General features: G+C 52.2%; 109 protein-coding genes, 5 tRNA genes and 1 other RNA gene (2 of these 115 only partly in view). 41 read left to right on the top strand and 74 right to left on the bottom strand.

Annotated features, from left to right (window positions below):
• From hisP to pdxB, 15 genes are all read right to left on the bottom strand, one after another.
• Positions 1–673 carry the 5' portion of a histidine ABC transporter ATP-binding protein HisP gene (gene hisP / locus OGV52_RS21670; RefSeq protein WP_043017062.1) on the bottom strand. The gene continues 101 nt to the left of window position 1, outside the view, so only the first 673 of its 774 coding nucleotides appear in the window; the start codon lies at positions 671–673; the stop codon falls past the left edge of the window.
• Positions 674–686: 13 nt separating this feature from the next.
• On the bottom strand, positions 687–1,394 hold the full coding sequence (gene hisM, locus OGV52_RS21665; RefSeq protein ID WP_003028116.1) for a histidine ABC transporter permease HisM: 708 nt from the start codon (positions 1,392–1,394) through the stop codon (positions 687–689).
• Positions 1,391–2,077 (bottom strand): histidine ABC transporter permease HisQ, encoded by a 687-nt coding sequence (locus tag OGV52_RS21660; protein WP_016153853.1) that lies wholly within the window; start codon positions 2,075–2,077, stop codon positions 1,391–1,393. The genes hisM and OGV52_RS21660 overlap by 4 nt, the downstream gene beginning before the upstream one ends.
• 186 nt (positions 2,078–2,263) lie before the next feature.
• Positions 2,264–3,046 carry a histidine ABC transporter substrate-binding protein HisJ gene (gene hisJ, locus OGV52_RS21655; protein WP_287109134.1) on the bottom strand — a complete coding sequence of 261 codons (783 nt, stop codon included), beginning with the start codon at positions 3,044–3,046 and terminating at the stop codon, positions 2,264–2,266.
• 247 nt (positions 3,047–3,293) lie between these two features.
• Positions 3,294–4,076 (bottom strand): lysine/arginine/ornithine ABC transporter substrate-binding protein ArgT, encoded by a 783-nt coding sequence (gene argT, locus OGV52_RS21650; protein ID WP_206159700.1) that lies wholly within the window; start codon positions 4,074–4,076, stop codon positions 3,294–3,296.
• Positions 4,077–4,364: 288 nt separating this feature from the next.
• A complete protein-coding gene (locus OGV52_RS21645; RefSeq protein ID WP_019077299.1) occupies positions 4,365–4,934 on the bottom strand; it encodes a UbiX family flavin prenyltransferase in 570 nt (189 codons plus the stop codon).
• A gap of 95 nt (positions 4,935–5,029) precedes the next feature.
• Positions 5,030–6,547, bottom strand: a complete 1,518-nt coding sequence (gene purF / locus OGV52_RS21640) for an amidophosphoribosyltransferase (RefSeq protein WP_005129677.1) — start codon at positions 6,545–6,547, stop codon at positions 5,030–5,032.
• Positions 6,548–6,580: 33 nt separating this feature from the next.
• Positions 6,581–7,069, bottom strand: a complete 489-nt coding sequence (cvpA, locus tag OGV52_RS21635) for a colicin V production protein (protein ID WP_005129678.1) — start codon at positions 7,067–7,069, stop codon at positions 6,581–6,583.
• 221 nt (positions 7,070–7,290) lie between these two features.
• The gene (gene dedD, locus OGV52_RS21630) at positions 7,291–7,953 is read right to left on the bottom strand and encodes a cell division protein DedD (RefSeq protein ID WP_016153857.1); all 663 of its coding nucleotides are present in this window, start codon (positions 7,951–7,953) and stop codon (positions 7,291–7,293) included.
• Positions 7,943–9,211, bottom strand: a complete 1,269-nt coding sequence (gene folC / locus OGV52_RS21625) for a bifunctional tetrahydrofolate synthase/dihydrofolate synthase (RefSeq protein WP_047500877.1) — start codon at positions 9,209–9,211, stop codon at positions 7,943–7,945. Before folC ends, dedD begins: the two co-directional genes overlap by 11 nt.
• Positions 9,212–9,403: 192 nt before the next feature.
• Positions 9,404–10,318 carry an acetyl-CoA carboxylase, carboxyltransferase subunit beta gene (gene accD, locus OGV52_RS21620; RefSeq protein WP_016153859.1) on the bottom strand — a complete coding sequence of 305 codons (915 nt, stop codon included), beginning with the start codon at positions 10,316–10,318 and terminating at the stop codon, positions 9,404–9,406.
• 149 nt (positions 10,319–10,467) lie between these two features.
• Complete coding sequence (locus OGV52_RS21615) at positions 10,468–11,127, bottom strand: DedA family protein (protein ID WP_016153860.1); 660 nt, start codon at positions 11,125–11,127, stop codon at positions 10,468–10,470.
• Positions 11,128–11,151: 24 nt separating this feature from the next.
• Positions 11,152–11,964, bottom strand: coding sequence for a tRNA pseudouridine(38-40) synthase TruA (gene truA, locus OGV52_RS21610; RefSeq protein ID WP_016157050.1), 813 nt, complete (start codon positions 11,962–11,964; stop codon positions 11,152–11,154).
• The gene (locus OGV52_RS21605; protein WP_131405184.1) at positions 11,964–12,977 is read right to left on the bottom strand and encodes an aspartate-semialdehyde dehydrogenase; all 1,014 of its coding nucleotides are present in this window, start codon (positions 12,975–12,977) and stop codon (positions 11,964–11,966) included. Before OGV52_RS21605 ends, truA begins: the two co-directional genes overlap by 1 nt.
• Positions 12,978–13,044: 67 nt before the next feature.
• Complete coding sequence (pdxB, locus tag OGV52_RS21600) at positions 13,045–14,181, bottom strand: 4-phosphoerythronate dehydrogenase PdxB (protein ID WP_016153863.1); 1,137 nt, start codon at positions 14,179–14,181, stop codon at positions 13,045–13,047.
• A gap of 108 nt (positions 14,182–14,289) precedes the next feature.
• Here pdxB and flk point away from each other — a divergent pair, with 108 nt between their 5' ends.
• A complete protein-coding gene (gene flk, locus OGV52_RS21595; RefSeq protein WP_016153864.1) occupies positions 14,290–15,291 on the top strand; it encodes a flagella biosynthesis regulator Flk in 1,002 nt (333 codons plus the stop codon).
• Here flk and OGV52_RS21590 read toward each other — a convergent pair.
• Both OGV52_RS21590 and OGV52_RS21585 read right to left on the bottom strand, forming a co-directional pair.
• The gene (locus tag OGV52_RS21590; RefSeq protein WP_016153865.1) at positions 15,288–16,466 is read right to left on the bottom strand and encodes an MFS transporter; all 1,179 of its coding nucleotides are present in this window, start codon (positions 16,464–16,466) and stop codon (positions 15,288–15,290) included. The genes flk and OGV52_RS21590 overlap by 4 nt on opposite strands.
• A 179-nt stretch (positions 16,467–16,645) precedes the next feature.
• Positions 16,646–17,023: a MerR family transcriptional regulator gene (locus OGV52_RS21585; RefSeq protein WP_287109133.1), complete on the bottom strand. Its 378-nt coding sequence runs from the start codon at positions 17,021–17,023 to the stop codon at positions 16,646–16,648.
• A gap of 173 nt (positions 17,024–17,196) precedes the next feature.
• On the opposite strand from OGV52_RS21585, the gene OGV52_RS21580 reads away from it, so the two are divergent.
• The 3 genes from OGV52_RS21580 (at position 17,197) to OGV52_RS21570 (ending at position 18,496) form a co-directional block, all read left to right on the top strand.
• Positions 17,197–17,448, top strand: a complete 252-nt coding sequence (locus tag OGV52_RS21580; protein WP_016153867.1) for a helix-turn-helix domain-containing protein — start codon at positions 17,197–17,199, stop codon at positions 17,446–17,448.
• Positions 17,449–17,603: 155 nt separating this feature from the next.
• On the top strand, positions 17,604–17,972 hold the full coding sequence (locus OGV52_RS21575; protein WP_016153868.1) for an NlpC/P60 family protein: 369 nt from the start codon (positions 17,604–17,606) through the stop codon (positions 17,970–17,972).
• Complete coding sequence (locus OGV52_RS21570) at positions 17,972–18,496, top strand: YqhG/Tai3 family protein (protein ID WP_286455430.1); 525 nt, start codon at positions 17,972–17,974, stop codon at positions 18,494–18,496. The genes OGV52_RS21575 and OGV52_RS21570 overlap by 1 nt, the downstream gene beginning before the upstream one ends.
• Before the next feature lie 53 nt (positions 18,497–18,549).
• Here OGV52_RS21570 and fabB read toward each other — a convergent pair whose 3' ends face one another.
• On the bottom strand, positions 18,550–19,770 hold the full coding sequence (gene fabB / locus OGV52_RS21565; RefSeq protein WP_016157055.1) for a beta-ketoacyl-ACP synthase I: 1,221 nt from the start codon (positions 19,768–19,770) through the stop codon (positions 18,550–18,552).
• 159 nt (positions 19,771–19,929) lie between these two features.
• On the opposite strand from fabB, the gene mnmC reads away from it, so the two are divergent.
• On the top strand, positions 19,930–21,930 hold the full coding sequence (mnmC, locus tag OGV52_RS21560; RefSeq protein WP_287109132.1) for a bifunctional tRNA (5-methylaminomethyl-2-thiouridine)(34)-methyltransferase MnmC2/FAD-dependent 5-carboxymethylaminomethyl-2-thiouridine(34) oxidoreductase MnmC1: 2,001 nt from the start codon (positions 19,930–19,932) through the stop codon (positions 21,928–21,930).
• A 103-nt stretch (positions 21,931–22,033) separates the two neighbouring features.
• Here the strand turns inward: mnmC and OGV52_RS21555 are convergent, their stop codons facing one another.
• From OGV52_RS21555 to prmB, 6 genes are read right to left on the bottom strand one after another with little or no spacing between them, the layout of a single operon-like run.
• On the bottom strand, positions 22,034–22,312 hold the full coding sequence (locus OGV52_RS21555) for a YfcL family protein (protein WP_016157057.1): 279 nt from the start codon (positions 22,310–22,312) through the stop codon (positions 22,034–22,036).
• Positions 22,313–22,344: 32 nt separating this feature from the next.
• Entirely contained in the window at positions 22,345–22,893 is a 549-nt protein-coding gene (locus OGV52_RS21550; protein ID WP_016153873.1) for an elongation factor P hydroxylase, read from the bottom strand.
• Positions 22,893–23,702, bottom strand: a complete 810-nt coding sequence (locus tag OGV52_RS21545) for a sulfite exporter TauE/SafE family protein (protein WP_016153874.1) — start codon at positions 23,700–23,702, stop codon at positions 22,893–22,895. The genes OGV52_RS21550 and OGV52_RS21545 overlap by 1 nt, the downstream gene beginning before the upstream one ends.
• Complete coding sequence (gene mepA, locus OGV52_RS21540) at positions 23,702–24,526, bottom strand: penicillin-insensitive murein endopeptidase (protein ID WP_016153875.1); 825 nt, start codon at positions 24,524–24,526, stop codon at positions 23,702–23,704. Before mepA ends, OGV52_RS21545 begins: the two co-directional genes overlap by 1 nt.
• Positions 24,527–24,529: 3 nt before the next feature.
• Positions 24,530–25,615, bottom strand: a complete 1,086-nt coding sequence (gene aroC, locus OGV52_RS21535; protein ID WP_153690176.1) for a chorismate synthase — start codon at positions 25,613–25,615, stop codon at positions 24,530–24,532.
• A gap of 39 nt (positions 25,616–25,654) precedes the next feature.
• Positions 25,655–26,587 carry a 50S ribosomal protein L3 N(5)-glutamine methyltransferase gene (gene prmB / locus OGV52_RS21530; RefSeq protein ID WP_016157058.1) on the bottom strand — a complete coding sequence of 311 codons (933 nt, stop codon included), beginning with the start codon at positions 26,585–26,587 and terminating at the stop codon, positions 25,655–25,657.
• A 166-nt stretch (positions 26,588–26,753) separates the two neighbouring features.
• On the opposite strand from prmB, the gene smrB reads away from it, so the two are divergent.
• A complete protein-coding gene (gene smrB, locus OGV52_RS21525; RefSeq protein WP_016157059.1) occupies positions 26,754–27,305 on the top strand; it encodes an endonuclease SmrB in 552 nt (183 codons plus the stop codon).
• An 80-nt stretch (positions 27,306–27,385) separates the two neighbouring features.
• On the opposite strand, the gene sixA is transcribed toward smrB, so the two are convergent.
• From sixA to OGV52_RS21505, 4 genes are all read right to left on the bottom strand, one after another.
• Positions 27,386–27,871 carry a phosphohistidine phosphatase SixA gene (gene sixA, locus OGV52_RS21520; RefSeq protein WP_003028179.1) on the bottom strand — a complete coding sequence of 162 codons (486 nt, stop codon included), beginning with the start codon at positions 27,869–27,871 and terminating at the stop codon, positions 27,386–27,388.
• A 208-nt stretch (positions 27,872–28,079) separates the two neighbouring features.
• Entirely contained in the window at positions 28,080–30,227 is a 2,148-nt protein-coding gene (gene fadJ, locus OGV52_RS21515; RefSeq protein WP_287109131.1) for a fatty acid oxidation complex subunit alpha FadJ, read from the bottom strand.
• On the bottom strand, positions 30,227–31,537 hold the full coding sequence (fadI, locus tag OGV52_RS21510; RefSeq protein WP_016153879.1) for an acetyl-CoA C-acyltransferase FadI: 1,311 nt from the start codon (positions 31,535–31,537) through the stop codon (positions 30,227–30,229). The genes fadJ and fadI overlap by 1 nt, the downstream gene beginning before the upstream one ends.
• Positions 31,538–31,713: 176 nt before the next feature.
• Complete coding sequence (locus OGV52_RS21505) at positions 31,714–31,998, bottom strand: YfcZ/YiiS family protein (RefSeq protein ID WP_003834838.1); 285 nt, start codon at positions 31,996–31,998, stop codon at positions 31,714–31,716.
• Between the two features lie 371 nt (positions 31,999–32,369).
• Here OGV52_RS21505 and fadL point away from each other — a divergent pair, with 371 nt between their 5' ends.
• Positions 32,370–33,650 (top strand): long-chain fatty acid transporter FadL, encoded by a 1,281-nt coding sequence (fadL, locus tag OGV52_RS21500; RefSeq protein ID WP_016157062.1) that lies wholly within the window; start codon positions 32,370–32,372, stop codon positions 33,648–33,650.
• 59 nt (positions 33,651–33,709) lie between these two features.
• On the opposite strand, the gene mlaA is transcribed toward fadL, so the two are convergent.
• The gene (mlaA, locus tag OGV52_RS21495) at positions 33,710–34,465 is read right to left on the bottom strand and encodes a phospholipid-binding lipoprotein MlaA (protein ID WP_003028190.1); all 756 of its coding nucleotides are present in this window, start codon (positions 34,463–34,465) and stop codon (positions 33,710–33,712) included.
• A gap of 288 nt (positions 34,466–34,753) precedes the next feature.
• On the opposite strand from mlaA, the gene OGV52_RS21490 reads away from it, so the two are divergent.
• On the top strand, positions 34,754–35,695 hold the full coding sequence (locus tag OGV52_RS21490) for a formate/nitrite transporter family protein (protein ID WP_047416338.1): 942 nt from the start codon (positions 34,754–34,756) through the stop codon (positions 35,693–35,695).
• Positions 35,696–35,770: 75 nt separating this feature from the next.
• A tRNA-Arg gene (locus OGV52_RS21485) sits at positions 35,771–35,842 on the top strand.
• A gap of 53 nt (positions 35,843–35,895) precedes the next feature.
• Here OGV52_RS21485 and OGV52_RS21480 read toward each other — a convergent pair.
• Positions 35,896–36,522: an ECs1377 family protein gene (locus tag OGV52_RS21480; RefSeq protein WP_053389554.1), complete on the bottom strand. Its 627-nt coding sequence runs from the start codon at positions 36,520–36,522 to the stop codon at positions 35,896–35,898.
• A 317-nt stretch (positions 36,523–36,839) separates the two neighbouring features.
• Here OGV52_RS21480 and OGV52_RS21475 point away from each other — a divergent pair, with 317 nt between their 5' ends.
• Complete coding sequence (locus tag OGV52_RS21475; RefSeq protein ID WP_019077319.1) at positions 36,840–37,871, top strand: isoaspartyl peptidase/L-asparaginase family protein; 1,032 nt, start codon at positions 36,840–36,842, stop codon at positions 37,869–37,871.
• A gap of 66 nt (positions 37,872–37,937) precedes the next feature.
• On the opposite strand, the gene OGV52_RS21470 is transcribed toward OGV52_RS21475, so the two are convergent.
• A complete protein-coding gene (locus tag OGV52_RS21470) occupies positions 37,938–39,836 on the bottom strand; it encodes a methyl-accepting chemotaxis protein (protein WP_287109130.1) in 1,899 nt (632 codons plus the stop codon).
• Between the two features lie 374 nt (positions 39,837–40,210).
• Here OGV52_RS21470 and OGV52_RS21465 point away from each other — a divergent pair, with 374 nt between their 5' ends.
• Complete coding sequence (locus OGV52_RS21465) at positions 40,211–40,750, top strand: DUF2058 domain-containing protein (protein ID WP_016153886.1); 540 nt, start codon at positions 40,211–40,213, stop codon at positions 40,748–40,750.
• A 104-nt stretch (positions 40,751–40,854) separates the two neighbouring features.
• Here OGV52_RS21465 and pgtA read toward each other — a convergent pair whose 3' ends face one another.
• From pgtA to pgtC, 3 genes are read right to left on the bottom strand one after another with little or no spacing between them, the layout of a single operon-like run.
• Positions 40,855–42,102: a two-component system response regulator PgtA gene (pgtA, locus tag OGV52_RS21460; RefSeq protein WP_287109129.1), complete on the bottom strand. Its 1,248-nt coding sequence runs from the start codon at positions 42,100–42,102 to the stop codon at positions 40,855–40,857.
• A complete protein-coding gene (gene pgtB, locus OGV52_RS21455) occupies positions 42,092–44,086 on the bottom strand; it encodes a two-component system sensor histidine kinase PgtB (RefSeq protein ID WP_193389481.1) in 1,995 nt (664 codons plus the stop codon). Before pgtB ends, pgtA begins: the two co-directional genes overlap by 11 nt.
• 11 nt (positions 44,087–44,097) lie before the next feature.
• On the bottom strand, positions 44,098–45,291 hold the full coding sequence (pgtC, locus tag OGV52_RS21450; RefSeq protein WP_407056485.1) for a phosphoglycerate transport regulator PgtC: 1,194 nt from the start codon (positions 45,289–45,291) through the stop codon (positions 44,098–44,100).
• Between the two features lie 421 nt (positions 45,292–45,712).
• Here pgtC and pgtP point away from each other — a divergent pair, with 421 nt between their 5' ends.
• The gene (gene pgtP, locus OGV52_RS21445; protein WP_016153890.1) at positions 45,713–47,104 is read left to right on the top strand and encodes a phosphoglycerate transporter PgtP; all 1,392 of its coding nucleotides are present in this window, start codon (positions 45,713–45,715) and stop codon (positions 47,102–47,104) included.
• An 83-nt stretch (positions 47,105–47,187) separates the two neighbouring features.
• Here the strand turns inward: pgtP and OGV52_RS21440 are convergent, their stop codons facing one another.
• Entirely contained in the window at positions 47,188–47,430 is a 243-nt protein-coding gene (locus OGV52_RS21440) for a DUF2545 family protein (protein ID WP_016153891.1), read from the bottom strand.
• Positions 47,431–47,872: 442 nt separating this feature from the next.
• Between OGV52_RS21440 and lpxP the strand changes: the two genes are divergently transcribed.
• Positions 47,873–48,793: a kdo(2)-lipid IV(A) palmitoleoyltransferase gene (gene lpxP / locus OGV52_RS21435; RefSeq protein ID WP_016157070.1), complete on the top strand. Its 921-nt coding sequence runs from the start codon at positions 47,873–47,875 to the stop codon at positions 48,791–48,793.
• A 41-nt stretch (positions 48,794–48,834) separates the two neighbouring features.
• Here the strand turns inward: lpxP and OGV52_RS21430 are convergent, their stop codons facing one another.
• Complete coding sequence (locus OGV52_RS21430) at positions 48,835–49,449, bottom strand: lysozyme inhibitor LprI family protein (RefSeq protein WP_287109128.1); 615 nt, start codon at positions 49,447–49,449, stop codon at positions 48,835–48,837.
• 343 nt (positions 49,450–49,792) lie between these two features.
• Here OGV52_RS21430 and ypdK point away from each other — a divergent pair, with 343 nt between their 5' ends.
• A complete protein-coding gene (ypdK, locus tag OGV52_RS21425; protein ID WP_010723117.1) occupies positions 49,793–49,864 on the top strand; it encodes a membrane protein YpdK in 72 nt (23 codons plus the stop codon).
• A 65-nt stretch (positions 49,865–49,929) separates the two neighbouring features.
• Here ypdK and alaC read toward each other — a convergent pair whose 3' ends face one another.
• A complete protein-coding gene (gene alaC, locus OGV52_RS21420) occupies positions 49,930–51,168 on the bottom strand; it encodes an alanine transaminase (RefSeq protein ID WP_016153894.1) in 1,239 nt (412 codons plus the stop codon).
• Between the two features lie 387 nt (positions 51,169–51,555).
• Here alaC and OGV52_RS21415 point away from each other — a divergent pair, with 387 nt between their 5' ends.
• The 4 genes from OGV52_RS21415 to OGV52_RS21400 all read left to right on the top strand — a co-directional run bounded on the left by OGV52_RS21415 (position 51,556) and on the right by OGV52_RS21400 (position 55,169).
• Positions 51,556–53,253 (top strand): sensor histidine kinase, encoded by a 1,698-nt coding sequence (locus OGV52_RS21415; RefSeq protein ID WP_029139619.1) that lies wholly within the window; start codon positions 51,556–51,558, stop codon positions 53,251–53,253.
• Positions 53,254–53,267: 14 nt separating this feature from the next.
• The gene (gene ypdB / locus OGV52_RS21410; RefSeq protein WP_181221362.1) at positions 53,268–54,002 is read left to right on the top strand and encodes a two-component system response regulator YpdB; all 735 of its coding nucleotides are present in this window, start codon (positions 53,268–53,270) and stop codon (positions 54,000–54,002) included.
• A gap of 15 nt (positions 54,003–54,017) precedes the next feature.
• Positions 54,018–54,881: an AraC family transcriptional regulator gene (locus tag OGV52_RS21405; RefSeq protein WP_287109126.1), complete on the top strand. Its 864-nt coding sequence runs from the start codon at positions 54,018–54,020 to the stop codon at positions 54,879–54,881.
• 99 nt (positions 54,882–54,980) lie between these two features.
• The gene (locus tag OGV52_RS21400) at positions 54,981–55,169 is read left to right on the top strand and encodes a hypothetical protein (RefSeq protein WP_032931709.1); all 189 of its coding nucleotides are present in this window, start codon (positions 54,981–54,983) and stop codon (positions 55,167–55,169) included.
• A 77-nt stretch (positions 55,170–55,246) separates the two neighbouring features.
• Here OGV52_RS21400 and ptsP read toward each other — a convergent pair whose 3' ends face one another.
• From ptsP to glk, 6 genes are all read right to left on the bottom strand, one after another.
• Positions 55,247–57,742, bottom strand: coding sequence for a phosphoenolpyruvate--protein phosphotransferase (gene ptsP, locus OGV52_RS21395; protein ID WP_181221361.1), 2,496 nt, complete (start codon positions 57,740–57,742; stop codon positions 55,247–55,249).
• A 23-nt stretch (positions 57,743–57,765) separates the two neighbouring features.
• The gene (ypdE, locus tag OGV52_RS21390; RefSeq protein WP_016153899.1) at positions 57,766–58,806 is read right to left on the bottom strand and encodes an aminopeptidase; all 1,041 of its coding nucleotides are present in this window, start codon (positions 58,804–58,806) and stop codon (positions 57,766–57,768) included.
• Positions 58,806–59,891: an aminopeptidase gene (ypdF, locus tag OGV52_RS21385; protein WP_287109124.1), complete on the bottom strand. Its 1,086-nt coding sequence runs from the start codon at positions 59,889–59,891 to the stop codon at positions 58,806–58,808. The genes ypdE and ypdF overlap by 1 nt, the downstream gene beginning before the upstream one ends.
• A 17-nt stretch (positions 59,892–59,908) precedes the next feature.
• Positions 59,909–61,156 carry a PTS fructose transporter subunit IIC gene (locus OGV52_RS21380; protein WP_047499810.1) on the bottom strand — a complete coding sequence of 416 codons (1,248 nt, stop codon included), beginning with the start codon at positions 61,154–61,156 and terminating at the stop codon, positions 59,909–59,911.
• A 20-nt stretch (positions 61,157–61,176) separates the two neighbouring features.
• Positions 61,177–61,503: a PTS fructose transporter subunit IIB gene (locus OGV52_RS21375; protein ID WP_003028254.1), complete on the bottom strand. Its 327-nt coding sequence runs from the start codon at positions 61,501–61,503 to the stop codon at positions 61,177–61,179.
• Positions 61,504–61,724: 221 nt separating this feature from the next.
• Positions 61,725–62,690, bottom strand: a complete 966-nt coding sequence (gene glk / locus OGV52_RS21370; RefSeq protein WP_016153902.1) for a glucokinase — start codon at positions 62,688–62,690, stop codon at positions 61,725–61,727.
• Between the two features lie 204 nt (positions 62,691–62,894).
• Here glk and OGV52_RS21365 point away from each other — a divergent pair, with 204 nt between their 5' ends.
• Positions 62,895–64,130 carry an ion channel protein gene (locus OGV52_RS21365; RefSeq protein ID WP_259687135.1) on the top strand — a complete coding sequence of 412 codons (1,236 nt, stop codon included), beginning with the start codon at positions 62,895–62,897 and terminating at the stop codon, positions 64,128–64,130.
• Here the strand turns inward: OGV52_RS21365 and OGV52_RS21360 are convergent, their stop codons facing one another.
• Positions 64,131–65,783, bottom strand: a complete 1,653-nt coding sequence (locus OGV52_RS21360) for an alpha-keto acid decarboxylase family protein (RefSeq protein WP_287109121.1) — start codon at positions 65,781–65,783, stop codon at positions 64,131–64,133.
• A gap of 182 nt (positions 65,784–65,965) precedes the next feature.
• On the opposite strand from OGV52_RS21360, the gene mgrA reads away from it, so the two are divergent.
• From mgrA to OGV52_RS21335, 5 genes are all read left to right on the top strand, one after another.
• Positions 65,966–66,964, top strand: coding sequence for an L-glyceraldehyde 3-phosphate reductase (gene mgrA, locus OGV52_RS21355; RefSeq protein WP_016153905.1), 999 nt, complete (start codon positions 65,966–65,968; stop codon positions 66,962–66,964).
• Between the two features lie 128 nt (positions 66,965–67,092).
• Positions 67,093–67,422: a DUF2502 domain-containing protein YpeC gene (gene ypeC, locus OGV52_RS21350; RefSeq protein WP_016153906.1), complete on the top strand. Its 330-nt coding sequence runs from the start codon at positions 67,093–67,095 to the stop codon at positions 67,420–67,422.
• A gap of 402 nt (positions 67,423–67,824) precedes the next feature.
• Positions 67,825–69,384 (top strand): PTS transporter subunit EIIC, encoded by a 1,560-nt coding sequence (locus tag OGV52_RS21345; RefSeq protein WP_287109120.1) that lies wholly within the window; start codon positions 67,825–67,827, stop codon positions 69,382–69,384.
• 16 nt (positions 69,385–69,400) lie between these two features.
• Positions 69,401–70,753, top strand: a complete 1,353-nt coding sequence (locus OGV52_RS21340) for a class-II fumarase/aspartase family protein (RefSeq protein ID WP_279263872.1) — start codon at positions 69,401–69,403, stop codon at positions 70,751–70,753.
• Positions 70,746–71,957, top strand: coding sequence for an N-acetylglucosamine-6-phosphate deacetylase (locus tag OGV52_RS21335; RefSeq protein ID WP_141875470.1), 1,212 nt, complete (start codon positions 70,746–70,748; stop codon positions 71,955–71,957). Before OGV52_RS21340 ends, OGV52_RS21335 begins: the two co-directional genes overlap by 8 nt.
• On the opposite strand, the gene OGV52_RS21330 is transcribed toward OGV52_RS21335, so the two are convergent.
• The 3 genes from OGV52_RS21330 to OGV52_RS23600 form a co-directional block, all read right to left on the bottom strand.
• On the bottom strand, positions 71,950–73,497 hold the full coding sequence (locus OGV52_RS21330; protein WP_287109118.1) for a BglG family transcription antiterminator: 1,548 nt from the start codon (positions 73,495–73,497) through the stop codon (positions 71,950–71,952). The genes OGV52_RS21335 and OGV52_RS21330 overlap by 8 nt on opposite strands.
• 83 nt (positions 73,498–73,580) lie before the next feature.
• A complete protein-coding gene (locus OGV52_RS21325) occupies positions 73,581–74,819 on the bottom strand; it encodes an Nramp family divalent metal transporter (RefSeq protein ID WP_016153911.1) in 1,239 nt (412 codons plus the stop codon).
• Positions 74,816–74,890 (bottom strand): hypothetical protein, encoded by a 75-nt coding sequence (locus OGV52_RS23600; protein WP_422651152.1) that lies wholly within the window; start codon positions 74,888–74,890, stop codon positions 74,816–74,818. The genes OGV52_RS21325 and OGV52_RS23600 overlap by 4 nt, the downstream gene beginning before the upstream one ends.
• A 273-nt stretch (positions 74,891–75,163) precedes the next feature.
• Here OGV52_RS23600 and nupC point away from each other — a divergent pair, with 273 nt between their 5' ends.
• Complete coding sequence (gene nupC / locus OGV52_RS21320; protein WP_016153912.1) at positions 75,164–76,366, top strand: nucleoside permease NupC; 1,203 nt, start codon at positions 75,164–75,166, stop codon at positions 76,364–76,366.
• Positions 76,367–76,519: 153 nt separating this feature from the next.
• On the opposite strand, the gene OGV52_RS21315 is transcribed toward nupC, so the two are convergent.
• Positions 76,520–76,595 (bottom strand) — tRNA-Ala (locus OGV52_RS21315).
• A 42-nt stretch (positions 76,596–76,637) separates the two neighbouring features.
• Positions 76,638–76,713: transfer RNA gene (locus OGV52_RS21310), tRNA-Ala, on the bottom strand.
• A gap of 221 nt (positions 76,714–76,934) precedes the next feature.
• Here OGV52_RS21310 and OGV52_RS21305 point away from each other — a divergent pair.
• Both OGV52_RS21305 and OGV52_RS21300 read left to right on the top strand, forming a co-directional pair.
• On the top strand, positions 76,935–77,297 hold the full coding sequence (locus OGV52_RS21305; RefSeq protein ID WP_047499824.1) for a YfeC-like transcriptional regulator: 363 nt from the start codon (positions 76,935–76,937) through the stop codon (positions 77,295–77,297).
• A 1-nt stretch (position 77,298) separates the two neighbouring features.
• Positions 77,299–77,691: a MerR family transcriptional regulator gene (locus tag OGV52_RS21300; RefSeq protein ID WP_016153914.1), complete on the top strand. Its 393-nt coding sequence runs from the start codon at positions 77,299–77,301 to the stop codon at positions 77,689–77,691.
• A gap of 56 nt (positions 77,692–77,747) precedes the next feature.
• Here the strand turns inward: OGV52_RS21300 and gltX are convergent, their stop codons facing one another.
• Entirely contained in the window at positions 77,748–79,163 is a 1,416-nt protein-coding gene (gene gltX, locus OGV52_RS21295) for a glutamate--tRNA ligase (RefSeq protein WP_005130009.1), read from the bottom strand.
• 258 nt (positions 79,164–79,421) lie between these two features.
• Between gltX and OGV52_RS21290 the strand changes: the two genes are divergently transcribed.
• The 3 genes from OGV52_RS21290 (at position 79,422) to OGV52_RS21280 (ending at position 79,731) form a co-directional block, all read left to right on the top strand.
• Positions 79,422–79,497: transfer RNA gene (locus tag OGV52_RS21290), tRNA-Val, on the top strand.
• A 4-nt stretch (positions 79,498–79,501) separates the two neighbouring features.
• Positions 79,502–79,577 (top strand) — tRNA-Lys (locus tag OGV52_RS21285).
• 29 nt (positions 79,578–79,606) lie between these two features.
• Positions 79,607–79,731: non-coding RNA, RtT sRNA (locus OGV52_RS21280), on the top strand.
• Positions 79,732–79,811: 80 nt separating this feature from the next.
• On the opposite strand, the gene OGV52_RS21275 is transcribed toward OGV52_RS21280, so the two are convergent.
• The gene (locus OGV52_RS21275; RefSeq protein ID WP_016153919.1) at positions 79,812–80,738 is read right to left on the bottom strand and encodes a LysR family transcriptional regulator; all 927 of its coding nucleotides are present in this window, start codon (positions 80,736–80,738) and stop codon (positions 79,812–79,814) included.
• Positions 80,739–80,827: 89 nt separating this feature from the next.
• On the opposite strand from OGV52_RS21275, the gene OGV52_RS21270 reads away from it, so the two are divergent.
• Positions 80,828–81,826, top strand: a complete 999-nt coding sequence (locus tag OGV52_RS21270; protein ID WP_016153920.1) for a bile acid:sodium symporter family protein — start codon at positions 80,828–80,830, stop codon at positions 81,824–81,826.
• Here the strand turns inward: OGV52_RS21270 and OGV52_RS21265 are convergent.
• The 3 genes from OGV52_RS21265 to zipA all read right to left on the bottom strand — a co-directional run bounded on the left by OGV52_RS21265 (position 81,823) and on the right by zipA (position 85,110).
• Positions 81,823–82,041, bottom strand: a complete 219-nt coding sequence (locus OGV52_RS21265) for a DUF3820 family protein (protein ID WP_016153921.1) — start codon at positions 82,039–82,041, stop codon at positions 81,823–81,825. The two genes, OGV52_RS21270 and OGV52_RS21265, sit on opposite strands and share 4 nt — an antisense overlap.
• Position 82,042: 1 nt before the next feature.
• Positions 82,043–84,058 (bottom strand): NAD-dependent DNA ligase LigA, encoded by a 2,016-nt coding sequence (gene ligA / locus OGV52_RS21260; RefSeq protein ID WP_049282268.1) that lies wholly within the window; start codon positions 84,056–84,058, stop codon positions 82,043–82,045.
• A 71-nt stretch (positions 84,059–84,129) separates the two neighbouring features.
• Complete coding sequence (gene zipA, locus OGV52_RS21255; RefSeq protein WP_047499827.1) at positions 84,130–85,110, bottom strand: cell division protein ZipA; 981 nt, start codon at positions 85,108–85,110, stop codon at positions 84,130–84,132.
• A gap of 230 nt (positions 85,111–85,340) precedes the next feature.
• Between zipA and cysZ the strand changes: the two genes are divergently transcribed.
• From cysZ to crr, 5 genes are all read left to right on the top strand, one after another.
• Entirely contained in the window at positions 85,341–86,102 is a 762-nt protein-coding gene (cysZ, locus tag OGV52_RS21250; RefSeq protein ID WP_016153924.1) for a sulfate transporter CysZ, read from the top strand.
• Positions 86,103–86,265: 163 nt separating this feature from the next.
• Positions 86,266–87,237, top strand: coding sequence for a cysteine synthase A (cysK, locus tag OGV52_RS21245; protein WP_005121957.1), 972 nt, complete (start codon positions 86,266–86,268; stop codon positions 87,235–87,237).
• 383 nt (positions 87,238–87,620) lie between these two features.
• Positions 87,621–87,878: a phosphocarrier protein Hpr gene (gene ptsH / locus OGV52_RS21240; RefSeq protein WP_002913505.1), complete on the top strand. Its 258-nt coding sequence runs from the start codon at positions 87,621–87,623 to the stop codon at positions 87,876–87,878.
• 45 nt (positions 87,879–87,923) lie between these two features.
• Positions 87,924–89,651 (top strand): phosphoenolpyruvate-protein phosphotransferase PtsI, encoded by a 1,728-nt coding sequence (gene ptsI, locus OGV52_RS21235; protein WP_016153925.1) that lies wholly within the window; start codon positions 87,924–87,926, stop codon positions 89,649–89,651.
• Between the two features lie 40 nt (positions 89,652–89,691).
• On the top strand, positions 89,692–90,201 hold the full coding sequence (gene crr, locus OGV52_RS21230) for a PTS glucose transporter subunit IIA (RefSeq protein ID WP_000522253.1): 510 nt from the start codon (positions 89,692–89,694) through the stop codon (positions 90,199–90,201).
• A gap of 76 nt (positions 90,202–90,277) precedes the next feature.
• Here the strand turns inward: crr and OGV52_RS21225 are convergent, their stop codons facing one another.
• Positions 90,278–90,517, bottom strand: a complete 240-nt coding sequence (locus OGV52_RS21225; RefSeq protein WP_016153926.1) for a hypothetical protein — start codon at positions 90,515–90,517, stop codon at positions 90,278–90,280.
• Positions 90,514–91,380, bottom strand: coding sequence for a pyridoxine/pyridoxal/pyridoxamine kinase (gene pdxK / locus OGV52_RS21220; RefSeq protein ID WP_047499829.1), 867 nt, complete (start codon positions 91,378–91,380; stop codon positions 90,514–90,516). The genes OGV52_RS21225 and pdxK overlap by 4 nt, the downstream gene beginning before the upstream one ends.
• Before the next feature lie 82 nt (positions 91,381–91,462).
• Here pdxK and ptsJ point away from each other — a divergent pair, with 82 nt between their 5' ends.
• Positions 91,463–92,755, top strand: coding sequence for a MocR-like B6 salvage transcription factor PtsJ (gene ptsJ, locus OGV52_RS21215; RefSeq protein WP_016153928.1), 1,293 nt, complete (start codon positions 91,463–91,465; stop codon positions 92,753–92,755).
• A gap of 13 nt (positions 92,756–92,768) precedes the next feature.
• Complete coding sequence (locus tag OGV52_RS21210; RefSeq protein WP_287109117.1) at positions 92,769–93,485, top strand: type 1 glutamine amidotransferase; 717 nt, start codon at positions 92,769–92,771, stop codon at positions 93,483–93,485.
• Positions 93,486–93,576: 91 nt separating this feature from the next.
• On the opposite strand, the gene cysM is transcribed toward OGV52_RS21210, so the two are convergent.
• The 7 genes from cysM to OGV52_RS21175 form a co-directional block, all read right to left on the bottom strand.
• Positions 93,577–94,488 carry a cysteine synthase CysM gene (gene cysM, locus OGV52_RS21205; protein WP_094761078.1) on the bottom strand — a complete coding sequence of 304 codons (912 nt, stop codon included), beginning with the start codon at positions 94,486–94,488 and terminating at the stop codon, positions 93,577–93,579.
• Between the two features lie 118 nt (positions 94,489–94,606).
• On the bottom strand, positions 94,607–95,704 hold the full coding sequence (gene cysA, locus OGV52_RS21200) for a sulfate/thiosulfate ABC transporter ATP-binding protein CysA (RefSeq protein ID WP_049282272.1): 1,098 nt from the start codon (positions 95,702–95,704) through the stop codon (positions 94,607–94,609).
• On the bottom strand, positions 95,694–96,569 hold the full coding sequence (gene cysW, locus OGV52_RS21195) for a sulfate/thiosulfate ABC transporter permease CysW (RefSeq protein ID WP_016153932.1): 876 nt from the start codon (positions 96,567–96,569) through the stop codon (positions 95,694–95,696). Before cysW ends, cysA begins: the two co-directional genes overlap by 11 nt.
• The gene (gene cysT, locus OGV52_RS21190; protein WP_003038061.1) at positions 96,569–97,402 is read right to left on the bottom strand and encodes a sulfate/thiosulfate ABC transporter permease CysT; all 834 of its coding nucleotides are present in this window, start codon (positions 97,400–97,402) and stop codon (positions 96,569–96,571) included. The genes cysW and cysT overlap by 1 nt, the downstream gene beginning before the upstream one ends.
• Positions 97,403–98,419: a sulfate ABC transporter substrate-binding protein gene (locus tag OGV52_RS21185; RefSeq protein WP_047499838.1), complete on the bottom strand. Its 1,017-nt coding sequence runs from the start codon at positions 98,417–98,419 to the stop codon at positions 97,403–97,405.
• A 156-nt stretch (positions 98,420–98,575) separates the two neighbouring features.
• A complete protein-coding gene (ucpA, locus tag OGV52_RS21180) occupies positions 98,576–99,367 on the bottom strand; it encodes an SDR family oxidoreductase UcpA (RefSeq protein WP_016153934.1) in 792 nt (263 codons plus the stop codon).
• A gap of 173 nt (positions 99,368–99,540) precedes the next feature.
• A complete protein-coding gene (locus OGV52_RS21175; RefSeq protein WP_016153935.1) occupies positions 99,541–100,197 on the bottom strand; it encodes a FadR/GntR family transcriptional regulator in 657 nt (218 codons plus the stop codon).
• Between the two features lie 144 nt (positions 100,198–100,341).
• On the opposite strand from OGV52_RS21175, the gene OGV52_RS21170 reads away from it, so the two are divergent.
• Positions 100,342–101,658, top strand: a complete 1,317-nt coding sequence (locus OGV52_RS21170) for an anaerobic C4-dicarboxylate transporter family protein (RefSeq protein WP_016153936.1) — start codon at positions 100,342–100,344, stop codon at positions 101,656–101,658.
• A 121-nt stretch (positions 101,659–101,779) separates the two neighbouring features.
• Here the strand turns inward: OGV52_RS21170 and OGV52_RS21165 are convergent, their stop codons facing one another.
• The 6 genes from OGV52_RS21165 to OGV52_RS21140 all read right to left on the bottom strand — a co-directional run bounded on the left by OGV52_RS21165 (position 101,780) and on the right by OGV52_RS21140 (position 107,482).
• On the bottom strand, positions 101,780–103,096 hold the full coding sequence (locus OGV52_RS21165) for an anaerobic C4-dicarboxylate transporter family protein (protein WP_016153937.1): 1,317 nt from the start codon (positions 103,094–103,096) through the stop codon (positions 101,780–101,782).
• A gap of 62 nt (positions 103,097–103,158) precedes the next feature.
• Positions 103,159–104,535, bottom strand: a complete 1,377-nt coding sequence (gene argH / locus OGV52_RS21160) for an argininosuccinate lyase (protein ID WP_047416385.1) — start codon at positions 104,533–104,535, stop codon at positions 103,159–103,161.
• A gap of 456 nt (positions 104,536–104,991) precedes the next feature.
• A complete protein-coding gene (yfeX, locus tag OGV52_RS21155) occupies positions 104,992–105,891 on the bottom strand; it encodes a porphyrinogen peroxidase (RefSeq protein ID WP_016153939.1) in 900 nt (299 codons plus the stop codon).
• Positions 105,892–105,985: 94 nt separating this feature from the next.
• Complete coding sequence (locus OGV52_RS21150; protein WP_016153940.1) at positions 105,986–106,561, bottom strand: RpoE-regulated lipoprotein; 576 nt, start codon at positions 106,559–106,561, stop codon at positions 105,986–105,988.
• A 59-nt stretch (positions 106,562–106,620) separates the two neighbouring features.
• Positions 106,621–107,070 (bottom strand): DUF2919 domain-containing protein, encoded by a 450-nt coding sequence (locus OGV52_RS21145; protein WP_287109116.1) that lies wholly within the window; start codon positions 107,068–107,070, stop codon positions 106,621–106,623.
• Entirely contained in the window at positions 107,057–107,482 is a 426-nt protein-coding gene (locus OGV52_RS21140) for a GNAT family acetyltransferase (RefSeq protein WP_047501622.1), read from the bottom strand. The genes OGV52_RS21145 and OGV52_RS21140 overlap by 14 nt, the downstream gene beginning before the upstream one ends.
• Positions 107,483–107,693: 211 nt before the next feature.
• Between OGV52_RS21140 and amiA the strand changes: the two genes are divergently transcribed.
• Positions 107,694–108,563, top strand: coding sequence for an N-acetylmuramoyl-L-alanine amidase AmiA (amiA, locus tag OGV52_RS21135; RefSeq protein ID WP_016153942.1), 870 nt, complete (start codon positions 107,694–107,696; stop codon positions 108,561–108,563).
• Between the two features lie 2 nt (positions 108,564–108,565).
• Positions 108,566–109,465, top strand: a complete 900-nt coding sequence (gene hemF, locus OGV52_RS21130) for an oxygen-dependent coproporphyrinogen oxidase (protein WP_141875478.1) — start codon at positions 108,566–108,568, stop codon at positions 109,463–109,465.
• Positions 109,466–109,532: 67 nt separating this feature from the next.
• Here hemF and eutR read toward each other — a convergent pair whose 3' ends face one another.
• The 5 genes in view from eutR to eutB are tightly spaced (at most 48 nt apart) and all read right to left on the bottom strand, a layout consistent with a single transcriptional unit that may run on beyond the window.
• A complete protein-coding gene (gene eutR / locus OGV52_RS21125; protein WP_019077354.1) occupies positions 109,533–110,585 on the bottom strand; it encodes an HTH-type transcriptional regulator EutR in 1,053 nt (350 codons plus the stop codon).
• Positions 110,586–110,633: 48 nt separating this feature from the next.
• Complete coding sequence (gene eutK / locus OGV52_RS21120) at positions 110,634–111,164, bottom strand: ethanolamine utilization microcompartment protein EutK (protein ID WP_016157100.1); 531 nt, start codon at positions 111,162–111,164, stop codon at positions 110,634–110,636.
• Positions 111,165–111,175: 11 nt separating this feature from the next.
• Complete coding sequence (gene eutL / locus OGV52_RS21115) at positions 111,176–111,835, bottom strand: ethanolamine utilization microcompartment protein EutL (protein WP_016153946.1); 660 nt, start codon at positions 111,833–111,835, stop codon at positions 111,176–111,178.
• A 9-nt stretch (positions 111,836–111,844) separates the two neighbouring features.
• A complete protein-coding gene (gene eutC / locus OGV52_RS21110; RefSeq protein WP_016153947.1) occupies positions 111,845–112,741 on the bottom strand; it encodes an ethanolamine ammonia-lyase subunit EutC in 897 nt (298 codons plus the stop codon).
• Between the two features lie 20 nt (positions 112,742–112,761).
• Positions 112,762–113,446: the 3' portion of an ethanolamine ammonia-lyase subunit alpha gene (gene eutB / locus OGV52_RS21105; RefSeq protein ID WP_003038029.1), read on the bottom strand. 677 nt of this gene lie beyond the right edge of the window; only the last 685 of its 1,362 coding nucleotides appear in the window; its start codon lies off the right edge, out of view; its stop codon occupies positions 112,762–112,764.

Raw genomic sequence — 113,446 nt, 5'->3', positions numbered from 1 at the left:
GGAAAATCACGTGCGTGGAGACATGACGGGCAAACCCCATTTCGTGGGTCACGACCACCATGGTTTTTCCCTCTTCGGCCAGTTGTTGCATAATGCGCAGCACTTCGCCCACCAGCTCCGGGTCAAGTGCCGACGTGGGTTCATCAAACAGCAACACTTCCGGTTCCATCGCCAGCGCACGAGCAATGGAGACACGCTGCTGCTGACCACCGGACAGATGCACCGGATATTTGCCCTGAGCGCGCTCATCAATACCCACTTTCGCCAGATACTTTACCGCACGTTCGCGAGCTTCCTGCTTGCTCAGCCCCAATACCTGGATCGGCGCTTCCATCACGTTTTCCAGCACCGTCATGTGGCTCCACAGATTAAAGTGCTGAAAGACCATCGTCAGTCGCGTGCGCAGCAAGCGCAGCTGATTTTTGTCTGCAACCTTAAGCTGGCCGTCTTTGTCGCGTACCAGACCAATGTTCTGACCACTGACGACAATCGACCCGGCGCTCGGTTTCTCGAGAAAGTTAATGCAGCGCAGGAAGGTACTTTTACCGGAACCTGACGAGCCAATAATACTGATAACATCACCCGCATTGGCCTGCAGCGATACCCCTTTCAGCACTTCATGTTCGCCATAGTGCTTATGTAAATCGATAACGTTTAATTTATTTTCAGACATCGTGTTACTCGAATCATTTAGAGGATACATGCTGCAACCAGCGTTTTTCCGCTTTGCGGAACAGACTGATCAGGACATACGAAATAATCAAATACAGAACAGCGGCAATACCGAAGGCGGTAAACGGCTGATAGGTTGCCGAGTTGATATCGCGGGCGATTTTCAACAAATCAGGCACCGTTGCGGTAAATGCCAGCGCCGTGGAGTGCAGCATTAAAATAACTTCATTGCTGTAAGCCGGCAGCGCAATACGCAGCGCGGAAGGCAAAATAATGCAGCGATACAGTTTAAACGACGAGAAACCGTAAGCGCGCGCGGCTTCAATCTCACCATGGGGTACGGAACGAATAGCCCCGGCGAAAATCTCCGTGGTATAGGCGCAGGTATTCAGCGTCAGCGCCAGCACGGTGCAATTTAGCCCACTGCGGAAAAACGCGTTGAGGAAGTCCGTGCCTTTGACTATCTCCAGCGTATACATCCCGGAATAAAACACCAGCAACTGGACGTACAGCGGCGTCCCACGAAAAATATAGGTGAACAGCCAGATGGGAAACTGGATAAATTTATTACTGGAAACACGACCAATTGCCAAAAACAGCGCCAGTATCCCGCCCATCACCACCGATGAAATCAGAAGCCACAGGGTGATAGCCACGCCGGTGTAGCGATACCCGTCGGTCCACAGCAGGGACTTCCAGTATTCCTGAATAATCTCAATCACAGGTCAGCCCTCTTCACACCCACGGAATAGCGGCGCTCAAGGTACAGCAGCACACCATTAGAAACAGTGGTAAACACCAGATAGATGACCCCGCACACTACGGCAAAATAGAACGGCTCCCAGGTACTTTTTCCGGCAAGCTGAGTGGCTTTCACTACGTCTTCCAGGCCGAGCAACGATACCAACGCTGTGGCCTTAAGAATGACCTGCCAGTTGTTGCCAATTCCCGGTAAGGCATAGCGCATCATCGCCGGGAACATAATACGGCGAAATATTTGTGAACTGGTAAAACCGAATGCCGTCGCGGCTTCAATATGTCCTTTTGGCACGGCCATAAATGCGCCACGAAATGTTTCGGTAAAATAGGCTCCGTAGATAAACCCGAGCGTAATAATACCCGCGACCATCGGATCGATATCAATCTGGCTGATACCAATTGCATCGGTAAGGGTATTCAGCGCGATTTGTAATCCGTAAAAGATGAGCAGCATTAAGACCAGATCGGGCACGCCGCGGATAAGCGTTGTGTACCCTTCGAAAATAAGCGCCAGCGCCCGGCTTTGCGACAGCTTTGCTGCCGCGCCGACAAGGCCTATCAGAACCGCCAGTACCACCGAGCTAAGTGCCAGCTCCAGCGTAACAATTGCGCCCTGTAAAATAACACCTGAAAAGCCATACAACATGCTGCCTGTCCTGTCGTGTGTGGTGGAGTAATAAGCCTCTTTTGATTTCAGACAAATCGTTTAATGCCGGATGGCGGCTTTGCCTTATCTGGCCTACAAAATCGCTGTAGATCGGATACGCGCAGCGCCATCAGGCATAAATTCAACACGTCAAAAATCTACGGGCTTTATCAGCACCTGCGGTGATTAACCGCCATAAACATCAAAATCGAAGTACTTTTTCGCCAGCTTCTCGTAAGTACCGTCAGCTCGCATCTCGGCAAAGGCTTTGTTCAGTGCTTCGCGCAGTTCGTTATCATCTTTGCGCAGCCCCATACCGGTACCCACGCCGAATAACTTCTCATCTTTTACAGATGGGCCGCCGAATTTGTAATCTTTACCGACCGGCTGTTTCAGGAAGCCTTCGCTGGCGGCGACTTCATCCTGGAAAGCAGCATCAATACGCCCGGCAGTCAGGTCAGAATAGATATTGTCTTGCCCCTGATAAGAGACAATTTCAATGCCTTTTGGCGCCCAGTGCTCGTTGCCGAAGGTTTCCTGAGTCGTGCCCTGCAGCACGCCAACACGTTTACCTTTCAGCGACTCAATGGTTGGCTGAATAGCAGAATCTTTAGCGACAACCAGACGCGAGTCGGCTGCATAAAGCTTGTCGGTAAAGGCGATTTCATGCTGACGTTTTTCAGTGATGGAAAGCGAGGACATAATCGCATCGATTTTCTTCGCTTTTAACGAAGGGATAAGCGCGTCCAGCGGGTTTTCCACGAAGGTACATTGTGTATTGATACGTTTGCACAGCTCTTTAGCCAGATCGATATCAAAACCGACTAATTCACCCTGTGCATTTTTCGATTCGAACGGCGCATAAGTAGGATCGGTACCGATACGAATTTTTTGCGGAATGGCTGCAAATGCTGCGGTAGCACTGGAGAAAGCCAGGACCAGAGAAAGAGACAACACCAGTTTTTTCATAACTATCCTCAACAGACTGTCTTTTATAGGGGATCTTTACAGGACCAGGTGCAGTTATCGTGCCATTAATCGGGCCGACAAGGCAAAGCATTCTACCCTGTCGGCGGTATTTATTTGCATGAAAAGCGCTTAAGTATGCACTCATGCTTATTAAGACAGCGACAAAAGCACTAAAACAGTGCACTGAATTTATTATGCACCGTAATGGTTACCCGCAATGGTGCAGTCCATTCCCCGCTGCGGCGTATTAATCGCCGTAGACATTGAAGTTAAAATACTTGCTCGCCATTTTGTCGTAGGTGCCGTCTTTGCGCAGTTCGCCCAGCGCTTTATCGAAAGCAGCTTTCAGCTCTGTATCATCTTTGCGCAATCCAATCCCGGTGCCGTCACCAAAGTATTTTTTATCTTTCACCGACTGACCAGCAAAAGCGTAGTCCTTACCGGCAGGCTGCTTCAGGAAACCTTCGCTGGCCGCGACTTCATCCTGCAACGCCGCGTCCAGACGACCCGCTGTCAGGTCAGAATAGATGAGGTCCTGGTTCGCATAGGCCACTACATCTACGCCTTTGCTGCGCCAGTTGTCATTAGCATAGGCTTCCTGAGTCGAGCCTTGCAGTACGCCAACATGTTTACCTTTGAGGGAATCAAGAGTCGGTTGAATTGGGGAACCTTTCGCGGCGATCAGACGTGAGTCTGCTGCGTAAAGCTTGTCTGAGAACGCAATCTCTTGCTGACGCTTCTCAGTGATTGAAAGCGAGGAGATGATGGCATCAATTTTTTTCGCTTTCAGCGACGGGATCAGCGCGTCAAAGTCGCTGGCTACCCAGGTACATTTAATCTGCATGCGCTTACACATCTCATTTCCCAGATCGATATCAAAGCCGACAAAGTCGCCTTTGGCATCTTTAGAGGAAAAAGGTGCGTACGTGGTATCTGTACCAATACGAACCGTCTGCGGAAGTGCTGCGTAGCTGGCCGCGGTGGCGGAGAGTCCTACCAGCAAAGACAAAGCAAGAACCGTCTTCTTCATACATAACCCTCAAGTGGCGTAATTTTATTATGTTTTACGTTGTGTTGTGTGTTTGCAGACTTTTTCATGCAGGTCTTATGCCATTGTCGCGTCGATGAGGATATTCGACGTTAAATATGTTAATAAAACGTTGCAATAATGTCCTGATTTTGAAGATAGCAGGTCTGACGGTTGAACCGCAGCGTTTCGTTGAGTTTTAACGAATTAAATGTTGAGGATATGATCGCGGTTACAAAATTGCCCTGAAACAGGGCAACGGATGTTTCTTTGCACGCTGATGGAACGGTTTTACGCCCCTTGCCAGCGGGTGAACAGATCCTGTGGAAGGGAGATATCAAACTGGTCGAGTACGCGGTTAACCGTTTGATTAATCACATCATCTAGCGTTTGTGGGCGATGATAGAATGCCGGGACTGGCGGCATAATCACCGCGCCAATTTCTGCCGCCTGCGTCATCAGCCGCAGATGCCCCAGATGCAGCGGCGTTTCACGCACGCACAGCACCAGCGGGCGGCGTTCTTTCAACACCACGTCTGCCGCACGGGTAAGCAGCCCATCGGTGTAACTGTGGACGATGCCTGAAAGCGTTTTGATTGAACAAGGTAATATTACCATTCCGGCGGTCTGAAAAGAGCCGGAAGAGATACTGGCGGCGATATCGCGCGTATCGTGATTTACATTCGCCAGTGCCTGCACGTCGCGTACAGAGAGGTCAGTTTCCAGCGCCAGCGTCTGTCGGGCAGCAGCACTCATCACCAGATGGGTTTCCACATCAGTAACGTCACGCAAAACCTGCAGCAGGCGCACGCCATAAATCGCGCCACTGGCACCGCTAATCCCTACAATGAGTCGTTTCATTTTTTCGCCCTTACTTGCTTCAGGGCTGACTTTGCAGGTTTTTATGCGCAGTTGCAAGTCAGTCCACTCTATGTGTCCTGACCTGCAACAGAACATTACCCTTCGTTATGCATCTCGAGGTTTTCCGCTTCGTTCTGACGCAAAATTGCTTTGGCATCGTCATTACGCAGGGAGTCAAGGAAATCGAGATATTGCTGGTCGACGTCTTTGGTGACGTACACGCCGTTAAACACTGAACATTCAAACTGCTGAATATCCGGGTTCTCAGCGCGGACCGCTTCAATCAGATCGTTCAGATCCTGGAAGATAAGACCGTCTGCACCGATTATCTGGCGAATCTCGTCCACTTCGCGACCATGAGCAATCAGCTCCGTCGCCGTAGGCATATCGATACCATAAACGTTCGGGAAGCGAATTTCCGGGGCCGCAGAGGCCAGATACACTTTCTTCGCTCCGGCTTCACGCGCCATCTCGATAATCTGTTCCGAGGTGGTACCGCGCACGATGGAATCATCCACCAGCAGCACGTTTTTATCACGGAATTCCGCACGGTTGGCGTTCAGCTTACGGCGCACGGATTTACGGCGCAGCTGCTGGCCGGGCATGATAAAGGTACGACCCACGTAGCGGTTTTTCACAAAACCCTGACGGTACGGCTTACCGAGAATACGGGCAATTTCCAGCGCGATATCGCAGGAGGTTTCCGGAATCGGGATCACCACGTCAATGTCCAGATCTTCCCACTCACGAGCAATTTTTTCGCCAAGCTTGGTACCCATATTTACACGGGCGCTGTAAACGGAAATCTTGTCGATAAAGGAGTCAGGACGCGCGAAGTAAACGTATTCAAACAGGCACGGATTGCTGACCGGGTTATCGGCACACTGGCGAGTAAACAACTGACCTTTTTCGGTGATATACACCGCTTCACCAGGTGCCACATCGCGCAGGAATTCAAAGCCCAGCGTATCCAGCGCCACGCTCTCGGAGGCCACCATATACTCGGTACGACCATCCCCGATATCGCGTTTACCCAGTACCAGCGGACGGATACCGTTAGGATCGCGGAAGGCAACCATACCGTGGCCAATAATCATCGCCACGCAGGCATAGGCGCCGCGGATCTGGCGGTTGGTTGCCGCAATAGCAGCAAAAATATTATCGGCTTCCAGCGGATAATGGCGGAAGTTATCCAGCTCGCTGGCGAAAATATTCAGCAGAATTTCAGAATCTGAAGTGGTATTGATGTGGCGGCGCTTTTCTTCAAACAGCTTTTTACGCAGCTCATGCGCATTGGTCAGGTTGCCATTATGGGCAAGCGTGATGCCATACGGTGAGTTGACGTAAAAAGGTTGAGCTTCGGAGGCGCTGGAGCTGCCAGCCGTTGGGTAACGCACATGACCGATGCCCATATTGCCCTGCAAACGCTGCATATGGCGCGCTTCAAAAATATCGCTCACCATTCCGTTTGCTTTACGCAAGCGGAAGCAGTTGTTGGCATCAATGGTGATGATGCCTGCGGCATCCTGACCACGATGCTGGAGCACCGTTAACGCGTCATAAATCGACTGGTTTACCGGCATAACACCGGCGATACCGACAATACCGCACATACGTCTTTTCCTCGTTCAGCAACAACCCAAAGTTTATACTTTGGGCAAGAAACTTGACGAGCTTTGCAGATAGTCAAAGAACCATCTGATGATGAAACTGAACTGCGGGATCAGCTGCGACTTGCTCCAGTCTTCACTTTTCGACAGACCGGTAAAGGTATCGAGAAAGAACAGTATGGCAGCGACGATCAGCGCTCCTCGCAGAGCACCAAAGCAGATCCCCAACACCCTGTCGGTACCCGACAGGCCTGTTTTCTCTACCAGTTGGCCTATCACAAAGTTAACGATAGCGCCGACGATAAGTGTCGCGATAAACAGTATCGCGATAGCAATCCCATTTCGAACGAGTTCGTCTTCAAAGCCCGTAAACCAGACAGACAGGTAAGTGTAGTAATGGCTGGCGACAAAGAAAGCACAACCCCAAGTCACCAACGATAATGCTTCACGAACAAAGCCACGGATCAGGCTAACCAGACAGGAAAAACCAATCACCGCGATAATGGCGTAATCAATCCAGACCATAAGTGTCCCACGATTTAACGCCCTGTCGTCCTGTTCGGGGCGCATTCTAACAGAAAAAGAAAACGTTTGCGTAGGGATTTCCTTTCCACGCGTAAATAAAAATGGCGCTGAAAAAATCTTCAACGCCATACCGTTTTATGCCTCTTCGGGCACTGCCGGATAGCGGTAAAAACGCCCTATCCGGCCTGAATTAAGAGCAGCGCCGTGAACAGCGCAATCCCTTAATTAGGGGTGTACCCCATCACTACGCCGCTCAGACCGGAGATCTTCTGCAGCTCGCCCAGCGAGTTCTTCAGCTTATCTTTGGAGGCGTCAGGTCCTACGAGAATACGGGTTATTTTACCCTGCACCGGCGTTGACGGGGAAGTATATACCCGGAAGCCCGCGCCACGAAGTTTACCCACGATCTCATTGACCTTATCCGCATTTTTCAGCGCACCGAGCTGTACAACGTACGCTTTGCCGGTTGGCGCTGGCGGTTCCACCGCGGCCGGTTTCGGCGCTGGAGCCGGTGCTGGCGTCGGAGCGACGGCAACCGGCTGCGGCTTCGGTTTGGGTTTCGGCTGTTCTACAGGCGCGGGGACAGGATCTAACTCCGCGCTGTTTGCCGTCGTCAAACGTGACGGATCCAACGATGGCGCGGCAGCATCACCCGCGCGCACCTCTTCAGCCGCCCCTTCCGGCGGCTGCGTCGGCAGCGCCTGCGTGGCTGCAGGCATCATGTCTGGTTCATCGCGATCGCCGGGTTTCGGCACCAGCGGGATCGCCGCAAACTCATCCTGATAATGCTTTTTCTGCCCGTCAAGCAGCCCGGGGAGCACAATCACCCCCAGCGCGACCAGCACAATTGTGCCGACTAATCGATTCTGAAACTTACTCGCCACCGCTTCTCCCCACGTCTATCACTTCCATGACATGTGCGACAGTGTGAAACGATCCACACACCAACACGGTATCTTCTGGCTTCGCCTCAGCTAGCGCTGCAGACCATGCCTGCGCCACGCTGTCATAGGCGTAGCCTTTGCCCAGATGCTCCAGCAGTTGTTCTGCAGTAGCACCACGCGGCCCTTCCAGGGGCGCACAGTACCAGGCGTCAACCACGCTTTTTAACCAGGCTAACGTACCGGCAATATCTTTATCATGTAGCATACCGATAACCGCAAGTACACGCCCGCTTTTCACTAATTTTTTCAGACGGCCGGTCAGATACTCCGCCGCATGCGGGTTATGGGCAACATCAAAAATCACCCGCGGCGACTCGCTCACAATCTGGAAGCGCCCCGGTAAAATCGCCTGTTCAATACCATCACGAATGGCCTGCTCGCTGACGTTAAGCCCGCTTGCGCGCAGTGCTGCCAGTGCGGTCGCGGCGTTAGGTTGTGGGACCTGCGGCAACGGCAGGTGCGCCAACGTGCCGTGATCGTCCGTAAAGGACCAGTCGTTCTCCGTGACCGCATAGCGCCAGTCCACGCCGCAGCGTTGCAAAATCGCCCCGCTCTCTTGTGCAACATCGGCGATGGTGTAAGGCATTTCCGGCTCGCCGACGATAGCCGGTTTCTCTGCACGGAAAATTCCCGCCTTCTCACGACCAATGCTTTCGCGATCCGGGCCCAGCCAGTCAGTATGGTCAAGCGCAATGCTGGTGACCACCGCAACATCGGCATCCACGATATTGGTCGCGTCAAGGCGACCGCCTAACCCAACTTCCAGGATGACGACATCCAGTTGGGCCTGTTTAAACAACCAGAGCGCCGATAACGTACCGTATTCAAAGTAGGTCAGGGAAATGTCGCCACGCGCATCTTCAATCTCAGCAAACGAGGCTGTATGCGCTGATTCCGGCAGTTCACGTCCCTGCACGCGTACGCGTTCCGTGTAGCGCACCAGATGCGGCGAACTGTAAACGCCAACTTTATAACCTGCTGCGGTCAGCACAGATTCCAGCGTACGGCAGGTTGTGCCTTTCCCGTTGGTTCCCGCCACCGTAAAAACAAATGGCGCGGGTTTCAACACACCCAGTTTGCGCGCCACCTGACTTACGCGTTCCAGGCCGAGATCGATGGTTTTACTGTGCAGGTTTTCCAGATAAGAAAGCCACGATGCCAGGGGCGACGCGGCTTGAGGAATACGTTTATTGTCCATGATGGCTGTAGATTCTTTACGTTGAGAAAAGCAAAAGGGCAGCACCAACCGGCCTGCCCTTTTTTACACGTTGTTTTTCACGTTGCAGATGCGTTGGCTGTGCTCGCTCACCCGAATCACTTACCTGTGTAAGCTCATCGGGATCAACTCTCTTATCGCCTGCCTGCAACCCGAAACCCATAGAGTAAACTATCAGGCCTCTGATTCCTGATCGGGAACCGGAGGTACCACCTCGCCTTCACGCGGCTCATCCGGATTCGGCGTAGGAAGATTCATCAGCTTCGCCAGAATGCTTGCCAGTTTCAGGCGCATTTCAGGACGGCGGACGATCATATCGATAGCGCCTTTTTCAATCAGGAACTCGCTACGCTGGAATCCCGGCGGCAGTTTCTCACGTACGGTTTGCTCGATAACACGCGGACCAGCAAAGCCGATCAGTGCTTTCGGTTCTGCAATGTTGAGATCGCCCAGCATCGCGAAGCTAGCAGAAACACCGCCCATTGTTGGGTCGGTCAGTACAGAAATATACGGTAAACCGCGTTCCTGCATTTTCGCCAGCGCAGCAGAGGTTTTCGCCATCTGCATCAGAGACATCAGCGCTTCCTGCATACGCGCCCCGCCAGAAGCGGAGAAGCAGATCAGCGGACAGTTATCTTCCAGCGCCTGCTCAACGGCACGGACAAAACGCGCGCCGACCACAGAGCCCATGGAGCCGCCCATAAACGCGAACTCGAATGCAGCAGCAACGACCGGCATACCGTGCAGCGTGCCTTTCATTACCACCAGCGCATCTTTCTCGCCAGTTTCTTTCTGCGCAGAAGCCAGTCTGTCTTTGTACTTTTTGGAGTCACGAAACTTCAGCACATCTTTCGGCTCAAGCTCGCTACCCAGTTCCACAAGAGAACCTTCATCTAACAGGCTATGCAGGCGATTGCGCGCCGACATGCGCATATGATGGTCACACTTCGGACAGACCTCAAGATTACGTTCCAGCTCAGCACGGTATAAAACCTGACCGCAGCTATCACACTTGGTCCACACCCCTTCAGGAATGCTTGCCTTGCGGGTGGGAGTAATGTTGCTTTTAATTCGTTCAATCCAGCTCATTGGTGACCTTTCTGCCTGAACCCTAGTCAGCTTTGTTATAAGGGGCGCATAATGCCATTTTTGCCCCTAACAGACCATGAATGTTGCACATTAAAACATAACAGCCCGAAACTTTGGATAAAAAAGTGGTCGAACCGCTGAGTTACTTTCTATTTTGCAGCCCGTGACGCAGCGCGTTTATGGCGAATCACTTCAATTATGCCCGGCAATACGGAAAGGACGATGATCGCCACAATCAGTAATTTCAGGTTTTCCTGAACGATCGGCAGATCGCCGAACAGATAGCCTGCATAGGTGAACAGCAATACCCACAGCAGCGCGCCTGCGACGTTATACATCGCAAAATGACGGTAGGACATGTGCCCCATACCGGCAACAAACGGTGCAAATGTACGCACAATAGGTACGAAACGCGCGAGGATAATCGTTTTGCCGCCATGACGCTCGTAGAACGCATGGGTTTTATCCAGGTAACTGCGACGGAAAATTTTAGAGTTCGGGTTACTGAAGAGTTTTTCACCGAACAAACGGCCAATCGTGTAGTTCACCGCATCGCCGATAATCGCCGCCACAATCATCAACATCACCATCAGATGAACATTGAGATCGTTAGTTGGCAGCGCAGAAAGCGCGCCAGCGACAAACAGCAGCGAGTCTCCCGGCAGGAACGGCGTCACCACCAGCCCGGTTTCGCAGAACAGGATCAGAAACAGAATTGCGTATACCCAGATACCGTATTCCGCAACCAGCTCCGCCAGATGCACATCAATGTGCAGGATAAAATCGATAAGAAAGTAAATCAGGTCCATAGTTTTGCCTTTATACGACTCAAATTAGTCCGCCAGAAATAGCGGGCCCATAGGCGGTTTTGGCAGGTCGAACCGTTCCGGGTAATCTACTGCAACCAGATACAGCCCTTCCGCTTTCGCCGTTGCCGCTGCCAGCGTTCTGTCCTTCGCCGCTAGCAGTTCTGCTATCCAGCTCTCCGGCTGGTTGTTGGCGCCTACTTCCATCAGGCTGCCGACAATATTCCTGACCATATGATGTACAAAGGCATTCGCTTTAATATCCACCACCACATATGCACCAAAACGTTCAACGTTAATGTGCATCACGTTACGCCACGGTGTGCGCGACTGACACTGCACCGCCCGAAACGAGGTAAAATCATTTTCGCCAATCAAACACTGGGCCGCACGATGCATACGCTCAGCGTCCAGCGGTTCATAGTAATGGGTTACCCCTTTACCTAAAACCGCAGGGCGCAACCGATGATTGTAGATGATGTAGCGATAACGGCGAGCCGTGGCGCTAAATCGAGCATGGAAATCATCGGGTACAGCTTTCACCCAGCGCACAGCGATGTCACCAGGTAAATTCGCATTTACCCCCAGTGTCCATGCCGCATCTTTACGCTGGGCAGTCGTTTCAAAGTGCACGACCTGCCCTGTGCCATGAACGCCCGCATCCGTGCGTCCCGCACAAAAGACAGTGATGCGTTCATTCGCCACCTGAGAGAGCGCTTTTTCCAGTTTTTCCTGAACGCTACGCACTTCGTTCTGGCGCTGCCAGCCATAATATTTGCTGCCGTCATACTCTATGCCCAGCGCAATTTTATGGGTTGACGGCTGTTGCAGGTCAGACATTAGTACAGGTACTCCTGCACCAGTTTTTCCGCAATTTTCACCGCCATCAACGCGCCGCCAAAGCGTACGTTGTCTGCCACAGACCAGAACTGAACCTGTTCCGGCATCCCGTAATCGTTATGCACACAGCCAACTGAAAGGTGCGGAGTACCTGACGCATCACCAACCTGCGTCGGGATATAGGTCTCTTCTGACAACACTACGTCCTCACCGCGTGAAAACGCATCGCGTGCTTCTTCCGCCGCCAACGGACGCAGAGCTTCAAAATTCACCATCTGTGCGTGGCCATAAAATACCGGCGACTGCACGATGCTGGCGGAGATAAGCAGCCCGTCGTCCTGCATAATTTTGCGCACTTCATCGACGATACGGCGCTCTTCGCGCACGCTACCTTCGCGATCCGGCAGCATCGGCAGCATGTTGAACGCCAGCTGACGACCAAAGAAATCGTCATCGTCAATCGGGATGCCGTTCAGTAGTTTCGCGCTCTGTCCGGCAAGCGCATCTACGGCTTTTTTACCGTGAGCGGAAGCAGAAATAATATTGGTCACCGTAATACGTGACAGCCCGCCGTCATCAATTAGCGGCTTCAGCGCAGACAGCAGTTGGCTGGTCAGGCTGGAAGGCACCGCAATCACATTGCGGTTGCGGTAATCCGCCAGTACAAACGGGTTAACGTCCGGAACCACCAGCGGAACGTCCGGCTCAAGCGCGAACAGGCCACTGCTGTCGATAACCAGGCAACCGGCATTGGTCGCTTCTTCCACCCATGCGGCGGTGGCTTCAGCGCCCGCAACAAAAAATGCCAGTTGCGCCTGCGTCCAGTCAAAGTCTACAACGTCCTGAACAAGGACCGATTTACCGTTAAAACGCAGATGCTCACCCGCGCTTTCATTACGCGCCAGCGCATAAATTTCACCGACCGGGAACTGGCGTTCAGCCAGCGTATCGAGCAGGGCTTCGCCTACGGCGCCCGTTGCGCCCAGAATGGCAATATTCCAGCCTTCAGACATGGTGATTTACTCCAGAAATACGTAAGCGTCCCTGTCGCATTATTCGACAGGGAGCATTAAGAAGACATTAATGTGCCGGGTGATAAACAGCGTTAAAACCCAGCTTACACAACAAGGCAGCAGCCGTTGCGTCGTCACACATCACGTATAAAGACGACCATTCACGGCGCTCAAGATAATTTTTACGCAGCTTATCAAACTCACCCGGAATTCCAGCGACTTTACGCAGCGGCGCATCATCGCGGCGCACATCATACACTAAATGCACCAGCCTTTTCAGCGTTGGCTGATCTAACGGGCCATGCAGAGTGATACGACCAAATTCCGGCGCAGGTAACAGGGTATTGAGCGCAACGTGTTGTTCGCGACCAATAAACTTGCTAAAAGCCTCAAAGACCTGCGTGGTGCCGCGCGCTTTTCCTTCCAGGGTATACCCGGCAATGTGCGCCGTGCCGATATCGGCTTTCTCCAGCAATGCCACATTGAGATCCGGCTCCCCTTCCCAGACATCCAGCACGACGCTCAGCGACTGCCCGGCATTCAATCGGTTCAGCAATGCCGTATTGTCGATGACTGGCCCGCGGCAGGCGTTGATCACAATGGTGCCCGGCTTCAGCCGGCTAATCAGCGCATCATCTGCCAGGTGCAGCGTTTTGTACGGTCCGTCTTTAAACAGCGGCGTATGGAAAGTCAACACATCGGCTTGCTCTACCAGTTCGTCCAGCGAGCGGAAATCTCCCTCATCACCGCGATCGGCTCGCGGCGGATCGCACAGCAGCGTGCGGATCCCCAGTGCTTCCAGACGTGCCTGCAAACGTCCGCCCACATTGCCCACGCCTACGATGCCTACAGTACGATCGCGTAACGCAAACCCGTCGCGCTCCGCCAGCATCAGCAACGCTGAAAAAACATATTCTACGACCGCAATCGCGTTACAGCCGGGCGCTGCGGAAAAGCCGATCTTCGACTGCGCAAGCCAAGCTTCATCCACATGGTCCGTGCCTGCGGTTGCCGTGCCGACAAATTGAACCGGTTTTCCGCTAAGCAGTGATTCATTTACTTTCGTCACCGAGCGCACCATTAAGGCATCCGCATCATCCAGTTCGGCAACGGGAATCGGGCGACCGGGAACCGCTTTGACCTCCCCCAAACGACTGAACAGTTCGCGGGCATAGGGCATATTTTCATCAACGAGGATTTTCACGTCTTTCGCACCTGTTTGAGAACGAGAGTTAACCGGGCAAGTGTGCCATAATCTCGCCGCCAGGCATACTGCGAGACCTGGTCAGCACAGATTTAAGGAACAGAGATGATGCAGCCCATTTCAGGTACACCCGCACGCCCTCCCGGCGAAGGCCAAAATGCCCCTTCTGCTGCGGGTGAACAACCGTTATCCACACAACAACGTACCGTGCTGGAACGACTGATTACCCGTCTGATTTCACTCACCCAACAGCAAAGCGCCGAGGTGTGGGCCGGAATGAAGCACGATCTGGGCGTCAAAAGTGATACGCCGCTGCAATCACGTCACTTTCCTGCCGCGGAGCAAAACCTGAATCAGCGGCTGGGTGTTGCTCAGCAAAATCATGCTAATCGTCAGGTTCTCTCACAGCTCACTGAATTACTGAGTCAGGGAAATAACCGTCAGGCGGTAAGTGATTTTATCCGTCAGCAGTATGGGCAAACGGCGCTCAGCCAGCTCACGCCTGAGCAGTTGAAGAACGTGCTCACGCTGCTGCAACAAGGGCAGCTTTCTATACCGCAACCGCAACAGCGCCCGGCCACCGATCGTCCGTTATTACCCGCAGAGCACAATACGCTGAACCAGTTGGTTACCAAACTGGCGGCGGCCACGGGAGAGTCAGGTAAGATGATCTGGCAGTCAATGTTAGAGCTGTCTGGCGTAAAAAGCGGTGAGCTGATCCCCGCCAAACAGTTTACTCATCTGGTCACCTGGCTGCAGGCGCGCCAGACGCTCAGCCTGCAAAGCGCCCCGACGCTACAAACGCTCCAGGCAGCCCTGAAGCTGCCATTAGAGCCGAATGAGCTGACGGCAATAAAAGAGTACGCGCAGCAGACGTATCAGATCCAACCACAAACGATTCTGACCACGGTGCAGGTGCAGGACTTGCTGAATCAAATCTTCCTGCGCCGCGTAGAACGGGAACGCGAGCTAAACGATCCGCGCCATCTTCAGCCTATTTACAGCCCGTTCGCGCCGATGATTGAAACGGTAAAATCTCTGTCGGCACGACCGGGACTGCTGTTTGTCGCGTTAATGATCGCATTAGCCATTTTCTGGCTGGTCGCTTAACCTTTGCGCAGCGTAAGCAGCGTCACGACAATCCCCACCACGGCGGATATCGCTCCGGCAAGGAATACCGAGGGATAACCGTACGCGGTGGCCAGCACCCCGGCGACCGGGCCGCTTATGCCGTAGGAGATATCCTGAAACGCGGCGTAACCGCCCAGCGCCGTACCGCGAACCTGCGCGGGCACTCGCTTCACAACCTCTACGCCCAATGCCGGGAAGATAAGCGAACACCCTGCCCCGGTTAATGCCGCCCCGAGCAGCGCAATCCATGCTGATGGGGCCTGCCACAGCAGAATCAGCCCCGCGGTTTCAACCAGTAAGGAGACAACGGCTACCTTCACGCCTCCGAACCGATCCGGCATCCAGCCAAACAGAATGCGCATCAGCACAAACGCCCCGCCAAACGCGGTCAGGGTGAACCCCGCCATCGTCCAGCCGTTGCTGACAAAATAGAGTGAAATAAACGTACCGATCACCGCAAAGCCAACGCCCTGCAGCGCCAGGCCCAGGCCCGGTTTCCAGATAAGCCCTACCACGCTCCATAACGAAGGGCGCTCTCCTGCATGAGCAGGCACTTTGCGAACGGTGCCGTTGAATGCCCATGCCAGCAGCGGTAATACCATTGTCGTTCCCGCCAGCGCCGCAAAGCCAAAGTGGCTATGGATCAGCAAGCCCAGCGGTGCACCGGCGGCCAGCGCACCGTAAATCGCCATCCCGTTCCACGACATCACCTTACCCGAGCGTGTTGGACCGACCAGCCCAAGCCCCCAGGTCAGCGTTCCGGTGAGCAGTTGGCTTTCGCCAAAACCGAGGATCAAACGCCCGACGATTAACAATGCAAATTTTACAGGGACAGAAACAGGCAATAGCGCGGCTAACAGCCACGCCGCACCCGCCAACCCACAGGCAAACATCCCCTGTAGCGCCGAACGTTTGGCGCCATATTGATCGGCTAAGCGCCCGGCGTAGCCGCGCGTTAATACCGTTGCCAGAAACTGTACGCCTACGGCGATACCAACCATGGTGTTGCCATAGCCCAGCTCCTGATGCACAAACAGAGGAATAACGGGCAAAGGTAGACCGACCGTCATATAGGTCAGGAAAACTGCAAAAGCGATACGAAACAGCGAAAAGTTCGCCGAAGGTGTTTTTTCTTGTTGGGTTACAGCTGTCATGCGTTACTCCAAAATGCAGAGTAAGGCGAGGAATGTCCACGCCCCCTCTACCTGACTTTCAGGATTAAGGTGCGTTGGATAACGTTAAACGCTTACGCATTATCAGATAGATAATGTTGAGTGCGAAGTCTGCCTGTGAGCCACTAAATTTGTCAACCCTGAAATCTCACCAGGTTGGTTCACGGTAAAGACGACTTTTCGTCGAATAAAAAAGGAAATACAGCATCAATTCCTTTTGTGCCAAACAGTCCGGTCACCTGCTTGCGCTGCCCCGGCGTCAGCAGTTTGAACATCATATCCCAGATCTCTTTCGGTTCCGCTTCCTGTACGCAACGGCTCTCTAAGGCCAGCACCTTTTCAGTTTCTTTCAGGTAAGGACGGAGATACAAAGGGAAAATGGAGATATGAAACTCCTCAGCCTTTGATTTAACACGTTTGCGCTTCACGCCCTCTTTGCCTTCACTGTACATGTTTAAACGGGAACGAACCGCAGGCGCGCTTCCTGGAAACCCCGGCAATTCAAGACATTCCTTTACCGTGAACCACTCTTTTGCCATTAGTTTCTTTCCTTTCTGCCTGTGGAATAAAAAATATTTTTTCTTTTCCGCGAAATTTCAGTTTTATTCTGGCAATATTCCAGTGACAAAAAAGAAAGTTACATTCTTTTGTTTCTCTGGTTTATACCCTGAAAAATATCGGCGCCGATAACACATTTCCTTAGGATTACAGAATGGAACACAAAAGCCAAGACTGGCATCGTGCAGATATTAAAAGTGCACTGGAAAAAAAAGGAATCACGCTCAGAGATCTTTCTCGTGCGGCTGGATTATCACCCGATTCACTGCGCAATGTATTTACCCGAAGCTGGCCCAGAGCGGAACAGATCATTGCGCAGGCGCTCGAAACCTCGCCAGACGTGATTTGGCCGTCACGCTATCCACGCCAGCAGCCAGAGGATAAAACAAGTAATACTGAATATTAAATAGATCACTCGTAATTTATCGAGCATATAAATTAATAAATATCCCAGCTTAATATATTGAGAATATTAATAGCACTATTTGCCATTTCCAATTGCGTAAATACTGTTAAAGCATCACGTAATTGCTATTACGTATGTTATTAACAGGAGTCGTTATGAGTTGGGATAAAAAGGTGGCGGTCAATTACGCCAAATCGCACGCGAGTTCACATTCACAAGGGCGCTGTGCGGAATATACCCGCAAAGCTGTTCAGGCAGGCGGCGTTACTCTTGGGCGCACATACCATGCCAAAGATTATGGTCCGATGCTGAAAAACGCCGGTTTCAGCGCCATTGGCGCGCTTGAAGAGCCGCGCGAAGGGGATGTCATCATCATTCAACCTTATGCTAATGGAAACCCGAGCGGTCACATGGCGATATATGACGGTCATGACTGGTATTCCGACTTCAAACAGCGAGACATGTGGGCCGGTCCAGGTTATCGGACCGCAAAGCCGTCATACACCATTTACAGGAAGAAGTAATGAAAGCCTTTCCACTGATTGTTCTCATCCTGCTGATTTGTGGCTGTACCCCTTCTCACCGTGACAGCACGCAGGATGTGAAACAGTTCTATCTTTCGTGGATGAAGAACTACACTCAGGATCCGGATGCGCCCCGCGAAACATCAGCATTACTGCAACGCTATGTCGCCAAAGAGGTTATCGGGCGTCTGGCGCTAATTGATACGCTTTATGAGCAGGAGATCGTGCAAGCGGACTACTTTATGTATGTGCAGGATTACGCACCGGCATGGATCCCGCTGTTGCGGGTTGGACAGGCGCAGCCATTCCTCGGCGGTGAAAAACTGAACCTGCAGTTAGGCACTGAGTCAGCCCCTATTCAACTGGAGGTATATACCCGTTGGGAGGAAGGACAGTGGAAAATTTATCGTGTCCGGGACGCGGGTCGTCATTACGAGCAGCCCATTTACAATGCCGGAGAGATTACGCGAGCCAGAGCATGGTCCGCTGAGATCGCGCCGGAATACGAAAAAATGCCGAAGTAAACACGGTAAAAAGGGAGCCTGTCGGCTCCCTTTTTTCGTATTCAAGCGGAGACTTACGCCTTCAGCTTACGCATAACCAGCGTAGCGTTGGTGCCGCCAAAGCCGAAGCTGTTGGACATCACGGTGGTCAGCGCCTGCTCGGTCGGTTTGGTCACGATGTTCAGACCTGCCGCCTGCTCATCCAGCTCTTCAATGTTGATGCTTGGCGCGATAAAGCCATGTTCCAGCATCAGCAGAGAGTAGATAGCTTCCTGCACGCCAGCCGCGCCCAGTGAGTGACCGGTCATCGCTTTGGTTGCGGAGATTGCCGGGCTGTTGTTGCCAAACACTTCGCGGATTGCGCCCAGTTCTTTCACGTCGCCTACCGGAGTCGAGGTACCGTGAGAGTTCAGGTAGTCGATCGGCGTGTCTACACCGTGCATCGCCATCTGCATGCAACGTACTGCGCCTTCGCCAGACGGAGCAACCATGTCTGCGCCATCGGACGTTGCGCCGTAACCGACGATTTCCGCATAGATGTGCGCACCACGTGCCAGAGCGTGCTCCAGTTCTTCAACCACGACCATACCGCCGCCGCCAGCAATAACGAAACCGTCGCGGTTTGCGTCATAGGTACGGGAAGCTTTTGACGGATCGTCGTTGTATTTGGTCGACAGCGCGCCCATGGCATCGAATTCACACGCCATTTCCCAGCACAGCTCTTCGCCGCCGCCAGCAAAAACGATATCCTGTTTGCCCAACTGAATTTGTTCTACCGCGTTGCCGATGCAGTGCGCAGATGTCGCACAGGCAGAACTGATGGAGTAGTTTACGCCGTGGATTTTGAACGGCGTTGCGAGGCAGGCAGAAACGCCGGACGCCATCGCTTTGGTGACCACATACGGGCCAACCGCTTTCAGACCACGTGGGCTACGCATTGCGTCAGCGCCGAACACCTGAAAACGTGGGGAGCCGCCGCCGGAACCTGCAATCAGGCCAACGCGCGGGTTGTTCTGGTAATCTTCTGCAGCCAGGCCGGCATCAGCCACTGCCTGCTCCATTGATAGGAATGCATAGATGGATGCGTCGCTCATGAAGCGCACTACTTTGCGGTCAATGAGGCCAGTGGTATCCAGTTTTACGTTGCCCCAAACGTGGCTACGCATGCCGGAGTCCTTCAGCTCCTGAGAGAAAGTGATCCCTGAACGTCCTTCACGCAGAGATGCCAGGACTTCCTGCTGGTTATTACCGATGCTGGAAACGATGCCCAAGCCAGTAATCACTGCACGTTTCATTCAATACCTCTGTAAGTCGCACTATTTTAAAGTTTCGAGTGGCACAATAGCGTACACTTGTACGCCGAACAAGTCCGATCAGCCATTTTATGTGGAAATTTGCGCAGCCAGGCACTCATCGCTAAGATCGGGTCACAGCCTGTCAGACGAGTAACTTACGTGAAACAATACGCTATACAACCTGCCAACCTTGAATTCAACGCTGAGGGTACACCTGTTTCCCGAGATTTTGACGATGTCTATTTTTCTAATGATAACGGGCTGGAAGAGACACGTTACGTCTTTCTCGGCGGTAACCATCTCGCACAACGATTCCCTGCGCATTCACGTCCTCTCTTCGTGGTGGCAGAAAGCGGGTTTGGCACCGGACTTAACTTCCTCACGCTCTGGCAGGCATTTGCCGATTTTCGCGATACCCACCCAGAAGCTACCCTGGAAAGATTACATTTCATCAGCTTTGAAAAATATCCGCTGACGCGTGAAGATCTCACCTTAGCCCACCAGCACTGGCCAGAACTTGCCCCGTGGGCCACGGCACTGCAAGAACAATGGCCGCTGCCGCTGGCGGGATGTCATCGCCTGCTGCTTGATGATGGGCGCGTCACGCTGGATCTGTGGTTTGGCGATATTAACGAACTGACCAGTACGCTGGATGACTCTCTGAATCAAAAGGTGGACGCCTGGTTCCTGGACGGTTTCGCACCGGCAAAAAACCCGGATATGTGGACGCCAAAGCTGTTTAACGCGATGGCCCGACTGGCTCGTCCCGGCGGGACGCTGGCAACCTTTACATCGGCAGGCTTTGTACGTCGGGGGTTGCAGGAAGCCGGGTTTACAATGCAAAAATGCAAAGGCTTTGGGCGCAAACGCGAAATGCTCTGTGGCGTGATGGAACAGACTCAGGCGCTCATCTCCTCGGCGCCATGGTTTGCGCGTACGGGAACAGATAAGCGCGAAGCCGCCATTATTGGTGGAGGAATTGCCAGCGCATTGCTGTCACTGGCGTTATTGCGCCGCGGCTGGCAGGTCACGCTGTATTGCGCCGACGATAAACCTGCCGGGGGCGCATCCGGTAATCGCCAGGGGGCGCTCTACCCCCTACTTAGCAAACATGACGCGGCCATTAATCTCTTTTTCCCCACTGCGTTTACCTTCGCCCGTCGACTGTATGACACCCTCCCCGTTGAGTTCGCGCATGACTGGTGCGGCGTGACGCAACTCGCGTGGGATGAGAAAAGCCAGCAAAAAATCACCCAGATGCTGTCCCTTGAACTGCCCGCTGCGCTCGCCGTCGGGGTTGACGCACAGCAGGTTTTACAAACAACAGGTGTGGAAACCGGATGCGGCGGGATTCAGTATCCGGCCGGAGGATGGCTGTACCCGGCGCAGTTAACCGCCGCGGTACTGGACTATGCAACAACCCTGGGATTATGCACCCGCTACCAACATACGCTGGCCTCACTGACTCGCCAGACAGCAAGCTGGCAATTGCAGTTTTCCAGTGGAGAAACCGCCTCTCACGCAGCAGTCGTTCTGGCTAACGGTCATCGCATTAGCGGCTTTGAGCAAACGCAGCCGCTACCGGTGTACTCCGTGGGCGGTCAGGTGAGTCATATTCCCACCACACCTGCACTTTCAGCGTTACGTCAGGTGCTGTGCTATGACGGCTACCTCACGCCGCACAACCCGCAAAATCAGCAGCACTGCATTGGCGCCAGCTATCATCGAGGGAGTGAAGAGACAGCGTATCGCGAGGACGATCAGCAACAAAACCGTCAACGCTTAATCGACTGCTTCCCGAACGCTATGTGGGCAAAAGAGGTAGACGTTAGTGACAATGCCGCCCGCTGCGGGGTACGCTGCGCCACGCGCGATCACATGCCAATGGTCGGCAACGTCGCGGACTATGACGCCACGCTCAGCCAGTACACCACACTTGCTGCAGACAAAGAGCACGCCGTAAGCGCGCCGGTTTATTCCGATTTATTTATGCTGGGCGCGCTGGGATCGCGCGGGCTGTGTACTGCCCCGCTGTGTGCAGAAATTCTGGCTTCGCAAATGAGCAATGAACCGATTCCCATGGATGCCAGCACGCTGGCGGCGCTAAATCCAAATCGTCTGTGGGTCAGGAAGTTATTGAAGGGTAAAGCGGTGAAATAAAAGGATGGCCTGATGACGCTACGCTTATCAGGCCTACAAACACCCCAACAAGGTAGGCCGGATAAGACACCAGAGCGTCGCCATCCGGCACAATTTACCGCAATTATTGTGCAGTAGCCTTCTGGAACAGAGTGTCCCACATTTCTTTCACTAACGCCTGGTCACGCGGCGATAGTTCGCCTGCGCTGATGGCTTTTTCCAGGCTGCTGGTCACATTGGCGTACAATGCCTCAGCGGAATGGTCCTCGCCAGCGTCCAGTTCGGCCACGGCCAGCGTCAGGTGTCCACGCAAATAGCCACTGGCAAACAACTCATCATCGCTGGCGTGCTCTACCATATCGTCGATTAATGCCAGAATGCGTGATTCAAACTCCGCGATCATCTTCTTTCCTCATTGTAAACGTGGCAGCGACTTCAGTTGAGCGCCTCGGGCCACGGGAATTGTTCCGCCTTAAGTTCAGGCGTGTGATAATAATTCTGTAACGCGTTAATGAAGCGCGCCGGACGTTCAGGGATCCCCTTTTCCAGGTACTCCATCACCTGTGCATGAACACGGCGCTGGAATACCACGCGATCCGGTTCAAAGTCCCCTTCAAGGTTGTCGCAACTGACGTTAAACGGGTAGCCCGCCGCCATGCAAAACAGCCAGTCAAACGCCTGCGGCTTCACTTCCACATCTTCAAACTGGCATTGCGTCTTCGCGTCGCGTCCATCCGGACAGTACCAGTAACCGAAGTCGACCAGTTCACGCCGCGCCTTACCGGCGATGCACCAGTGTGAAATTTCGTGTAACGCGCTGGCGTAATAGCCATGCGCAAAAACGATACGGTGATACGGTAATTCCGCATCCGCAGGAAGATAGATCGGTTCGTCATCGCCTTTAATCAGACGGGTATTAAATTCATCGGCAAAGCAGCCGTTAAAAATCTCAATTAACTGTTCGTAGTGATGGGTATTATTCATTAGTTCATCCCCAGCCAGTGGAGAATCTCCTGTCCATGATTATCATAAAGTAGCTTGGCGCTCATCACGGCGGAGACAATGACGATCATTGGCCGAATGAGTTTTTGTCCTTTACTGAGCACCAGCCGTGAGCCCATCCGTGCGCCAATAAACTGGCCAATGAGCATCACAAATCCGGTCGCCCAAATCACTTTGCCGCCGAGGGCAAACAGCAACAGCCCACCGATATTCGATGTGGCATTTAATACTTTGGCGTGGGCCGTCGATTTCGCCAGGTTGTAGCCGCACAGCATGACAAAGGCCAGCGCGTAGAACGACCCCGCAGCCGGACCAAAAAAGCCATCATAAAAGCCGACGCAGCCCCCGGCCACCAGCGCGAAAGGCAACCCATGCAACCGACGCTGTCGGTCCTCCTCCCCCACTTTCGGCATCAACAGAAAGTAAAGGCCAATACAGATAACCAGAACCGGCAGGATCTGGCGCAGAATATCTGACTGCACGTGCTGAACCAACAGCGCGCCGCTCATTGAACCGATAAAAGTCATGAAGATATTGAGCTTCTGATCCGCCAGATTAACCACGCCCCGGCGAATAAAATAGAGGGAGGAAGAGATAGATCCTCCACAGGCCTGCAGCTTATTGGTGGCCAGCGCTTGCGCGGGTGGCATTCCGGCCGCCATCAATGCCGGGATAGTGAGTAAACCACCGCCTCCGGCCAGAGAATCAATAAAACCTGCCAGCATCGCCACGAAAAAAAGCACACCTAACAGCAGTGGCGACACCATAAACAGAGAGGCAAAATGATCCATTAGAGTACATGCTCGTCCAGTAGCGCCTGGCAGGAAGGCGGCAACGGCGGCGGTGTCTTCTTCTCAGGCTTGGTGGTTCCAGGTTTCGGAGGTTCGAACCAGCTTTGCAGCTCCGCGCCGCAGCCGTCACCCGGTGGTGGTAACGGTTGATCTTCGCACTCAAGACTGTCGGCAGGACAACGTAACCGTACGTGCATATGCGCACGATGCTGGAACCATGGCCGCACTTTACGCAACCAGTCCCTGTCGGTCCCTGCATCCAGACAAAGTTGCTGCTTAATCGCCGGATTCACGAAAATACGCGTGACTTCATTATCTTTTGCCGCCAGCCTGATCAGGCTGAAAATCTCCGGCTTCCAGAGTGACGGCACGACACGTTTGCCATCCTGTGAGACCAGATCTAACGCCTGCGGCCGCAGCAGTTGCGACTGGGTCCAGCGGGTTTTCGGCAGTTGCAGGAAAATATCTACATCCAGTCCCGTCTGGTGGCTGGCGTGACCGCCATTGAATCGCCCACCGGCCGGCATGCCCATATCGCCGATTAACACCGTACCCAGCCCCAGATTGTTGGCCTGATTACTCAGACGCTGGATAAACATCACCAGATCCGGATGGCCAAAGTAACGGCGCTGATCGGTGCGCATCACCTGATAGTGTTCTGACTGTACAGGCAGCGTATCTGCGCCAACAATACAGCCATTGGAGAATGCGCCGATAGACTGCGCGCTGCCTGCAACCGGATGGGTAATTTTCTGCCAGGGCGTCGCCGCCAGACAGGCGGTGCTGGCAAACAGAGCCAGCGCCGCAAGTGCCGTTTTTTTCATCTCTTACCAGCGTGGAATATCGGTCTTCACGTCCGCATTTTGCGCCCGCTGACGCAGCAGGTGATCCATCAACACGATCGCCAGCATCGCTTCGGCGATTGGCACGGCGCGGATCCCAACACACGGATCGTGACGACCTTTGGTGATCATTTCGACTTCTTCACCAAAGCGATTAATAGTGCGCCCTGGAACGGTAATGCTCGAGGTCGGTTTCAGCGCCATATGAGCAATGATTTGTTGCCCACTGCTGATCCCACCAAGAATGCCGCCCGCATGATTACTCTGGAAACCTTCTTTGGTGATTTCATCACGGTTCTGGCTGCCGCGCAGTGCAACAACGTCAAAACCGTCGCCAATCTCAACGCCTTTAACGGCGTTAATGCTCATCAGCGCGTGAGCGACATCAGCATCCAGGCGGTCAAATACAGGTTCGCCGAGACCCGCTGGTACGCCGCTTGCAACAACGGTCACCTTCGCCCCGATGGAGTCGCCCTCTTTCTTCAGCCCACGCATCAGTTCGTCCAGCGCTTCGAGTTTATCCGGGTCTGGACAAAAGAACGGGTTAAGTTCCACCTGGGACCAGTCTTTGATCTCCAGCGGAATATCACCCATCTGCGTCAGACAGCCGCGAATTTCAACGCCGAATTTTTCCGCCAGATATTTTTTGGCAATCGCTCCGGCCGCAACGCGCATCGCCGTTTCACGTGCGGATGAGCGTCCGCCGCCACGGTAGTCACGCAGGCCATATTTCTGCTCATAGGTATAGTCGGCGTGTCCTGGACGAAAAACGTCCTTAATCGCGCCGTAATCCTGTGAACGCTGATCGGTATTTTCGATCAACAGGCCAATGCTGGTGCCGGTGGTAACGCCCTCGAACACGCCGGAGAGGATTTTCACCTGATCTGGCTCACGACGCTGCGTAGTGTAGCGCGATGTGCCCGGACGGCGTCTGTCGAGATCGTGCTGCAGGTCAGCTTCTGTCAGAGAAATGCCCGGCGGAACACCATCGACAATACAACCGAGCGCCAGCCCGTGTGATTCACCGAAAGTGGTTACGCGAAAGAGTTGCCCAATTGTGTTTCCTGCCATCACGGCTCCGTTATGAGTGTTGTGTATGTGCGCGTGTATTTAGTCTTTATAAATGCTGAAGTGCTCGCGAGCAGCAACTAACTGCTCTTTGGTCAGCATGAATACACCTTCACCGCCGTTGTCGAACTCCAGCCAGGTGAACGGTACATCCGGGTATTGCTCTATCAGATGTACCATGCTGTTTCCGACTTCACAAATCAGAATACCGTTATCTGACAGGTAGTCCGGAGCGTTACCCAGAATGCGGCGGGTAAGTTTCAGTCCATCACTGCCAGACGCCAGACCCAGCTCAGGTTCATGACGATATTCGTTTGGCAGATCGGACATATCTTCCGCATCGACATACGGCGGATTGGTCACAATCAGGTCATACTGGACTTTCAGCAGATCGCGGAACAGATCGGAACGGATCGGCGTAACATGATGGATCAGGCCGTGCTCTTCAATATTGTGTTCGGTCACCGCCAGCGCGTCGGTGGAAATATCCACCGCATCCACTTCGGCCTCCGGGAAAGCATAGGCGCAGGCAATGGCAATACAGCCGCTGCCGGTACACATATCCAGGATATGCTGCGGCTGCTCATTGATAAGGCCCGCAAAGCGGTTATTAATAAGCTCGCCAATCGGCGAACGTGGCACCAGCACGCGTTCATCAACATAAAACTCATGCCCGCAGAACCAGGCTTTGTTGGTCAAATAAGCGACCGGAATGCGCTCGTTGACGCGGCGAATCACGCGTTCAACAATGCGATGGCGCTCGCTGGAAGTCAGACGCGCGGTACGCATATCTTCTGGAATATCCAGCGGCAGATAAAGTGACGGCAGCACCAGTTGTACGGCCTCGTCCCATGGGTTATCCGTGCCATGGCCATACCAGATGTTCGCCGCGCTAAAACGGCTGACCGCCCAACGCAACATGTCCTGAATGGTATGCAGTTCACTCACTGCTTCATCGACGAAAATTTTATCCACGTATTCCTCCAGGGCATGCTCGTATTAATTTCGGCGGCTAGTTTGCCACGAAGACGGCGATAAATCAGCATTCACACAGGGCCTGAGCGCGAAAATTGCGTTTTAAGCGATCGGATGCCCGCCGAGTCGGGTTAAACTAACGAAAAATAAAAGATGAGACTCTCGAATGAAAAAGAAAACATCGCTCAGCGAGGAGGATCAGACGCTGTTTCGCCAGCTGATGACCGGCACGCGTAAAATTAAACAGGACACCATTGTTCACCGACCGCTACGTAAAAAAATTACCGAGGTTCCGGTTAAAAGGCTGCTGCAGGAACAAGCTGATGCCAGTCACTATTTCTCGGACGAGTTTCAGCCGCTGCTGAATACGGACGGCCCGGTAAGATATCTGCGTGCCGACGTCAGCCATTTCGAACTGAAGAAAATGCGCCGTGGCGATTACTCCCCGGAGCTGTTTCTCGATCTGCACGGGCTGACCCAGCAGCAGGCCAAACAGGAGTTAGGCGCGCTGATTGCCGCCTGTCGTCGCGAGCATGTGTTTTGCGCCTGCGTGATGCATGGCCACGGAAAACATATTCTTAAGCAGCAAACGCCGCTCTGGCTGGCGCAGCATCCGCACGTGATGGCCTTTCATCAAGCGCCAAAAGAGTACGGTGGCGACGCCGCGCTGCTGCTGCTGATTGAAGTGGAAGAGTGGCAACCGCCCGAACTTCCCTGATGCAAAAAAACAGAAAGAGCCGCATTTGCGGCTCTTTGATTTTCCGGATGACGGCTGTGCCTTATCCGATTCCAGGCTTTTTAAATCGCTTTTGCCATTTTCAGGTTACACGGGCTCATCTGCCAGTTAAAAGTACCCTTCCCGCTCTCATCAAGCGTTACGCTGGCAATCGCTGATGTGGTAAACATCGGCGGTGTTTCGCCTGGGCAAAGTTCAGACACCAGATACCCCACTAAAGGTAAGTGAGAGATGACCAGCGCCGTGGCGATACCTTCATTGGCCAGAGCCTGTAAATAGGCGCTGACCAGACCGACATCGCCGCAGGGAGTCAGCTCCGGCAAAACATCCACACCGGTTGGCAGGTTCATACACTCCCCCACCACATCCAGCGTTTGTTCGGCTCGTAGGAACGGGCTCACCAGAACACGTTCGATATCCACTTTTTGACCTTTCAGCCAGTTCGCCATCAGGCGAGATTCGTCACAACCACAGGAGGTTAAGGGACGAACCGAATCACTGGCGGCATCGAGGGCTGCGTCGCCGTGACGCATGATAAAAACTTGCATAGTGCACCGCTTTTGTTAACCAGAATCACCGACACCTTTATCCACAGCCCCTATTGACCGTGGTAACGATGTGGTGGCCGGCATTGTGCCTTATCCATTCACCGAATGAAACGCTGTTTTTTACCTCAACGGCGTAAGTATAGTCAATCTCTGTTTACATTTTGAGCGCGACCCATACATTCAGTGCGGATTCATCCTACCTTTGACCTCATGAATTCAGGTCAGTTTCCCCATTACTCCAGAATCTTTCACCGCGTTCCGCCATCTGCAATAACTGCTCACACGGCGTAAACTGCGAGCCGTATTGCGTGGTCAGTCGTTGCAGAGCAGCAACCACTTCACCCGCGCCGAGCGAATCCATATACCGGAACGGGCCGCCGAGGAAGGGCGGAAAACCAATACCAAATACAGCGCCGATATCGCCATCACGCGCGCTGCGGATAATCTTCTCATCAAAACAGCGTGCTGCTTCATTGAGCATTAACATGACGCACCGCTCGGCGATCTGCGCGGCGGTGAGTCGGCCCTGACCCTGGACGCCAATAAGCGTATAAATTGCAGGGTCGACCTGTTTTTTGCTTTTACGCCCTTTCGCTCCATAAAGATAGAAACCCCGACCATTTTTTCTACCTTTGCGATCGTCATTCAAAATTGAAGCAACAACATTTGCAGGCGCGCTAAAACGTTCTCCATATGCAGCCTCAAGCACTGGTATAATTTTAGTGCCCGTATCAATTCCGACCTCATCCAAAAGTTGGATTGGCCCGACCGGAAAACCAAACTTAACCAGCGCGGCGTCAATGGCTTCAACCCGCTCGCCTTCGGTCAGCATACGAATAGCTTCGTTAATGTATGGCGCTAAAATGCGGTTAACATAAAATCCGGCCTTATCTCTGACCACTATCGGCGTTTTGCCCTGCTTTTTCGCCAGTTTAACGGTTGTGGCAATTGTCTGCTCAGAGGTCGTGGCATGCGGGATAACCTCGACCAGCGGCATTTTTTCCACCGGGCTAAAGAAGTGCAAACCAATTACTTGTTGAGGCCTGGCAGCATTCGCCGCAATATCGCCAATCGGCAAAGATGAGGTGTTAGAGGCAAAAATGGTATGAGATGCGCAATTTTGCTCAACTTCTGCCACCATCTGTTGTTTTAACGCCAGATCTTCAAATACGGCTTCAATAACCAGGTCGCGATGAGCGAAGCCACGGTAATCGGTTGATCCCGAAATCAGCGCCAGCTGTTTATCACGCTCGCTGGCTTTGATATGACGGCGGCGAACCTTCGTTTCAAGCTGATCCCAGCTGTACTTCAGCGCGTGGTTGATTCCCTTGGCATTTATATCTTTGATACGCACTGGCAAGCCGCCTTTACAGGCCGTCACATAGGCAATACCGCCCCCCATCAGACCGCCGCCCAAAATGCCTACACTGTTTAGCGGGCCGGGCTTCACATCACTTCCGGGATCCTTTTTCACATCGGTGTTGGCAAAAAAGATGTGCCGCAGCGCCTGAGACTGAGATGTCATCGCCAGTTCGCCAAACGCGCGGGCTTCGGCGTCGTAACCGCTGCTGCTGCCTTGCGCCAGGCCGGTTTCGATGACCTCAAGGATACGTTCTGTTGCAGGGTAGTTGCCCTGCGTTTTTTGCGCCGTCTTTTTACTGGCCATGCGGAATAACAGCGCCCGCCCCAGCGGCCCCGCTAGCACACGCTCTCGCACCGGCAGAGTTCGGTGTGCGGGACTGTCCTTTTTGGCCAGTTCTACGGCCGCTTCCAGCAAAATGGTATGCGGTACAACTTCATCCACTAAACCCACTTTCAGCGCCTGTTTTGCGCGTAGTTGTTTTCCGGTGAGGATCATATCCAGCGCGGTACTGACGCCAATCAGACGGGGCAACCGCTGGGTACCGCCAGAGCCGGGCAGCAGACCAAGCTGCACTTCCGGTAAACCCAGTACGGTTTTAGCATCATCGGTACAAATACGATTGTGGCACGCCAGCGCCATCTCAAGGCCACCGCCGAGACAGGCGCCATGAATTGCGGCGATAACGGGGATCGGCAAGGCGTTTATTTCCGCCATAATCTGCTGCCCCTGGCGTGCCAGCGTTTCAGCTTCCTGCGCGCTGCGACAGCGACCAATCATGTTGATATCCGCCCCGGCAATGAAATTATCGGGTTTCGCCGAAATGAACACCACGCCGCGTAATGCTTTGTTATCGCGAATTTGTTTCAGAATGACCCGAACCTGGGAGGCAAATTCCGCCTTCAGGGTATTCATTTTCTCTCCGGGCACATCAATGGTGACAACAGCGACGTTATCCAGACGTACGTTTAGTGTAAAAGCCGATGTCATTTCCATTATTCCGCCTCCAGAACCATTGCCGCACCCAGACCACCTGCTGCACAGGCTGTCACTAAACCAAAACCACCACCACGACGTCGTAACTCATGGAGAGTTTGGGTGATCATGCGAGCACCGGTGGCGGCGAAGGGGTGTCCATAGGCAATCGATCCGCCCAGCACGTTAAATTTACTGTCATCGACCTCGCCCGTGGCATGCGCCCTGCCCAGCACTTCGCGGGCAAAACGTTCGCTACCCAGCAGTTGAAGATTCGCCAGCGTTTGTGCGGCAAATGCTTCATGCATATCGATCAGGGTTAAATCAGCCATGGTCAGACCCGCTCTCTCCAGGGCAAGCGGCGTTGACCACGCCGGCCCCAACAGCATGTCCTGCCAGACATCGATGGCGGTAAAGGCAAAACTACGCAGGTATCCCAGCGGCACCAGCCCCAACTCTTTCGCACGCGATTCCGTCATCATAATCACGGCGGCTGCGCCGTCCGTTAGCGGGGTACTGTTCGCCGCGGTAACGGTGCCGTGCTTTCGGTCAAAGGCCGGACGCAGTTTGGCGTAATCGGCCAGCGTAGAGTTGCCGCGAATATTGTTATCTTCTGAAAAAGGATCTTTGAAAGGTGGCGCGTAGGTGGTCATCACCTCATCTGCCAGTTTTCCTTCAGACCACGCCTGAGCGGCGCGCTGATGAGAACGGTGCGCCAGGGCATCCTGTTGCTCTCGCGTAATCCCATAAGTTTTGGCCATTTGCTCGGCCGTATCCCCCATGCGTAAACCGGTGGAATACTCGGCGACGGCTGGCGGTACGGGCATCAGGTCACGTAAGCGCAGTCGGGAGAAAAGTTTAAGACGCTGACCGGTGGTCCGGGCCTTATTGACATCCACCAGCACCCGCGCCAACTTTTTGCTAACGCCAATAGGCAGAACTGACGAGGAGTCCGCACCGCCGGCAATTCCTGCGCGAATAGTCCCCGCCATCAGGCTTTCCGCGACATTCGCCACCGCCTGGAAACTGGTGGCGCAGGCTCGGCTTACGCTGTAGGCATCGGTGTGCACATTCATCCCGGTTCCCAGCACGATTTCACGAGCAATATTTGGGGCTTCGGGCATTTGCACCACTTGGCCAAAGACCAGTTGCTCAATCACATCAGCAGAAATTTCGCTGCGCGCCAGCAGCTCGCCAACGACCATTTTCCCCAAATCTACGGCGGGAATGCCATGAAACGCGGTTGCCTGGCGGGCAAATGGCGTACGCAATCCGCTTACGATGGCGATGCGATCGCCCTGGCGGGTAACCAGCGGTAAAGCCTGACTCATAACACTCCCCTGTAAAAAATAAAAATAAGTGGTCTGACCTGATCACAGTCTTAACCAATTTTTTACATTTAGCCAAGCAGGGAGAAAAGAAAGTGGGAGCTAAGACACAGTGAATAATCACTGACAGTGACGAAAAAGCCCTTGCTACTGGGTAACAAGGGCTTTTAAAGAAGGGATTAACGCAGACCCAGTTGGAAGATCAGCGTTTCAGCTTCACAGGCAAAAACAAAGTCGATATCCAGACGCACACCTTCAGACTCTTCAGTAAAGGTCGAGGTGATTTGGCAAGGCTCAGATTCCACGCCACGCGCCTTCTCAGTCAGAGCGGCCAGCGTTTCTTCTGCCTCTGCACGATTCGCGAACACACGGCTGTATGACGCGGTGCAATCGGAGTTGTCCATGATGGTGCCAACATCCATACAGCAGCAAACCGGGGTTTCATCAGCACTGCATTTACTCATTGTAGATTTCCTCTGTATTCGCACCTGTGGTGCCAGATAAACGATGGGGATATTTTACGCTCCCATTATTCGCCTCTCCAGTCGTTAATTGTATGAAATGGGATAAGTGACCGAAATCACACTTAAAAATGATCTAAAACAAAAATCACCCAAACAGGTGAGTGTGCATACCCGCAATTTTGCCAGCTGGATCGCGTTTCCGAGAACAGAATTGAAAATATTTATAAACATACTTGCAACATTTCAGCTGGTCAGACCTATACTCTCGGCACTGGTCTGATTTCTAAGTTGTACCTCAGACCCTACACTTCGCGCTCCTGTTACGGTATGTAACATTGTTTGTATAAAAATAAATCAATGAGGTTATGGTCATGAGCCAGAAAACCCTGTTTACAAAGTCTGCTCTCGCAGTCGCAGTGGCAATTATCTCCACACAGGCCTGGTCTGCAGGCTTTCAGTTAAACGAATTTTCTTCCTCTGGCCTTGGCCGGGCATATTCGGGTGAAGGCGCTATTGCAGATGATGCAGGTAACGCCAGTCGTAACCCGGCGCTGATTATGATGTTTGACCGCCCTACTTTTTCAGCGGGTGCGGTGTATATCGATCCAGACGTGAATATTTCCGGTAAATCGCCATACACCGGACGCAGCACCGATGCGGACAACATCGCGCCTACGGCGTGGGTTCCCAATGCTCACTTCGTAATGCCGATCAACGAACAGTTTGGTTGGGGGGCTTCTGTCACGTCAAACTATGGCCTGGCAACCGAATTTAACGACAACTACATCGTCGGCGAATACGGCGGGAAGACCGATCTTAAAACGGTCAACCTGAACCTGAGCGGTGCCTACCGTCTGAATGATAGCTGGAGCTTTGGCGTTGGTTTTAATGCCGTCTATGCCGATGCAAAAATTGAGCGTTATTCCGGTGAACAAACTGCTGCATTGCCAAAAGTCAGCCAGAAAATTGCCAGCCTGAAAGGTGACGAATGGGGTTACGGCTGGAACGCCGGTATTTTGTACGAGCTGGATAAAAATAACCGCTACGGTTTAACGTATCGTTCTGAAGTCAAAATCGACTTCGATGGCGATTACAAGAGCGGCATCCGCACCCAGGCCAACGCGTTACCTGGCGCGGGCACGGCGTTCCCTTGGGGAACCACCAACGCCACTGTCCCAGGTTCTCTGACGCTTAACCTACCGGAAATGTGGGAACTGTCGGGTTACAACCGCGTTGCACCACAGTGGGCTATTCACTACAGCATGGCTTACACCAGTTGGAGTCAGTTCCAGGAACTGAAAGCAACCGGCACCAACGGGCAGACACTGTTCTATAAAGAAGAAGGCTTCAAAGATTCTTACCGCATCGCGCTGGGTACGACTTATTACATGGATAAAAGCTGGACCTTCCGTACCGGTATCGCCTATGACGATAGCCCGGTTCCTGCGAGCAAGCGTTCCATCTCCATTCCAGACCAGGACCGTCTGTGGCTGAGTGCGGGTACCACTTACGCCTTCAATGATGACGCGTCCATTGACGTAGGCGTTTCTTATATGCACGGCCAGAAAGTGACCGTCAAAGAAGGCCCGTATACTTTCGATTCTGAAGGTAAAGCCTGGCTGTTCGGTACCAACTTCAACTACGCATTCTGATTTTCTTCAGATATAAAAAAGGTGAGCTTTTTAGCTCACCTTTTTATTTTCATCCTTCCTTACTCGGAATCGATCTCTTTTAAATCGTCCTGAATATCTTTCGCGTTCGGGTTTTCTTCTGGTTTGAGTTTCCCACCGTTCGCAATAAAGTCATGACGCTGGAAGTAAGCTTCTCGCACCATGATGTAAGGGTCGGAAGACTGACGCAGCAGACCGTCGGAATCAAGCAGTTGCGCGCGGGTTTCAATCCCTTCAACCGTCCATTTACCTATCGACAACGGCCAGGTCAGCCAGGACAGTACCGGATACAGCGTATCCACCATGTCGCCGCCATCATCACGCAGCGTGAAGCTGCCGTAGAATGGAAGCTGCATATACGGTCCATAACCAACGTCATAGTGGCCTAACGTACTACCAAAACGGTGTGGTTCAACGCGCTGTAACTTCGGATTAGCCATACCCGCCACGTCGATAAATCCGCCCATACCTAACAGGGTGTTCAGGAAGAAACGGGTGAAGTGCACCATACCCTGATAGGGGTCGCCTTGCAGGAAGTAGTTGACCATAACGGCCGGCTCTTCAAGGTTGCCGGTAAAATTGCTCAAACCGTTACGCGCCGGCTGCGGGACATAATCACGCCAGGCAACTGCCACCGGTCGAACAACGTATGGATCTAAAACATTAAAGTTGAAGTTGTACATGGTGCGGTTGAACCCTTCGAATGGGTCCGAACGCCCCTGCTGTTCAGTACCAGAGCTCGCACACCCCACCAAAAGTGTGGTTCCCAGCGCAAGCGCCGACAGGCGAAGCTTCATAAGTGTCTCCCTGTGTATTATGGCTATCGCTGATTGCCATCCATGACGGAACGATGACGTATCCGCCTGTTTAGATGTGAGCGATTGTAACAGCACGTCAAATGATGTCTATATACCCTGTGTTACTGATTTGATCATAGCCTGGTAATGCGTACTCCGCGGCGGCTCTATTCTAGCTACCCCAATAAAAACAAACGTTACCATTTTTGCTATCTCAGACTTTCTCCCGCTGATTTTCGGGCAAAAGCCGCTACGCTTTAGCAATACGTGCTAATTCAGGATTCGGCTATGAATGACATTGAGAACGAAAAGATTGATCGGCACAGCGACGAACTTCAGGTCGACAGTGACGAAAAGCTAGAGGGTAAAAAGATTGAGGTCGATGAGGACAGACTCCCCTCCCGCGCCATGGCGATCCATGAACATATCCGCCAGGATGGGGAGAAAGAAATGGAGCGCGACGCGATGGCGCTACTGTGGTCAGCCATCGCTGCGGGACTGTCGATGGGCGCCTCGCTACTGGCTAAAGGAATTTTTCATGTGCAACTGGAAGGTGTGCCTGGGGGATTTTTGCTGGAGAACCTCGGTTATACCTTCGGCTTTATAATTGTCATTATGGCCCGCCAGCAACTGTTTACCGAAAATACCGTCACCGCCGTCCTGCCGGTAATGCAAAACCCTACGCTCGGCAATTTTGGCCTGCTGATGCGCCTGTGGAGTGTGGTTCTGCTAGGTAATATTATTGGCACCGGGGTTGCGGCATGGGCGTTTGAGCATATGCCGATTTTTGATGAAGAAACCCGCGATGCTTTTGTCAAAATCGGCATGGATGTGATGAAAAACACGCCAACGGAGATGTTTTCCAACGCCATCATTTCCGGCTGGTTAATTGCCACAATGGTATGGATGTTTCCCGCCGCCGGTGCGGCAAAGATTGTGGTTATTATTCTGATGACCTGGCTGATTGCGCTGGGCGATACCACGCACATCGTCGTCGGTTCGGTGGAAATTCTCTATCTGGTCTTTAATGGTACGCTGCACTGGAGTGATTTCTTCTGGCCCTTTGCTCTCCCTACGCTCGCCGGGAATATCTGTGGCGGGACGTTTATCTTCGCGCTGATGAGCCACGCGCAGATCCGCAATGATATGAGCAATAAACGCAAAGAAGAAGCCAGGTTACAAGCCAGGCGGGATGAGCAAAAGCAGAAAAACCAGAAAAAACAGGCTTGAATGGTGACGGTTTGAGCAGTTGGGCGGCCTGAGGCTTACCGTTGTGAGTAAAAAACGCTATACTCGTGCCGCTTCGTCCCCTTAGTTAAATGGATATAACGAGCCCCTCCTAAGGGCTAGTTGCAGGTTCGATTCCTGCAGGGGACACTTTTAATTAAATGCATCCGGCTAAATCCTTTCATTTACCTGTCAGTTCATCCCTAAGCCAGGCGATAAAACGGCACATTCCTCACCGTTGCAGTAAGATTGTCGGACACCATTGTCTGCTCAGTAGCTATCCGCATCCCTGATTTTCTCAGCCTCAGTACGTCAGCAGCAATACGTTGGCTACCAAACCAGAAAAGCCCGTCCAAAGCAGTGACATCAAGGCCTGATTCCAGTGCCAGCTTCAGACGCTCACGCGGTGCTTTCACCGTTTTAGCAATTTGCTGATATGGCGCTTCGCTTGAACCTGCACGATTAATGCGTCGAATACGATGCGACAGGCGGTACTGAAATTCATCCGGTATCCCGCCGAGACTCGCTTTCAGGCTGTAAACACAACCAAAGCGTTTACCGTTAAAGATTACGTTTTTCTGACTAAGTTGCAGCTCTTCACGAACGCTGGCAATCAGTTGCGGGGTACGGAGTAATAACAAACGGAAAGGCAGCTCAAAGCTGGTCACATAGTCCACATTCAATAAAGCAATACGCAAACGCTCTTCCGGACCCGCCTTCATTTCCCGACATTCAGCAATAACATCAGCCCACTGGCCAGCCAGACGGGAACTTTCAGTCGCCTCAGTAAAGCTGTATTTTTCAGTCTGATAATCAATACGTTCGGTCACTCGGAATTCCCTTCTGGCCACATCTCGGTATTGGTTGCTCACTTTACCAGCGACAGACTGCAACCGGAAGCCTGCAGGTATGGTCAGTGGAATGATAGAAACTTCTGCGGAAACGCTTCATTTTTTGATAAATCAATCATTAAAAATATATTTTGACTAAAATCAATTAACCAAAATTATGATTATTGAAGTATAGCCATGATTAATCTTTAGCCAGTTTGTCAGGAATAAGTTCTCCATAAACAGGCTGATTAATACCGGTAATGAGAAACATTATCGGAAATGATTCATCACTCAGAAAAAAGGAATTTATTCATATGATCAGAATCAAGACCAGTATCGCTACTTTGACCCTTTGTACCTTACTGACAGCTCCCGCATGGGGAGACGCGCAATCACCGATAAGGCTGGTGATCCATGGTGGTGCCGGTACCATTACAAAAGATACCATCACACCAGAACAGGAAAAGCAGTATACAGAAAAACTCACTGAAGCTCTGAATGCAGGTTATGCGGTTCTGAATAAAGGCGGTAGCAGCCTGGAAGCCGTTCAGAAAGCGATTAATGTGATGGAAGATTCTCCTCTCTTCAATGCAGGTAAAGGTGCCGTGTTTACCCACGATGGCCGCAATGAACTGGATGCGTCCATTATGGATGGGAAAACTCGAAAAGCCGGTGCCGTTGCCGGTGTAACCACGGTTAAAAACCCAATTAATGCGGCGTATGCCGTTATGACTCAAAGCCCGCACGTTCTCATGGTCTCGACAGGCGCGGATACCTTTGCAAAAGAACAGGGACTCGCAACCGTTGATCCTGCTTATTTCAAAACAGATTTTCGCTGGCAGCAATTACAGAATGCAATCAAAAAAGAAAAAGTGCTCCTTGATCACGATGGAAAGAGCGCTGCCCTGTTCGCTGACCCAATGATGTATGACTATAAATATGGCACTGTCGGCGCTGTTGCTCTGGATAAAGACGGTAATCTCGCTGCCGGAACATCTACAGGCGGAATGACCAACAAACGTTACGGACGTGTGGGGGATTCACCTATTATTGGCGCAGGAAATTATGCCGACAATGAAACCGTGGCGGTATCCGCAACCGGCTCAGGAGAAATGTTTATCCGCACGCTGACCGCGTATAACATTGCAGCCCAGGTGAAATACCGCAATACCCCTTTAAAAGACGCAGCGCAGAATGCTCTGGATGAAGTTAAGGCGCTGAATGGCAGCGGTGGAGTAATTGTGCTTGATAAAGCCGGTAATTACACCATGTCCTTCAACTCTGAAGGTATGTACCGGGGAACCATAGGCGATGACGGAAAACCCGTTGTAGCAATTTATCGTTAATACTATTTCCCCGCCAGGGGATGAACCGACCCGGTATGTTGTCCGGGTCGGTTAAACGGCGTCAGGTCAGACAACAAAACGATTGACCAGATCCTTCATGGTGACAGACAGATTGTCCAGGCGCTGGCTGTCGCTTGCGGCCTGAGAAACCAACGCCGCGTTTTGCTGCGTGACCTGCTCCATAGGTCGCAGTGCCAGGTTAATCTGAGTTACCCCTTGCGATTGTTCCGTCGCTACACGAGCGATATCCGCAATATATTGCTTCATGCTGGTGGTATTGTCCGCCGCGGCTTCTAGCGCGGTAGCGGACGCCGTAACCCGCTCAACACCCTCACTAATTTTTACCATATTCTGCGCGACCAGCTCGCGGATCTGATTAGCTTCTTTGGCACAACGCTGCGAAAGATTCCGCACTTCACTGGCGACAACCGCAAACCCCCTGCCCATCTCTCCTGCCCGTGCAGCTTCCACTGCCGCATTCAGCGCCAGCAAGTTAGTCTGAAACGAAATATCGTCTATCGAGGTCACAATATTCGAGATTTTCTCACTGGAAGAGCGAATATCCCCCATGCTTTGATTTGCCGCACTGGCGACGTTACTGGCCTGGCGGACCTCTTTTTCCAGCCTGATTGTCAGATGCTCCGCTTCGCGGGCATTGTCCGCCGTTTGCGTAATCGTCGTGGAGAACTGTTCCATACTAGCCACCGCTTGTACTATTGATGCTGCCTGTTCATCCGTGCGTTGGGCCAGGTCCTGATTACCCGCCGTAATACTGCTGCTGGCATCGGATAAAACCACGGAGCCTTGTTTAATCTCCTGGACGATATGCTGAATACTTTCCAGCATCGTGTTATAGGCGCGATTAAGTGAGGAAAGCTCATCTTTCCCCGGGGTCGCCAATCGTTGAGTCAGATCGCCGTTCATACCCGCAATCTTGCGGAGCGTGTCGCTAAATTGACGATGCATATTGATAGCGATTGCCCCTGCGAACGCCAATGATGCCAGGAGCGCTAACAAGCTGACAATCATATATATTTGCCAGTTTTTTCGTGCATCCTGCGCGAGTTTTTCCGCATTCGCTAACAGAAGATTCGCCGTCACATCTTCTATCTGCCGCATCACTTCAATACGCTGGGTTTGAACCTTGAACCAGACAGTAGGATCGACATCAAATCCACCTTTCGCGGCATGACTAAACGCGGTTTCGCGTAATGAGAGGGCTTTTGACGCTTCTGTGGACTGTAAGCGGCTTTCCAGCATGGCCGCCTGTTCCGGTGGGCTCAGACGCAACGATTGTGCCAGCCAGACGTTCTGTTTACTGACGACATCACTGAGTTGATGTAACTGCCCCTCGGCGAAATGACCGGAGGAAAAGATATTTGACAGCAGCGCGCGTTCAATACCTGCTTGTTCTTTCAAATTCAGCAAATTGTAGTAGGCGGCGAATGCGTTCGCCATCTCGCCTGAATCCGTCAACTGTCCCAACCTGCCCACAAAACTCAGCACATCAGCAATGACATTAGTATAAAACTTAACGACATCAGAGGCCGGAAGCCCCAATCGCGTGACGTTTTCCCGGATGGTGGCGAGCGACAGAATGTTTTTCTTAAACGTGGTGACAGAATTGGCGGCATCCCCTTCGGGTAATGCAGTATCGGACAGTGAACGCACAAAGACCTCGATCTCGCGATCGGTTAAAGCCCGCTGTGCGGTTAACTCATCTTTGAACGTCTTCCCTTCAGCCCCCAGAAATCCGACGCTCATTCCCCGTTCTTTTTGCAGCTCATGCACCACATTTCCGGCACTACGCGCGAGCGCTGTCAGTTGAGCAATATTTTCCATTTGCCGTTCTGTCTCAATGCGCGTCAATATTCCTGAACCAGCAAACCAACATAACGCCAATAATAGTGGTTGTAGCGCGATTATTAACTTCATTTTCATCGGCATTCGATAAACCCACCACATGCCACTTCCCTCCATTGTCCATATTTTCATTATGGTTATCGGCGCAATGAGGCTGCACTTTAAATTTGATCAAGAGACAACTGATTGTTTTTTAGATTAAATACCTGCCAAAATAACTCTATTTGATTATGATAATCAGGATAAATCACTGGAATATTTATATTTATGATATCTATTCTCAAGTTAGTTAAATCATTTAGCATATTATTTCTTATTAAAAAACGGGTTAACTATCAACACGATTCGGAAAGGGAGTAAGACACAGAACGGTGACGCCTACTGGAGATAACCGTCGTGGCACGGCCATTTTCTGGCATCCCGCCGAACGTTAAGGTTATAATCCTGACAACGATTTTATTGGATTAGAAGCGACGATGACAAAACTTACCCTACAAGAACAGATGCTTAAGGCAGGTCTGGTCAGCAGCAAAAAAATGGCCAAAGTGCAAAGAACGGCGAAGAAATCGCGCGTTCAGGCTCGCGAAGCCAGAGAAGCGGTTGAAGAGAATAAAAAAGCGCAAATTGAGCGCGACAAGCAGCTCAGCGAACAGCAGAAACAGGCCGCACTGTCTAAAGAATATAAAGCCCAGATCAAGCAACTGATTGAAATGAATAAAATCACCATTACCCGTGGCGATATTGGTTACAACTTTACAGATAATAACCTGATCAAAAAAGTCTATGTTGATAAGGTGACTCAGTCTCAGCTGATCAAGGGCCGTCTGGCCATTGCCCGACTGACGGCTGAAAGCGGCAACGATAGCGAATACGCCATTATCCCGGCTGTCGTCGCCGACAAGATTGCGCAGCGCGATGCAAGTTATATTGTTTTAAATTGCGAGCTGAGCCAGGAAGCGAAGGACGAAGACGATCCGTATGCTGATTTTGTCATCCCTGATGATTTGATGTGGTAAGAAAAACAACCAGATAATCACCTGGACTTCCGTTGCCTATTTCGGTGAACGCCAACGCCGCCACCGAAATACTCTCGACGTCCCTTCTACCCCAATCCTGGCGACTAAAACTTATAGTGTTCTTTGCTCAGCCCGTATTTTCTCATGCGTAAATACAATTTTTTACGCGGGATTTGTAAATACTCCGCCACTTCATTAATGCGCCCCTGATGAATATTTAGCGCTTCAGTAATGATCTGTCGCTCGTACTCTTCAACCCGCCGATCGAGCGGTGTTGGTTCAGGCAGATGCAGTTGCGGATTCGCGGTTTCAGCCAGCGGGAGTAGCCCAACGGCAAAAAGCTCGGCGGCATTCGCCAGTTCCCGGACATTACTTAACCACACGCGACGCCGCATGCCTTTCAGTAACTCCCCTTCAACCTCGGGCACGGGATGGTTCAGGCGCAGACAGGCTTTCTGCAGGTAATGACGAAACAGCGGCTCAATATCATCCGGACGCTGTGACAACGGCTGGCAACCGATTTGCGTCATCGCAAAACAGTAGTAGAGTTCGGCCACAATCTGGTTGGTTGCCGCCAGTTCCACTAACGATGTGTCACCAATGCCTATCAGACGAAACGGACGCCGCTCCTGGCTTTGCAGATGCACCAGATGGTGCTGCTGTTCACGTGTCAGGCACTCAAGATGGCTCAGGACCAGCGTTCCTCCTTGCGCCTGTGCAATAAGGTCATTGAGTAGTCCCGCGTTCCCGGGCGTTAGTTCACCGCGGATAAACGGCCCATCAGCGCTGCGCCCAAGCTGATGCAAATACCGGGCTCCGGTCATACGTCCCGTTCCCGGCTCGCCATAAAACCAGACGGCAATATCCGTTTCCGCCAGGTGTTGCAGACGTTGACGATACTGATTGACCCAGTCACTGTAGCCGAGCAGTTCAACCTGAAGCTTTTGCTGGCAATAATGGCGACGGGCAATCACGGATTTTCTCTGACGCAGTGCATCCTCTACCAGCGACAGCAGTTTGCCGGGGTCGACCGGTTTTTGCAGAAAGTCCCATGCGCCTTTCTTTACTGCCTCCACCGCCATCGGGACATCGCCATGCCCGGTGATAAGCAGGATTGGCAACTGATTATCATCCTGATGAAACAACGTCATCAGGTCTATTCCATTGCAGCCAGGCATACACACATCGCTCAGAACAATCCCCGACCAGTCGGCCTGCAGCCAGTTTCGGGCATCAAAAGGGTTATTGCATGCGTAAACACGGTACCCCTCTTGTTCAAGCAACAGAGTGTAAGCGTCGAGAACATCGGCATCATCATCAATCAGCAGAACAGAATAGTCATCACACAACATCGTTTACATCCGTCAGATTAAATTGCAGAACGACGCAGGCATTACGCCCCGGTGTCGACGCCAGGCGCAGTTCGCCGTTCATTTGCCCCATTAACGATACACAAATCGATAAGCCAATACCGAGCCCCACATCCTTACTGGTGGTAAACGGCTTTAACAGTGATGGCAATAACGCCTCAGGCCAGCCGGGGCCGTTATCACAGACAAAGACGCACAATCGGCTGCCCTCAGCCTGCCAGTGAACCTCTATTTGCGCGCCAGTCGGACTGGCATCCAGCGCATTTGCCAGTACGTTTACCAGCACCTGCTGAATACGCACTTCATCACCTGTCACCCATACACTCTGGGCTGGAAGCGTCAGCGTACCCTGCTGAGGCTTATGCCGCATGGCCAACAGTTCCCAGGCGGCGCTGAATGTTTGTCGCAGATCGACCGGATGCAAAGGCGCACCCGGCTCGGCCCGACGTGCAAACTGACGCAGCGAACGGATAATGGCATCAATACGGGTAATCAGCCCCTCCGCTTTGGTTAACGTACTTCTGGCCTGAGCGGATTGTCCTTGTTCAATTGCCCTTCCCGCCGTAAACAGGTACATCGACAGCGCATTCAGCGGTTGGTTAATCTCGTGCGCCAGCGTGGTCATGGTCTGTCCAACCACTGCCAGTTTTGCCGTCTGGATCAGTTCATCCTGCGTTGCCCGGAGATCGGACTCTATCTCCTTGCGCTCTGTCACTTCCTGCTCCAGCTGATTTTTTTGCGCACTCAACTGGCCCAGAGTATGGCGCAGCAATCCTGCGATGCGCCCGAGCTCATCGCGCCCATAAACCGGGATGGTGGCATCCGTTTTGCCAAGACCAATTTGCACCACGGCCTGGTTGAGTGCGGTAAAACGCTTCACCAGACGCGAACGAATAAAGTAATGGTTGAGCCCCCAGGCGAGAAGTAGCGCCAGCAGCGTCGCCAGCAGAATAAGTCCACCGCTGACGCGAACAATTTGTTCCAGCCGCTGGTTAAACATCTGCATTTGCTGATGGCTACTCCCCAACTGCGCCTCAAGCAGTGTTCGAAAGCGCCCGAGCGTTGCCTCTCTGGCATGGTTAGCATCAACGAGCGCTTTTTGCGCGGCGACATAATCGCGCATGGTATCGGGCATTTTATTTTTCATCATCCCGATTTCCAGTAACTCATCAATGGTTTGCCGCAGGGTGATAGTACTGGGCCAGTCATCGAGGGTACGGATATTTTCATCCGCCGTTTTCTTCAGGTTCTCCAGATAGCGGATATGATTCTCCACCAGCATTCCGTCGTCGCTACCCGACTTCAGTTCATTGAGCCTGTCGCGTAAATCATCCACGATCTGATTTTCAATTCTTGCCAGGGTGTAAACCTGCTGCTGCTCGTTTTGTACTTCTCTGGCACGTTTGAGATACTGCGCCGCATCGCCGTTTTTGGCCTCAATTTGATCCAGCAACGTCCCCTGCTGCCAGGTAAAATCCTGCACCAGCGAATTCAGCTCGGTAGTAAAATCATCATGTAGCCAGTCGATGCGCGCGGAGAGTTCACTCACCTTTTCGCGCACGAGGAACATGTTGTAGAGCACCCGGTCCAGCTCCGCCATCAGCGCCCGACTGTCTTGCAAAATCACCGCCAACTGCTGTTGTTCTGCCGATTGTAATCCCCGGCTCAGCACCTCAATTTTGTCCAGATGAGAAATAATTTGATTGCGCAGTTGCAGCCTCACCGTGGTGTTGGGGGCCAACAGGAATTCATTAAGCTGATCCACAACCAGGTTGAGATTTCCTTCTATCAAAAAAGCGGAATGTACGCGCGGGAAGTAATCATCAAGTGAATAGCGTATCTGCGAGCTCTGCTCATGCCAGGAGTACAAACTGACGCAGCTTACGCTCAACGTCAGTAATGCGCCCGTCAGAAACGCTCCCCGCAGGCTGCTGCTGATGCTGAGCTGGCGCAGGCGTTGCAGTATCGAACCACCTTTCATTTTAACTCTTCCAGTTTGGATATCGCCTGACGCTGATTTTTAAGAAACCAGAGCTGCCACTCCATCATCTGCTGTTCGGCTACGCTTTTATTCTCAAATTGCGCAAGCCAGGCCTCATCTTCACTACTTCTGGCGTCTATCGGGACGCTGGTCAGTAATGCTCTGATTTCGGGTAGCGGGCGTTTCAGGCGCGCTTCCGCACTGTATAGCGCCCGCCAGGCATCTTTCAGCTGCGCGAGTCGAAAACTGATGGCGGTATCAAACATCCGCTGCACCAGCTGTTGCCGCTTAAGGATCAGCCGATAATTAAGCGCGGGCTGGCTCATCAAAATAGCCTGCTGAACGGCGCGTGGGTTATCAGGCGCGAGCTGCGTGACCGGATATTTCCCCGTGTTCGCATCCGCAAGGATCCGCTGTCCTTCCGGGCTTAACAGATAGCGGATAAAGCGACGCGCTTCGTTGGGGTGCTGGCTATTCTTGAGTACGGCAACATAGGTGGGTGACACCGCCGAGCGAGGGAAATAGGTAAAAGTAAGGTGCGGATCGTTAAGCAACAGGTTGGCATAGTTATCAATAACCGGCCCCGCCACGCCCAGACCGCTCTTAATTTTGTCGGCCACGCCAAAACTGCGTGATGAAATCGTTACCAGATTACCGGCGCTGGCCAACAGCGTCGCCCAGCCCTCTTCCCACCCTTTCTGTTGCAGCAGCGACTCAACCATCAGGTGGTTGGTATCGGAACGCGACGGGCTACTCATCAACAGCGCGTTCTGATATTTAGGCTGCGTTAAATCCCCCCAGTCGGCAGGCGGCGGAAGATGCCGCGCCGCCAGCGCAGAACGATTAATCAACAGGCCAAACCCTGATATCGCCACAGCCACGGAGGTCGAGCGAATCGAGTCTGGCACCAGCCGCTGGCTTTCAGGCAGCGCATTATCGAAAGGCGCCAGCTTCTGGTGCTCCTGAAGATGCTGCAACAGCATGGGTGATGAGGTCAAAATCAGATCGACGTTTTCTGCATTCGCAGTATCCAGCAACTGTTCCAGCGAACCGCTGGTCCGGTTTAACGTGCGAATCATCACTGACCCTGGCTCCGTCTGCCAGCGCTGGATAATCCAGGCCGTGGCCCCTGGGGAAAAGGTGGTCGCCATCACCAGCTCTTTACCCAGGACCTGGCAGCTCGCCGACAGCGACATAAAACAGAGCAAGAATGCCCAAAAACGCCCCCGGCCCAACAGTCTGTTTGTGATCCCGTTCATAAATACCAACATGTACAAAAAATAATATTGAGACAAAACTTACCCGTTTATCACCGCTGGGGGGAAGAATAAGGTTATTCGTAGAATAACCAAACGGAAAGTGACGACATCAGTAAAGAATACCCGAAAATGCAGCCTGAATTTGTTAATATCCGCACACGCCGATGATAAAAATGCCCGTGAAAGAATAGAATTGAAAATCCATTATTAAAAAAGTGTCAAAATCTGCCACGCCGCCCGAAAATTGAGTCAATAGTGACACATTTCATCAACTTGAGTTTCTTCGCCGTCTATTTCACTCTTCACTGCGAAAAATCCTGATATTCACATCAATAAAAAATTAGGTGATGATATGTTATCAATATTTAAGGCAGGACCAGCGGCGAATAAAGTCCCGGCGGAGAAAGTCCAGGCAACTTATGGCCGATACCGAATTCAGGCATTACTCAGCGTATTTCTTGGCTATCTTGCGTACTATATTGTGCGCAATAACTTCACGCTTTCGACTCCATATCTGAAGGAGCACCTGGATCTCAGCGCTACGCAGATTGGTTTACTCAGCAGCTGCATGCTTATTGCCTATGGGATCAGTAAAGGCATTATGAGCAGTCTGGCAGACAAGGCCAGCCCGAAAGTCTTCATGGCATGCGGCCTGATCCTGTGCGCTATCGTCAACGTAGGCCTGGGGTTCAGTACCGGATTCTGGATATTTGCCGCGCTGGTCGTTTTCAACGGTTTGTTTCAGGGGATGGGCGTTGGCCCTTCATTTATTACCATCGCTAACTGGTTTCCACGTAAAGAACGTGGACGCGTTGGCGCATTCTGGAATATCTCACACAACGTTGGCGGTGGTATTGTCGCCCCGATTGTTGGCGCCGCGTTTGCCATTTTGGGGAGCGAACACTGGCAAAGCGCCAGCTATATTGTTCCGGCCTGTGTTGCCGTACTGTTTGCTTTTATTGTGCTGATGCTGGGGAAAGGTTCACCACGCCAGGAGGGTTTACCGGCTCTGGAACAAATGATGCCGGAAGAAAAAGTCGTATTAAATTCCCGACACGCTGTCCAGGCGCCAGAAAATATGAGTGCCTTCCAGATCTTCTGCACCTATGTATTGCGTAATAAAAATGCCTGGTATGTTTCACTGGTAGACGTTTTTGTCTATATGGTGCGTTTTGGTATGATTAGCTGGCTGCCAATTTATTTATTAACCGAAAAACATTTCTCGAAAGAGCAAATGAGCATAGCTTTTCTGTTTTTCGAATGGGCGGCAATTCCTTCCACATTACTGGCGGGTTGGCTCACCGATAAACTGTTTAAAGGCCGTCGCATGCCGCTGGCCATGATCTGTATGGCGCTGATTTTCGTCTGCCTGATCGGTTACTGGAAAAGTGAATCGCTGCTGATGGTCACTATTTTTGCCGCCATCGTGGGTTGCCTGATTTATGTTCCGCAGTTCCTGGCCTCCGTTCAGACCATGGAAATCGTCCCCAGCTTCGCAGTAGGTTCTGCGGTAGGGTTACGCGGATTCATGAGCTACATTTTTGGCGCATCGCTGGGAACCAGCCTGTTTGGCGTGATGGTCGATAAAATGGGATGGCATGGCGGCTTCTATCTGTTGATGGGCGGGATTGTATGCTGCATCCTGTTCTGCTACCTCTCCCATCGCGGCGCGCTGGAGCTCGAACAACAACGGAAAAACGCTCAGCAAGAGGAAGCGTCACTCCAGTTGGCTGATGCCCGGTAGCCGATTTCAGTCTCGCAAAAAGTGCCAGCGATGCTGGCACTTCAATACATTCAGATAAAGAATAAATAGCTCAACGTGATAATTTATTGCTTACCGTAACCCACCATAAAGCGGATGATCAAACCGCATGCTGGGGCAAGAAAAAGGAATAATCCGGTAACCATCTCGTTACCATTGGTCAACTGCATAGTAAAAACGTAAATTAATGCCGTGAGTATGGCCATGCCGATAAAAGCACTTATTGACGCCGCAGCCCCCATAACCTGCCAGATATAGCAACTGACGCTCAGAATGCTCAACGCGAGAAAGATCCAAAAATAGAACATAGCGATACCTCCTGTTTGCCGTAAAAATTTACGTAAGTCCTTACACTCCCTTGAGTTTATATTCTAAGACAATTCCCAATAGTTCGCAATTTAAGCAACATTTTCGTTACAATAATCACTCAATCGCTGACTAATAATTTATTCGACTGCCGTTTATTTAATCGTCATAAAAACAACGCATTATATATCGACTCATTTTTGACCTTAATCGCCGTAAAAACATTTACGCATCTTGAGTAATTATTTCTGGCTGACATTAATATTCGGGTGTACATTGAGCGTCCGATCATTCATGCCCCTTCCTGGTTTTGTCCTGACTCAGTTTTACACTCTTTACAGGAACCAATGTCGTTCATGGCGGCCTAACGATCAGTACAGACTGTAAAGCGGCAGACTAAAGAATCTTCGCGATACACCTATTTCGTATCAACAACAGGTGCTTATGTTCCCCCAATGTAAATTTTCACGCGCGTTTTTGCATCCGCGCTACTGGCTCACATGGTTTGGCGTCGGTGTGCTCTGGTTACTGGTACAACTTCCCTATCCCGTGTTGTGTTTTCTTGGTACCCGTACAGGAACGCTGGCTCGTCCATTTTTAAAGCGCCGTGAATCTATTGCTCATAAAAATCTCGAACTCTGTTTCCCAAATCTGTCGCAAGAAGAAAGAGACAAACTGGTCGATGAGAACTTCCGTTCACTCGGCATGGCGCTGCTTGAAACGGGTATGGCCTGGTTCTGGCCGGATCGCCGGGTACGCAAATGGTTTGATGTAGAAGGACTGGACAACCTGAAACGCGCACAGATGCAAAACCGTGGCGTGATGGTGGTAGGCGTACACTTTATGTCACTCGAGTTGGGTGGTCGCGTAATGGGACTTTGCCAACCGATGATGGCAACCTATCGCCCGCACAACAATAAGTTGATGGAGTGGATCCAAACCCGCGGTCGTATGCGCTCCAACAAGGCCATGATCGGCAGAAATAATCTGCGCGGTATTGTCGGCGCCCTGAAAAAAGGGGAAGCGGTATGGTTTGCCCCCGATCAGGACTACGGTCGTAAAGGGAGTTCATTCGCCCCCTTCTTCGCAGTCAAAAACGTCGCGACCACCAACGGTACTTACGTGCTGTCACGGTTATCGGGCGCAGCGATGCTGACCGTAACCATGGTGAGAAAAGCAGATAACTCCGGTTACCGCCTGTTCATCACGCCAGAAATGGAAGGTTATCCAACAGATGAAAGCCAGGCAGCGGCGTATATGAACAAAATTATCGAAAAAGAGATCATGCGCGCACCCGAGCAGTATCTCTGGATCCACCGTCGCTTCAAAACTCGCCCGATGGGTGAAGCCTCGTTGTACATCTAAAAAGAAAGGCCGAAAGGCCTTTCTTTTTTTCTGCGCCTGAATTACTTCACGCCCCACTTGTTCTGTAATTCAGCCATTCGCTCATTGTAGTTACGGGCTATACACGCTGGCTTATCCTGCTCTTTCCAGCATTCGTTACGCCCTTTCACCCAGCCGCGTTGCTCTGCTTTGAGCGTCGGGTTATTACTCGATTTAACCAGCGCCTGCTTGTAGGCCCCGTTCAATGCCAAATCCATGGCTGAGAGCGAAGGACTTTGACAGATAACCTCCTCGATACTGCCCTTTGCTACCGCAGAACAGGAAAAAGAAGGCCCGTTGCTGGTCGATTTCTTTGCCCCTGAAAAGTCGATATTGTCTTCAGGCAGGCAAATCCCGTGCTTACGATTAGGCCCGGTCCAGGAAACGTCCGGATTCCCGTCATCTTTACGGGAGATAGACACGGTATTGTTACCGCTTTTTGCTTCCCAGTAATTTTCATTGAAGGCCTTTACCGTCGCCTTAGTGCCATCAATCCAGATATTGCCTTTACCATCACTATTCACACCACCAATACTTACGCAGCTGAAATTGAATGCCATCGGCGAGGCCGCCATCGACGTCACTGGCGTAAGAACGAGTGCTAACATCATTAATCTGGTCATTTTTAACCTTTTCATAATCTCATTCCGCGAAAAATTAACCGCATTAACATCATGGAGATATGAGAATTCTCCGAGTAAACATTCCGTCGCTCAATAGCAATTTATTACCGATAGAAATTAAACTGTCGCCGAATCACGACACTTGTAAGTTATTAAAATTAAATAAAAAAATGCCTCTTGTCTCACCTCATTTTTAGGCGTACATTAGCGCCGTCTGGAGCATAAAAGCTCAGAATTCTGAGGTGATGCAGACAAGCAAACGAAGGGAATTCTCCATTTCGTTTACGCGTGCATCAGCTCTCTGTCAGGTTAGCATATGTTCATTTAGACGTACCTCAGGTACGCGGAGAGATGAAAAGTGAAATATTTCTTTATGGGCATTTCTTTTATGGTCATCGTTTGGGCCGGTACTTTCGCCCTGATGATCTAAATTAAAAGACGCAGCAAATAAACAGGAGCCTGATGGCTCCTGTTTGCTTTTGGGGAAACGTGTTGTTAGTCGGTACTTTCAGTGGCCGATTTTGCACTGGCAGGCAGTAAGCCATCGGCGCGGAACATTGCTTTGATGCCACGGATCGCCTGGCGGGTACGGTCGCGGTTTTCAATTAACGCAAAGCGCACGTGCGTATCACCATAATCACCAAAACCAATCCCCGGCGAAACGCATACCTTCGCCTCGTTCAGCAGTTTCTTGGCAAATTCAAGTGATCCCATCGCGGCGTATTGCTCTGGGATTTTCGCCCAAACGTACATCGAGGCCTTGGGCATCTCGACCATCCACCCGGCTTCATGCAGCCCCTTAACCAGCACATCTCGACGACGTTTATATTGCTCAGCAATATCCCGCACGCACTGCTGATCGCCTTCCAGCGCGGCGATTGCTGCAACCTGCAACGGAGTAAAGGTTCCGTAATCGTGATAGCTCTTAATTCGAGCCAGCGCGTTCACCAGCGTTTTGTTACCTACCATAAAACCGATACGCCAGCCCGCCATGTTGTAGCTTTTCGATAGGGTGAAAAACTCCACCGCGACATCACGAGCGCCCGGTACCTCCATAATCGACGGCGCTTTCCAGCCATCGTAGACGATATCGGCATAGGCCAGGTCATGAACCACCAGCACGTCATAGCGTTTAGCCAGGGCCACAACTTTTTCGAAGAACTCCAGCTCGACGCACTGCGCAGTCGGGTTGGAAGGAAAACCTAAGATCATCATCTTCGGTTTCGGGTAGCTTTCGCGAATCGCGCGCTCCAGCTCATTAAAGAAATCGACGCCTTCGACCAGCGGCACTGAACGTACCTGCGCGCCGGCAATCACCGCCCCATAAATATGGATCGGATAGCTCGGGTTCGGTACGAGGACCGTATCGCCGTGATCCAGCGTGGCCAGCATCAGGTGCGCCAATCCTTCTTTCGAGCCAATCGTCACAATCGCTTCGGATTCCGGATCGATCTCAACGTCATAGCGTTCCTGGTACCAACGGGAAATCGCCCGACGCAGACGCGGAATGCCGCGCGAGGTGGAGTAACCGTGCGTATCCGGGCGCTGCGCCACGGTACAGAGTTTTTCGACAATGTGAGGAGGCGTGGCCCCATCCGGGTTCCCCATGCTGAAATCGATAATATCTTCGCCGCGCCGACGCGCAGCCATCTTCAGTTCAGCAGTAATGTTAAAAACGTAAGGGGGAAGGCGATCAATACGCGTAAAGCGACGTTCAGGGCGGGAGTCAGCCATAATATCCTCAGATTAACGTTAGCGCCCGGACCGTCCGAGCGACGCTGCCACGATGGTGGCACGTTTAGAAAATAGCCTGAATAATTTCCTTCTGTCGAGAGGCAAAACAAAATATTTTTTATTGAGGTAAAAGAGGAATAGCCAGAAAAAATGAGGAAATAAAATTTTTCACACTCCGCTTAAAATTACCACCATTTAACATTTTATTGTTAAACATATTACTTTGTGCGCTCTGTTGACAGGACAGGCATTGTAAATACAACAATCATGCAACAATCCCCTTTTAATATTAAGGTTTTTCCCCATTAGCTACAGGCTGCGGGTGTGCTGGTCATCCAGCCTCAGGTTACCTATCATAGAGGTTTAACCCTTGCGCAAGAGTCACCCGTGCACGAAATATTCAATATGCTGCTGGCGGTATTCGACCGGGCAGCGCTGATGCTGTTCTGTCTGTTTTTCCTGATTCGTATCCGCCTGTTTCGCGAACTGTTGCACAAGTCAGCCCACTCCCCGAAAGAGCTGCTCGCCGTTACCGCGATTTTCTCAATGTTTGCCCTGTTCAGTACCTGGTCCGGCGTACCGGTTGAAGGCTCACTGGTTAACGTACGTATTATCGCCGTCATGTCAGGGGGAATTCTGTTCGGTCCCTGGGTCGGTATCATTACAGGCCTGATCGCGGGCACCCACCGCTACCTGATCGACATCGGCGGCGTAACCGCCCTGCCCTGCTTTATCACCAGCATTCTGGCAGGCTGCATTGCTGGCTGGATCAACCGTAGGATCCCCAAAGCGCAGCACTGGCGTGCGGGTATTTTAGGCGGAATGCTGTGTGAATCTCTGACCATGATCCTCGTCGTCGCCTGGGCGCCCACCACCGAACTGGGGCTGGATATCGTCTCGAAGATCGGCATCCCAATGATTCTGGGTAGTGTCTGCATTGGTTTTATCGTCATGCTGGTGCAAAGCGTGGAAGGCGAGAAAGAAGCCAGCGCCGCGAAGCAGGCTAAGCTGGCTCTGGATATCGCCAACAAAACTCTGCCGCTTTTTCGCCAGGTCAATAGCGAATCGCTTCGCCAGGTGTGCGAAATTATTCGCCATGATATCCATGCTGATGCCGTCGCTATTACCAACACCCAGCACGTGCTGGCCTACGTTGGCGTGGGTGAGCTTAACTACCGCGATAATGATGATTTCGTCAGTCCGACTACGCAACAGGCGATCAATTACGGAAAAATCATCATTAAAAACAATGATGAAGCGCACCGTACGCCGGAAATACACTCCATGCTGGTGATTCCGCTTTGGGAGAAAGGTGTTGTCACCGGTACGCTAAAAATCTACTACTGTCACGCCCACCAGATAACCTCCTCGCTGCAGGAAATGGCCATCGGCCTGTCGCAAATTATCTCGACTCAGCTGGAAGTCTCCCGGGCGGAGCAGCTACGCGAAATGGCAAATAAGGCAGAGCTGCGTGCGCTACAAAGTAAAATAAATCCCCATTTCCTGTTTAACGCCCTGAACGCAATTTCATCGTCGGTGCGGCTGAATCCAGACACTGCGCGCCAGCTGATTTTTAATTTATCGCGCTATCTTCGCTATAATATTGAATTAAAAGACGATGAGCAGATCGACATCAAAAAAGAGCTATATCAAATCAAGGATTACATCGCCATCGAACAGGCCCGTTTTGGCGACAAGCTGACGGTTATTTATGATATCGATGAAGAGGTAAGCTGTTATATTCCCAGCCTGCTGATTCAGCCGCTGGTAGAGAACGCTATCGTCCATGGGATTCAACCCTGCAAAGGAAAAGGGGTGGTCACCATCAGCGTTGCGGAGTGCGGTAATCGGGTACGGATTGCCGTGCGGGATACGGGCCACGGCATCGATCCAAAAGTGATTGAACGGGTCGAATCCAATGAAATGCCGGGCAATAAAATTGGTCTGTTAAATGTGCATCATCGCGTTAAGCTGCTCTACGGCGAGGGCCTCCATATCCGCCGTCTGGAGCCAGGCACAGAGATTGCCTTTTATGTGCCTAATCAGCACTCGCCCGCAGCCGCACCGGCCACATTGTTGCTTTAACCAGGAGTGAAGTCGTGAAAGTCATCATTGTTGAAGATGAATTCCTGGCCCAACAGGAACTTAGCTGGCTGATAAAAGAGCACAGCCAGATGGAGATTGTCGGCACATTTGACGACGGTCTGGACGTGCTGAAATATCTCCAGCACAACCGCGTTGACGCCATTTTTCTGGATATCAATATTCCCTCGCTGGATGGCGTCCTGTTGGCGCAAAACATCAGCCAGTTCGCGCACAAGCCCTTTATCATCTTTATTACCGCGTGGAAAGAGCACGCTGTTGAAGCCTTTGAACTGGAGGCTTTTGACTACATCCTGAAGCCGTATCAGGAATCACGCATCGTCGGCATGCTGCAAAAGCTGGAAGCAGCCTGGCAGCAACAGCAAACGGGAACCTCGCCTGCCAGTCCGGTGACCCGCGAAAACGATACGATCAATCTGATCAAAGATGAGCGGATCATCGTGACCCCGATCAACGACATCTACTACGCAGAAGCCCATGAAAAGATGACGTTTGTCTACACCCGGCGCGAATCGTACGTGATGCCGATGAACATCACTGAATTTTGCAGCAAATTGCCTGCTTCGCATTTCTTCCGCTGCCACCGCTCGTTCTGTGTGAATCTGAATAAAATCCGCGAGATCGAACCCTGGTTTAACAACACCTACATTTTGCGCTTAAAAGATCTGGAATTTGAAATCCCGGTGAGTCGGAGTAAAGTGAAAGAGTTCAGGCAGTTAATGCACTTATAGCGCAGAGAAAGAGTGATGAAAGAGCCAGGCCTCCCCGCAGACCAACAGTTTTTCGCCGATCTGTTCAGCGGCCTGGTATTGAACCCGCAGCGTCTTGGCCGCGTGTGGTTCGCGTCCCAGCCCAGCACGTTACCGTCCGGCAGTTTGTGTATTGACCTTCCGCGCCTCGATATCGTGCTGCGTGGCGAATACAGTAATCAACTGGAAAAACAGCAGCATAGCCTGCCAGAAGGCGACATGCTGTTTATCCCGGCGAAAGCAGCGAATTTGCCCGGTAGCGATAAACCCGTGATGCTACTGAGTCTGGTGTTTTCTCCGGCCTGGCTGGGGCTCTCTTTTTACGATAATCGAACGGCATCGCTGTTACGTCCGATCCGCCGTATTGAGTTACCACATCCGCAGCGCGGCGAAGGCGAGGCGATGCTCACCGCATTAACCCATTTAAGCCGCTCTCCTCAGGCCCAGGATATTATTCAGCCGCTGGTGCTTAGCCTGCTGCATCTGTGTCGTAGCGTGGTGAATACCCGCCCTGACACAGAGCGTCCGCGCGCTGAATTTCTCTATCATAGTATGTGTAACTGGGTGCAGGATAACTATGCCCAACCGCTGACCCGGGAAAGCGTAGCGCAGTTTTTTAATATCACGCCCAACCACCTGTCAAAAGTGTTTGCCCAGCACGGCACCATGGGGTTCGTCGAGTACCTGCGGTGGGTCAGAATGGCGAAGGCGCGCATCATCTTACAGAAATACCATCTGTCGATTAGCGAAGTCGCACAGCGGTGCGGGTATCAGGACAGTAATTATTTCTGCCGCCTGTTCCGGCGTCAGTTTGGCCTGACTCCGGGAGAGTACAGCGTACGTTTTCAGTCAGCACGTTAAGTGAGACAACGCCAACAGGTTAGTAATATCCGTTTGCATCGTTGTAAAATAACGGCATGTAGCTCCCCCTGCAGGCTTACTCAATAAAGTGAATATGCGATGAAAAACAGACGTGCACTCTCCCTGATGTGTTTTCAGATGCTGGAATCAGGTGCGGATCGTCAGACCGTGAAAAGAGCCCTTACCTCCCGCCGTGTTAAAGCTCGCCAGGCGGTGGTTCTGCTCTGTAAGCAAGAAATGACGCTCTTAAGAGCCGGGAAACTGCCGGTGCCAAACGCGCCGCATTGATGATGTCGCTTTCCGGTCGCGTTCATCCAGCCTGCAACCAGATCGTCGCAGGCTGGAGAGCGCTCTTTCAGTGAAGCTTAAAACGTCAGTTCCGCCTCCAGCAACGCGAGAATACTGTCGGCATTTTCAGCGGCAAACAACGACTGGCGGAACGGCTTGTTCACCAACTTACGCGCCAGCTGCGAGAAGACCTTCACGTGGTTAATGCCTTCATCAGCCCCCAGCGTCAGCATGATAACCAGTTCCACTTCGCCCATCTCTGACTGCCAGTCAACGGGATGAGCAAGCCGGGCAATACTGATGCTGGAATGGCGGATCCACTGGGACTTAGTGTGCGGAATAGCCACACCAAAACCGACAGCAGTGGTGACTATCTCTTCGCGCTGCCAGATATCTTCCTCCAGCTCAAACGGATGTTCAGTTCGCCCATTAACACCAAGATTGCCGCACAGAAACTGAATCACCTGCTCTTTGTTACTCAGAGATTCACCAACAAAGATGTTCTCCCGCGCCAGCAGCGGACGCACGTCTTTCTGCGGTGCAAACTGGTTGAGCAGATCTTCTATCTCTTGAGCGCTACGGCACTCACAGGCCCGTATGGCGAGTTCACGGCATGCCTGGCCCTCCAGTTGACGAAGCTGACTTTTCACCGCCGGAATACGTGGACTGCTCATGCTCAGCTCGTCGAGTCCTAAGCCCAGTAGCAGCGGTAAATAGCGTCCTTCGCCCCCCAGTTCGCCGCAAATGCCCACCCATTTACCGCGTTCGTGCGCCACGCGGACAATCTGCTGCAACATTCGCAGGAACGACGGCGTAATCGGGTTGTACAACGGCGAAACGCGCGGGTTATTACGATCGACGGCGTACAGGTACTGGGTCATGTCGTTTGAACCAATACTGAAGAAATCCACCTCATCGCAGAAATGGTCGATGATGTAACACACCGACGGCACTTCAACCATAATCCCCAATGAAATTGTCGGAGCATGGCGTAAACCGTCGGCTTTCAGTGCCACCAGCGCTTTTTGCAGTTCGCTTTTTACCCACAAAATCTGGTCAAGGCTGTGCACCATTGGGATCATCAGCTGCGCATTGCCGAAGGTTGCCGCACGTAAGATGGCGCGCAGCTGCGTGCGAAACAGTCCGGCAAACTCTGGATAAATTCGCACCGCGCGGTAGCCTAGGAAAGGATTCTCTTCCTGCGGAATATTGAGGTAACGGATATTTTTATCCCCCCCAATATCCATGGTGCGAAAGATAACCGGCTTGTCGCCCGCGGCCAATAAGACCTGCTGGTAGGCTTCAAACTGTTCCTGCTCGTCGGGAGCGCTGTCGCGGTCCATAAACAGCATTTCAGTACGAAACAGCCCAATCCCTTCCGCGCCATTGGCAAACGCCCCCGGCGCTTCCAGCGCGGTACCGATATTCGCTGCAACGTCAATACGCTGATTATCTTTGGTCAGCGCGGGCTGAGCGGCATCCAGCGCCTGCCGCCGCTGGCATTCATCGGCCAGCTTCTGCGCAATCGCGTAATAACCGCGAACCGCATCGTCTGGATTGATGGCCAGTACCCCACAGCGGGCATCCAGTACCGCATGCTGCCCTGCATAGCGGCTAATGGCCTCCAGCGGCAAGCCGCTAAGCACCGGTATAGCCGACGCGCGAGCGAGGATCAGGGTGTGCGAGGTGCGCCCTGTTTTCTCCAGGATCATGCCTGACAGATGCTGCAAATTGAGGCTTAAAAACTGGCTGGGCGTCAAATCCTCAGCGACCAGAATCGTCGGCTTATTCAGCACCAGCGCATTGCGCGGACGTCTTTCAGGCCAGGTGATGTGCAGCAGCTGTTCGCTGATATCACGGATATCGCTAACGCGCTCGCGCAGGTAATCGCTACCTGAGGCCGACAGCTTGTCGCACACCTGCTCCATATTGGCGATAATCGCCGCCCCTAACCCCAGATGCTGCTCCCGCATTAAGCGACGAATATTCCCGGCAAACTCGTCGTCCTGAATCAGAGACAGATGGGCGCTGAGGATGGTTTTACTCTCACCCTCACGCTCGCGCAGTTGCTGATTGAGCTGTTCGGCAAGCGTCGCCAGACTATGCTCCAGCCGGGTATTGTCTTCCGCACTCGGCGCAATCGCGCGATAGCTTTCCAGATTATCGCTCTGCCAAAGCGTGAGCGAACCTGCCCCTACGCCCCCTGCCAGCACGGTGCCATAAAGAAGGTCTGGGTTGAGGCGAATCAGCGAACGCGGCAACGGATGCGCCGCCAGTTCCGCCGGCGTCGGCTGAACGCTGTCGCTGTCAATAAACCGGTGCAGGAGGTACTCCTCCAGCGCTCGTCGGGCCTGTTCTTCATCGCGACCGGTGATGGTTAAGCTACAACTGTCATTAAACAGCGTCCCGGTGCCAATCAGCGCCAGCGAACTTTTCGCATCTGCCCTGGCGTTCTGGCGATGGTTAAGAAATATCACCTCACTTTGCCACTGGCTGCACTGCTCTTTCAGCTCCCACGCCGGACGCGCATGCAGGCCATTGGGTAGCGGGCAAAGAAATTGAATCGTTAGCATAACAACTCCTGATTAGCGCGAAATCAGCACCTGAAATCCGTCAGATGAACCACGGTTTCGCACGTAAGATGTGAAAGAAGAGCCGACAACAACTGCTGCGTCTGGATGATGTCACGGCAGTCGGCAATCGACGCCGCGCAGTGTCCATGCCGCGTAGCTGGCCCCATGACAACCGTGGGGATCCCCGTGCCGCTTACGTGCACCGCCCCGCCGTCAGTGCCGCCGTTACTGAACATGTCAAGCTGCAGGGTAATGCCCGCATCGGTGGCCACGCTTTCAACCCACGCCGTCAGCTTTGGCGAGGCAATCAGCGATTTATCGCTTAACACCAGCATCGGGCCATTACCAATCTGCCGATGGTTGGCCGCACCATGATCAAAGTTTTTGGCCCAGCAGGCGGTATCCAGCACGATCGCCACATCCGGGGCGACCGCACGTGCTGCTGTTTGTCCTCCGCGCAGTCCCACTTCTTCACTGGAACTGGCCACCAGCCAGACCTCACATGGGAGAATGGCGTTATGCCATTCGCGCAGCAGCGCCACCAGCAAATAACATCCAAGTCGATCATCAAAGGCTTTGCCCATGACTCGCTGGTGCGGCAAAACCTGAAACGTCGTGTCAAAGGTGACGCGATCGCCAGGGCGTACGCCGGCCTGAAGTACCTCGTCATAAGACCGCGCGCCAATGTCCACCTGCAGCGCACTGACGTCATTACCGCTGCGCACTCCGTCGAGCAGACCGGGAATTTTGCTCTCTTCACGGGTAGTGATCCGCACCGGCTGCAATTGCCTGGCCGCCATACGCACATTTCCTACCGGCAATACATCGATCGCTCCTTCGCTGGAAATACTGCGCACAATAAATCCCACTTCATCCATATGCGCGCAGATCATTACCTTCGGACCGGTTGATTCATTCAGACGGATCAGCACCGATCCCAGGCCGTCAAAGCGCACCTCTTTATGCAGACGATCCGCCTCTTCAAGCAGGATCTGCCGCACTTCCTGTTCTGAAGAGGCGATCGCGTCCGCCTCGCTCAGCGCCTTCAGTAGCGATAAGTCCATTACGCCTCTCCCGTGTGTAACAATGTTTTCGCCATGGTGTAGAGCACCTCGCCGCCGTCTGGCGTAACCAGCACCACATCCTCAATACGCACGCCTCCCTGCCCCGGCAGATAAATACCCGGCTCAACGGTGAGCAGCATGCCAGCCGCCAGAGGCGTCGCGTCGGTGGGGGAAAAACGGGGATTTTCATGCACCTCAATGCCGATAGCGTGTCCGGTATTGTGACCAAACTCATCGCCATAGCCCGCCTGCGTAATGACCTGCCTGGCTGCGGCGTCAACCTCATGGCAACGCCGACCTGGTCGAATTGCTGCCACCGCCGCACGCTGCGCCGCCAGAACAATCTGATACACGGAAAACAGCGGGCTTTCTTGCGCTGGCTGGTTTGCGTCTGGGATGCGAAAGGTTCTCGTCATATCCGAACAATAGCCCTGATACTGCGCGCCAAAATCCAGCGTGATGAACTCACCCGCCTCGACACGCTTGTCGCTGGCTTTACCGTGCGGCAGCGCGCCGCGCCAGCCGCTGGCGACAATGGTGTCAAAAGAGGGTTTGTCTGCACCGAGCGTACGCATGTACCACTCCAGTTCAGCGGCAATTTCGCGCTCACTGAGGCCGGGTTGAATAAAGCGGCGAATATGTTCAGCACTAAGGTCAGCTATCCGGCAGGCTTTGCGAATGCAGGCTATCTCCTGCGCCGTTTTTACCTGCCGGAGCACATCCGGCACGGCACTCACTAGTCGCGCACGCAGTTTGCCCGACCATCCATTCACCGTATTCCAGCTTACCTGCTCACCTTCAAATCCCACCGTCTGCAGCTTTTCGTCAGCAATAATGTGATTCACCCGTGAATACAGCGTCTGCGCGCCATCAAGTAGATGGATCTGATAGCCCTGAGTACGCGTAGCGACATCGGTGTAGTAACGGGCGTCGACCAGGATATGCGCGTTTTGATGGCTGATAAACACAAACCCTGAACCGCTGGAGATCCCCATATGCGGCTGTTTATTCTGTCGCGATGACAGCAGCATCGCATCGAGATGTTGCGCCGTTAGCCAGTCACGCAGCGAGGCAAGTAAGCTCATGGTCACAATCCTTTTAATCAGAGGCTTTCAATCAGCAATTTGCCTTTGCGGTACATCATGTTGCGCAGGAACACCACCATCAGCGCCGTAATCACCGCACCTAACAGGATCCCCGCCATATAGACGCCGAGGTTAGTGACCAGCGGCCATGCCCAGATAGCCGATTCCGGGAACCACTGCACCGCCCCCAGCCAGACGGCAGCCGTCGATCCGACAATAGCGCCAACCATATAGGATGGAATTGCCGTGATGGGGCTTTCCAGCGCAAACGGGATTGCCCCTTCGCTGATGCCCATAAATGCGAGGAACATTGCCGTTTTCCCTTGCGGGTAGAGCTGTGCGCTGAACAGGCGTTTGCCAGTTAAGCGCCGATCGAGAAGCGTAGCCAACCCGAGGCCAATTGGAGGAATCACGATGGCAATAGAGCGTGCGGTTACCGGCAGAACGTGATCGGTAGTAAAGCTGAAGGCGACAAATCCTGCGGCTTTATTAATCGGACCGCCGAGGTCAATCGCCGTTGCCGCAGAAATCCCCATCGCGTACATCAGCGTGCCTTTCTCTCCAGCCGCCGTCAGCAGTGAACGAATTCCGCCGTTGATCCACCCGCCAAACGGCGTTATCACGTAATACATCGCCAACATGACGAAGATCGCGGAAAGAATGGGCAGTAAAAAGGTGGTTTTGAATGCCAGCAGGAAATCAGGCAACTGGATTTTTTGGTTCATCCACTTCACCAGATACCCGGCGACAATCGAGATAATCAGCGCGCCAATAAAGGTTGACGGGACGGGGGCACTGGTTGCCCATTGCAGCGTCGCTGGGTCAAAATTCAGTATCTGTGTGGGCTGAGTGGACATCAGTCCACCAATGAACCCCGCCGGAAACGCCAGCTTACCGCCGATAGAGTTGGCGACAAACGCGGCAAACATCGGAATAGCAAAACCAAACAACACACCGCCAAAAGATTGCGACAGCCAGGCAAACTTCAGTAATGAGAGATTAAAACCGCTGAATTTTCCGCTGTTCAGCGCATCCATGATGCCGGTGTCAGCAGGTATATCGAGCCAGCTATAGGCGATCAGTTGCGAGAAGGCGAGAATTACCCCGCCCATAATTAACGTCGGTACCATGCGCGAAATACCCGACATCACATGCTGCGGAAGTTCGCCCCAGAAGCTATTGTGGGAGGCCGGTGGATTTTTTATTGCCGCTGCCGCACCAGATGCGCCAGGCACAACGGTTGCACTGCGTTTTTTAATGGCCATACGTAATTCCCTGTCGATGATTATTGTTGTTCAGCGGCAACCATCTCTTCGATCTCTTTGATGATGCCGGCTGCATTTTTTATCGCGTCCTGTAACGTAATTTCGTAGACGTCACGCGACTCAAAACGCTCGTTATCTTCCGGAGTAACGGCAACAGAATGGATGATCAATGTTGCCTCTGCGATATCCTGCGCCGTCAGGCGATTTTGAATTCCGTCCGCACCCTGGGTTTCAATTTTCACTTCATAACCCGCTTCAACCGCGGCTTCTTCCAGCGCCTGAGCCGCCATAAAGGTATGGGCCAGCCCCATTGGGCACGCGCAAACGGCAATCAGTTTTTTGCTCATAATCATTTCCTCGTAATAGTTAACGAGTGAAATTATGGTCCGGGGAAAGTAACGACCGTTATCAGACAAATAATGCTTTTACTGGACAAATAATCCCGCCATTCGGAAATGTGACGAAGGTCGGAAAGGCGGGCGGTAGGCATAAAAAAACCGCGTAATAAACACGGTTTTGCGGGATATATGTAAGCCGGATAAGCGCTGTGCACCATCCGGCATTGGTCTTACAAAATATGGCCCAGCGTCTGGCGCAGATGCGCACCGGAACCAAGCAGGCCCGGGTTATCATGCACGATCAGATATACCGGAATATCCTGTACGTAGGCTTTAAAACGCCCCTTATCTTCAAAACCACCACGGAAACCCGAAGCTTTAAAGAAGTCGAGGAAGCGCGGTACGATGCCGCCAGCGATGTACACACCGCCAAACGTGCCCAGCGTTAACGCCAGATCGCCGCCAAATCGCCCCATGATGACGCAGAACAGCGACAGCGCGCGACGACAGTCGATACAGGAATCAGCCAGCGCACGCCCGGTGATATCCTTCGGCTGCAGATTTTCCGGCAGGCGCCCGTCTGATTTGACGATGGCGCGATACAGATTAACCAGCCCCGGACCTGACAGTACGCGCTCTGCGGAAACGTGACCAATTTCCGCACGCAGGACCTCAAGGATAATCCCTTCTTCTTCGCTGTTAGGCGCAAAATCCACGTGACCGCCTTCACCAGGCAAGCTCACCCAGCGTTTATCTACATGCACCAAATGCGCCACGCCGAGTCCGGTACCTGCGCCATAGACAGCAATCGGCTTGCCTTCAACAGGCTCCGCACCGCCAAACTGGATCAAATGCTCTTTCTTCAGCATCGGGATCGCCATCGACACGGCGGTGAAATCATTGATGATTTCCAGATGGCTGAAGCCCAGATTTTTTTTCATCTCAGCAATAGAGAATGCCCAGGTATGGTTGGTCATTGCCACCCAGTCACCGGTTATCGGACAGGCAATGGCAATACAACCATCCTCAACGCTGACGCTATGCTCATCCAGGTATACGCGTACAACCGCCTCGAGGCTTGGGTAATCCAGCCCGGAATAGGTTTTTGCCTGCGAAATCTCGCCGCTGGCAATGTCGCACAGAGCAAGACGCGCGTTGGTGCCGCCAACATCACCTACTAAAGCATATTTTGTCATTCTTCCACTGCTCCGCTAAAGTCAGAATAAATCTTTGCCACACTGTAAATTCATGGGGGCATAACAACAACGCCCTGAAGGCTGATGCCCGTGGAAAATCGATCCAGATCACATAATTACTTTATCGTTTCAGCACCATTTGCAGCGATGCGGTTGCGCAGGCTGTGCAAACTATGTCTATGACTCTGTTTTAAGGAATAGAATATGCTTCATCCACGAGCCAGAACGATGCTCTTGCTATCAACTCCTGCGCTAATTATTGGTATTGCCTCCAGCCTGGTGTTGATCGTTGTGATGAAAGTGGCGTCCGTTTTACAGCAATTTTTGTGGGAACGCCTGCCCGTTAGCATCGGTATTGCCCAGGACTCTCCGCTGTGGATTATCGGCATGCTGACGCTCACGGGGATCATGGTCGGGTTAGTTATTCGCTACAGCCAGGGTCACGCGGGACCGGATCCTGCCTGTGAGCCGTTAATTGGAATGCCGGTCCCCACCTCAGCAATTCCGGGCTTGCTGGCAGCGCTCATCCTCGGCCTGGCGGGTGGCGTCAGTTTGGGTCCGGAACACCCGATCATGACCGTAAATATCGCACTGGCTGTGGCGCTCGGCAGCCGTATGTTTCCCCGCATTGCTAAGCTGGACTGGACCATCCTCGCCTCTGCCGGCACCATCGGCGCGCTATTTGGCACCCCCGTTGCCGCCGCGCTGGTCTTTTCACAAACGCTGAATAGCTCGGACAATGTTCCCTTATGGGATCGCCTGTTTGCACCGTTAATGGCCGCCGCCGCGGGCTCGCTGACCACCAGTCTGTTTTTTCACCCCCATTTTTCACTGCCCATCGCGCACTACACGCAGATGCACGTGATCGATATCCTCAGCGGTGCGGTCGTTGCCGCCATCGCCATTGCCGCCGGGATGGTGGCTGTCTGGTGTCTGCCACGTTTACACCATTTAATGCATCGATTGAAACACCCAGTCCTGATTCTTGGGGCTGGCGGCTTAATCCTCGGCATTTTAGGCGTTTTCGGCGGACCGCTTACCTTGTTTAAAGGACTGGACGAAATGCAGCAAATGGCATTTAGCCAGACGCTGGGAGCATCGGATTATTTCATGCTCGCCGTGATCAAATTGGCGGCATTAGTGGTTGCAGCTGCGAGTGGTTTTCGCGGCGGGCGAATTTTCCCGGCAGTATTCGTTGGGGTCGCGCTTGGCCTGATGCTGCACGCCCACGTTGAAGCGGTGCCAGCGGCCATTACCGTCTCCTGCGCGATTCTTGGACTGGTGCTGGTCGTCACCCGTGACGCCTGGCTGAGCCTGTTTATGGCAGCAGTGGTGGTGCCAGATTCCACCCTGCTGCCGCTGCTGTGCATCGTCATGCTGCCCGCCTGGCTGCTGCTGGCGGGCAAACCGATGATGATCGCCGAGCGTACCGATAAGTAGTTAGCCTCCGTTACGCGTTTCCAGCGCACGGGTCACCGTGCGCAATAGCTCAGGAAGATCGGCTTTCGGTAGTACCACCTCAATTAACGACAATCGTTGCGGATAGGACAAACGGGCCAGCACTTCTTCTAGTTGTACCGCCTGCTCCACACGCCAGCACTCCGCCTGACATTCACGACGAAACGCCTGAGGCACCTGCGTCCAGTTCCAGGCGGCGATATCGTTATAGCGCTGATTTGCGCCATGTATGGCCCGCTCCACGGTATAGCCGTCATTATTTAGCAGCAAAATTACGGGAGATTGCCCGTCTCTGAGCATAGAGCCCAGTTCCTGAATGGTGAGCTGCGCCGCACCATCGCCAATAATCAGGATCACCCGGCGGTCCGGGCAGGCGGTTTGCGCGCCAAATGCAGCCGGGAGCGCGTAGCCGATAGACCCCCACAGCGGCTGAACCAGCACCTCCGCTCCACCGGGTAGCGTGAGCGCAGCCGCGCCAAATGCAGCGGTCCCCTGGTCGACGAGGATAATGTCATTGGGCGCCAGATACTGCTGCACCGTATGCCAGAAATTTTCCTGCGTCAGAGGTCCCTTCTCAACCTGAATACGTCTAACTGGCGGGCGTTCTGGTGGCAGTGAAAAGGACATCTCCAGACACAGCTCCCGCAAGGTGGTTACCGCCTGCTCCATCGGGACGTTAAACCAACGGTTTCCAATCCGTGAGGCATGTGGCTGCACCTCAATCGTGCGCTCCTGTGGTAACTGTTGCGTAAACCCGGCGGTCAAAGTGTCAACAAATTGTGTGCCAACACACACTATCGTGTCGGCATCTTCTATCGCCTGACGTACATAGTCGCTGCTGGCTCCAGCGCTGTAGGTGCCGACAAACGCCGGATGACGCTCATCGAATAGTCCTTTGCCCATCAACAACGTGGCGTGGGCCATCGGCGTTTCCGCCATCCAGCGTTGCAATACCGGCTGCAGGCCAAAGCGCTGCGCGAGAACGTCTGCCAGAAGCGCTACGCGCGGGCTGTCCAGTAACCGCTCGCGGGCATGGAAGCGAAACGCTTCTGCCACGCTGCTTTCTGGCTCGCTCAGAGGAACAATCAGGATGTCATTCGGCGGCGTGGTCCGCTGTTTTGCCACATCAGCAGGTAACATCAGATAGCCCGGTCTGCGTTCGATGAGCATTGTTCGCAGCACGCGGTCAATTTCATAACAGGCGTTTTGTTCATCCAGCACTGCGCTGGCCGTCGTCACCGCCTGCTGCATACGATAAAAATGCTGAAAATCACCGTCCCCAAGGGTGTGATGCATCAACTCCCCACGACGTTGGGCACCGCGACAGGGCGCGCCAACAATATGCAAAACAGGAACATATTCCGCATAGCTTCCCGCGATACCGTTAATCGCGCTTAACTCACCCACGCCAAACGTGGTGAGCAGCGCCCCCACCCCGGATACCCGGGCATAGCCATCCGCAGCATAAGCCGCATTCAACTCGTTCGCACACCCGACCCAACGTACGCTGGGATGTTCAATCACGTGATCAAGAAACTGCAAATTATAATCGCCAGGCACACCAAAGAGATGGCCAACACCACAGCCTGCCAGCCTGTCCAGCAGATAATCAGCAACGGAATACGGGGTTTGCATGACAGCTTTCCTTCTGACGGTAACCTCATGTTGAGTATCGAAGAACTGTGATGACTGTCCAGGAAAGTCGCTGTGAAGGGGGTGGAAAGCAAGATGTACAGTTTTCATCCCTAAATTTAATTGCAGCTGGCCTTGTGTAAACGTATACACTCAAAGTCACACCTTATCTGACAGGAGGCTATATGGCTTATCAGGCTGCTGAAAATCGTTATCAGACAATGGAGTACCGCCGCTGCGGTCAGAGCGGCCTCAAGCTCCCGATTGTATCACTGGGGTTGTGGCACAATTTTGGTGATACCACGCAGGTCGAGAACAGTCGGGCGCTGTTACAGCGTGCATTCGATCTGGGGATCACCCATTTTGATCTGGCGAATAACTATGGTCCACCGCCGGGTTCAGCGGAGCGAAATTTTGGTCGCATCCTGCAGGAAGATTTTTTACCGTGGCGAGATGAGCTGATCATCTCCACCAAAGCGGGTTACACCATGTGGGAAGGCCCTTACGGGGACTGGGGTTCACGCAAATACCTGATTGCCAGCCTCGATCAAAGCCTGAAGCGTCTGGGGCTGGAGTATGTCGATATCTTCTACCACCATCGCCCCGACCCTGAAACACCGCTCAGAGAAACCATGCGCGCACTGGATCATATCGTCCGTCAGGGCAAAGCGCTGTACGTAGGCCTCTCTAACTATCCGGCTGAACTTGCCAGACAAGCGATTGAAATACTCGACGATTTAGGTACGCCATGCCTTATTCATCAGCCCAAATATTCTATGTTTGAGCGTTGGGTCGAAGAGAGCCTGCTGTCGCTTTTACAGGAAAAAGGCGTCGGTAGTATCGCCTTCTCACCGCTGGCTGGCGGGCAGTTAACCGACCGCTATCTGAACGGTATTCCTGCGGATTCTCGCGCCGCAAGCACCAGCCGTTTTCTGAATCCGGACCAGATCACCCCACAAAAACTGGAAAAAGTTCGAGCGCTGAACGCACTGGCAGAGCGACGGGGACAAAAGCTGTCTCAGATGGCGCTCGCGTGGGTTCTTCGGGAAGACAAAGTTACGTCTGTGCTGATTGGCGCCAGTAAACCGGCGCAAATTGAAGATGCCGTCGGCATGCTGGCAAACCGTCACTTTACGCCTGAAGAGTGCGCGGAGATTGATGCCATTCTGAGTCGGTTGAAATAAAGACACATTTATTAACAAAAAGTGCTCTCACTTGCGATTTAAGAGTTGTGGCGATGAAACGGGGCTTTACTGCCCCGTAATATTACGTTAACAGGCCGGCTACGGCTCGATCGTGAAGGAGAGAAAACATGTTCAGGTCACTGATTCTGGCGGCAGTCTTAATGGCTTTTACACCGCTGGCCGCGAACGCTGGCGAAATCACCCTGCTGCCATCAATAAAATTGCAAATTGGCGATCGCGATAATTACGGTAACTACTGGGATGGCGGCCGCTGGCGCGACCGGGATTACTGGCACCATAACTATGAGTGGCGCAAAAACCGCTGGTGGCGTCATGACAACGGCTACCATCGTGGCTGGGATAAACGCAAAGCTTATGAACGCGGCTACCGAGAAGGCTGGAATGACCGTGACGACCATCGCGGTCGTGGGCGCGGCGGTCACGGGCATCGTCATTAAGAAAAGGAACCTGTGGTAACAGATAATTTTTAACAATGTCAAAAGGTTCCGTTCACCGTATGTTCATTGTTTCTCTGAAACCCTCATTCCCGTAACGGGCAAGGGAGGCTCACCGTCTCCCTTGCCACCCAGGCTTCCGGTAGGAAAAATCGTCACTTCGTGATCCATTCGCCTTATGTCGTCTTCCTTCGGATCGCTTCAGTACGCTGACTTTCAGTTCAATCCGTTTCGCTTTAATAAAAAATACCTTTGCGGCTAATCAATCCTTAAGTGACCAGCATTAGCCTGCAGGCTGCTTTTTTATGGTCAAATCCTGCGCTTTTTATTTTTCACTATTTGCCCTTGAGCAAAAATCTCCTGAACGTATCTTATCCTCAAGAGAATTCACGTCAGGATTAACTTATGAATGCTAATTTTAAGAATGAAATTCAGACATTCGGTCGATCGCTATTATTACCGATCGCCGTACTGGCGCCTGTGGGGATGGTCATGGGAATTAGCGCTGCGTTAGGGCAGAGCTATATGATTGATAAACTCCCCTTTCTGGGCAATGAAATTTTCAGAGCAATTCTCTCTTCTCTGGGATTAATCAGCAGCGTCGTTTTTAATAATATTCCTTTACTGTTCGCGATGGGTGTCGCCTACGGTATGTCTAAAAAAGAAAAAGGGATTGCTGTATTTGCGTCCGTCGTGGCTTACCTGACTCTGCTTATCGCTATGCATGTGCATCTTAAGCTGGCGGGTACGCTGGCGAAAGAGGATATGGCTTTCGTCGGACAGGGAATGGTATTAGGTATTCAGACGCTGAAAATCGAAGCGCTGGGCGGTATTATTGCCGGGCTGCTGGCAGCTAAAATAACCGACCGTTTTTACCGGCTGCAATTACCTCTCGTTTTCGCCTTTTTCAGCGGTAAAAAATCCGTCGCGATCTTAGCCATTGCTTTTTCCATTCCCGTCGGCTTGATCATTCCTTTTATCTGGGATCTGTTTACCGCAGGTATGCGCGCCATATCAACAATAATGATGGCACCCAACATTGGTGCAGGTATTTATATGACGCTCAATCGCCTGCTAATCCCGTTTGGCCTGCACCACGTCCTCAGTTCCACCGTGCGTTTCACCGCGGCAGGCGGTACGTACCTGATTGACGGGCAGACCTATGTCGGTATTTTACCCGCTATCAATAAAATCCTGTTTGAGCTTGGTCCCACCCATCCGGCATGGAAAGAGTATATGCCGACGCTCACCAGCTATCTTGCCTCATCACAAATGCTCACGACGCTGTTCCGCGTTCCGGCGATTGGTCTGGCGATGTACCACATGGCCTATTTCAAGAATAAGAAATTTGCCAAAGGGATGATCCTGACCGTGGTGCTGACCGCCATGCTGGGGAATATTACCGAACCGCTGGAGTTCTCCTTCCTGTTTATCGCGCCAAAACTCTTTATTGTCTATGCGGTACTCTGTGGCTTATTGACCATTCCACTGCAATTACTGGAAGTCTCCATCGGCTATATTCGCGGCACCATTTTTGATTTTGGTATTTTCGGTTTGATGTATGAACACACCCAATGGATTAATTTAATTATCCTCGGCGTGATTAACTTTGTTGTCTTCTATTTCGTCTTCCGCTTTGCGATCGGTAAATTTGATATTAAGACCCCAGGCCGCGAGAGTGAAATCGCTGACAGCACCTTACTGAACAATAAAGAGTACGACAAAGTCGCCGAACTGGTGATTCAGGGGCTGGGCGGGACAGACAATATCAAGCGCGTTGAAAACTGCGTTTCACGGTTACGTATTGATTTGAAAGATCAGAAAAAAATGGACATGGCCATTCTTAAAGAATCTGGCTCGCTGGGAACCTTTATCCCCTCCAGCAACCATGTTCATGTGGTATTCGGCCCACACGTAGAATTTGTCCGTAACGCGGTAGACGACCGCCTCGTCGGTGCGAAATAAATTCAAGGAGATAGTAATGCGTGCACTGTATGATTCAAAAAGCAAAACGATCGACGATCGAGGAATGAAATCTCTGCTCGCACAGCCAGCGCGGGTACAGTCATGGCTCGATGTTGAAGCCGCCCTGGCTCAGGCACAGGCCGGACACGGCATGATCCCCGCCAGCGCCGCAGTCAATATTACCGCTAACTGCCACGTGGATAAGATTGACCTGACGGAAATGGAACGCCTGCTGCGCGAGATTGGTCACGGTTTCGTTCCGGTCATCAAAGTGCTGGTCAAAGCCTGTGACAGTGAAAGCGGAAAATACGTGCATTACGGCGTCACCACGCAGAATATTCAGCAAACAGCACAGCTTTATCTGGCAAAGCAGTTCGATACCATCATGCAGGGTTTTGTGGACGATATTCTGCGTAACCTGGCAAAGATGGCATCTGACCATAAAGCAACGATTATGGCCGGACGTACCCACGGTAAGCACGCGCTGCCCATCACCTGGGGCTATAAAGCCGCCGTGTGGATTGATGAGTTACTGAGCGCCCAGCAGCGCATGCGGGAAGCGGAAAAACGCGTCTTTACCGTGATGATGGGGGGAGCCGTGGGCGCCTTCCACGCGACCGGTGAAACCGGCCGCCAGGTTCAGGATAGCGTTGCCCAAAAGCTGGGAATGCATTCAATGGCGATTCCCTCCCGTAACTCGCGCATTTACCGCACTGAATACATCAGTAATTTGTGCCTGCTGGCGACGACGTTACACAAAATAGCCGAAGAGGTTTATCAGACCTCAAGCGAAGAGTTTGCCGAAGTTTCAGAAGCCTTTTCTAAAGGCACCGTTGGCAGCAGCACCATGCCGCAAAAAGTGAATCCTAAACTGGCGAAGGGGATCATCGCCAACGCGCAGAAATTGTACTCAGTAATGACCTCCTGCCTGTATGTCAGCCCACGTCCCTTCGAAGCAGACAGCTCCGCTTACTTTATCTTTGACGGTAATATCCAGGAGAGTATGGAGCTAATGGCTGAGATTGTGATGCGAGCCGAAGAGTTGACGCGAACGCTGGTCATCAATCCTGGGCGTATGCGCCAGAATGTGCAGTTAACGCATGGTCTTATTAATAGCGAAAAAATCATGATGCAGCTGGTGGAAAGGCTGGGCAAAGATGCCGCACATGAACGCGTCTACCAACTGGCAATGCGCAGCACGCATGAAGGCATCCCCTACGCTGATGTGCTGCGTGATGACCCTCTTATTCGCCAGCACTTTAGCGACTCAGAAATTAATACGCTGCTGGATCCTGCTCACTACATCGGCCTTTGCGCAGAAATCGCCGAGGAAACGGCCGCTCGCGTATGGGAGAAAGACAATGGCTGATCCCCTGCTTTCTCTGGCAAGTGAACGCATTGTCACCCCGAATGGAATCGAAAGCGGCTATCTGCATATTGAAAGCGGACGTATTTCTGGCCTCGACAGTACGCCACGCGGAAAAATCGTCGATTATCGCCATGCCATGCTGATGCCCGGTTTTGTGGATATTCACGTTCACGGCTGGGGGAGAGGGTCGTTTGCCTGGAGAGGTGAACGCCGTTCTTTGCAGGCGATGAGCCGGGATCTGGTTAACGCCGGGGTTACCGCGTGGCTTGCAACATCAGCCACCCAGTCGGAAACGTTCTTGCTGGAGAGTCTTTCCACCGCCGCAGACTGGATTGCAGACGCAAAAGCGGAAGATGGTGCCGAAGCGGTGGGTATTCATATGGAAGGCCCCTTTATTAATCCTGCATACAGCGGAATGCAGAGCAAGGACGCGATTCAACCACCCGGTATCGAAGGATTCAAACGCTATCAGCACGCCGCGAGGGGAAATATCCGTCTGATGACGCTCGCCCCCGAACTGCCGGGCTCCCTGGCGCTAATCCGCTATTTACGCCAGTCAGGCGTCACCGTGTCAGCCGGTCATACCGACGCCACCTTTGATGAAACCACCCTCGCCATTGAAGCCGGTTTAACCCACTTTACCCATGCCTTTAGCGCCATGCGCGGGCTGCATCACCGGGAGCCTGGCGTGGTGGGGGCGCTGATGTACCATCAGAATACGTATGCCGAGGTGGCAAAGCAGAGCGGGATTACGTTGCGACCAGAAGTGTTCGACATTCTCTATCGGTTGAAAAAAGATCGCCGGTTGGTCATGGTCAGCGATTGTCTGGGATATGTGGATTTTCCCGAAGGATCTGAATTCCACCATTACCTGCGCCAGGAGACGTTTCGCATTCACAATCATTGTCTTGAAATCACCGACCACAGCGGAAAGACCCGAACGGTTTCACCCACGGAGTGGTCCGAAGTGTGCAAACTGGAGATGAGCTTTCTGGACTCCGTGAAAAATGTGGTCGACAGGCTGGAAAAAGGCTGGGTTTCAGCCGCGCAGATTGCCTGCCTTAATCCGGCAATCCTGGCGGGTGTTGACGCGAGAAAAGGCAGCCTGACGTCAGGAAAAGATGCCGATATTCTCGTGTTGGGTGCAGAGTTAAACCTGGAAGCCGTCTGGTGTCGCGGCGTTTCGCAACCTCTGGCTAAATAAAAATATCACTGTAATGCGTATCAAGAAAAATTTTTAACGCCTCCTGGCTCATTCCCTGAACCTGCTGAATAAAGTCCTCAGCAGGTATTTTTTTGCGCGCGGAGGGAAGTCCATTTTCGCGTAATAACAGGAGATCGTCCTGCGTGAGCCAGAAATTCACTTTGACATAATCCAGCCCGGCGTAGCGGAGATGACTCGATATCTTGTTTGTAAAGGTAATCAGCAGGTCGAATTCGAGCTGCTGAAGCCGCGCAATCTCATTGATGTTGATGCAGGCGGGGATTTCAATATGGAAGCGGGAGAAAAGCATCTCTTTAAAATAGCCGACCTTACTCTCTGACGAGTTCGTCACAATAATGACCCGCTTTTTCTTATCGCCAACAACCCGATTTTTGAGCGCATACTTTTTGATAATCAGCACCAGCGTTGCCAGGTGAATAGCAGAAAAGGTCGTTTGCCAGTGATGTTCAATCTCTTTCACCGCATACTGGACATGATCCCATAGCTCAGGATAGCGTCGCTGGACATCATGGAGCTTTTTATCATCGAACCAGAGATGAAATTTATTCTGGATGATGGCGGCATAGATAAAATTATAAATCTCCGCAAACCAGGCGTGCTGATTGTGAATGGTGTTCTCCAGACATCCGGCTAAAGCGTGACAGGTGCGCTTAACGTAAGAGACCAGCCGGGCGTCGTATAATGTGAAGGGGCGATGAGTAAACGTCAGTGAAGCAATCAGCAGATCCAGACAGATATTTTCATCCGCATCAGGCAATACGCCATAAGGAAAGGTCGTCAAAAACTCAGCCGCCGAACTCTCCGTAATTCTGTGTCCCCTGTGGATACGGTGCAGGGCAAGGCTAAGATAGACCAGTAAGTATTTTCTGCCGTTATATCCCAGGGCGATGACCGGACTGATTTTATCTTCGTAATAGTCTGCCGCCTGGTTTATCTCTGCAGCACACTCATGAAGAAACTGTTCGGCAATTGAACGGCCTGTCGGCTCATTGGCCTGGTGGGCGATAAGTCGGTGATCCTCACCAATTTCGACCGTTTTTAGTATCGTCATGCACGCCGCCAGCCGCAGCTGGAACTCATCCCCCGCAAGCCGGGAGCCCTTACGCGGGATACTTTGCACAATCAGATCGCGTTCCTGCACCAGGCTCATCATGACGGGATTATCATTTTTTACCGTTCCCGCACTGACATAAAATTTTTTGTAATAATCATTTTTATTCACCACATCGTGCAAACAGAGCGCCACAAAGAGATCCTTCACCCTCTCTTCTGCCGTAGTGATATAGCGATTAAACTGGACGCGCGCTAAAAACTGTCGGTATTCGCTGTAGCCAATCCGGGTGGTAATAAACTGATTATCCTGATGTAGCTGGACATTCTCTGGCAGAAGTTCATTGAGCTCTTTCATTGTCCGTTTTAGCGTGGAGAGCGTTTTACCGAAACGCTCGACAGCCTCTTCAACGGGGAGCGGACTGTTGTCCTGGAGATATTTCAGGAAAGAGAGATCAAAGTGATTCATGAACGCCTGCCAGTTAATTATGCAGGGCACATAATAGAGGAAAAGCTCAATTAAAACCGTGACCCGTCGCGAGTCACGGTTGATTATAGCCCCATCGCCGTGCCTGCCAGTAGCCAGAGATTGAGCGCCACGACCAGTATCACAATGACCCAGCCAATCTGTTTAACGCAACGACGATTGACCAGATCCCCCATCAGCTTACTGTCGCTGGTGAAGATCAGCAGCGGCACCAGCGCCAGCGCGATACCAAAACTGAGCAACACCTGACTCATCACCAGAATACGGGTCGGATCCAATCCCATCAGAATCACAATAAATGATGGCATCATGGTGACGGTACGGCGTACCCATAGCGGAATGTGAAAACGGATAAACCCTTGCATCACCACCTGCCCCGCCAGCGTACCGACCACGGTAGAAGAGAGTCCCGCAGCCACCAGGCTTAAACCAAACACCGTCGCTGCAGCGTGACTCAACAACGGTTCAAGTGTCAGATACGCCTGATCGAGATCGGCAATACCGGTATGCCCGCTAAAATGAAATGCAGCGGCAGCCGTCGCCATCATCGCCAGATTGACAAATCCGGCAATCGTCATGGCGATAGCCACATCCCATTTAGTGGCCGCATAGCGCTGTTGGCGTGTTCCGCCGTGCAAATGCTGAGTTAAGGAAGAGTGCAGATAAATGACGTGCGGCATGATAGTCGCACCGAGTACCCCAGCGGCCAGGAACACCGCTTCGGAATTAGGCAGGCTTGGGATCACCATTCCCTTACTAAGCTGCGCAAAGTTCGGTTGGGAAAAAACCAGCTCCACAATGTAAGCCGCGGCCACAAACAGCAGCAGGCCGCCAATCACCTTTTCCAGCGGTTTTTGACCGCGACGCTGCAGCATCAGAATTAAGAACGTCGCGATACCGGTGAGTACGGCCCCTTGCAATAAGGAAACGCCGAGGATCAGTTTGAAGCCAATCGCAGCGCCAATAAACTCAGCAAGGTCTGTTGCCATAGCGATAATTTCTGCCTGCACCCAGTAGAACCACACCACCGGGCGAGGATAATGATCGCGAATTTGCTCCGCCAGGTTTTTCCCCGTAGCAATGCCGAGTTTTGCCGACAGCACCTGAATCAACATCGCCATCAGGTTTGCCCAGACCACCACCCACAGCAATTGATAACCAAAGCTGGCCCCTGCCTGGATATTGGTGGCGAAGTTACCCGGATCGATATAGCCGATCGCCGCAATGAACGCAGGTCCCATTAATGCGAGCTTCAACTTGCGCGCTGCCCGCCCACTGCTACTCTCAACGCGATCGTTAGTCATTTTAGTGCCTCAGAAACATAGCCTTTGCTATATTTCAAGCTACGCCTACTGAGAATGATTATCAAATTCATTTTAATGGGTGACGTTGATTTCTCTGATAGCGTTTGTCTATGGATCGATAAGGATTCTGGAAATACCGGCGAGATGTTTAATTATTGTTATGAGAATAGCACAATGACATAACTTTTCACTTCCATACTAAACATAACGGAAGTGTATCACCGATCACTAATTTTGAATCTCGTCACAGGTCCTTATTATAGTGTGTGTTTGATCTCGTTTTCTTTATGGTTGTTACATAGAATGTGCACGAAAACTAAACCTGCCTCATATTTGGAGCAAATATGGACCGCGTTCTTCATTTTGTCCTGGCCCTTGCCGTGGTTGCGGTACTCGCACTGCTGGTAAGCAGTGACCGTAAAAAAATCCGCATTCGTTATGTTATTCAATTGCTTGTTATCGAAGTGTTACTGGCATGGTTCTTCCTGAACTCTGATGTCGGTCTGGGCTTCGTGAGAGGCTTCTCCGAGATGTTTGAGAAACTGCTCGGGTTTGCTAATGAAGGGACTAACTTTGTCTTCGGTAGCATGAACGATAAAGGTCTGGCATTCTTCTTCCTGAAAGTGCTTTGCCCGATCGTCTTCATCTCCGCCCTGATTGGTATTTTGCAGCATATCCGCGTACTGCCGGTAATCATCCGCGCGATTGGTTTCCTGTTATCCAAAGTAAACGGTATGGGCAAACTGGAATCCTTCAACGCCGTCAGCTCTCTGATCCTGGGTCAGTCCGAGAACTTTATCGCCTATAAAGATATTCTCGGCAAAATGTCTCGCAACCGTATGTACACCATGGCTGCAACGGCAATGTCGACCGTTTCCATGTCTATCGTCGGCGCGTACATGACCATGCTTGAGCCGAAGTACGTGGTTGCGGCGCTGGTTCTGAACATGTTCAGCACCTTTATCGTGCTGTCGCTGATCAACCCTTACCGCGTTGATGCCAGCGAAGAAAATATCCAGATGTCTAACCTGCACGAAGGCCAGAGTTTCTTCGAAATGCTGGGTGAATACATTCTGGCTGGTTTCAAAGTGGCAATTATCGTTGCGGCGATGCTGATTGGTTTCATCGCACTGATCGCTGCCCTGAACGCCCTGTTCGCCACCGTGACCGGTTGGTTTGGCTACAGCATCTCCTTCCAGGGCATCCTGGGTTACATCTTCTACCCGGTTGCATGGGTAATGGGTGTGCCGTCCAGCGAAGCGCTGCAGGTAGGCAGTATCATGGCAACTAAACTGGTTTCCAACGAATTCGTTGCGATGATGGATCTGCAGAAAATCGCCGCTACGCTCTCCCCGCGCGCAGAAGGCATCCTGTCCGTGTTCCTGGTTTCCTTCGCTAACTTCTCTTCCATCGGTATTATCGCTGGTGCGATTAAAGGCCTGAACGAAGAGCAAGGTAACGTGGTTTCTCGCTTTGGTCTGAAGCTGGTGTACGGCTCTACGCTGGTGAGCGTACTGTCCGCATCTATCGCCGCACTGGTGCTGTAAGCGTAAGACAACGTCGCAGTGATAAGACCGGGGAGATTCATATTCTCCCCGGTTTTTTTATGCCTGCGATTCAGCAAACCGAAGAGCTAAAGAGTAAGAACTGGCAGGATGCAGAAACAAAAAACCCCCGCTTTTCAGCGAGGGTTTAAATTTTGGTGGAGCTAAGCGGGATCGAACCGCTGACCTCTTGCATGCCATGCAAGCGCTCTCCCAGCTGAGCTATAGCCCCACGATGCTTTTACGTACGTACCAAATTCATTGGGATTAAATTTGGTGGAGCTAAGCGGGATCGAACCGCTGACCTCTTGCATGCCATGCAAGCGCTCTCCCAGCTGAGCTATAGCCCCATTACGTAAAGCTTGTCGAGTTGACGGGCGGCATCATATGAATTCCCTTCGCGTGTGTCAACGGCAAAATTAACTCATAGAATTCAATCGCTGAAAAAGCAGTCAAATGAAGAACATTGCGTAACAACTCGCATTCAGTAGTTAAACGCGTCACGGTTTCTACTAAAATGGTGCTATAAAATGAACCACTAATTAACCCCACGACTATTCAGGGAATCGTTATGTTCAAGGAACGGATGACGCCAGAAGAACTTGCTAATCTGACCGGATACAGCCGACAGACCATCAATAAATGGGTACGCAAAGAAGGTTGGGCGACATCACCAAAACCAGGCGTTCAGGGCGGTAAAGCCCGGCTGGTTCACGTCACCGAACAAGTTCGTGAATACATTCGCAGCGCTGAGCGTTCAGCCGAAGGTTTGTCAGATAACTTATCGATATCCGGCGATACCTCTGTTGAAGCGCTGCTGATTAGGCTCGCCAAAGAAATGACACCGACAGAACAGAAAATGTTTACCTCACTGATCCTGCGTGAAGGCATTACGGGTTTATTACAGCGTTTAGGAATCCGCGAAAACAAATAATATGAAAAAATTACGCAGCAAAATGACGACCGAAGAGCTGGCGGAATGTCTCGGGGTTGCCAAACAAACCGTCAATCGTTGGATCAGAGAACAAAACTGGACTACCGAAAAGTTTCCCGGCGTTAAAGGTGGTCGTGCAAGACTGATTCATATTGACTCCAGCGTCCGCGCGTTTCTGCTCAATATTCCCGCTTTTCGCAAAGTTCCTGAAGTTTATCAGGCTGAAGAACCGCTGGCAGAATACACCCACGTAGTACGCAGCCACGCGTGTCGCCAGATAATTAGCGCACTGGACAACATGTCCCCAACGGAACAAGAAAAGCTGGCGATGTATATTTCGCGCGAAGGTATTCGCACTTTTCTTACTCGTTTGGGTATTGATGAGTCTGAATAACAGGCAAAAAAAACGGCAGGATACGCTCCTGCCGTTGTTTCATCGGTCAATCAGTCTTATTGCTGGCTTTCACGCTCAGCAATAAACGCCAGCGCTTTATTAATACGCTCAATGCTGCGGGATTTACCAATCGCATGCACCGTAACGTCTAACGCTGGGGACTGACCCGCGCCGGTAACGGCTACGCGCAGCGGCATCCCGACTTTACCCATGCCAACTTCCAGTTCATCAGCCGTTGCCTGAATCGCATGGTGCACGTTTTCTGCCGTCCACTCGCTAATCGCAGCCAGCTTGTCGCGAACCACTTCCAACGGCTGACGTGCAACCGGGCGCAGGTGTTTCTTCGCTGCATCAGCGTCGAACTCGGCAAAGTCTTCGTAGAAGTAGCGGCAGCTCTGCGCCATCTCTTTCAGCGTTTTGCAGCGCTCACCGAGCAGTTTAACCAGCTCTGACAGCTGCGGGCCTACGCGGGTATCGATATTTTCCTGCTCAATGTGCCATTGCAGATGGGTTGCTACATATTCCGGCGCCAGCGCATTAATATAGTGATGGTTCAGCCACTGCAGTTTTTCAGTGTTAAACGCACTCGCAGACTTGCTCACCGCACCGAGGGAGAACAGTTTGATCATCTCTTCACGGGTGAAAATTTCCTGATCGCCACTGGACCAGCCCAGACGCACCAGATAGTTCAGCAGCGCTTCCGGCAGGTAACCGTCGTCGCGGTATTGCATAACGCTGACCGCACCGTGACGTTTGGAGAGTTTTTTACCATCGTCACCATTGATCATTGATACGTGTGCGTAAACTGGCACCGGCGCGTTCAGCGCTTTCAGGATATTGATCTGACGCGGAGTGTTGTTGATATGGTCTTCACCACGAATAACGTGGGTGATTTCCATATCCCAGTCGTCGACAACAACGCAGAAGTTGTAGGTCGGGGAACCGTCGGTACGGCGAATGATCAAATCATCCAGCTCCTGGTTGCTGAATTCGATCGGCCCACGGATCTGGTCGTCAAAAATAACGGAACCGTCCTGCGGGTTGGCAAAACGAACCACGCAAGGTTCATCAGCAGCGTGATGCTCGTGGCCGTGGCGGCAGCGGCCGTCGTAACGCGGCTTCTCACCGTTCGCCATCTGCTCTTCGCGCAGCGCGTCCAGACGCTCTTTAGAGCAGTAGCATTTATATGCGGTGCCTGCTTCCAGCATTTCATCAATCACCGCGTTGTAGCGATCAAAACGTTTGGTCTGGAAGTACGGGCCTTCATCCCATTCCAGATTCAGCCAGTTCATGCCATCCATAATGGCTTCAATAGCTTCCGGAGTGGAGCGTTCGAGATCGGTGTCTTCAATACGCAGCACAAACTCACCGCCATGGTTGCGTGCAAAAAGCCAGGAATAAAGAGCAGTACGCGCACCGCCGACGTGCAGGTAGCCTGTCGGGCTTGGCGCGAAGCGAGTTTTGATTTTCATGAAATGGCCTTACGTTTATAAAGATGCCGACAACCGGCAAATCCAGGGAAGATTATCAGGCTCGTATTCTATCACCGTGGTCTGATTCCTCAATGTTGTTCAGGTTGGAACATTACGCTTTGCCATTTTCGTATACAAATCATGCCGCACGGACTGTTTTGCGATCGTTTTGTTTAAATTTACGACGAACGAACAATTTCTTTAGAAAATGCGTTGACTCATTTTCAACTCTCCCTATAATGCGACTCCACACAGCGGGGGTGATTAGCTCAGCTGGGAGAGCACCTCCCTTACAAGGAGGGGGTCGGCGGTTCGATCCCGTCATCACCCACCACTTCGGGTCGTTAGCTCAGTTGGTAGAGCAGTTGACTTTTAATCAATTGGTCGCAGGTTCGAATCCTGCACGACCCACCATTGTAAAAAGGCGCCCTAAAGGCGCCTTTTTGCTATCTGCAATTTATAAGATTCGAACCTGCAGCAGGTCGAGTCGAACGTAGTGAGACAACGGAGCCGTTTACGGCGACGGCCCGAAGGGCGAGCGAAGCGAGTCATCCTGCACGACCCACCAATGTAAAAAGGCGCCCTAAAGGCGCCTTTTTGCTATGCAGAGAAGAACCATTTCCCCTCTGATAACCACCAGTGTGAGCGTTATAACTGATACAACGGATCGCGGGCGCGGGCTGCGGTTAATTCACTGGCCTGCATACGCACCACATCCCACAGCGCCTGAGCAGCGGTTGATAAAGAGCGGTTTTTACGTCGGGCCAGCATCAGTTGCCGTTCAACAACCGGCGTCAGGCGCTTAACCTGCAAGTGACTGCCCTGCGGTAAGGGGAGCGCCAGCGCGGGCAGCACGCTGATGCCAATCCCCGCCTCAACCATCGGAAACAGCGTGGCGGGATGGCCAATCTCCTGAACGATATTGGCATCAATGGAAAAATGGGCCAGCGCAGCGTCGATCAGCGGTCGACTACCGGAAGCATAATCCTGTAGCACCAAGCGTTCGTGATACAAATCCTGCCAGTTCACCCACTCTCGTTGGGCTAACGGATGATCCTGGCGACACAGCAGCAGGAACGGTTCGGACAGCACGGCTTCACACTGCAAATCGGTGACTGCGCCGGGATCAATCACAATGCCAAAATCCACTTCTCCCTGGCGAATACTCTCCAGCACCCACTGCTGTGGCCGGTCGTGCAGCACAAAATCGATAGCCGGATAAAGCTGATTACTCTGGGCAATACACTGCGGAATAAGATGAGCAGAGATCGTCTGGCTGGCGGCAACCCGCACCGTGCCGGTTAACTGCGTTCCTACCTGTCCGGCTTCGCGCAGCGTGCTGTGCAATTCATCCAGAATACGTTCCAGCCGCGCCGCCAACTGGTGTCCGGCCTCCGTCAGTACCACTTCCCGCGTGGTTCTGTCCAATAACCGCACACCCGTCTGCCCTTCCAGCTCTTTGACACTATGGCTGACCGCCGACTGGCTTAAGCCGATGATATCCCCCGCCCGGCTAAAGCTTTTGGCCTGAGCGACGGTGACAAAGATACGCAACTGACGCAGAGAGTAATTCATCTATTCGATTCATATATGGATGCAATAAATCAATTTTATTTCTCAAACGGAAAAAAGCAAAATGTTACTACCGAATTTCAGGAGTCTTTATGAAACTTTTTCGTATTCTTGATCCGTTCACGATAACGCTGATTACCGTTGTTTTGCTGGCGTCCTTTTTCCCGGCCGAAGGTGGTTTTGTGCCTTTCTTTGAAGGCCTAACCACCGCCGCCATTGCCCTGCTGTTTTTTATGCACGGAGCGAAACTCTCGCGTGAAGCCATTATTGCCGGTGGTAGCCACTGGCGTTTGCATCTGTGGGTGATGTGCAGCACGTTTGTTGTCTTCCCGGTTCTGGGCGTTCTGTTCGCCTGGTGGGCGCCGGTCAACGTAGACCCGATGCTGTACACCGGTTTCCTGTACCTGTGTATTTTGCCTGCCACTGTGCAGTCGGCCATCGCTTTTACGTCGCTGGCGGGCGGTAACGTTGCCGCCGCCGTTTGTTCTGCTTCGGCCTCCAGCCTGCTGGGTATTTTTCTCTCGCCGCTGCTGGTAGGGCTGGTGATGAATATGCACGGCGCAGAAGGTAGCCTGGAGCAGGTGGGAAAAATCATGTTGCAGCTGCTACTGCCGTTCGTACTGGGTCACCTTTCACGTCCGTGGATTGGAAACTGGGTTTCTCGACATAAAAAATGGATCGCGAAAACGGATCAATCCTCTATTTTGCTGGTGGTGTACTCCGCCTTCAGTGAAGCCGTCGTTAACGGAATCTGGCACAAAGTGGGGGTGGGTTCACTGCTGTTTATCGTGGTGGTCAGCATCATACTGCTGGCAATCGTGATTGGCATAAATGTCTTTGTTGCGCGCAAATGCGGCTTTAACAAAGCTGATGAAATCACCATTGTGTTCTGCGGTTCGAAAAAGAGCCTGGCGAACGGGATCCCAATGGCAAATATTTTGTTCCCAACTTCGGTGATTGGGATGATGGTGCTGCCGTTGATGATCTTCCATCAAATACAGCTAATGGTGTGCGCCGTGCTGGCGCGTCGCTACAAGCAACAGACGGACGCATTGCAAGCGCAACAGAAAAGCCGCGCCGCGAAGGCTTAAAGAGGACGTTTCAGGGGCTGCACCAGTTGCGTCAGCCCCTCAGTTTTAATCAGCAGCGTGATTTGCATCAGCTCGCCAAGCTTGCCCGGCGGGAATTCATCCTTACGGGCAAACCACAGCAGATACTCTTCCGGGACATCAATCAATCGACGCCCTTTATATTTGCCAAAGGGCATCACAGTATTAGCGATGTCAACCAGCTGCTCTTTTTCCATCTCAGGCACCCAGTAAGCGGATCATTTCAGCTTCATCGATCACGGCAATACCCAGTTCCTGTGCTTTTGCCAGTTTCGAACCCGCCGCTTCACCAGCAATCACCAGATCGGTTTTCTTCGACACGCTACCGGCCACTTTTGCACCTAACTCGGTCAGTCTCGCTTTGGCGTCATCGCGCGACATCAGGCTCAGGCTCCCGGTCAGCACCACTGTTTTACCTGCGAAGGGGCTGTCGATTTCTTCAGCGTTAATGACCACCGGCGCTGGCCAGTGGATCCCCTGCGCCAGCAGTTGAACAATTACCTCGCGGTTGCTCTCTTCGGCGAAGAAATTAAACACGTGCGTCGCCACCACAATGCCGACATCCGGCACTTTTTGCAGCTCTTCAATGGAAGCGGCTTCCAGCGCGTCAAGCGTGCCAAAATACGCCGCCAGACCTGCAGCCGTGGCTTCGCCGACTTCACGAATACCCAGCGCATAGAGGAAACGAGCAAACGTGGTTTCTTTCGCTTTTTCCAGCGCGTTGACCACGTTTTGCGCCGACTTCGGCCCCATACGATCAAGCCCCGTCAGTTTACCGGCGGTCAGCGTGAAGAGATCCGCTGGCGTATGGACATACTCTTTCTCGACCAGTTGATCGATAATTTTGTCGCCCATGCCGTCAACATCGAGCGCGCGGCGGGAAACAAAGTGTTTCAGCGATTCCTTACGCTGTGCTCCACAGATTAAACCGCCGGTGCAGCGAGTAACCGCTTCGCCTTCCACACGTTCAACATCAGAGTTACAAACCGGACAATGCGCTGGAAACACAATTTCGCGGGTATCTTCCGGGCGTTCAGAAAGCACGACGTTCACCACCTGCGGGATGACATCGCCCGCACGGCGAATGACGACTTTATCGCCAATACGCAACCCCAGACGCTCGATTTCATCAGCGTTATGCAGCGTTGCGTTACTGACCAGCACCCCGGCAACCTGGACCGGCTCAAGGCGGGCGACGGGCGTAATCGCCCCGGTACGTCCAACCTGAAACTCAACATCGCGTACGAAAGTCATCTGCTCCTGCGCCGGGAACTTAAAGGCCACAGCCCAGCGCGGCGCGCGGGCAACAAAGCCCAGTTGCTCCTGCAACGCCATAGAGTTGACTTTGATCACCACGCCATCGATATCAAATCCCAGCGTTGGTCGGTCTTCTTCAACCTTGTGATAGTAAGCAAGTACTTCCTCCGGGGAGTCGCAAAGCGCCACTCTGTCGCTTACCGGCAGGCCCCACTCTTTAAATTGCAGCAGGCGGCCCAGATGGGTATCTGGCAGTACGCCGCCTTCCAACACACCAACGCCATAGCAGAAGAAAGTAAGCGGTCGCTTCGCTGTGATACGCGGATCGAGCTGGCGCAATGAACCGGCCGCCGCGTTACGCGGGTTAGCAAACACTTTGTTGCCAGTGCGGCGGGCCTCTTCGTTAATTTTTTCAAATCCGGCCTGTGGCAGGAACACTTCACCGCGCACTTCAAGACGTGAAGGGATGTTTTCGCCACGCAGTTTTAACGGGATCGCGCGAATGGTGCGTACGTTAGAGGTAATATCCTCACCCGTGGTGCCATCACCACGCGTTGCGGCGCTGACCAGCACACCGTTTTCATACAGGATACTGACTGCCAGGCCGTCCAGTTTCAGTTCACAGCACCAGGTCAGTTTATCGGTACTCTTTAGCCTGTCCTGCACGCGCTTGTTGAAAGCGAGAAAACTCTCTTCATCAAACACGTTATCCAGCGACAGCATCGGCACTTCATGGCGAATCTGGCTGAACGCGGTTAACGGCGCTGCGCCAACGCGTTGGGTTGGCGAGTCGGGGGTAACAAGGTCCGGATGCTGCGCTTCCAGCTCGCGCAGTTCGCGCATCAGGCGATCGTATTCCGCATCAGGAATTTCCGGCGCGTCCATCACATGGTAGAGATACTCATGATGGCGAAGCGTGGTTCGCAGTTCTGTCAGTTGTTGTTCGATTGATTCCATATCGCACCATCAATGATAAAAAACCCCCGACAGGCGGGGGTTTAGAAAGGAAATGTCACGCCAGAGGAAAATCAGGCGAGAGATTCTTTAACTTCGCGGATGCGGTCCTGATACTCGCGCAGTTTCTGCGGCGTCATCATGCGACGTTGATCGTCGAGCACCACACCACCCACTTCATCGGCAATGTGCTGTGCGGACTGCAGCATCAGCTTAAAGTTTTGCAGCTCGTCCCCGTAGGACGGAACCTGCATAAAAATAGTCACGCCAGGGGTACTGAAGTCGCCCGTCATTTCTGGGTCAAACGTTCCCGGATTAACCATATTAGCGAGGCTGAACAGCGACGGGCCGCTGCCATCCGGGCTCAAATGACGATGGAAAATATTCATATCGCCAAATTTGAAACCGGCCTGCTGAATGCTGTTGAGCAGCACTTCCCCGTTGAGCTCGCTACCATGATGAGCAGCAACGTTCATAATGATGACCGCTTCTTTACGCTGCGGTTTTTCAGCAACAGGCGCTTCTTCTACTACCGGCTCGGGCTGCGGTTGATGTTCAACAACAGGCTCTGCTGGCTGGAAGGTCTGCGGCGCAGGTTGCGGTGCTTGCTGAGCAGGTTGCTGAACCTGCGGGGCAACAGGTTGCTGCACAGGTGGCTGCTGAACAGGCTGATGTTGCACCGGCTGCTGCGGCTGCTGAACATGCGGCGGCGGTACCGGCGCTTGTGCAGGCTGCTGCGCAGGCTGACGCGGCTGAGCAGACGCATAAGGCGGCTGGTACTGGTGTTGCGGCGACTGAGGAGGAACACCATGTTCCTGCGCATTACCGGGAGCATGATTCACACGATGAACGCGAACTTCGCCCACGCCTTCGTCTTCCTCGACGTTGTCGTCGAACGAATCCTCGTCTTCACGTTTAGACTTCATGCGTTTCAGTGGGCGATCGCGGAATATAGAAGACCGCTCTTTACGGCTAGTCCAAAAACCATGTACCAGTAAAGCGATTATGGCGATCGCGCCAACAATGATTAATATCAGACGCAAATCCTGCATCATTATATTCTCTGTTGTTCTAACACCTTGCCACCACGGCAAACATTTACTCACTAAGAGTATTTGTCGATTACGCCAAGTGCAAGTGTACTCTTGGCTTTCACGGCATAAAGATGAACAAAATTGTGCTTTTTGCTGTTTTTTCGAACATTTCCGAACAGCTTAACGCTCAACAACCCGGTAAGATACGCACAGTTTACCAGAGCTTATATAACAAGGAGTACGTCCTGACCATGGTTTCATCATCTGCAGTTGTACCTCGCAGCGGCCTTTATTACTTTTCTCAGGGATGGAAGCTCATTACCCAACCGGGCATTCGTCGTTTTGTTATTCTGCCTTTGCTGGTGAATATCCTGCTGATGGGCGGCGCATTCTGGTGGTTATTTACACAACTCGGTAACTGGGTTCCCGCGCTGATGAGTCACGTCCCTGACTGGCTTCAGTGGCTCAGCTATTTACTGTGGCCGATTGTGACCATTTCCGTGCTGTTGGTGTTCGGCTACCTGTTCTCCACTATCGCCAACTGGATCGCCGCACCGTTTAACGGTCTGCTGGCTGAACAGCTGGAAGCGCGCTTAACAGGCGCAACACCGCCCGACACCGGCATTCTCGGCATTATGAAAGACGTTCCGCGCATTATGAAACGCGAATGGCAAAAGCTGGCGTGGTATCTCCCGCGCGCCTTCGTGTTGCTGATCCTCTATTTTATTCCAGGCATTGGGCAGACCGTCGCCCCGGTCCTGTGGTTCCTGTTCAGCGCGTGGATGCTGGCCATTCAGTACTGCGATTATCCTTTTGATAACCATAAGGTGCCTTTTAAGGAGATGCGCGTCGCGCTGCGCACGCGCAAGGTGACCAATATGCAGTTTGGCGCGTTGACCAGCCTGTTCACCATGATTCCGGTGCTCAATCTGTTCATCATGCCGGTAGCGGTTTGTGGTGCCACGGCGATGTGGGTAGACTGCTATCGTGCTAAACATGCGTTATGGAAGTAATGCAAAAATGTGTAAAAGCGGGCTGGCTTATGCCCGCTCTTATTCCATACTGCTACGCATTATTTCTCATCAGCATATAGATATGCGAATTCCTTACTTCCCCATACTTTCTCAACAGGTATGCTGAAGCGGTATCCCAATTTCATACAGTTAAGGACAGGCCATGAGTAAGATTTTTGAAGATAACTCGCTGACTATCGGTCATACGCCGCTGGTTCGACTGAACCGTATCGGTAACGGACGCATTCTGGCGAAGGTGGAATCACGCAACCCAAGCTTTAGCGTCAAATGCCGTATCGGTGCCAATATGATTTGGGATGCCGAAAAACGTGGTGTACTGAAACCTGGCGTTGAGCTGGTAGAACCGACCAGCGGCAACACGGGGATTGCGCTGGCCTACGTTGCCGCCGCCCGTGGTTACAAACTGACTCTGACCATGCCGGAAACCATGAGCATTGAGCGCCGCAAGCTCTTAAAAGCGCTGGGCGCGAACCTGGTGCTGACTGAAGGCGCAAAAGGTATGAAGGGCGCAATTCAGAAAGCGGAAGAAATCGTAGCCAGCGATCCGGAAAAATTCCTGCTGCTGCAGCAGTTCAGCAACCCGGCGAACCCGGAAATTCACGAAAAAACCACCGGCCCGGAAATCTGGGAAGATACCGATGGCCAGGTTGATGTCTTTATTTCCGGCGTCGGCACCGGCGGTACGCTAACTGGCGTGACCCGTTACATTAAAGGCACTAAAGGCAAAACCGATCTGATCACCGTCGCGGTAGAACCTACTGACTCCCCTGTTATCGCCCAGGCATTGGCGGGTGAAGAACTCAAACCTGGCCCGCATAAAATTCAGGGTATTGGCGCGGGCTTCATTCCTGGCAACCTTGATCTGAAGCTTATTGATAAAGTCGTTGCCATCACCAATGATGAAGCTATTTCTACCGCGCGCCGCCTGATGGAAGAAGAAGGTATTCTGGCGGGGATCTCTTCTGGCGCAGCCGTGGCTGCCGCGCTTAAGCTCCAGGAAGATGAATCCTTTACCAACAAGAATATTGTGGTTATCCTACCGTCATCGGGTGAGCGTTATCTGAGCACTGCACTGTTTGCCGATCTCTTCACAGAGAAAGAACTGCAACAGTAATGCCAGCATGTTAAAAACGCGTAAAAAAGCACCCTTTGGGGTGCTTTTTTGTGGCCTGCTTCAAATTTTCAACTCTCCTGGCATTGATTCAACCCGCCGGAACTGGTATTTAACCAAACTAATTATTTTGATGCGCGAAATTAATCGTTACAGGAAAGGCGCTAGCTGAATCGATTTTATGATTTGGTTCAACTCTTCCTTTCGCGGCATAATGTTTAATGACGAACGAAACGTCAGCGGCAAGAAGTTGCCAGCAACGGATTGCACCGAACTCCTTTTGTGTCGCGTCCAGTTTACGCCGATGCTAACAATACAGGCTAAAGTTGAACCGCCAGGCTAGACTTTAGTTCCACAACACTAAACCTATAAGTTGGGGAAATATAATGTTCCAGCAAGAAGTTACCATTACCGCTCCGAACGGTCTGCATACTCGCCCTGCTGCTCAGTTTGTTAAAGAAGCAAAAGGCTTTACTTCTGAAATTACTGTGACTTCCAACGGCAAAAGCGCTAGCGCCAAAAGCCTGTTTAAACTGCAGACTCTGGGCCTGACTCAGGGTACCGTTGTCACCCTGTCCGCAGAAGGTGAAGACGAGCAGAAAGCAGTTGAGCATCTGGTTAAACTGATGGCTGAACTCGAGTAAGTTCAACGAGTTCTTTTAAATATCAGTCACAAGTAAGGTAGGGTTATGATTTCAGGCATTTTAGCATCCCCGGGTATCGCTTTCGGTAAAGCATTGCTGCTGAAAGAAGACGAGATCGTCATTGACCGGAAAAAAATTTCTGCCGACAAGGTTGATCAGGAAGTTGAACGTTTTCTGAGCGGTCGTGCCAAGGCATCTGCGCAACTGGAAGCGATCAAAACCAAAGCTGGTGAAACGTTCGGTGAAGAAAAAGAAGCCATCTTTGAAGGGCATATCATGCTGCTCGAAGATGAGGAGCTGGAGCAGGAAATCATAGCCCTGATTAAAGATAAACACATGACGGCTGATGCAGCTGCGCATGAAGTTATCGAAGGTCAGGCCACAGCCCTTGAAGAGCTGGATGATGAATACCTGAAAGAACGTGCGGCTGACGTACGTGACATCGGTAAACGCCTGCTGCGTAACATCCTGGGTCTGGCTATTATCGACCTGAGCGCTATTCAGGAAGAAGTTATCCTGGTAGCCGCAGACTTGACCCCGTCAGAAACCGCACAGCTGAACCTGAACAAGGTGCTGGGTTTCATCACTGACGCGGGCGGACGGACTTCCCATACTTCTATCATGGCGCGTTCTCTGGAACTGCCAGCCATCGTAGGTACGGGTAGCGTCACCTCTCAGGTTAAAAACGACGACTATCTGATTCTGGATGCCGTAAACAACCAGGTTTACGTCAATCCGACCAACGAAGTTATTGAGCAACTGCGCGCCGTTCAGGAGCAGGTTGCTACTGAGAAAGCGGAACTTGCTAAGCTGAAAGATCTCCCGGCTATCACGCTGGACGGACATCAGGTAGAAGTTTGCGCCAACATCGGTACCGTTCGTGACGTTGAAGGCGCTGAGCGTAATGGCGCCGAGGGTGTTGGTCTGTACCGCACCGAATTCCTGTTCATGGACCGTGAATCGCTGCCGACTGAAGAAGAACAGTTTGCCGCGTATAAAGCCGTTGCTGAAGCCTGTGGCTCTCAGGCGGTCATCGTCCGTACCATGGACATCGGCGGCGATAAAGAGCTGCCGTACATGAACTTCCCGAAAGAAGAGAACCCGTTCCTGGGCTGGCGTGCCGTACGTATCGCCATGGATCGTAAAGAGATCCTGCGGGATCAGGTTCGCGCAATCCTGCGCGCCTCTGCTTTCGGCAAACTGCGCATCATGTTCCCAATGATCATCTCTGTTGAAGAAGTGCGCGCACTACGCAAAGAGATCGAAATCTACAAACAGGAACTGCGCGACGAAGGTAAAGCATTTGACGAAAGCATTGAGATTGGCGTGATGGTGGAAACACCGGCAGCGGCAACAATTGCGCGTCATTTAGCCAAAGAAGTTGATTTCTTTAGTATCGGCACCAATGATTTAACGCAGTACACCCTGGCAGTTGACCGTGGTAATGATATGATTTCACACCTTTACCAACCGATGTCGCCATCTGTGCTGACGCTGATCAAGCAAGTTATTGATGCTTCTCATGCGGAAGGCAAATGGACTGGCATGTGTGGTGAGCTTGCAGGCGACGAACGTGCTACACTTCTGTTGCTGGGGATGGGTCTGGACGAATTCTCTATGAGCGCCATTTCTATCCCGCGCATTAAGAAGATTATCCGTAACACGAACTTCGAAGATGCGAAGGTGTTAGCAGAGCAGGCTCTTGCTCAACCGACAACGGACGAGTTAATGACGCTGGTTAACAAGTTCATTGAAGAAAAAACAATCTGCTAATCCACGAGATGCGGCCCAATTTACTGCTTAGGAGAAGATCATGGGTTTGTTCGATAAACTGAAATCTCTGGTTTCTGATGATAAGAAAGACACCGGAACTATTGAGATTGTTGCTCCGCTCTCTGGCGAGATCGTCAACATCGAAGACGTGCCGGATGTAGTTTTTGCTGAAAAAATCGTTGGTGATGGCATCGCTATCAAACCAACCGGTAACAAAATGGTCGCCCCTGTTGATGGCACCATCGGCAAAATCTTTGAAACCAACCACGCTTTCTCTATCGAATCCGACAGCGGCATTGAGCTGTTTGTTCACTTCGGTATTGATACCGTTGAACTGAAAGGCGAAGGCTTTAAGCGCATCGCTGAAGAAGGTCAGCGCGTCAAAGTGGGCGACCCGGTTATTGAATTCGATCTGCCGCTGCTGGAAGAAAAAGCCAAGTCTACCCTGACTCCGGTTGTTATCTCCAACATGGACGAAATCAAAGAGCTGATCAAACTGTCCGGTAGCGTGACAGTGGGTGAAACTCCGGTTATCCGCATCAAGAAGTAATTCTTGCTGCAGAGAAGAATGGCGCCTGATGGCGCCATTTTTTTATCTGGCAGACCTCAAAATCTGCCGGATAACGCTAAATTTGTGAGGTGACTGGTCGGTAACACGCCTCGCGCATCAGGATTTTCATCCCTTCCGGCCCGCTTTCCAGCATCCGTCGCTCCGAATCCGCCACTAACAGTTCACAATTGTAGCCACCCGCGATGCCAAACATGGCCCGCGCCACACAGATATCTTCCAGCGCCGTTGCCCCGCTGGTGTCAAAATGTCCAACCATACGCCCATTCTGGCGAACCACCAGCCGGTAACTCTTCATCGCGCCTCCCCTGCCGGTGGCAGAATTAACTCATCACAACCGCACAGATTGGTCCATTTCATCACTTCCAGTACGCGCTGTGCTGCATCGTGCGTCGCGGTTGTCAGCGCTTTACCCAGCACAATACCGCTCACCAGTTCAGCACAAAACAGATCGCCAGTTCCCTTCAGATCCGTTTTAACCCGTGGATGAGCGAACACCTCAACCGTTTCAGCCGTCACTACCGCCACGTTAATAATATCTTCGCTATCCCCCGGCGCGCTGGTGATCACCACCCATTTCAGCGTTTCGGTAAGCAGCGATTGCGCCGCCGTGATGGCTTCATCAAGCGTACGACACGGCTTTCCGCTCAGCATTTGCAGTTCAAACACGTTCGGCGTCAGTCCCTGAGCCAGCGGCAGCAGGTGCTGACGGTAGGCCTGCGGAATTTCAGCTTTTACATACATACCGCTGTCCGTATCGCCAATCACCGGGTCAACCAAAATGCACACTGTCGGATGCGTAGCCCGCACCGTTTTCAGCCACTGTGCTAACAGAGCGATTTGCTCTGCACTGCCCATATAGCCTGTAGTCACCGCCTTCAGCTCGCGCAAAGCATCACGCTCATTCAAGGCGCGGAGATACCCGCTAAACCAGTCGGCCGGAATAACGCCGCCGTAAAATGTTTCATAATGCGGGGTATTACTGAACAGCACCGTTGGCACTGCCGTCACGCGTAATCCCTGCGCTTTAATGGCCGGAACGGCGATGCTGTTGCCTACGCTGCCATAAACCACCTGTGACTGGACGGCGACGATATCGGTCTGTAACGCCCGATGCTTGTCGCCGAAGAGCACTGACTGAATATCACTCCCCTGCTCCATAAATTTCTCCTCTCGCTGGACAGCGGGCTTACGCCTCACTATTATCGTCATATGCTAAAATTCATTTTGTCATAGGTCAATAATGATCGACGGAAAAACCGCTAACGAAATTTTTGACAGTATTCGTCAACATGTCGCTACAGGCACGTTGGCAGCAGGAGAAACGTTGCCGCCGGTGCGTGAACTGGCAACAGCATTGAACGTTAACCGTAATACTGTCGCGGCGGCTTATAAACGCCTGGTCACCTCCGGGCTGGCACAAAGCCAGGGACGTAACGGCACGGTAATCAAGGGGATTTCAGCCCCCGTTGCGCTGGAAGGCGGCAATCCGGATACCGCGCTTATCGATCTTTCCGGCGGTAATCCAGCCCCCGCGCGTCTTCCCGACCTCAGCCGTTATTTCGCGCAAATAAATAAGAATCCTCGTTTGTACGGTGATGCCGCTGTATCACCCGGCCTTAAGGCGTGGGCCGCGCAATGGATGCAAGATGCGATGCCAGCCACGGGAGAAATTGATATCACCAGCGGCGCCATTGATGCCATTGAGCGGCTGCTGTGCGCCCATTTACTGCCTGGCGACAGCGTTGTGGTAGAAGATCCATGCTTTTTGAGCAGCATCAACATGCTGCGTTATGCCGGATTCTCCGCCAGTCCGGTCAACGTTGACAGCGAAGGCATGCAGCCAGACATGCTGGAAATCGCGCTACAGAAAGGCGCGCGGGCGGTGATTCTGACGCCGCGCGCCCATAATCCGACAGGATGCAGTCTGAGCGCATCCCGCGCGGCGCAATTGCAGGAAATCCTGGCCCGCTATCCCCAGACGCTGGTGATCGTCGACGACCACTTTGCGCTGCTGTCCGCATGCCGTTGGTATCCGGTGATTGCGAAGGAAACAACGCACTGGGCGATTGTCCGCTCAATGTCGAAAACTTTAGGCCCGGATTTACGCCTGGCCATCGTCGCCAGCGATCCACTCACTTCCGCGAAACTGCGTTTACGGCTCAACGCCGGCAGTCAGTGGGTCAGCCATCTGCTGCAGGATCTGGCCTGCGCCTGCCTGAGTGACGAGACTTATCAACACACGCTGGCGCAAACTCAGCAGTTTTACGCCGCCCAGCAGCAAAAGCTGGCAGCAGCTCTGCGGCTTCATGGCATTACGCTGCCCGACAGCGACGGTCTTAATCTGTGGCTGCCGCTAGAAGATAACAGCCAGGCGATCGCTTTTGCGCTGGCAAAGTCCGGCTGGCTGGTACGTGAAGGCGAAGTGTTTGGCGTCAATACGCCTGCGCATGGCCTGCGCATTACACTGTCAACATTAGCAGACAGCGACATTGATAAGCTGGCGACTGATATCCATCAGGCGCTAAAGCGCTAACAGGAGAGGAAAAGTGCGAGTTCATTTTGTTATTCATGAGTCTTTCGAATCTGCTGGCGCGTACCTGCCGTGGGCCGAATCACGCGGCTATACCATCAGTTGGTCGCGCGTTTACGCCGGAGAAACTGTTCCCGCTAATGCCGATGGCTTCGATATGCTGGTGGTATTTGGTGGGCCACAATCACCCCGCACCACGCTCGCAGAGTGCCCATACTTTGACTCTCAGGCAGAGCAACATCTGATAAACCAGGCGATTGCGGCACGAAAAATCGTGGTGGGGATCTGTTTGGGGTCGCAGTTAATCGGCGAAGCACTGGGCGCGAAGGTGTGCCAAAGCCCGGAAAAAGAGATTGGTCACTATCCGATCGCCCTGACCGAGACAGGCCAACAGCATCCGTTGTTCAGCCATTTCGGCTCACCGCTCAACGTGGGTCACTGGCACAATGACATGCCGGGATTAACCGACCAGGCGACAATTCTTGCCACAAGCGAGGGATGTCCGCGACAAATCGTGCAATACGGTAATTTCGTCTATGGTTTTCAGTGCCATATGGAGTTTACCGCCGAAGCGGTCGAAGGATTAATTCAGCACTCTGAGCAAGAACTGGCCGAAGCGAAAGGGAAACGCTTTATTCGCGCTGTTGAAGAGATGCGCACCTGGGATTACCAGCAGATGAATGAGACGCTGTGGCAATTCCTTGATAAGTTGGTAGAAAAACGTAACGATTGAACAGTGCGGGCCGGAGAAGACGCTTTGCGTCGTCATCCGGCGATCCTGCCGTACGGTTGCCTGCTAGCGCTACGCTTATCAGGCCGACAAATTAAATACCTAATCCCTGGCTGAAATGCTCTTCGCCAAAGACCCCGGTGGAAAGGTAGCGATCGCCGCGATCGCAGATGATCGCCACCACCACCGCCCCCGGTGTCGCGCGCGCCACGCGTAACGCGCCCGCAACCGCGCCGCCAGAACTCACTCCGCAAAAAATCCCTTCGCGAACGGCCAGTTCACGCATGGTGTTTTCCGCATCGTTCTGATGAATATCCAGCACCTCATCCACCAGCGAGGCGTTGAAAATGCCCGGCATATATTCCGCCGGCCAGCGACGAATGCCCGGAATACTACTGCCTTCTTCCGGCTGCAGGCCAACGATGGTGACGGGTTTTTCCTGTTCACGCAGAAAACGCGATACGCCTGTAATGGTGCCTGTCGTCCCCATGCTGGAGACGAAATGGGTAATACGGCCTGACGTCTGCTGCCAGATTTCGGGTCCGGTAGTCGTGTAGTGCGCATACGGGTTATCAGGATTATTAAACTGATCGAGAAGTTTACCTTCTCCGCGCTGCGCCATCTCAAGGGCTAAATCACGCGCCCCTTCCATCCCCTGCTCTTTGGTCACCAGAACCAGTTCAGCCCCGTAAGCACGCATCGCCGCACGTCGCTCCTGGCTCATGTTGTCTGGCATCAGGAGCTTCATGCGGTAGCCTTTCAGCGCGGCAATCATCGCCAACGCTATACCCGTATTACCGCTGGTGGCCTCAATCAGCACGTCGCCTGGCTGAATTTCCCCGCGCTTTTCCGCTTCAACGATCATCGACAACGCCGCGCGGTCTTTCACCGAACCTGCGGGATTATTGCCTTCCAGCTTGACCCAAATTTCACTGCCGTTATCCGCCGTCAGACGTTGTAATTTCACCAGAGGCGTATTGCCAATTGTTTGTTCTAATGTGTTCACGTTTTCAGCTCAATAAAATGCCGGATGGCGCTGCGCTTACCCGGCTTACAGGTCATGCACCACCCGTTAAGCCCGGTAAGCGCAGCGCCACCGGATGATAACTATACGAATTAACCTATCAGGCACTTTGCGCCAGGGCAAGTTCCTCTTCACGCGTTTCAATACGCTGGTCGCCATTATACAAACGCGCATTTTGCAGCCCAACAAACAGACGTTCGCCGCGGTTCGGGGAATCATCGCCCTGCATAATCACCGTCAGCGGTTCGTTATACCACCCCAAGGGTTGCACAACTAATTGGGTGTAGTGTCCTTTCGGGCTGGCTTCCAGCACCTGCACCGGCAACGGCGAATCCAGACTGGTACGACGGCTGACGTCCACTTCCCACGGACGCAGGAACAGATCCACCGGACCCTGATAGCCAGGCGTATAGCCCAGCGGCCAACGATGTGCGCCCACGTGGAATTGTCCACCGCGAATCGTCCCTTGCAGGCGGTTAACTTCACCCATAAATTCCAGGACAAAACGGGTAGCCGGTTCGCGCCATACCTGATCGGGCGCATCGGCCTGCTCGATATGACCCTGGCTCATCACCACCACGCGGTCTGCGACTTCCGTCGCTTCTTCCTGATCGTGGGTAACAAACACGCTGGTGAACTTCAGCTCTTCATGCAACTGACGCAGCCAGCGACGCAGCTCTTTACGCACCTGAGCATCGAGCGCGCCAAACGGCTCGTCGAGCAACAAGATCTGCGGCTCTACCGCCAGCGCACGCGCCAACGCCACGCGCTGCTTTTGCCCACCGGAAAGCTGTGCCGGGAAACGGTCCGCCAGATGAGCCAGTTGAACCATCTCCAGCAGTTTGATCACCTTTGCTTTGATCGTCGCCGCATTCGGGCGCTCCCGCCGTGGCAGAACAGTCAGACCAAAAGCGATATTGTCGAAAACGGTCATATGACGAAACAGCGCATAGTGCTGAAACACGAACCCCACCTTACGGTCGCGGGCGTGCAAACGACTGACATCAGTGCCGTGGAAACGGATATGCCCGCTGGACTGATGCTCCAGCCCGGCGATGATGCGCAGCAACGTAGTTTTGCCCGATCCGGAAGGCCCCAACAGAGCGACCATCTGACCTGAAGGAATATCCAGCGAGATATCGTTCAGCACCTGGGTGCGACCAAAAGACTTCTTAATATTGGCAATCTCAATGCTCATGATTTTCCTCCTGCTGCGCGCGTTTCTCCTGGTTTTCCAGGCGCCATTGCAACATGCTCTTCAAAAACAGGGTAATAATCGCCATCAGCGTTAATAGCGCCGCGGCGGTAAAGGAGCCGACTGTGTTGTAGTCCTGCTCCAGTAATTCAATCTGTAACGGCAGAGACAAAGTTTCACCGCGAATCGAGCCAGAAACCACCGATACCGCGCCGAACTCGCCAATCGCACGGGCGTTGGTCAGCACCACGCCGTACAGCAATGCCCAACGGATATTCGGCAGCGTAACGCGACGGAACATTTGCCAGCCGGAGGCGCCAAGCAGAACCGCCGCCTCATCTTCATGGCTGCCCTGGCTTAACATTACCGGCACCAGTTCGCGCACCACAAACGGACAGGTCACGAACACCGTCACCAGCACCATTCCCGGCCAGGCAAACATAATTTGCAGGTTGTGTTCATCCAGCCATCCGCCAAGCGGGCCGTTAGAGCCGTAAAACAGCAGATAGACCAGGCCGGCGACCACCGGTGAAACGGCAAACGGAATATCCAGTAACGTGAGCAACAACTGGCGTCCAGGGAAGTTAAAGCGGGTCACCAGCCAGGCCAGTAACACGCCAAACACCAGGTTCACCGGCACCGCAATCAGCGCAATCAGCACCGTCAGCCAGATGGCGTGCAGCATGTCCGGATCAGCCAGGTTGTGTAATACCGGCATCAACCCCTTGCTGAACGCCTGCACGAAGATATAAACCATCGGCACCAGCAAAATAAAGGCGGATACCAGCATGCCCGTGCCGATCAGAAACCATTTCCCCCAGTTGATGCGGGGTGCGCCATAACGTTTCAATTGGGTAATGTCTGCCATCAGTGACCTACCACGCGTCGACCAAAGCGACTTTGCAGGGTGTTAATTGAAAACAGCAGCAGCAACGAAGCCCCGAGGATCACAGATGCAATCGCGCTGGCGGCCGGGTAGTCAAACTCCTGCAAACGAACAAAAATCATCAGCGAGGTCACTTCCGTTTTCCATGCGATGTTTCCGGCGATAAAGATAACCGCGCCAAACTCACCGAGGCTGCGGGTAAACGAGAGCGCAACGCCCGCGACTAGCGCGGGAGACAGCTCCGGCAGTACCACTTTACGAAAGCTCTGCCAGCGCGTAGCGCCGAGCGTTTCCGCCGCTTCTTCATACTCCGGACCTAACTCTTCCAGCACCGGCTGCACGGTACGCACCACGAATGGAATGCTGGTAAAAGCCATCGCCACCGCAATGCCAAGCCAGGTGTAGGTCACTTTAATATCCAGCTTCGCCAGCCACTCGCCGTAGAAACCATTGACCGAAAAAAGCGATGCCAGCGTCAGACCTGCTACCGCCGTAGGCAGCGCAAACGGCAGATCCATCAGCGCATCCAGCAGCGTACGGCCCGGAAAGCGATAGCGGGTTAAGATCCACGCCATCAGCAAACCAAACACGCCGTTAAAAATCGACGCCACAAACGCCGACAGCAGCGTCACTTTATAAGCCGCCACCACCTGCGGGTTGGTAATCACATCCCAGTATTGCGCCCAGCTCATTTGCGCCAATTGCATCACCAGCGCGCTAAGCGGCAGCAGCAAAATCAGGCAGACAAACAGTAAGCTGGTGCCCAAACTTAAGGTAAAGCCGGGCAGCACGCGTCGGGAAGAAACAGCAAACATTTACTTACGCCCCGCCGCCAACAGTTTGTCCAACTCACCGCCGCTGACAAAGTGCGTTTTCATTACCTCAGGCCACGAGCCAAACCTGTCTTCCACGCGGAAAAGTTCGGTCTGCGGGAATTTATCCTGCAGTTTGTCCATCACCTGCGGGTTATTCACGCGGTAGTAGAAATCGGTAATGATGGTTTGCGCCTGCGGGCTGTACAGCCAGTTCAGGTAAGCTTTTGCCGCTTTTTCAGTACCGTTAGCCTGCACATTTTTATCTACCCAGGCCACCGGGAACTCCGCCAGAATGTTGACCTTCGGCACCACCACTTCGAAGCCCTGGTCTTCATACTGTTTACGGATGTTGTTCACTTCTGATTCAAAGGTGATCAGCACATCGCCCAGGCCGCGTTCCACGAATGTGGTGGTTGCCCCGCGACCGCCGGTATCAAACACTTCCACGTTTTTCAGAAACTGGGTCATGAACTGTTCAGTTTTGGCTTTATCCCCACCATCCGCTTTATCTGCCGCGCCCCACGCAGCCAGATAGGTATAACGCGCGTTACCGGAGGTTTTCGGATTAGGGAAAATCAGTTTCACGTCCGGGCGAACCAGGTCGTTCCATTCGTGGATATTTTTCGGGTTACCCTTACGCACCAAAAACGCCATGGTGGAATAGAATGGCGAACTGTTATTCGGCAGACGACTTTGCCAGTCGGCCGGGATCAGCTTGCCTTTGTCATGCAGGATCTGTACATCGGTCACCTGGTTATAGGTCACCACATCGGCTTTCAGCCCCTGCAGAATCGCCAGCGCCTGTTTTGATGACCCGGCATGAGATTGTTTAATCGTCAGTTTGTCACCGCCGTTATCCTTCGCCCATTGCTGTTCAAACGGCGGGTTAAGGGCGGCAAACAGCTCACGAGAGACATCGTATGAACTGTTCAGCAGGTCCGTTGCCTGCGCCTGCCCCACCAGCAACAGCATTGCTGCCAGCGTCAGGGTTCTTTTTTTCAGTAAGTTAACGGCCATTGCGCACCCTTATAAATTTAATGACTTTCTTATGGTCATCATATTTATAACCAGTGCTAAAGGAGTAACGGTTTTATATACCGTTTGATGATTTGAAAGTTGAAAAGAGAATAAGGGTACCTCCTCCCCAGCGCACGGGGAGGAGACCGGCATCAATCAGACGCCGACGCTAACGCTTTCAGGCAGGGTGCTGCCGCCATCAATCACGTTTTGCGTGCCAGTCAAGTAACTGGACTCATCCGACGCCAGGAATGCCGCCAGTTCACCAACCTCAAGTGGGCAGGCCAAGCGGCGCATCGGGATCGCTTTTGCCATTTCGACTAATACGGATTCAGGATCCTCCGGATTAGACTGACGAGCGATATTTTCCGCCATCGGCGTACGAACGTAGCCCGGGCAAATAGCATTAACGCGAATGCCGGACTGCGCGTATTCCACCGCCAGAGATTTGGTCAAACCGATGATTGCGGCTTTCGACAGCGCGTAGGCCGTTTCGCCCGGATCGGCAACCATATCGCCGGTCACAGAGGACATCATTACGATGCGCCCGTCTTTGCGCGCAATCATCTCCGGCAGAACGGCTTTCGTCACGTTCCAGACGCCTTTAATGTTGATATCAATGTGGAAATCGCGATCTTCATCGCTCATATCAAGGAAGTTGCCGAGGCGACATACGCCCGCATTGTTGACCAGAATATCGATTTTGCCTTCAATCTTCTTCGCGCGTTTTACCGCTTCCGTGACCGACGCAAAATCTCTGACGTCAGCGTGTACGGCGGTGCAACGGTGCCCGCGCCCAGCCAACTCATCCGCCAGTTTTTCAATCTCATCGGAGATATCCAGCAGGATTAGGTTCGCGCCATGGCGGGCAAATGTTCTGGCGATCCCTTCGCCAATACCCTGAGATGCGCCCGTAATCAATGCTGTTTTGCCCGTGAGTTTTCCCATTTCAATATTCTCCTTTTGAATATGAAGCATTCGCTTCATTCACGCAGAAGATACAGCAATAACAAATAAGTGCTGAGGAATAGCTCACTAAATCAGGTTAATCTCAGGTAAAAAAATCCCCGGCGTTGCGGGGACCCAACGGTAAACATACTCTGACCAGGTTAACAGAAGACTTACAGCCGTTTTTCCAGCAAATGTGCTCTCATCAACTCCGATGCCATCTGCGCATCCCCTTTTTTAATATGAAGCAGTATTTCCCTCTGTTTTGCCGCCGTATCAAGAAAATACTGACGATCGTTCGCAGGTAACGACTCCCTTGTTTTCTCAAAATAAGTAATGAGGACATCAGAGAAAACCTGCAGCACCCGGTTGCCACTCGCCTGTAGCAAGAGCAAATGAAAATCTCTATCGTGACGATCGGCCACCTGGGGGTTATCCGCATTCTCTTCAATAAGCCTTAGCTCATTTTCAAGTTTGGAGAGCATCGCCGGAAAAATTCTACGCGTTGCCAGAGGGATAATCGCGCACTCAATCAGGATCCTTGCCTCTGTAAATTCTGTGATATCAAACCCAGACAAATCAAACTGCATTAACAACTGGTGATTTATGTTGTGCTGTTCCAAATTCTTCAAGACGCTGCCACGACGAGGAGATCGTTCCAACATTCCCATCTGTACCAGTGTGCTGAGCGCCTGACGAACTTTATATCTTGATGTATTAAAACGAACGGCAAGCTCAGTTTCAGTTTCAATGCGACCATCAGCATTGCGGTTAGCATCATCAAGCAGATAATTTTTAATACTTTCAAACAGTTCGTTTTTGTTATCCATAAACACTCTCGGATTAAAGTGCTGCAAAACTGATGAGTATAAATAATCTAATAAGTTAGATTGCTTAATATACTGTTATGGTAAGATTATAGCCCCTATTATTCAAATTATACCAAGCCATTTGTTAATAAAAAGGAATTAATTATGGTGTTATTCGTAACTCAGTTTGCGATAGTACTTATATGTATCGGTATAGGTGGGCGTTTTGGTGGGATTGGCCTGGGGGCTGCTGGCGGGTTAGGACTCGCTATCCTGACTTTTGGTTTTGGACTCCCTCCCGACTCACCTCCTTTCACTGTTATTTCTATTATCCTTGCGGTTATCACTTGCATCACAATCCTCCAGGCGGCTGGCGGGCTTGATTTATTCGTTACGATGGCAGAACGGATCCTCAGAAAGTGGCCGGGCGCGATCACTTTCCTCGGCCCCGCAGTCGCTTACCTTTTTACTGCTATCTGCGGAACAGGATATGTTGCCTTTTCGGTTTATCCAGTCATTGCTGAAATTGCAGCAGATGCCAGAGTACGGCCAGAGAGAGCCATGTCGATGTCAGTAATCGCTGCCAATTTTGGGCTTATTGCCAGCCCGGTCAGTGCGGTCGTAACAGGGACAATTGCTGTCCTTGCTGGATTACATGTCTCTGCTTTAGATATCTTGTTAGTCACCGTTCCCGGAACGTTCCTTGGCTGCGTTGTCGGCTGCCTGTTCGTCTTTAAAAGAGGTCATGAGCTTAAAAATGATCCGGAATTCCAACGCAGGGTTGCTGAAGGTGAGTTTGAATCAGTAAAAGCTGAAGAGCGAACAGCCAATATAGTGACAAAAGAGGCGAAGAGAGGATTGCTGATTTTCCTTACCGGTATCATTCTGGTCGTACTTATGGGTTCAATTCCTGAATTACGTCCTGAGTGGAATAACGGTACCGGAATGGAGCGTATGAGTATCCCTACCACGCTGCAAATAGTTATGCTGACAACAGCATGTATTATTATGATGGTATGTCGAATTTCTCCGTCAAAACTCGATTCAGGTTCTGTCTTTAAAGCAGGTCTTGTAGGTGTTGTCGCCATATTTGGTCTGTCATGGATGATGAACTCCTTTTTTGAGGCATGGCACGAATTATTTAACACGGCTTTCCACGGTTTTCAGAATCCAGTCTTGTTCGGCATTATTGTTTTTGGTCTTTCAGCCGTAATTTATAGCCCCGCAGCGACTGCTGTCGCGCTACTCCCCGCTGGCGTGTTAATGGGATATCCGGCAGAAACCCTGGTCGCCCTGCTCCCGCTGACTTGTGGATCATTCATTATTCCAGGGGGGGCACAGATTGGCTGTGTGGCGTTTGATCGTACCGGGACAACTCGAATTGGCAAGTATGTGGTTAATCACAGCTACATGCTACCTGGTCTTGTCACCGTTGTAGCATCAACTCTTTTTTGCTTCCTTTTTTCCAAAATGCTGATGTAGTGAGAGAGCAATTTAATTGTGGTAAACCTTTTCTTCATGGCATCCCCCCTGAATGAATTCAGAGAGGATGCCTGTTACTCACTTCTGAATAGCGCCACTGCAATTTTCCATAGAATTTACTTTACAGAACAACCTGAGCAATGAGATAAGCAAAAATTACCTGAGAGATAACCATCACAAAGCCCGGACGAATATAGCTATGGTTGACAACAAAGCGTCCAATCTTTGTGGTACCTGTTCGATCAAATGCAACACAGCCGATTTGATTTGCTCCAGGTATAATGAAGTCACCACAGGTACAAGCAAAAATAGCGATAAGAAACGGGGCTGGAATACCTAAGGTAACACCGAGTGGCATGATGGCAGCTACCGTCGCCGCCGGGCTCATAATGACCAGCGAGAACAAGAATACAACCACACCAAATAGCATTGGTGCATCATTGACAATGCCACCAAAAACTTTAATCAGTTCTGGCTGATAAGCATCAAAAAACGTTGCCGTCATCCATGAAACACCGAGTATTGCTACCACTCCCATCAAACCTGCACGGAAGACTGAGCCGCTATTCAAGGTACTACTTGGTACTTTACTGACAATCATAATAAACAAAGCGGCTGTCAACATGACCATCTGAATAACCATTGGGGTTGACAGTCTTTTTCCATCCCAGGAAGGGAGTAACTCAGTAAAAGAACCTAAAATAAGTACCAGTACCACACCAATCGCAAAGATAACGACACCTTTTTTAGCGCCAGCTGAAGCAACAAATTCTTTTTTCTGCTCAGTATGCATGAACTCATATTCGCCAGCAGCAACTCTCCTCTGGAATTCCGGATCATCCTCCAGCTCTTTTCCGCGTTTATAAACTGAAAAGCTGGTAACAATAGCTGCCATAAAGAATGATGGGAGAGCAATCGTCAGTATTTGCCCAAGGCTAATCCCGGCATATTCATGCAGAATAGCCAGCATCCCCGCGGTTGCCGCACTCATCGGACTAGCAGCAACTGCGACACTGGCCGCAATAACCGTTGCGGACAACGCTCGCTCCGGACGAACCTTTGCTTCAGCAGCAACTTCAGCGACAACCGGATACAAAGAGAAAGCAACGTAAGTAGTCCCACAGAATAACGTAAATATGGAAGTTAATATCGGGGCAACAAAAGTAATTGCCTGTGGTTTTTTACGGAGTAATTTTTCAGCCACGCGCACCAGATAATCAAGCCCACCAGCGGCCTGTAATACGCTGACAGCGCCAATCACACAAATAATAATTAGCATTGCAGTAATAGATGGTGCGGAGGGTTTTAGTCCAAAACCCAGAACTAATATTGCAACACCAAGTCCTCCACCAGCACCCAGCCCCATTCCGCCATAACGCCCGCCTATACCAATACAGGCGAGTACAATAAATAATTGTATAAAAAATAAAGCATCCATTTTTCACCTCAAAGCGTCTCCCGGATATTGCATCCGGGAGATATTAATTACTATGCTCGGGATTAGTTTAAATATGATTTAGCAATTTCGATCTGTTTTTTAACAGCATCAGTCCCTGTACCACCATAAGACATTCTTGATTTAATACATGCTTCGAGAGATATACTCTCATAAATATCATTTTCGATTTTATCATCAAATGTGTGGAATTCATCCAGAGTAAGCTCTTCCAACATTTTTCTATGTTTTATACAGTAATTAACAGCACTGCCAACAATATGGTGAGCTTCTCTAAAAGGAATGCCTTTACGAACCAGGTAGTCAGCCATATCGGTTGCGTTTGAAAATCCTCTTGCCGCTGCGCTGCGAGTATTATCTGAAAGAATAACCATTTTTTCGAGCATCGGCGCCATAATTTTCAGACTGGTCTGTAAGGTATCCATAGAGTCATAGACCTGCTCTTTATCCTCACTCATATCAGTATTATAGGCCAGAGGGATACCTTTCATAATGGTCAACATCGCCATTAGATTTCCGTACATACGCCCCCCTTTGCCGCGCATTTTTTCAGCCACGTCGGGGTTTTTCTTCTGTGGCATGATGCTGGAACCGGTACAGAAATCATCTGAAAGCTCAATAAATTTAAAATCCTGACTTGAGAATAAAACCAGTTCTTCTGACAAACGGGTAAGATGCATAAAGCACATAGCAGCGGCGGCAGTGAATTCAACCATATGGTCACGATCGCTGACAGAATCAATACTGTTTTCAGTCGGTTTGTCAAAGCCAAGCTCTTTAGCCGTGAAATCACGATCAATGGGGAAAGTAGTACCTGCAAGGGCTGCTGAACCTAAAGGGCATTCCCCCATGCGTTGATAAAGGTCTGCAAAACGAGTCCAGTCACGGCGTAACATCCAATAATATGCCATTATCCAGTGCGACAGCAGAATAGGCTGACCGGTCTGTAAATGAGTATAGCCAGGCATGATCGCATTAATGTTATTTTCAGCCTTGCTGATAATAACTTTTTGTAGATGAACGATATCCTGCTGAATTTCACGAATAGTCGATCTCATGTGCATTTTCGAATCGACAGTCGTCTGGTCATTACGACTGCGGCCGGTATGTAGCTTCCCGCCTACAGGACCAATTATTTCTGTCATACGTCTTTCTATCGCCATATGAATATCTTCATCAACGGTATCAAAAACGAATTGCCCGTCCTCAATCTCTTTATTAACTTGCCTTAACCCGCCAATAATCGCATTCGCTTCATCCTGCGTGATAATCCCCTGACGGCCCAGCATAGTGGCGTGAGCAATACTCCCCTGAATATCAAAAGGGCAGAGACGTTGTTCCAGCATAATTGTCGCATTATAAGATTCGACCAGTTTATTTGTAGGCATATCAAAACGCCCACCCCATAATTTTGTAGACATAAAACCTCCAATGACCCTTTGTTGCAAAATGGTTAAATATAAATTCCGTTATTTTTCGGTCATTTTCAGATTACAAGACAGTCATTTTAATTGTCAACAAATGAAGGCATTAAATCAATTTATAGCGAAATTAATTACACTTATTATTTATTTTGTTTTCATAAATTGCATTAAAAAACCTGATCTTCCTCACATTTAAATTGTGATTTAATTCAGATATATTCAGAATTTTTAAAGTAATAAATTGGTATTAATAGTTTATTAATTCCAAATAATTCCATTTAATACCGTTGTCATAACCGAGAAACTGGCAGGTAAATAATAATGAACGTGGGAGGTGATTTTTCAGGATGAGCGTCAACGCGAGTGCATCATCAGCATGGCGGACGTTGGGTGATTCGGGGGAGAGCTATATTGTGCCAGATGGCGGCATCAGCGCCATCTGGCATCAAAAAATTACAGGGCCAGCAAACGATCCAGCGATGGCGCGAAATAATAGCCGCCGGTCACCGGTTTAGTGAAACGCAGCATCGCATCGCGCTTGCCGTCAGTGTCGCCAAACATGCTCAGCAGTTGCTGCTCGATGTTGTGCAAACGGGCGCAATAGGCACAGAAATAGAGGCCGTGCGTACCGCTGGCGGTACCGTATGGCAGGCTCTGGCGCACAATTTTCAGTCCTTTACCGTCTTCTTTGAGATCGACGCGGCTCAGGTGAGAAGTAACCGGACGGTCATCACCGTCGATCTCTTCGTTGGCTTCCTTGGTACGCCCAATCATCATTTCCTGGTCATGAATGCTCATGCGGTTAAGCTGCTTCAGGTTATGTTCCCAACGCTGCACAAACACATAGCTGCCGCCAGCATCCACGCCATCTTTAATAACCGCGACTTCACGGCGCGTTTCAACGCCTGCCGGGTTTTCCGTTCCGTCAACAAAGCCGCTGAGATCGCGCTCTTCAACCCAACGGAAACCGTGGATCTCTTCTTTGACTTCAATACAGTCGCCAAAGGCTTCCATTGCCGCCTGTGCAACGGAGAAATTCACGTCATGACGCAAAGAGAGAATATGAATCAGCACATCATACTGGGTGGCTGGCGCAAGACCTTTACCGTAAGGGATAAAGTCTTTTAACTCTTCTGCGCCAACGCCGCCGCTCAGTGTACGCCAGGTGTTGTTGCCAAAAGCAACAACCGCGCCCAGATGAGCATCCGGGAACTTCGCTTCAAAGGTCGCCAGCTTATCGGCGAAGGTTTTGCTGGCCCCACGCAGGGCCTCAACGTCGCCTTTAACATTGGCTTCAATCCAAATCGCCGCACGGCAATGTTCTGGCAAAATGCCACTCTGAACCTGAGACATTGTTCCTCCTGAAAAAAAAGATGCCACGACATCGTGGCATTGATGGGCGCTATTCTACCTGTTTTTTTAACAAGCCGATTTGTTCAGACGCAAATTAACGCCGCCAGATAATTTTGCTTACTTTCCATGCTTTCAACGTATCGTCAGACGGCATTAAGCCCTCAGGCCCGCTCCACTCACCGGAAAAGACGTAGCTAATATGTTGACTTCCTTCAGCTTTGCATTCAACGCCCGCGCTGTCATCGCCAGTCGCCTTCTGACAATTACCAAAGGCTTTAGTGTAAAGGTCGCTAAACGGTGTACCGATTTCGACACCCGCAGAAGAGGGAATATCGCTGTCGACTACATCAATACGGCTAATCGTTCCCTGATTGCCATTGATGACCATCGCCAGCTTGTCATCTTTCATCGCTTCATAAAAGCGCACCACATTACCGTTATCGGTCTTCATCCCGCTACGCAGGCGGTAATCACCGTCCAGCGCATCAGCAATGGTTTTTTCATCCAGCGGGGTTGCGCCAGTTAACGCTCCGACGCCCTGCTCAGTGACCTGCGTTGAAGAACCAAACCAGTTCCACGGATTGGCGGCAGACCAGTTCACCGATGACAACGTTGAACACCCGGTCAATAGCAGCGGCATCGCGCATAAAGTCAAACGCAGTGATTTCATTTCACTTCCTTCCTTATTTATCAACGTTGCTTGGAGTCCGGTTTCGCCAAAAAGTGCCGTTATTCTTTCTCGAGGGAAAAACAGGCGCGCAGACGTTGATTAGTTAACAGCCAGATCAGCGCAACGACATCCGCCACCAGCAGCGCCAACCCGACGCCGTTGACCGGATCGCCTGCCAGCCACATCACCGGCTGCCAGCACAGTAGCACCAGTTGAGCGAGGATCAGTAATCCTCGCAGCCAGCGCCATACCACCGGAAACGCAAAGCGTCGCCCGCTGAGTAAAAATGCTAATACCGCGGGAACGCCGGGAAGCAAACCCAGCCAGAAAGCGTCGTGATCGGGATAAAACAGATTCAGCAGCGTGTTGCCCTGCTCACGGGAAGAACCGGCAATCACAAACAGAACCCAGGTGCGCGCCTGCAGCAGCAGCACGCACCAGAAGAGAAAAGGCAGGCGCAGACGCCCATGAGCGTCATAGTCGGTCGGATGAAACTCAGTACTCTTCATCTTCGATCAAACGCTTGCCCAGATTGAGTACATCCGCATGTTCATAACCCAGACGTTCATACATACCCTGTACGACGTCATTATCGTCACGCACCATGATTTGAATCTTCGGACAACCGCGGGCAATGAGCTTTTTCTCCAGCCGGTTGAGCAGCGCATTGGCAATGCCGCGACCGCGAAACTCAGGATGTACGCCCAGGTAATAGGCCGAGCCGCGATGCCCGTCATATCCTCCCATCACCGTACCGACCACCTCGCCATTCACTTCAGCGACCAGGAACAAGCTGACGTCATGATTGAGTTTACGCTCAATGTCCATTTCAGGGTCGTTCCATGGACGCAGCAAATCACAGCGCTCCCAGAGGGTGATCACCTCTTCGAAATCTTCCTGGCGAAAAACGCGTATTTCCATGGTATTGGTTACCTTTTCAGGACGTTAAAAAGCGATTATGGCGCGAACGGCTGATTTAGCCAATATCTGACGCGAAGCGGCGGAAAAAATGGCATAATACGGAATTGTCACGTATTGAAATGAAAAGCAAAACAATTCTTATCCCGATCCGTCGCAACGGACAACGCGATACGATATAACGTTTAGAACCTTTTTTTACAACTCAGGCCGTATGAGCACTTTTAAACCACTAAAAACACTCACATCGCGCCGCCAGGTGTTGAAAGCCGGGCTGGCCGCCCTAACGCTGTCAGGCATGTCGCAAGCCATCGCTAAAGAAGAAGCGCTTAAGACCAGCAATGGGCACAGCAAACCGAAAGCGAAAAAAGCCGGCGCTAAGCGCGTTGTTGTCCTTGATCCGGGTCACGGAGGGATTGATACCGGCGCAATTGGTCGCAATGGGTCGAAGGAAAAGCACGTGGTACTGGCGATTGCCAAAAACGTGCGCTCGATTCTACGCAACCAGGGGATTGATGCGCGCCTGACGCGCTCCGGCGATACATTTATTCCGCTTTACGATCGCGTCGAGATCGCACATAAGCATGGCGCGGACCTGTTCATGTCGATCCACGCCGACGGTTTTACCAATCCGAGCGCTGCAGGTGCGTCGGTCTTTGCGTTGTCCAATCGCGGTGCCAGTAGCGCCATGGCGAAGTATCTGTCCGATCGTGAAAACCGGGCCGATGAAGTGGCCGGGAAGAAGACCACCGATAAAGACCATTTGCTGCAGCAGGTGCTGTTCGATCTGGTACAAACGGATACCATTAAAAACAGCCTGACGTTAGGCTCGCATATTCTCAAGAAGATCAAGCCGGTACATCGTCTTCACAGTCGCAGCACGGAACAAGCCGCCTTCGTGGTGCTAAAATCACCATCAATTCCGTCGGTACTGGTCGAAACCTCGTTCATTACCAACCCGGAAGAAGAACGTCTGCTGGGTACGGCGGCATTTCGCCAGAAAATCGCCACCGCTATCGCCAATGGCATCATCAGCTATTTCCACTGGTTTGATAACCAGAAAGCACACTCGAAGAAACGTTAACCATGAAGCCCGATGCACAGCGCGTAAAACAGTTCCTGCTCAGCCTGCAAGATGATATTTGCCAGCAGTTATCCGCCGTAGACGGCGCCGAGTTTGTTGAGGATAACTGGCAACGTGAAGCAGGCGGCGGCGGGCGCAGCCGGGTGCTGCGTAACGGCGGTATTTTCGAGCAAGCGGGCGTCAACTTCTCCCACGTTCACGGCGAGGCAATGCCGGCCTCGGCTACCGCCCATCGCCCCGAGCTTGCGGGACGCAGCTTTGAGGCCATGGGCGTCTCGCTGGTGGTACATCCGCAGAATCCCTACATTCCGACCAGTCACGCCAACGTGCGATTTTTTATCGCGGAAAAACCGGGCACTGACCCGGTCTGGTGGTTTGGCGGCGGCTTTGACTTAACGCCCTACTACGGCTTTGATGAGGATGCGGTTCACTGGCACCGCACGGCGCGAGATCTGTGCCAGCCGTTCGGCGAAGACGTTTATCCCCGTTACAAGAAGTGGTGCGATGACTACTTCTTCCTCAAGCATCGCAACGAACAGCGCGGCATTGGCGGGCTGTTTTTCGATGATTTGAATACGCCGGATTTCGACCACAGCTTCGCCTTTATGCAGGCGGTAGGTCAAGGCTATACCGAAGCGTATCTGCCCATCGTTGAGCGCCGCAAAGCAATGAGCTGGGGCGAACGTGAACGCGATTTTCAGCTTTACCGTCGCGGACGCTATGTGGAATTTAACCTGGTGTGGGATCGCGGCACGTTATTCGGTCTGCAGACCGGCGGCCGTACGGAATCGATTCTGATGTCGATGCCGCCGCTGGTGCGCTGGGAGTATGACTGGCAGCCGGAAGCGAACAGCCCGGAAGCCGCCCTTAGCGAGTTTATTCAGGTTCGCGACTGGGTGTAACCCCAGACAATACCAGCCCCCAGGCCGGATAAAACGCATTTGCGTCGCATCCGGCACATTCATCGCATCATGCCCACTGGCGCATGCGCTGATGCAGCGTCAATGAAGGTTTTTCCGCAAACAGCTGCTGGTAGTCGGTGGCAAACTGCCCTAAATGCCAGAATCCCCACTGCATGGCGGCGTCTTTCACCGTCGTACTCTGCGACCACGGGCTTATCAGCTCGCGACGTACGGCGTTCAGGCGAATGCGTTTTAACCAGGCATTCGGACCGATACCAAGGATCGCATGAAAGGCGTTTTGCAACGTCCGACGGCTGACGTGCAGTTGATTACACAGATCGAGCACGGTCAGCGGTTCTGACATATTTTCCAGCACATATTCACGCGCACGCGACAGCAGGCGACGATAGCTCTGATGGCTGATGCTCTCAGCCGTGATAATCGGCTGCGCTTCTTCCAGCATAGTGCCCATCGCCAGCAGCAGGTTATCGCCCAGCACTTTGCGTACCGCAGGTTGATGGAGGTTTTCCGGATTTTCGCTAAACGTCGCCAGCGCCTGCTGCACAAAGCCCCATAACGCGGCTTTGTGTTGTTCTTTCACTTCCAGCGCCGACTGGTTGCGCAGCATATGCAGCACTCTTTCCGGGTTATGCAGGAAGTTGGCCTGACGGGCAATCGCCTCTTCCGAAATGACGACACCCAGAATGGTGTAATCATCCGGCGTACTCAGTTCAAACTCTGTCCCGCCAGGGCGGGTGGCAATTTCAGCGTTCCCCAGACACTGGGTGCCAATAAATCCCTGTTCGCCGCGCGTGGCCGGAATACCAAACCAGAAAGAATTCGGCCAGACAAGACACGACTGACGTAACGCCAGTCCGGTGTATTCACGGAACACCTGAATATCATCGAGCAGGATTTCCGTGAACTCGCCATGAAATTTTCCCGGATGTAACTGGTCGTAGATCTGCTGCCATGCGGTAATCGTCAGCGCATGCTCATACACATCCGTTGTTCGCCGCTGGTGAACGTTGTCCACCTCCACTTTCGGCGTAAGTTTAACGTCTTCGGGTAATGCTTCATGATAAAGATGGTGCAGGTTTGCAGTACGGTTCTTTTTCATGATCTTTTAAGCCGGAAGCTTCAACGAAGCCCCCGGCCCTCCGACAGGTTAATTTTTTAAGCGATAGCGACTACTGCGTTTACGCAACGCTCCGTCAGAAAAGAGCTGTTCCAGCGCCTTTCTGGCTTCATCAAGTGACCAGCCAAAGTGGGCAGCCACTTCCCCTGCCGTCATTCCTTGACGGACCGATGCCAACAGCGTCAGAAGTTGATCAGAGGATTCAGGCGTCAACGGGGCGTCCTGCGTCTTCTGCGTTTTTACATCTGTTTTCACTTCTGGCTTCTGTTCTGGTTTCTTCGGCTGGCGCTTAAAACCGCCGATCAGCCACTGGGTATCATCGTCCGGTCGGCCGATTTCCTTACGGCTGATAACACGGCCTGTACGCGCAGCAGCGGCGCTGCCGGCATCCAGCGCTGCGCGGCACGCCGCCAGATCGCCTTCCACCACCAGCGTCAACCGGCCAGGATCGAGCACTTCGTGGCTAAGCAGGCGCACGTTCGCGGCTTTCAGCATGGCATCCGCCGCATCCACGGCAGCGACCATGCCATCCACTTCCAGTAATCCCAGTGCATTGATCATCACAACCTCTCTTACGCGCGCTGGATTGGGTTACGGGCAATATCCAGAACGGCATCGGCAAAGGCGTTACATGCAGCTTTACAAGCGGCCTGGCTACCGGTCATAAACGCAGCCGAATAGTTGGTTTCTGACGGCGGCGGAACGTAAGTCACCAGTTGTACATCGGCCGATTTCAGCGCAGCATCAATACCAAATGTCGCTTCCAGCGGCGGCGCCACCAGATACGCCATCGGATCGCCAAGCCGGCATCCTGCGGTCGCCGAGAGATACGAGCCGGTACGCGAAACCACATGCGCCAGGAAGGCGGTATCTTCTGCGTCATTCGCCCACTGAAACGCCGCGCCGCTTTCAATATTGGCTACCATCGCGTCCAGACCTGCGCGAACTTCTGCCGGGTTGGGTCCACCGAGCATAATCAGCACTTCACCCGAAGTTGGAGAGGGACTGTGCGCCGCGCCGGCATACAGCGAGCGGCCATAAACCACTTCCACCATTGCCTGTTTTGTCGCTTCGTCTGCGGCAATATACGCCACGTCATCAGAATCTGCTGTGATGAGTCCGAGGCTACGTATATGTGGCGGTAATTTAAGTTCACGGGCAAAACCGTCATTTACCGAGGCAATCACGCGCATTGCGGTGACTGAAGGTCTAATCAAATCTAATGCTGGCATGATGCCTCCTTAACGGGTCATATTGATGCCGGATGCTTTTTGCTCCAGCATGCGCTTGGCCAAATCCACAATGACCGCCGCCGCTTCAACCGGTGGCGTACCGCCCTGGTGAATGTTCGAGATACAGGTACGGTCAGCTTCAACGGTCGTCGCCACACGCGGCGAATAGACGGCGTAGCAAGAAAGGCTTTCCGACTGGCCCAGGCCCGGACGTTCCCCAACCAGCAGGATCACCGCTTTCGCGCCAAGCAGTTCGCCGATCTGATCTTCGATTTTCACGCGACCATAGCGAACAAAGAACGGCGTCCCGACCTTCAATCCGGCCTGTTTTAAGCCAGACAACAGCGGCGGCAGGATCTCTTCGTAGTTAGCGGTGATAGCGTCCGTAGACAGGCCATCAGAGATAATCACCTGCACATCCGGGTTCATTACACACTGTGATTTCAGCGCTTCAATGGCTTCCGCACTCAGACGACGCCCCAGATCCGGACGCGTCAGATACAGGTTTTTGTCACTGATTTCCGAGCGCACTTCCAGCAGCCCCTGGGCTTTTACCCACTCTTCCGGCACTTCTTTCAATACCGTATCTTTCGAACGCGAGTGGTCGGCCAGGAAGCGCAGCAGCGCCTGGGTACGCGGACGTGGACCGGCTCGACCGGTACATACACGCGCCGCAGTGCTGCGACGCAGTTCAGTCAACACCTCTGCGCGGTGCGGATTCTCAACGCCAATCCACGCTTTAGCCTCGGCTGAGCCTAAATCCATCGCACAGCTTTCACCGGTCGGCGCGGCGCACTGGGTGGTGCTGCATTGCGCTTGTACTGCCGGCGCTTGAGCCTGCGGCTGCGACTCACCCATTGACGCCATCACGCTGCGTACAATTTCTTCAATCTGTTTTTGATCCATCGTGTGTCATCCCCGCGTCATCAGAAGAACAGTGACGGATCGCCCGCCCGTTTGGTCAGGCGACCGTTTGCCATAATGCCCATGGTTTCCAGCCAGCGTTCAAACTCCGGCGACGGACGCAGGTTCAGCAGCTGGCGCACGGTCGCGGTGTCGTGGAAGGCGGTGGTCTGATAGTTGAGCATGATGTCGTCACCGAGCGGCATGCCCATGATGTAGTTGCAGCCAGCGGTGGCGAGCAGAATCATCAGGTTTTCGTTGAGGTTCTGGTCAGCATCAGCATGGTTGGTATAGCAGCAGTCGCAGCCCATTGAGATGCCGCTCAGCTTGCCCATAAAGTGATCTTCCAGACCCGCGCGAATAATCTGACGGTCGTTATAGAGATACTCCGGCCCGATAAAGCCGACAACGGTGTTCACCAGGAACGGATCGTAGTGACGCGCCAGACCGTAGTTACGTGCTTCCATCGTCACCTGATCGGCACCGAAGTTAGCGCCAGCAGAAAGCGCAGACCCTTGTCCGGTTTCGAAGTACAGGCAGTTTTCCCCAGCGATACGGTTAAACTCAGCGCCCACTGCACGCGCTTCATCCAGCATGGCCAGCTCAACGCCAAACTCTTTTAAGCCTTTCTCGCTGCCGCAGATACTCTGGAAAATCAGCCCGCCCGGCGCGCCGCGACGAATGGCTTCGATCTGGGTAGTAACGTGC

It is taken from the genome of Citrobacter sp. Cb041, assembly GCF_030336655.1.
In the GTDB taxonomy this organism is placed as follows: Bacteria; Pseudomonadota; Gammaproteobacteria; order Enterobacterales; family Enterobacteriaceae; genus Citrobacter; species Citrobacter braakii.
Note: the sequence above shows the minus strand (reverse complement) of the source record. Positions and strands in the feature narration are given on the sequence as shown.

What these genes read in the sequence shown, in the direction of transcription:
- OGV52_RS21660 (WP_016153853.1), bottom strand. Translation starts at nt 2,077, where the DNA reads ATGTTGTATGGCTTTTCAGGTGTTATTTTACAGGGCGCAATTGTTACG.
- hisJ (WP_287109134.1), bottom strand. Translation starts at nt 3,046, where the DNA reads ATGAAAAAACTGGTGTTGTCTCTTTCTCTGGTCCTGGCTTTCTCCAGT.
- argT (WP_206159700.1), bottom strand. Translation starts at nt 4,076, where the DNA reads ATGAAGAAGACGGTTCTTGCTTTGTCTTTGCTGGTAGGACTCTCCGCC.
- OGV52_RS21645 (WP_019077299.1), bottom strand. Translation starts at nt 4,934, where the DNA reads ATGAAACGACTCATTGTAGGGATTAGCGGTGCCAGTGGCGCGATTTAT.
- purF (WP_005129677.1), bottom strand. Translation starts at nt 6,547, where the DNA reads ATGTGCGGTATTGTCGGTATCGCCGGTGTTATGCCGGTAAACCAGTCG.
- cvpA (WP_005129678.1), bottom strand. Translation starts at nt 7,069, where the DNA reads ATGGTCTGGATTGATTACGCCATTATCGCGGTGATTGGTTTTTCCTGT.
- folC (WP_047500877.1), bottom strand. Translation starts at nt 9,211, where the DNA reads ATGGACAATAAACGTATTCCTCAAGCCGCGTCGCCCCTGGCATCGTGG.
- accD (WP_016153859.1), bottom strand. Translation starts at nt 10,318, where the DNA reads ATGAGCTGGATTGAACGAATTAAAAGCAACATTACTCCCACCCGCAAG.
- OGV52_RS21615 (WP_016153860.1), bottom strand. Translation starts at nt 11,127, where the DNA reads ATGGACCTGATTTACTTTCTTATCGATTTTATCCTGCACATTGATGTG.
- truA (WP_016157050.1), bottom strand. Translation starts at nt 11,964, where the DNA reads ATGTCTGACCTGCAACAGCCGTCAACCCATAAAATTGCGCTGGGCATA.
- OGV52_RS21605 (WP_131405184.1), bottom strand. Translation starts at nt 12,977, where the DNA reads ATGTCTGAAGGCTGGAATATTGCCATTCTGGGCGCAACGGGCGCCGTA.
- flk (WP_016153864.1), top strand. Translation starts at nt 14,290, where the DNA reads ATGCAGCCCATTTCAGGTACACCCGCACGCCCTCCCGGCGAAGGCCAA.
- OGV52_RS21590 (WP_016153865.1), bottom strand. Translation starts at nt 16,466, where the DNA reads ATGACAGCTGTAACCCAACAAGAAAAAACACCTTCGGCGAACTTTTCG.
- OGV52_RS21585 (WP_287109133.1), bottom strand. Translation starts at nt 17,023, where the DNA reads ATGGCAAAAGAGTGGTTCACGGTAAAGGAATGTCTTGAATTGCCGGGG.
- OGV52_RS21580 (WP_016153867.1), top strand. Translation starts at nt 17,197, where the DNA reads ATGGAACACAAAAGCCAAGACTGGCATCGTGCAGATATTAAAAGTGCA.
- OGV52_RS21575 (WP_016153868.1), top strand. Translation starts at nt 17,604, where the DNA reads ATGAGTTGGGATAAAAAGGTGGCGGTCAATTACGCCAAATCGCACGCG.
- OGV52_RS21570 (WP_286455430.1), top strand. Translation starts at nt 17,972, where the DNA reads ATGAAAGCCTTTCCACTGATTGTTCTCATCCTGCTGATTTGTGGCTGT.
- fabB (WP_016157055.1), bottom strand. Translation starts at nt 19,770, where the DNA reads ATGAAACGTGCAGTGATTACTGGCTTGGGCATCGTTTCCAGCATCGGT.
- OGV52_RS21555 (WP_016157057.1), bottom strand. Translation starts at nt 22,312, where the DNA reads ATGATCGCGGAGTTTGAATCACGCATTCTGGCATTAATCGACGATATG.
- OGV52_RS21550 (WP_016153873.1), bottom strand. Translation starts at nt 22,893, where the DNA reads ATGAATAATACCCATCACTACGAACAGTTAATTGAGATTTTTAACGGC.
- OGV52_RS21545 (WP_016153874.1), bottom strand. Translation starts at nt 23,702, where the DNA reads ATGGATCATTTTGCCTCTCTGTTTATGGTGTCGCCACTGCTGTTAGGT.
- mepA (WP_016153875.1), bottom strand. Translation starts at nt 24,526, where the DNA reads ATGAAAAAAACGGCACTTGCGGCGCTGGCTCTGTTTGCCAGCACCGCC.
- aroC (WP_153690176.1), bottom strand. Translation starts at nt 25,615, where the DNA reads ATGGCAGGAAACACAATTGGGCAACTCTTTCGCGTAACCACTTTCGGT.
- smrB (WP_016157059.1), top strand. Translation starts at nt 26,754, where the DNA reads ATGAAAAAGAAAACATCGCTCAGCGAGGAGGATCAGACGCTGTTTCGC.
- sixA (WP_003028179.1), bottom strand. Translation starts at nt 27,871, where the DNA reads ATGCAAGTTTTTATCATGCGTCACGGCGACGCAGCCCTCGATGCCGCC.
- fadJ (WP_287109131.1), bottom strand. Translation starts at nt 30,227, where the DNA reads ATGGAAATGACATCGGCTTTTACACTAAACGTACGTCTGGATAACGTC.
- fadI (WP_016153879.1), bottom strand. Translation starts at nt 31,537, where the DNA reads ATGAGTCAGGCTTTACCGCTGGTTACCCGCCAGGGCGATCGCATCGCC.
- OGV52_RS21505 (WP_003834838.1), bottom strand. Translation starts at nt 31,998, where the DNA reads ATGAGTAAATGCAGTGCTGATGAAACCCCGGTTTGCTGCTGTATGGAT.
- fadL (WP_016157062.1), top strand. Translation starts at nt 32,370, where the DNA reads ATGAGCCAGAAAACCCTGTTTACAAAGTCTGCTCTCGCAGTCGCAGTG.
- mlaA (WP_003028190.1), bottom strand. Translation starts at nt 34,465, where the DNA reads ATGAAGCTTCGCCTGTCGGCGCTTGCGCTGGGAACCACACTTTTGGTG.
- OGV52_RS21490 (WP_047416338.1), top strand. Translation starts at nt 34,754, where the DNA reads ATGAATGACATTGAGAACGAAAAGATTGATCGGCACAGCGACGAACTT.
- OGV52_RS21475 (WP_019077319.1), top strand. Translation starts at nt 36,840, where the DNA reads ATGATCAGAATCAAGACCAGTATCGCTACTTTGACCCTTTGTACCTTA.
- OGV52_RS21470 (WP_287109130.1), bottom strand. Translation starts at nt 39,836, where the DNA reads ATGTGGTGGGTTTATCGAATGCCGATGAAAATGAAGTTAATAATCGCG.
- OGV52_RS21465 (WP_016153886.1), top strand. Translation starts at nt 40,211, where the DNA reads ATGACAAAACTTACCCTACAAGAACAGATGCTTAAGGCAGGTCTGGTC.
- pgtA (WP_287109129.1), bottom strand. Translation starts at nt 42,102, where the DNA reads ATGTTGTGTGATGACTATTCTGTTCTGCTGATTGATGATGATGCCGAT.
- pgtP (WP_016153890.1), top strand. Translation starts at nt 45,713, where the DNA reads ATGTTATCAATATTTAAGGCAGGACCAGCGGCGAATAAAGTCCCGGCG.
- OGV52_RS21440 (WP_016153891.1), bottom strand. Translation starts at nt 47,430, where the DNA reads ATGTTCTATTTTTGGATCTTTCTCGCGTTGAGCATTCTGAGCGTCAGT.
- lpxP (WP_016157070.1), top strand. Translation starts at nt 47,873, where the DNA reads ATGTTCCCCCAATGTAAATTTTCACGCGCGTTTTTGCATCCGCGCTAC.
- OGV52_RS21430 (WP_287109128.1), bottom strand. Translation starts at nt 49,449, where the DNA reads ATGAAAAGGTTAAAAATGACCAGATTAATGATGTTAGCACTCGTTCTT.
- alaC (WP_016153894.1), bottom strand. Translation starts at nt 51,168, where the DNA reads ATGGCTGACTCCCGCCCTGAACGTCGCTTTACGCGTATTGATCGCCTT.
- OGV52_RS21405 (WP_287109126.1), top strand. Translation starts at nt 54,018, where the DNA reads ATGAAAGAGCCAGGCCTCCCCGCAGACCAACAGTTTTTCGCCGATCTG.
- OGV52_RS21400 (WP_032931709.1), top strand. Translation starts at nt 54,981, where the DNA reads ATGAAAAACAGACGTGCACTCTCCCTGATGTGTTTTCAGATGCTGGAA.
- ptsP (WP_181221361.1), bottom strand. Translation starts at nt 57,742, where the DNA reads ATGCTAACGATTCAATTTCTTTGCCCGCTACCCAATGGCCTGCATGCG.
- ypdE (WP_016153899.1), bottom strand. Translation starts at nt 58,806, where the DNA reads ATGGACTTATCGCTACTGAAGGCGCTGAGCGAGGCGGACGCGATCGCC.
- ypdF (WP_287109124.1), bottom strand. Translation starts at nt 59,891, where the DNA reads ATGAGCTTACTTGCCTCGCTGCGTGACTGGCTAACGGCGCAACATCTC.
- OGV52_RS21380 (WP_047499810.1), bottom strand. Translation starts at nt 61,156, where the DNA reads ATGGCCATTAAAAAACGCAGTGCAACCGTTGTGCCTGGCGCATCTGGT.
- OGV52_RS21375 (WP_003028254.1), bottom strand. Translation starts at nt 61,503, where the DNA reads ATGAGCAAAAAACTGATTGCCGTTTGCGCGTGCCCAATGGGGCTGGCC.
- glk (WP_016153902.1), bottom strand. Translation starts at nt 62,690, where the DNA reads ATGACAAAATATGCTTTAGTAGGTGATGTTGGCGGCACCAACGCGCGT.
- OGV52_RS21365 (WP_259687135.1), top strand. Translation starts at nt 62,895, where the DNA reads ATGCTTCATCCACGAGCCAGAACGATGCTCTTGCTATCAACTCCTGCG.
- OGV52_RS21360 (WP_287109121.1), bottom strand. Translation starts at nt 65,783, where the DNA reads ATGCAAACCCCGTATTCCGTTGCTGATTATCTGCTGGACAGGCTGGCA.
- mgrA (WP_016153905.1), top strand. Translation starts at nt 65,966, where the DNA reads ATGGCTTATCAGGCTGCTGAAAATCGTTATCAGACAATGGAGTACCGC.
- ypeC (WP_016153906.1), top strand. Translation starts at nt 67,093, where the DNA reads ATGTTCAGGTCACTGATTCTGGCGGCAGTCTTAATGGCTTTTACACCG.
- OGV52_RS21345 (WP_287109120.1), top strand. Translation starts at nt 67,825, where the DNA reads ATGAATGCTAATTTTAAGAATGAAATTCAGACATTCGGTCGATCGCTA.
- OGV52_RS21340 (WP_279263872.1), top strand. Translation starts at nt 69,401, where the DNA reads ATGCGTGCACTGTATGATTCAAAAAGCAAAACGATCGACGATCGAGGA.
- OGV52_RS21335 (WP_141875470.1), top strand. Translation starts at nt 70,746, where the DNA reads ATGGCTGATCCCCTGCTTTCTCTGGCAAGTGAACGCATTGTCACCCCG.
- OGV52_RS21330 (WP_287109118.1), bottom strand. Translation starts at nt 73,497, where the DNA reads ATGAATCACTTTGATCTCTCTTTCCTGAAATATCTCCAGGACAACAGT.
- OGV52_RS21325 (WP_016153911.1), bottom strand. Translation starts at nt 74,819, where the DNA reads ATGACTAACGATCGCGTTGAGAGTAGCAGTGGGCGGGCAGCGCGCAAG.
- nupC (WP_016153912.1), top strand. Translation starts at nt 75,164, where the DNA reads ATGGACCGCGTTCTTCATTTTGTCCTGGCCCTTGCCGTGGTTGCGGTA.
- OGV52_RS21305 (WP_047499824.1), top strand. Translation starts at nt 76,935, where the DNA reads ATGTTCAAGGAACGGATGACGCCAGAAGAACTTGCTAATCTGACCGGA.
- OGV52_RS21300 (WP_016153914.1), top strand. Translation starts at nt 77,299, where the DNA reads ATGAAAAAATTACGCAGCAAAATGACGACCGAAGAGCTGGCGGAATGT.
- gltX (WP_005130009.1), bottom strand. Translation starts at nt 79,163, where the DNA reads ATGAAAATCAAAACTCGCTTCGCGCCAAGCCCGACAGGCTACCTGCAC.
- OGV52_RS21275 (WP_016153919.1), bottom strand. Translation starts at nt 80,738, where the DNA reads ATGAATTACTCTCTGCGTCAGTTGCGTATCTTTGTCACCGTCGCTCAG.
- OGV52_RS21270 (WP_016153920.1), top strand. Translation starts at nt 80,828, where the DNA reads ATGAAACTTTTTCGTATTCTTGATCCGTTCACGATAACGCTGATTACC.
- OGV52_RS21265 (WP_016153921.1), bottom strand. Translation starts at nt 82,041, where the DNA reads ATGGAAAAAGAGCAGCTGGTTGACATCGCTAATACTGTGATGCCCTTT.
- ligA (WP_049282268.1), bottom strand. Translation starts at nt 84,058, where the DNA reads ATGGAATCAATCGAACAACAACTGACAGAACTGCGAACCACGCTTCGC.
- zipA (WP_047499827.1), bottom strand. Translation starts at nt 85,110, where the DNA reads ATGATGCAGGATTTGCGTCTGATATTAATCATTGTTGGCGCGATCGCC.
- cysZ (WP_016153924.1), top strand. Translation starts at nt 85,341, where the DNA reads ATGGTTTCATCATCTGCAGTTGTACCTCGCAGCGGCCTTTATTACTTT.
- cysK (WP_005121957.1), top strand. Translation starts at nt 86,266, where the DNA reads ATGAGTAAGATTTTTGAAGATAACTCGCTGACTATCGGTCATACGCCG.
- ptsH (WP_002913505.1), top strand. Translation starts at nt 87,621, where the DNA reads ATGTTCCAGCAAGAAGTTACCATTACCGCTCCGAACGGTCTGCATACT.
- ptsI (WP_016153925.1), top strand. Translation starts at nt 87,924, where the DNA reads ATGATTTCAGGCATTTTAGCATCCCCGGGTATCGCTTTCGGTAAAGCA.
- crr (WP_000522253.1), top strand. Translation starts at nt 89,692, where the DNA reads ATGGGTTTGTTCGATAAACTGAAATCTCTGGTTTCTGATGATAAGAAA.
- OGV52_RS21225 (WP_016153926.1), bottom strand. Translation starts at nt 90,517, where the DNA reads ATGAAGAGTTACCGGCTGGTGGTTCGCCAGAATGGGCGTATGGTTGGA.
- pdxK (WP_047499829.1), bottom strand. Translation starts at nt 91,380, where the DNA reads ATGGAGCAGGGGAGTGATATTCAGTCAGTGCTCTTCGGCGACAAGCAT.
- ptsJ (WP_016153928.1), top strand. Translation starts at nt 91,463, where the DNA reads ATGATCGACGGAAAAACCGCTAACGAAATTTTTGACAGTATTCGTCAA.
- cysA (WP_049282272.1), bottom strand. Translation starts at nt 95,704, where the DNA reads ATGAGCATTGAGATTGCCAATATTAAGAAGTCTTTTGGTCGCACCCAG.
- cysW (WP_016153932.1), bottom strand. Translation starts at nt 96,569, where the DNA reads ATGGCAGACATTACCCAATTGAAACGTTATGGCGCACCCCGCATCAAC.
- cysT (WP_003038061.1), bottom strand. Translation starts at nt 97,402, where the DNA reads ATGTTTGCTGTTTCTTCCCGACGCGTGCTGCCCGGCTTTACCTTAAGT.
- OGV52_RS21185 (WP_047499838.1), bottom strand. Translation starts at nt 98,419, where the DNA reads ATGGCCGTTAACTTACTGAAAAAAAGAACCCTGACGCTGGCAGCAATG.
- ucpA (WP_016153934.1), bottom strand. Translation starts at nt 99,367, where the DNA reads ATGGGAAAACTCACGGGCAAAACAGCATTGATTACGGGCGCATCTCAG.
- OGV52_RS21175 (WP_016153935.1), bottom strand. Translation starts at nt 100,197, where the DNA reads ATGGATAACAAAAACGAACTGTTTGAAAGTATTAAAAATTATCTGCTT.
- OGV52_RS21170 (WP_016153936.1), top strand. Translation starts at nt 100,342, where the DNA reads ATGGTGTTATTCGTAACTCAGTTTGCGATAGTACTTATATGTATCGGT.
- OGV52_RS21165 (WP_016153937.1), bottom strand. Translation starts at nt 103,096, where the DNA reads ATGGATGCTTTATTTTTTATACAATTATTTATTGTACTCGCCTGTATT.
- argH (WP_047416385.1), bottom strand. Translation starts at nt 104,535, where the DNA reads ATGTCTACAAAATTATGGGGTGGGCGTTTTGATATGCCTACAAATAAA.
- yfeX (WP_016153939.1), bottom strand. Translation starts at nt 105,891, where the DNA reads ATGTCTCAGGTTCAGAGTGGCATTTTGCCAGAACATTGCCGTGCGGCG.
- OGV52_RS21150 (WP_016153940.1), bottom strand. Translation starts at nt 106,561, where the DNA reads ATGAAATCACTGCGTTTGACTTTATGCGCGATGCCGCTGCTATTGACC.
- OGV52_RS21145 (WP_287109116.1), bottom strand. Translation starts at nt 107,070, where the DNA reads ATGAAGAGTACTGAGTTTCATCCGACCGACTATGACGCTCATGGGCGT.
- OGV52_RS21140 (WP_047501622.1), bottom strand. Translation starts at nt 107,482, where the DNA reads ATGGAAATACGCGTTTTTCGCCAGGAAGATTTCGAAGAGGTGATCACC.
- amiA (WP_016153942.1), top strand. Translation starts at nt 107,694, where the DNA reads ATGAGCACTTTTAAACCACTAAAAACACTCACATCGCGCCGCCAGGTG.
- hemF (WP_141875478.1), top strand. Translation starts at nt 108,566, where the DNA reads ATGAAGCCCGATGCACAGCGCGTAAAACAGTTCCTGCTCAGCCTGCAA.
- eutR (WP_019077354.1), bottom strand. Translation starts at nt 110,585, where the DNA reads ATGAAAAAGAACCGTACTGCAAACCTGCACCATCTTTATCATGAAGCA.
- eutK (WP_016157100.1), bottom strand. Translation starts at nt 111,164, where the DNA reads ATGATCAATGCACTGGGATTACTGGAAGTGGATGGCATGGTCGCTGCC.
- eutL (WP_016153946.1), bottom strand. Translation starts at nt 111,835, where the DNA reads ATGCCAGCATTAGATTTGATTAGACCTTCAGTCACCGCAATGCGCGTG.
- eutC (WP_016153947.1), bottom strand. Translation starts at nt 112,741, where the DNA reads ATGGATCAAAAACAGATTGAAGAAATTGTACGCAGCGTGATGGCGTCA.